At 61.3% G+C, this 115,343-nt stretch carries 98 protein-coding genes and 1 pseudogene (1 of these 99 cut by a window edge); 49 read left to right on the top strand and 50 right to left on the bottom strand.

Annotated elements, in window-relative coordinates; genetic code table 11:
• The first annotated feature begins 170 nt into the window (after positions 1–170).
• The 3 genes from ACI2KB_RS08265 to ACI2KB_RS08255 are packed head-to-tail and all read left to right on the top strand — an operon-like array spanning position 171 to position 2,796.
• Positions 171–1,157: an ABC transporter substrate-binding protein gene (locus tag ACI2KB_RS08265; protein ID WP_404633262.1), complete on the top strand. Its 987-nt coding sequence runs from the start codon at positions 171–173 to the stop codon at positions 1,155–1,157.
• Positions 1,158–1,171: 14 nt separating this feature from the next.
• On the top strand, positions 1,172–1,975 hold the full coding sequence (locus ACI2KB_RS08260; protein ID WP_404633260.1) for an ABC transporter permease: 804 nt from the start codon (positions 1,172–1,174) through the stop codon (positions 1,973–1,975).
• The gene (locus ACI2KB_RS08255; RefSeq protein WP_404633258.1) at positions 1,963–2,796 is read left to right on the top strand and encodes an ABC transporter ATP-binding protein; all 834 of its coding nucleotides are present in this window, start codon (positions 1,963–1,965) and stop codon (positions 2,794–2,796) included. The genes ACI2KB_RS08260 and ACI2KB_RS08255 overlap by 13 nt, the downstream gene beginning before the upstream one ends.
• Before the next feature lie 39 nt (positions 2,797–2,835).
• Here ACI2KB_RS08255 and ACI2KB_RS08250 read toward each other — a convergent pair whose 3' ends face one another.
• Entirely contained in the window at positions 2,836–3,780 is a 945-nt protein-coding gene (locus tag ACI2KB_RS08250; RefSeq protein WP_404633256.1) for a LysR family transcriptional regulator, read from the bottom strand.
• Between the two features lie 156 nt (positions 3,781–3,936).
• On the opposite strand from ACI2KB_RS08250, the gene ACI2KB_RS08245 reads away from it, so the two are divergent.
• Positions 3,937–5,064 (top strand): alkene reductase, encoded by a 1,128-nt coding sequence (locus tag ACI2KB_RS08245; protein WP_404633254.1) that lies wholly within the window; start codon positions 3,937–3,939, stop codon positions 5,062–5,064.
• 17 nt (positions 5,065–5,081) lie between these two features.
• On the opposite strand, the gene ACI2KB_RS08240 is transcribed toward ACI2KB_RS08245, so the two are convergent.
• The 4 genes from ACI2KB_RS08240 to ACI2KB_RS08225 form a co-directional block, all read right to left on the bottom strand.
• Positions 5,082–5,657, bottom strand: coding sequence for a PIN domain-containing protein (locus ACI2KB_RS08240; RefSeq protein ID WP_404633252.1), 576 nt, complete (start codon positions 5,655–5,657; stop codon positions 5,082–5,084).
• Entirely contained in the window at positions 5,654–6,121 is a 468-nt protein-coding gene (locus ACI2KB_RS08235) for a helix-turn-helix domain-containing protein (RefSeq protein WP_404633250.1), read from the bottom strand. Before ACI2KB_RS08235 ends, ACI2KB_RS08240 begins: the two co-directional genes overlap by 4 nt.
• Positions 6,122–6,288: 167 nt before the next feature.
• Complete coding sequence (locus ACI2KB_RS08230) at positions 6,289–6,828, bottom strand: cytochrome P460 family protein (protein ID WP_404633248.1); 540 nt, start codon at positions 6,826–6,828, stop codon at positions 6,289–6,291.
• 149 nt (positions 6,829–6,977) lie between these two features.
• Positions 6,978–7,226, bottom strand: a complete 249-nt coding sequence (locus tag ACI2KB_RS08225) for a helix-turn-helix domain-containing protein (RefSeq protein ID WP_404633246.1) — start codon at positions 7,224–7,226, stop codon at positions 6,978–6,980.
• Here ACI2KB_RS08225 and ACI2KB_RS08220 point away from each other — a divergent pair.
• Entirely contained in the window at positions 7,216–7,773 is a 558-nt protein-coding gene (locus ACI2KB_RS08220; protein ID WP_404633244.1) for a hypothetical protein, read from the top strand. The two genes, ACI2KB_RS08225 and ACI2KB_RS08220, sit on opposite strands and share 11 nt — an antisense overlap.
• A gap of 9 nt (positions 7,774–7,782) precedes the next feature.
• On the opposite strand, the gene ACI2KB_RS08215 is transcribed toward ACI2KB_RS08220, so the two are convergent.
• On the bottom strand, positions 7,783–9,018 hold the full coding sequence (locus ACI2KB_RS08215) for an NADH:flavin oxidoreductase/NADH oxidase family protein (RefSeq protein ID WP_404633242.1): 1,236 nt from the start codon (positions 9,016–9,018) through the stop codon (positions 7,783–7,785).
• Between the two features lie 93 nt (positions 9,019–9,111).
• Between ACI2KB_RS08215 and ACI2KB_RS08210 the strand changes: the two genes are divergently transcribed.
• A complete protein-coding gene (locus ACI2KB_RS08210; RefSeq protein ID WP_404633240.1) occupies positions 9,112–9,516 on the top strand; it encodes a MerR family transcriptional regulator in 405 nt (134 codons plus the stop codon).
• Positions 9,517–9,534: 18 nt separating this feature from the next.
• Here the strand turns inward: ACI2KB_RS08210 and ACI2KB_RS08205 are convergent, their stop codons facing one another.
• The 8 genes from ACI2KB_RS08205 to yghX all read right to left on the bottom strand — a co-directional run bounded on the left by ACI2KB_RS08205 (position 9,535) and on the right by yghX (position 22,625).
• A complete protein-coding gene (locus tag ACI2KB_RS08205; protein WP_404633238.1) occupies positions 9,535–10,242 on the bottom strand; it encodes a GntR family transcriptional regulator in 708 nt (235 codons plus the stop codon).
• Between the two features lie 295 nt (positions 10,243–10,537).
• Positions 10,538–12,355: an allophanate hydrolase gene (gene atzF / locus ACI2KB_RS08200; RefSeq protein ID WP_404633236.1), complete on the bottom strand. Its 1,818-nt coding sequence runs from the start codon at positions 12,353–12,355 to the stop codon at positions 10,538–10,540.
• A 217-nt stretch (positions 12,356–12,572) separates the two neighbouring features.
• Complete coding sequence (locus ACI2KB_RS08195; protein ID WP_404633234.1) at positions 12,573–13,418, bottom strand: hypothetical protein; 846 nt, start codon at positions 13,416–13,418, stop codon at positions 12,573–12,575.
• A 10-nt stretch (positions 13,419–13,428) separates the two neighbouring features.
• Positions 13,429–15,396, bottom strand: coding sequence for a tetratricopeptide repeat protein (locus ACI2KB_RS08190; protein WP_404633232.1), 1,968 nt, complete (start codon positions 15,394–15,396; stop codon positions 13,429–13,431).
• On the bottom strand, positions 15,393–17,522 hold the full coding sequence (locus ACI2KB_RS08185) for a glycosyl transferase family protein (RefSeq protein WP_404633230.1): 2,130 nt from the start codon (positions 17,520–17,522) through the stop codon (positions 15,393–15,395). The genes ACI2KB_RS08190 and ACI2KB_RS08185 overlap by 4 nt, the downstream gene beginning before the upstream one ends.
• An 11-nt stretch (positions 17,523–17,533) precedes the next feature.
• Positions 17,534–19,771 carry a cellulose biosynthesis cyclic di-GMP-binding regulatory protein BcsB gene (locus ACI2KB_RS08180; protein WP_404633228.1) on the bottom strand — a complete coding sequence of 746 codons (2,238 nt, stop codon included), beginning with the start codon at positions 19,769–19,771 and terminating at the stop codon, positions 17,534–17,536.
• Between the two features lie 159 nt (positions 19,772–19,930).
• A complete protein-coding gene (wecB, locus tag ACI2KB_RS08175; RefSeq protein ID WP_404633226.1) occupies positions 19,931–21,163 on the bottom strand; it encodes a non-hydrolyzing UDP-N-acetylglucosamine 2-epimerase in 1,233 nt (410 codons plus the stop codon).
• A 574-nt stretch (positions 21,164–21,737) separates the two neighbouring features.
• Positions 21,738–22,625 carry a YghX family hydrolase gene (gene yghX, locus ACI2KB_RS08170; protein WP_404633224.1) on the bottom strand — a complete coding sequence of 296 codons (888 nt, stop codon included), beginning with the start codon at positions 22,623–22,625 and terminating at the stop codon, positions 21,738–21,740.
• Positions 22,626–23,406: 781 nt separating this feature from the next.
• Here yghX and ACI2KB_RS08165 point away from each other — a divergent pair.
• Positions 23,407–25,470 carry a cytochrome-c peroxidase gene (locus ACI2KB_RS08165; protein WP_404633574.1) on the top strand — a complete coding sequence of 688 codons (2,064 nt, stop codon included), beginning with the start codon at positions 23,407–23,409 and terminating at the stop codon, positions 25,468–25,470.
• A 194-nt stretch (positions 25,471–25,664) separates the two neighbouring features.
• On the opposite strand, the gene ACI2KB_RS08160 is transcribed toward ACI2KB_RS08165, so the two are convergent.
• Positions 25,665–26,429, bottom strand: a complete 765-nt coding sequence (locus ACI2KB_RS08160; RefSeq protein WP_404633222.1) for an SDR family NAD(P)-dependent oxidoreductase — start codon at positions 26,427–26,429, stop codon at positions 25,665–25,667.
• 241 nt (positions 26,430–26,670) lie between these two features.
• Here ACI2KB_RS08160 and ACI2KB_RS08155 point away from each other — a divergent pair, with 241 nt between their 5' ends.
• Positions 26,671–27,531 (top strand): CAP domain-containing protein, encoded by an 861-nt coding sequence (locus ACI2KB_RS08155; protein ID WP_404633220.1) that lies wholly within the window; start codon positions 26,671–26,673, stop codon positions 27,529–27,531.
• Between the two features lie 272 nt (positions 27,532–27,803).
• Entirely contained in the window at positions 27,804–28,115 is a 312-nt protein-coding gene (locus ACI2KB_RS08150) for a hypothetical protein (protein ID WP_404633218.1), read from the top strand.
• 64 nt (positions 28,116–28,179) lie between these two features.
• Here the strand turns inward: ACI2KB_RS08150 and ACI2KB_RS08145 are convergent, their stop codons facing one another.
• Complete coding sequence (locus ACI2KB_RS08145; RefSeq protein ID WP_404633216.1) at positions 28,180–29,064, bottom strand: LysR family transcriptional regulator; 885 nt, start codon at positions 29,062–29,064, stop codon at positions 28,180–28,182.
• A 124-nt stretch (positions 29,065–29,188) separates the two neighbouring features.
• On the opposite strand from ACI2KB_RS08145, the gene argC reads away from it, so the two are divergent.
• Entirely contained in the window at positions 29,189–30,109 is a 921-nt protein-coding gene (gene argC / locus ACI2KB_RS08140) for an N-acetyl-gamma-glutamyl-phosphate reductase (protein ID WP_404633214.1), read from the top strand.
• An 8-nt stretch (positions 30,110–30,117) separates the two neighbouring features.
• Here argC and ACI2KB_RS08135 read toward each other — a convergent pair whose 3' ends face one another.
• Positions 30,118–31,020, bottom strand: coding sequence for a LysR substrate-binding domain-containing protein (locus ACI2KB_RS08135; protein ID WP_404633212.1), 903 nt, complete (start codon positions 31,018–31,020; stop codon positions 30,118–30,120).
• A gap of 240 nt (positions 31,021–31,260) precedes the next feature.
• On the opposite strand from ACI2KB_RS08135, the gene ACI2KB_RS08130 reads away from it, so the two are divergent.
• Complete coding sequence (locus ACI2KB_RS08130) at positions 31,261–32,247, top strand: DMT family transporter (protein WP_404633210.1); 987 nt, start codon at positions 31,261–31,263, stop codon at positions 32,245–32,247.
• Positions 32,248–32,285: 38 nt separating this feature from the next.
• Here the strand turns inward: ACI2KB_RS08130 and eutC are convergent, their stop codons facing one another.
• The 3 genes from eutC to eat are packed head-to-tail and all read right to left on the bottom strand — an operon-like array spanning position 32,286 to position 35,904.
• On the bottom strand, positions 32,286–33,107 hold the full coding sequence (gene eutC / locus ACI2KB_RS08125) for an ethanolamine ammonia-lyase subunit EutC (protein WP_404633208.1): 822 nt from the start codon (positions 33,105–33,107) through the stop codon (positions 32,286–32,288).
• A gap of 23 nt (positions 33,108–33,130) precedes the next feature.
• A complete protein-coding gene (locus ACI2KB_RS08120) occupies positions 33,131–34,522 on the bottom strand; it encodes an ethanolamine ammonia-lyase subunit EutB (protein ID WP_404633206.1) in 1,392 nt (463 codons plus the stop codon).
• Positions 34,523–34,551: 29 nt separating this feature from the next.
• Positions 34,552–35,904: an ethanolamine permease gene (gene eat / locus ACI2KB_RS08115; protein ID WP_404633204.1), complete on the bottom strand. Its 1,353-nt coding sequence runs from the start codon at positions 35,902–35,904 to the stop codon at positions 34,552–34,554.
• A 469-nt stretch (positions 35,905–36,373) separates the two neighbouring features.
• Here eat and ACI2KB_RS08110 point away from each other — a divergent pair, with 469 nt between their 5' ends.
• Complete coding sequence (locus ACI2KB_RS08110; protein WP_404633202.1) at positions 36,374–37,435, top strand: AraC family transcriptional regulator; 1,062 nt, start codon at positions 36,374–36,376, stop codon at positions 37,433–37,435.
• 75 nt (positions 37,436–37,510) lie between these two features.
• Here the strand turns inward: ACI2KB_RS08110 and ACI2KB_RS08105 are convergent, their stop codons facing one another.
• From ACI2KB_RS08105 to ACI2KB_RS08080, 6 genes are all read right to left on the bottom strand, one after another.
• Positions 37,511–38,782 (bottom strand): MFS transporter, encoded by a 1,272-nt coding sequence (locus ACI2KB_RS08105; RefSeq protein ID WP_404633572.1) that lies wholly within the window; start codon positions 38,780–38,782, stop codon positions 37,511–37,513.
• Positions 38,783–38,966: 184 nt separating this feature from the next.
• The gene (locus ACI2KB_RS08100; protein ID WP_404633200.1) at positions 38,967–40,124 is read right to left on the bottom strand and encodes a mandelate racemase/muconate lactonizing enzyme family protein; all 1,158 of its coding nucleotides are present in this window, start codon (positions 40,122–40,124) and stop codon (positions 38,967–38,969) included.
• Between the two features lie 53 nt (positions 40,125–40,177).
• On the bottom strand, positions 40,178–41,494 hold the full coding sequence (locus ACI2KB_RS08095; protein WP_404633570.1) for an MFS transporter: 1,317 nt from the start codon (positions 41,492–41,494) through the stop codon (positions 40,178–40,180).
• A 317-nt stretch (positions 41,495–41,811) separates the two neighbouring features.
• Positions 41,812–42,864 (bottom strand): LacI family DNA-binding transcriptional regulator, encoded by a 1,053-nt coding sequence (locus ACI2KB_RS08090; protein ID WP_404633198.1) that lies wholly within the window; start codon positions 42,862–42,864, stop codon positions 41,812–41,814.
• A gap of 229 nt (positions 42,865–43,093) precedes the next feature.
• The gene (locus ACI2KB_RS08085; protein ID WP_404633196.1) at positions 43,094–43,312 is read right to left on the bottom strand and encodes a hypothetical protein; all 219 of its coding nucleotides are present in this window, start codon (positions 43,310–43,312) and stop codon (positions 43,094–43,096) included.
• 58 nt (positions 43,313–43,370) lie between these two features.
• Positions 43,371–44,273, bottom strand: coding sequence for a LysR family transcriptional regulator (locus tag ACI2KB_RS08080; RefSeq protein ID WP_404633194.1), 903 nt, complete (start codon positions 44,271–44,273; stop codon positions 43,371–43,373).
• Between the two features lie 104 nt (positions 44,274–44,377).
• Here ACI2KB_RS08080 and ACI2KB_RS08075 point away from each other — a divergent pair, with 104 nt between their 5' ends.
• Entirely contained in the window at positions 44,378–45,490 is a 1,113-nt protein-coding gene (locus ACI2KB_RS08075) for an AbrB family transcriptional regulator (RefSeq protein WP_404633192.1), read from the top strand.
• A gap of 232 nt (positions 45,491–45,722) precedes the next feature.
• Here the strand turns inward: ACI2KB_RS08075 and ACI2KB_RS08070 are convergent, their stop codons facing one another.
• The 3 genes and pseudogenes from ACI2KB_RS08070 to ACI2KB_RS08060 form a co-directional block, all read right to left on the bottom strand.
• Complete coding sequence (locus tag ACI2KB_RS08070) at positions 45,723–46,964, bottom strand: AGE family epimerase/isomerase (RefSeq protein WP_404633190.1); 1,242 nt, start codon at positions 46,962–46,964, stop codon at positions 45,723–45,725.
• Positions 46,965–47,126: 162 nt separating this feature from the next.
• Positions 47,127–47,990 (bottom strand): methyl-accepting chemotaxis protein, encoded by an 864-nt coding sequence (locus ACI2KB_RS08065; protein WP_404633568.1) that lies wholly within the window; start codon positions 47,988–47,990, stop codon positions 47,127–47,129.
• Positions 47,985–48,752: pseudogene (locus ACI2KB_RS08060) on the bottom strand (MCP four helix bundle domain-containing protein); the annotation flags it as partial. The pseudogene ACI2KB_RS08060 and the gene ACI2KB_RS08065, both read right to left, overlap by 6 nt.
• Before the next feature lie 205 nt (positions 48,753–48,957).
• Between ACI2KB_RS08060 and ACI2KB_RS08055 the strand changes: the two are divergent.
• Positions 48,958–49,446 (top strand): GFA family protein, encoded by a 489-nt coding sequence (locus ACI2KB_RS08055; RefSeq protein ID WP_404633566.1) that lies wholly within the window; start codon positions 48,958–48,960, stop codon positions 49,444–49,446.
• Between the two features lie 94 nt (positions 49,447–49,540).
• The gene (locus ACI2KB_RS08050; protein WP_404633188.1) at positions 49,541–51,079 is read left to right on the top strand and encodes an FAD-dependent oxidoreductase; all 1,539 of its coding nucleotides are present in this window, start codon (positions 49,541–49,543) and stop codon (positions 51,077–51,079) included.
• Positions 51,080–51,280: 201 nt separating this feature from the next.
• On the opposite strand, the gene ACI2KB_RS08045 is transcribed toward ACI2KB_RS08050, so the two are convergent.
• Complete coding sequence (locus tag ACI2KB_RS08045; RefSeq protein ID WP_404633186.1) at positions 51,281–52,375, bottom strand: MBL fold metallo-hydrolase; 1,095 nt, start codon at positions 52,373–52,375, stop codon at positions 51,281–51,283.
• Between the two features lie 220 nt (positions 52,376–52,595).
• Here ACI2KB_RS08045 and ACI2KB_RS08040 point away from each other — a divergent pair, with 220 nt between their 5' ends.
• On the top strand, positions 52,596–53,216 hold the full coding sequence (locus tag ACI2KB_RS08040; RefSeq protein WP_404633184.1) for a TetR/AcrR family transcriptional regulator: 621 nt from the start codon (positions 52,596–52,598) through the stop codon (positions 53,214–53,216).
• On the opposite strand, the gene ACI2KB_RS08035 is transcribed toward ACI2KB_RS08040, so the two are convergent.
• Positions 53,213–53,893, bottom strand: a complete 681-nt coding sequence (locus ACI2KB_RS08035) for a DJ-1/PfpI family protein (RefSeq protein ID WP_404633182.1) — start codon at positions 53,891–53,893, stop codon at positions 53,213–53,215. The genes ACI2KB_RS08040 and ACI2KB_RS08035 overlap by 4 nt on opposite strands.
• A gap of 121 nt (positions 53,894–54,014) precedes the next feature.
• Here ACI2KB_RS08035 and ACI2KB_RS08030 point away from each other — a divergent pair, with 121 nt between their 5' ends.
• The 4 genes from ACI2KB_RS08030 (at position 54,015) to ACI2KB_RS08015 (ending at position 58,940) form a co-directional block, all read left to right on the top strand.
• Positions 54,015–54,995 (top strand): GlxA family transcriptional regulator, encoded by a 981-nt coding sequence (locus tag ACI2KB_RS08030; RefSeq protein WP_404633180.1) that lies wholly within the window; start codon positions 54,015–54,017, stop codon positions 54,993–54,995.
• Between the two features lie 273 nt (positions 54,996–55,268).
• Positions 55,269–56,618 carry a gluconate:H+ symporter gene (locus ACI2KB_RS08025; protein WP_404633178.1) on the top strand — a complete coding sequence of 450 codons (1,350 nt, stop codon included), beginning with the start codon at positions 55,269–55,271 and terminating at the stop codon, positions 56,616–56,618.
• On the top strand, positions 56,619–57,479 hold the full coding sequence (locus tag ACI2KB_RS08020; RefSeq protein ID WP_404633176.1) for a MurR/RpiR family transcriptional regulator: 861 nt from the start codon (positions 56,619–56,621) through the stop codon (positions 57,477–57,479).
• Between the two features lie 3 nt (positions 57,480–57,482).
• Entirely contained in the window at positions 57,483–58,940 is a 1,458-nt protein-coding gene (locus ACI2KB_RS08015; RefSeq protein WP_404633174.1) for an amidohydrolase family protein, read from the top strand.
• Positions 58,941–59,165: 225 nt separating this feature from the next.
• On the opposite strand, the gene fahA is transcribed toward ACI2KB_RS08015, so the two are convergent.
• On the bottom strand, positions 59,166–60,464 hold the full coding sequence (gene fahA, locus ACI2KB_RS08010; RefSeq protein WP_404633172.1) for a fumarylacetoacetase: 1,299 nt from the start codon (positions 60,462–60,464) through the stop codon (positions 59,166–59,168).
• Positions 60,461–61,777, bottom strand: a complete 1,317-nt coding sequence (gene hmgA / locus ACI2KB_RS08005) for a homogentisate 1,2-dioxygenase (protein ID WP_404633170.1) — start codon at positions 61,775–61,777, stop codon at positions 60,461–60,463. The genes fahA and hmgA overlap by 4 nt, the downstream gene beginning before the upstream one ends.
• A 206-nt stretch (positions 61,778–61,983) precedes the next feature.
• Between hmgA and ACI2KB_RS08000 the strand changes: the two genes are divergently transcribed.
• Entirely contained in the window at positions 61,984–62,778 is a 795-nt protein-coding gene (locus ACI2KB_RS08000; protein ID WP_404633168.1) for an IclR family transcriptional regulator, read from the top strand.
• Positions 62,779–62,927: 149 nt separating this feature from the next.
• Here ACI2KB_RS08000 and hppD read toward each other — a convergent pair whose 3' ends face one another.
• The 3 genes from hppD to glcC form a co-directional block, all read right to left on the bottom strand.
• On the bottom strand, positions 62,928–64,004 hold the full coding sequence (hppD, locus tag ACI2KB_RS07995; protein WP_404633166.1) for a 4-hydroxyphenylpyruvate dioxygenase: 1,077 nt from the start codon (positions 64,002–64,004) through the stop codon (positions 62,928–62,930).
• 143 nt (positions 64,005–64,147) lie between these two features.
• Positions 64,148–64,780 (bottom strand): maleylacetoacetate isomerase, encoded by a 633-nt coding sequence (gene maiA / locus ACI2KB_RS07990; protein ID WP_404633164.1) that lies wholly within the window; start codon positions 64,778–64,780, stop codon positions 64,148–64,150.
• Between the two features lie 146 nt (positions 64,781–64,926).
• Complete coding sequence (gene glcC, locus ACI2KB_RS07985) at positions 64,927–65,700, bottom strand: transcriptional regulator GlcC (protein ID WP_404633162.1); 774 nt, start codon at positions 65,698–65,700, stop codon at positions 64,927–64,929.
• A gap of 386 nt (positions 65,701–66,086) precedes the next feature.
• On the opposite strand from glcC, the gene glcD reads away from it, so the two are divergent.
• The 5 genes from glcD to ACI2KB_RS07960 all read left to right on the top strand — a co-directional run bounded on the left by glcD (position 66,087) and on the right by ACI2KB_RS07960 (position 72,709).
• Positions 66,087–67,586, top strand: a complete 1,500-nt coding sequence (glcD, locus tag ACI2KB_RS07980) for a glycolate oxidase subunit GlcD (RefSeq protein ID WP_404633160.1) — start codon at positions 66,087–66,089, stop codon at positions 67,584–67,586.
• Positions 67,587–67,609: 23 nt separating this feature from the next.
• Positions 67,610–68,683, top strand: coding sequence for a glycolate oxidase subunit GlcE (gene glcE / locus ACI2KB_RS07975; protein WP_404633564.1), 1,074 nt, complete (start codon positions 67,610–67,612; stop codon positions 68,681–68,683).
• 3 nt (positions 68,684–68,686) lie between these two features.
• A complete protein-coding gene (gene glcF / locus ACI2KB_RS07970; RefSeq protein WP_404633158.1) occupies positions 68,687–69,910 on the top strand; it encodes a glycolate oxidase subunit GlcF in 1,224 nt (407 codons plus the stop codon).
• A 44-nt stretch (positions 69,911–69,954) separates the two neighbouring features.
• Positions 69,955–70,362 carry a heme-binding protein gene (locus tag ACI2KB_RS07965; protein WP_404633156.1) on the top strand — a complete coding sequence of 136 codons (408 nt, stop codon included), beginning with the start codon at positions 69,955–69,957 and terminating at the stop codon, positions 70,360–70,362.
• Between the two features lie 169 nt (positions 70,363–70,531).
• Positions 70,532–72,709, top strand: coding sequence for a malate synthase G (locus ACI2KB_RS07960; RefSeq protein ID WP_404633154.1), 2,178 nt, complete (start codon positions 70,532–70,534; stop codon positions 72,707–72,709).
• Positions 72,710–72,873: 164 nt separating this feature from the next.
• Here the strand turns inward: ACI2KB_RS07960 and ACI2KB_RS07955 are convergent, their stop codons facing one another.
• Positions 72,874–75,063, bottom strand: a complete 2,190-nt coding sequence (locus tag ACI2KB_RS07955) for a TonB-dependent siderophore receptor (protein WP_404633152.1) — start codon at positions 75,061–75,063, stop codon at positions 72,874–72,876.
• 349 nt (positions 75,064–75,412) lie between these two features.
• Between ACI2KB_RS07955 and ACI2KB_RS07950 the strand changes: the two genes are divergently transcribed.
• Positions 75,413–77,578 (top strand): outer membrane assembly lipoprotein YfiO, encoded by a 2,166-nt coding sequence (locus tag ACI2KB_RS07950; protein ID WP_404633150.1) that lies wholly within the window; start codon positions 75,413–75,415, stop codon positions 77,576–77,578.
• A complete protein-coding gene (locus ACI2KB_RS07945; protein ID WP_404633562.1) occupies positions 77,578–78,288 on the top strand; it encodes a DUF3142 domain-containing protein in 711 nt (236 codons plus the stop codon). Before ACI2KB_RS07950 ends, ACI2KB_RS07945 begins: the two co-directional genes overlap by 1 nt.
• Positions 78,289–78,442: 154 nt before the next feature.
• On the opposite strand, the gene ACI2KB_RS07940 is transcribed toward ACI2KB_RS07945, so the two are convergent.
• From ACI2KB_RS07940 to ACI2KB_RS07930, 3 genes are read right to left on the bottom strand one after another with little or no spacing between them, the layout of a single operon-like run.
• A complete protein-coding gene (locus ACI2KB_RS07940) occupies positions 78,443–78,766 on the bottom strand; it encodes a hypothetical protein (RefSeq protein WP_404633148.1) in 324 nt (107 codons plus the stop codon).
• Complete coding sequence (locus tag ACI2KB_RS07935; protein ID WP_404633146.1) at positions 78,763–80,121, bottom strand: acyclic terpene utilization AtuA family protein; 1,359 nt, start codon at positions 80,119–80,121, stop codon at positions 78,763–78,765. Before ACI2KB_RS07935 ends, ACI2KB_RS07940 begins: the two co-directional genes overlap by 4 nt.
• Entirely contained in the window at positions 80,122–81,414 is a 1,293-nt protein-coding gene (locus ACI2KB_RS07930; RefSeq protein WP_404633144.1) for a CitMHS family transporter, read from the bottom strand.
• A gap of 129 nt (positions 81,415–81,543) precedes the next feature.
• On the opposite strand from ACI2KB_RS07930, the gene ACI2KB_RS07925 reads away from it, so the two are divergent.
• The 5 genes from ACI2KB_RS07925 to efeO (ACI2KB_RS07905) all read left to right on the top strand — a co-directional run bounded on the left by ACI2KB_RS07925 (position 81,544) and on the right by efeO (ACI2KB_RS07905) (position 87,279).
• Entirely contained in the window at positions 81,544–82,434 is an 891-nt protein-coding gene (locus ACI2KB_RS07925; protein ID WP_404633142.1) for a LysR family transcriptional regulator, read from the top strand.
• Between the two features lie 379 nt (positions 82,435–82,813).
• Positions 82,814–83,683: an iron uptake transporter permease EfeU gene (gene efeU, locus ACI2KB_RS07920; RefSeq protein ID WP_404633140.1), complete on the top strand. Its 870-nt coding sequence runs from the start codon at positions 82,814–82,816 to the stop codon at positions 83,681–83,683.
• 8 nt (positions 83,684–83,691) lie between these two features.
• Complete coding sequence (gene efeO / locus ACI2KB_RS07915) at positions 83,692–84,903, top strand: iron uptake system protein EfeO (RefSeq protein WP_404633138.1); 1,212 nt, start codon at positions 83,692–83,694, stop codon at positions 84,901–84,903.
• A gap of 207 nt (positions 84,904–85,110) precedes the next feature.
• A complete protein-coding gene (gene efeB / locus ACI2KB_RS07910; protein ID WP_404633136.1) occupies positions 85,111–86,430 on the top strand; it encodes an iron uptake transporter deferrochelatase/peroxidase subunit in 1,320 nt (439 codons plus the stop codon).
• Between the two features lie 27 nt (positions 86,431–86,457).
• The gene (gene efeO / locus ACI2KB_RS07905; protein ID WP_404633134.1) at positions 86,458–87,279 is read left to right on the top strand and encodes an iron uptake system protein EfeO; all 822 of its coding nucleotides are present in this window, start codon (positions 86,458–86,460) and stop codon (positions 87,277–87,279) included.
• Positions 87,280–87,417: 138 nt separating this feature from the next.
• On the opposite strand, the gene ACI2KB_RS07900 is transcribed toward efeO (ACI2KB_RS07905), so the two are convergent.
• From ACI2KB_RS07900 to ACI2KB_RS07890, 3 genes are all read right to left on the bottom strand, one after another.
• A complete protein-coding gene (locus ACI2KB_RS07900; RefSeq protein WP_404633132.1) occupies positions 87,418–88,188 on the bottom strand; it encodes a molybdopterin-dependent oxidoreductase in 771 nt (256 codons plus the stop codon).
• On the bottom strand, positions 88,181–88,804 hold the full coding sequence (locus tag ACI2KB_RS07895) for a cytochrome b/b6 domain-containing protein (protein WP_404633130.1): 624 nt from the start codon (positions 88,802–88,804) through the stop codon (positions 88,181–88,183). Before ACI2KB_RS07895 ends, ACI2KB_RS07900 begins: the two co-directional genes overlap by 8 nt.
• A 155-nt stretch (positions 88,805–88,959) precedes the next feature.
• The gene (locus ACI2KB_RS07890) at positions 88,960–89,565 is read right to left on the bottom strand and encodes a hypothetical protein (RefSeq protein ID WP_404633560.1); all 606 of its coding nucleotides are present in this window, start codon (positions 89,563–89,565) and stop codon (positions 88,960–88,962) included.
• Between the two features lie 218 nt (positions 89,566–89,783).
• On the opposite strand from ACI2KB_RS07890, the gene ACI2KB_RS07885 reads away from it, so the two are divergent.
• Both ACI2KB_RS07885 and ACI2KB_RS07880 read left to right on the top strand, forming a co-directional pair.
• On the top strand, positions 89,784–90,479 hold the full coding sequence (locus ACI2KB_RS07885) for a heavy metal response regulator transcription factor (RefSeq protein WP_404633128.1): 696 nt from the start codon (positions 89,784–89,786) through the stop codon (positions 90,477–90,479).
• Positions 90,452–91,846 carry a heavy metal sensor histidine kinase gene (locus ACI2KB_RS07880; RefSeq protein WP_404633126.1) on the top strand — a complete coding sequence of 465 codons (1,395 nt, stop codon included), beginning with the start codon at positions 90,452–90,454 and terminating at the stop codon, positions 91,844–91,846. Before ACI2KB_RS07885 ends, ACI2KB_RS07880 begins: the two co-directional genes overlap by 28 nt.
• Before the next feature lie 130 nt (positions 91,847–91,976).
• On the opposite strand, the gene ACI2KB_RS07875 is transcribed toward ACI2KB_RS07880, so the two are convergent.
• A complete protein-coding gene (locus ACI2KB_RS07875; RefSeq protein WP_404633124.1) occupies positions 91,977–92,645 on the bottom strand; it encodes a polysaccharide lyase family 7 protein in 669 nt (222 codons plus the stop codon).
• A gap of 490 nt (positions 92,646–93,135) precedes the next feature.
• Between ACI2KB_RS07875 and ACI2KB_RS07870 the strand changes: the two genes are divergently transcribed.
• The 10 genes from ACI2KB_RS07870 (at position 93,136) to leuD (ending at position 104,651) form a co-directional block, all read left to right on the top strand.
• On the top strand, positions 93,136–93,588 hold the full coding sequence (locus ACI2KB_RS07870; protein ID WP_404633122.1) for a MarR family winged helix-turn-helix transcriptional regulator: 453 nt from the start codon (positions 93,136–93,138) through the stop codon (positions 93,586–93,588).
• A gap of 5 nt (positions 93,589–93,593) precedes the next feature.
• Complete coding sequence (locus tag ACI2KB_RS07865; RefSeq protein ID WP_404633558.1) at positions 93,594–95,684, top strand: FUSC family protein; 2,091 nt, start codon at positions 93,594–93,596, stop codon at positions 95,682–95,684.
• A 14-nt stretch (positions 95,685–95,698) separates the two neighbouring features.
• Complete coding sequence (locus tag ACI2KB_RS07860) at positions 95,699–95,908, top strand: DUF1656 domain-containing protein (protein ID WP_404633556.1); 210 nt, start codon at positions 95,699–95,701, stop codon at positions 95,906–95,908.
• 1 nt (position 95,909) lies between these two features.
• On the top strand, positions 95,910–96,827 hold the full coding sequence (locus ACI2KB_RS07855; RefSeq protein ID WP_404633120.1) for an efflux RND transporter periplasmic adaptor subunit: 918 nt from the start codon (positions 95,910–95,912) through the stop codon (positions 96,825–96,827).
• Positions 96,824–98,266, top strand: a complete 1,443-nt coding sequence (locus ACI2KB_RS07850; RefSeq protein ID WP_404633118.1) for an efflux transporter outer membrane subunit — start codon at positions 96,824–96,826, stop codon at positions 98,264–98,266. The genes ACI2KB_RS07855 and ACI2KB_RS07850 overlap by 4 nt, the downstream gene beginning before the upstream one ends.
• A gap of 215 nt (positions 98,267–98,481) precedes the next feature.
• Entirely contained in the window at positions 98,482–99,315 is an 834-nt protein-coding gene (locus ACI2KB_RS07845) for an aldo/keto reductase (protein ID WP_404633116.1), read from the top strand.
• Between the two features lie 129 nt (positions 99,316–99,444).
• Complete coding sequence (locus tag ACI2KB_RS07840) at positions 99,445–100,461, top strand: transporter (protein WP_404633114.1); 1,017 nt, start codon at positions 99,445–99,447, stop codon at positions 100,459–100,461.
• Positions 100,462–100,810: 349 nt separating this feature from the next.
• Entirely contained in the window at positions 100,811–102,415 is a 1,605-nt protein-coding gene (locus tag ACI2KB_RS07835) for an inorganic phosphate transporter (RefSeq protein WP_404633112.1), read from the top strand.
• 204 nt (positions 102,416–102,619) lie between these two features.
• Positions 102,620–104,041 (top strand): 3-isopropylmalate dehydratase large subunit, encoded by a 1,422-nt coding sequence (leuC, locus tag ACI2KB_RS07830; protein WP_404633110.1) that lies wholly within the window; start codon positions 102,620–102,622, stop codon positions 104,039–104,041.
• Between the two features lies 1 nt (position 104,042).
• Positions 104,043–104,651 carry a 3-isopropylmalate dehydratase small subunit gene (gene leuD, locus ACI2KB_RS07825; RefSeq protein ID WP_404633108.1) on the top strand — a complete coding sequence of 203 codons (609 nt, stop codon included), beginning with the start codon at positions 104,043–104,045 and terminating at the stop codon, positions 104,649–104,651.
• A 163-nt stretch (positions 104,652–104,814) separates the two neighbouring features.
• Here leuD and ACI2KB_RS07820 read toward each other — a convergent pair whose 3' ends face one another.
• Positions 104,815–105,729 (bottom strand): LysR substrate-binding domain-containing protein, encoded by a 915-nt coding sequence (locus ACI2KB_RS07820; RefSeq protein ID WP_404633106.1) that lies wholly within the window; start codon positions 105,727–105,729, stop codon positions 104,815–104,817.
• A gap of 301 nt (positions 105,730–106,030) precedes the next feature.
• Between ACI2KB_RS07820 and ssuD the strand changes: the two genes are divergently transcribed.
• Together ssuD and ACI2KB_RS07810 are read left to right on the top strand one after the other, a co-directional pair.
• A complete protein-coding gene (ssuD, locus tag ACI2KB_RS07815; RefSeq protein ID WP_404633104.1) occupies positions 106,031–107,167 on the top strand; it encodes an FMNH2-dependent alkanesulfonate monooxygenase in 1,137 nt (378 codons plus the stop codon).
• 130 nt (positions 107,168–107,297) lie between these two features.
• On the top strand, positions 107,298–108,401 hold the full coding sequence (locus ACI2KB_RS07810; protein ID WP_404633554.1) for a sigma-54 interaction domain-containing protein: 1,104 nt from the start codon (positions 107,298–107,300) through the stop codon (positions 108,399–108,401).
• Positions 108,402–108,414: 13 nt separating this feature from the next.
• Here the strand turns inward: ACI2KB_RS07810 and ACI2KB_RS07805 are convergent, their stop codons facing one another.
• The gene (locus tag ACI2KB_RS07805; protein WP_404633102.1) at positions 108,415–108,750 is read right to left on the bottom strand and encodes an antibiotic biosynthesis monooxygenase; all 336 of its coding nucleotides are present in this window, start codon (positions 108,748–108,750) and stop codon (positions 108,415–108,417) included.
• Positions 108,751–108,938: 188 nt separating this feature from the next.
• Between ACI2KB_RS07805 and soxR the strand changes: the two genes are divergently transcribed.
• On the top strand, positions 108,939–109,400 hold the full coding sequence (gene soxR, locus ACI2KB_RS07800) for a redox-sensitive transcriptional activator SoxR (RefSeq protein WP_404633101.1): 462 nt from the start codon (positions 108,939–108,941) through the stop codon (positions 109,398–109,400).
• Here the strand turns inward: soxR and ACI2KB_RS07795 are convergent.
• The 4 genes from ACI2KB_RS07795 to rlmM form a co-directional block, all read right to left on the bottom strand.
• A complete protein-coding gene (locus ACI2KB_RS07795) occupies positions 109,391–109,879 on the bottom strand; it encodes a hypothetical protein (RefSeq protein ID WP_404633099.1) in 489 nt (162 codons plus the stop codon). The two genes, soxR and ACI2KB_RS07795, sit on opposite strands and share 10 nt — an antisense overlap.
• Before the next feature lie 204 nt (positions 109,880–110,083).
• Positions 110,084–111,496, bottom strand: coding sequence for an FAD/NAD(P)-binding protein (locus ACI2KB_RS07790; RefSeq protein WP_404633097.1), 1,413 nt, complete (start codon positions 111,494–111,496; stop codon positions 110,084–110,086).
• Between the two features lie 354 nt (positions 111,497–111,850).
• Positions 111,851–112,414: a helix-turn-helix domain-containing protein gene (locus ACI2KB_RS07785; RefSeq protein WP_404633095.1), complete on the bottom strand. Its 564-nt coding sequence runs from the start codon at positions 112,412–112,414 to the stop codon at positions 111,851–111,853.
• 222 nt (positions 112,415–112,636) lie between these two features.
• Positions 112,637–113,704: a 23S rRNA (cytidine(2498)-2'-O)-methyltransferase RlmM gene (gene rlmM / locus ACI2KB_RS07780; protein ID WP_404633093.1), complete on the bottom strand. Its 1,068-nt coding sequence runs from the start codon at positions 113,702–113,704 to the stop codon at positions 112,637–112,639.
• 239 nt (positions 113,705–113,943) lie between these two features.
• On the opposite strand from rlmM, the gene acnA reads away from it, so the two are divergent.
• Positions 113,944–115,343, top strand: partial view of an aconitate hydratase AcnA gene (gene acnA, locus ACI2KB_RS07775; protein WP_404633091.1) — the 5' portion only. The gene runs 1,342 nt beyond the window's last position; 1,400 of the gene's 2,742 nt are visible here — the first part of the coding sequence; it begins with the start codon at positions 113,944–113,946; its stop codon lies beyond the right edge, outside the window.

Here is a 115,343-nt window from a genome sequence, read left to right as displayed (position 1 = left end):
CAGGGACCACATATTTACTAATTTTCGTCGCCCCCGACATCGGCCAACATCGACCTCGCCCCACAGAGGCAAAAGGTCCGTCAGAGGCCATGAGCGTTGTCTGTTTTTGGCGTCTTGCCCCACTGCCCCGTGAAATAACGAACTCAAAACCACCATTGCGGGAGTGCTCCATGTTTAAGTCTTTCGTATCGCGCTGCGTGCGTCCGCTGACCCTGACTGCCGTCGCCGCCTGCATGGCCAGCGGCGCACAGGCCGGCACGCTGTCCATCGGACATACCACCTGGGTCGGCTACGGCACCCTGTATCTGGCCAAGGATCTGGGCTACTTCAAGGAGCAGGGCCTGACCGTCGAATTGCCGACCATCGAAGAAGCCTCGATGTACATGGCCGCACAAGCGTCGGGCAAGCTGTCCGGTTCGGCCTCGACCCTGGATGAAATCCTCAAGTACCGCCCACAGTTCTGCTTCAAGGCCGTGGCCGCGCTGGACGACAGCCATGGTGGCGACGGCGTGCTGGTGGGCAAGGACGTCAACAGCCTACAAGACCTCAAGGGCAAGGCCGTGGCCGTCAACGAAGGCTCGGTGTCGCAGTTCTGGCTCAACTACCTGCTGAAAAACGCCGGTATGAAAATGAGCGACCTGACCATCCAGAACATGACCGCAGACGACGCCGCCACCGCGTTCATCGCCGGTCGTGTGCCCGCCGCCGTGACGTGGGAGCCGCACCTGACCACCGTGCGCAACAAGCAGCAAGGCAAAGTGCTGGTGGACAGCAGCACCACGCCGGGCGTGATCGTCGACGTCGTGGCCCTGAGTTGCGACGTGATCGACAAGCAGGAGGCCGACGTCAAGGCGCTGGTCTCGGGGCTCTACAAAGCCGTGCAGTACACCAAGGACCACCCTAAAGAAGCCTACGCGATCATGGCCAAGGGCGTTGGCGGCTACCTCGCCGACCCGGCTGAACTGGAAGCGGCCGCCAAGGGCGTGCGTTTCTACGATCAGGCCATGAGCGAAAAACTGCTGGGCAGCAACGGCTCCACGGGTGACGCCGCCGCTGTGATCAAACTGGCCAACGAGACCGCCACCGAGCTGCAAGGCAAGCCGTACAACGTCACCTACAGCGACCTGGTCGACAACCGTTTCATCAGCCCGAAATAAGGCAGGAGCACGTCATGTCCAAGCGTAATTCGTGGCTCAACCGCTGCCTGACACCCAAGACCAGCCTGCCGGTGCAGGTGATCTGGAGCGCCAGCGGCCTGGCCTGGGCCTTGTTGATCGGCCTGTGGGCTTTCCTCTCCTACGGCGGCGTGGTGCCCGCGATGTTTCTGCCGACACCGGGCGCGGTGTTCGACGCCGCGATGCGCCTGGCCCATGACGGCACCCTTGGCCCGCATGTGTGGGCCAGTGTGGAAGTGGTGATGGTCGGCTTCATCGTCTCGTCGGTGGTCGCGGTGCCCATCGGCCTGATGATGGGCAGCTTCCGGCTGGTGCAGGCGTTCCTTGAACCGCTGGTGAATTTCATCCGCTACCTGCCCGTCACCTCGTTCGTGCCGCTGTTCATCCTGTGGATCGGCATCGGCCTGGAACAACGGGTTTCGATCATCATTTTTGGTGTGTTTTTCCAGCAACTGGTGATGATCGCTGACGTGTCCAAAGGCATCTCCAAAGACCTGATCAACGCCTCCTACACCCTGGGCTCCAGCCGCACCGACGCGGTGTTGCACGTCATCGCACCGGCTTCGCTGCCCGGCGTGCTCGACACTTTGCGCGTGACCATGGGCTGGGCCTGGACCTATCTGGTGGTGGCCGAACTGGTCGCTGCGTCCAGTGGACTGGGCTACCTGAGCCTCAAGGCCATGCGTGGTTTTCAGGTGGATGTGATTTTCCTGGCGATCGCGGTCATCGGCCTGTTGGGCCTGATCACCGATCAACTTTTCCGACTGCTTCGCTTGAAGGTGGCCGCATGGGCTCAGTAACTGCAACTTCCCCGATCCCGCTGCGCCCCACGGCCGTGACCGCTGCCGCCGAGCCGCGTCTGCGAGTCGATAACGTCACCTTGCAATACAAGACGCCGTCGGGCGGTACGTTCACAGCGCTGGACAAAGTGTCGTTCGACGTACCCGATCAGCAGTTCGCAGTGCTGGTCGGTCCGTCCGGCTGTGGCAAATCGAGTTTGCTGTACCTCACCGCAGGTCTGGCCGAACCCACCTCGGGCGACATCTACGTCGGGGGACAACAAGTGGATGGCCCCGGCGCCGACCGTGGCATGGTGTTTCAGGGCTACACCCTGTTCCCGTGGCTGACCGTGCGCAAGAACATCGAATTCGGCCTCAAGCGCCGTGGCATGCCAGCGGCTGAACGCAAGGAGATCGTCGATTTCTACCTGAACGAAGTCGGCCTGCTGCGCTTCGCGGACAACTACGCCAAGCAGCTCTCGGGCGGCATGATGCAACGGGTGGCGATTGCCCGGGCATTGGCGAACGATCCGCAGATCCTGCTGATGGACGAACCCTTCGGCGCGCTGGACAGCCAGACCCGTTTGCAGATGCAGCAACTGCTGCTCAAGGTCTGGGAACACAGCAAAAAGACCGTGTTGTTCGTGACCCACGACATCGACGAAGCGATCCTGCTGGGCGATCGCATCTTCGTCATGGGCGCCCGCCCCGGGCGGATCAAGGAAGTGCTCGACGTGCCCATCGGCCGCCCGCGCAATCTGGACATGGTCATGGACCCGGAATTCATTCGCATGAAGCGCAATATCTTCCATCAACTGCATGATGGGCCGCAGGAGCATTGATCTCGCGAGCGTACCCCCTGTAGCAGCCCGGCGGGGATGCTACAGAGGAGATGCCTGGCCTTCCAAATCGTCCCAATACGGCGGCGAGCCGATCGCCTCAATGAAGTAATTCCACACCGCGCGGGTCTTGTGTGAGCGCAGGCGATTCTCTGGCGAGAGCAGGTAAATCTGGCTCTGCACCTCTTCCACCGAACCACCCCATTCAGGCATCAGCCGCACCAGCTTGCCGTTGGCAAAGTGGCTCTTGCTGAACAGCCAGGACGGGAAAAACACGATCCCTCTGCCCGCCAACGCTGCCTCCACCAACACCTGCGCGTTGTTGCTGCGCAGCGGGCCGGTGACGTCAATGACCTCCTGAGCACCGGTTTCCGGGTGCCGAAAATGCCAGCGCTGCAGACCGCCCGAGCCTTTGTAGTTCAGGCAGCAATGCTGGCGCAGGTCTTCGGGTGTCTTCGGAATGCCGTACTTCTCCAGATAAGCAGGACTGGCGCAGAGCACATGGTGCTGATCACAAATCTTGCGCCCGATCAGACCTGAGTCTTCCATGTGGCCGACCCGAAAGGTGATGTCGGCCCCCTCCTGCACCGGGTCGATGAACGCATCGGTGACGGTCAGCTCAACCGTCAACTCCGGGTAACGCTCATACAGCCCGTCGAGCAACTGGACGATGTGCAGATGGCCCAGCGCAACCGGCGCGTTGATCCGTACCTGACCACGAATTTCCGCGCCTTTGCCCGTGACCTCTTCATCCGCCGCGTCCAGCAGTTCCAGCACCTCACGGATCTGTACGTAGTAACGCTCCCCTGCCTCCGTCAGTTTGACGGCGCGCGTGTTGCGAAACAGCAATTGCTGGCCGACCTCCCGCTCAAGCGCCGCGATGAAGCGCGATACCGACGACGCAGGCACCTGAAAATGCCGGGCCGTCGCGGAGAAACTGCCGGTCACCGCGACCATGGCGAAGAACCGATGGGCCTTGAGATGCATGAATAACGCTCCATTCGTATTGCGATAATCGCAATAGTCTTTTGCCAATGCGTTGCATTGTGGCTGTTTGGGCAAGCTTCTACCATCGATTCATCCTTTCACGCAGGCCGGGCTGATCGCAGCCACCAGTGCCTCCCGTTTTCGAGACTGCATTCGATGATCAACCTGTTTGAACCCTACGACCTGAACGGCCTGACCCTGAACAACCGTTTCGTCATGGCACCAATGACCCGCTCCCGCGCGCCGGTCGACGTCGCCACCGAGCAGATCGCCCTGCATTACACCCAGCGCGGCACCGCCGGGTTGATTGTGTCCGAAGGCACACCCATTTCCCGCGAAGGTCAGGGTTACCTGTTTAACCCCGGCATTTTCACGCCCGAGCAAATCAAGGGCTGGAAGTTGGTGACCGACTCGGTGCACAGCGTCGGTGGCAAGATGTTCGCTCAGTTATGGCATGTGGGCCGCGTGTCTCATACCTCGATCCAGATTGACGGTCAGGCGCCTGTCAGCTCCACCGGTAAAGCCGCCCAGGGCGCCATCGCGTTCGGTTACGACGACAACGGCGAGCCAGGTTTCGTGCCGACCTCCACCCCACGTCCGCTGACCACGGAGGAAGTGGGGCGCGTCGTTCAGGATTTCGCTCAAGCGGCTGCAAACGCAGTTGAAGCGGGCTTCGATGGCGTGGAAATCCACGGCGCCAACGGTTACCTGATCGAGCAATTCCTCAATCCGCTGGTCAACGACCGCACTGACCGCTACTCGGCCCAGACGCTGGAAGGTCGCCTGCGCTTCGTCTTCGAAGTGGTCGACGCCGTGGTCGCGCGCATCGGCGCTGACAAAGTGGGCATCCGTATTTCCCCTTACGGCCAATTGTTCGACATGCCGATTTATCCAGAAATCGACGAAACCTATTCGGCGCTCTGCGCAGGCATGAACCAGCGCGGCATCGCCTACGTTCACGTCATGGATCAGACGCATTTCTTCCTCGCTGCCGAAGGCTCGGATGCGCAAGAGGCCGCCCTGCGCTCACTGCTTGAGCATTGCAAAACAGAACTGTCCGACACCACGCTGATTCTCGCAGGCGACATGACCCTGGAACGGGCGCAGGATTTGGTGGATGCAGGTCTGATCGACCTCGCCGGTTTCGGCCAGCCCTTCATCGCCAACCCCGACCTGGTCGCCCGCCTGAAAAACGGCTGGCCATTGACCACACCGGACCGCGACACCTACTACGGTGGCGATGGCAAAGGGTATGTGGATTACGCGCCGTATGAACCGGCTTGAGAGGTCAGGTTTTTGCGTTAAAGGACGTGCTTGCAGCGTGAGAGCAGTTTGACAGTCTGCGCCAGCCCCTGGCGCCTCACCATGTCGAGGTAGGCATTTACGCACAGCGGCGGCTTTTTCAGGGAGCGCCGCTGCTCAGCGGCCGCTTTGAGCAACGCTGCCTGATCCAGGTCCCACAGATCGACCAGAAACTCGTCCGGGTGAATGGCTTCAACTGCGTAAGGTTCGAGAATTGAGTCGGGGAAATCTTTGCCGTTAGCGGTGACTATCACCGCTGCACCGCCTTTTATCGCAGCTGCCAATACATGGCGGTCATCGTTATCCGGCAAATCCAGCCCTGCGATCAGCGAGTGATAATCGGTGATCAGTGCGTCGGGGATGGCCTGGTCCATTAGCGTCGAAGTGCGATCCAGATGTTGCGGGGACAGGTCCGGTCTGTTCTTCAACAGATTCCGTTTCCATTCGTCATGGATGTCGATCGTCCAGCGAGCCCGGTAGATGCCGGTCAACGCCACCCGCAACAACAGATCCCGGAGTGGTGCTGGATACAGCACGTTGGCGTCCAGCAAAGCGGTGAACGACGTATTCCTCATTCATACCCCATGTCCACGTCCTGAGACAGCTCGGAAAGTTCATCCAGGGCTTTGCGGCCGTTGGCATCCTGGCGCTTCTTGTAAGCCATCAGGTCCGCGAACTTCACCCGGCGATGTCGGTTGAGTTTGGTGTGAGCGATCCGCCCTTCGTCCAGCAACTTCACCAGATAAGGCCGCGATACGTTCAACAGGTCGGCGGCTTCTTGCGTGGTGAGTTCTGCATGAATAGGCACGATTTTCACCGCATTGCCCAAGGCCAGTTCACTGAGCACCTCGTCGAGCAGTTGCAGCGCCATCGCGGGCAATTGAACCGTATGCACCTGGTCCTGAACATCGACGATGTCAACCCTTTGCGTTTCGAGTTTTGTCGACAGAAAGGCCGCCAGTTGGCGACGCGTCTCAGCAGCGGCCTCGATGACCGCCTGGTCCGGGAGTGTGGCGTCTTCACGCGCTAGCAGCGTCATGGGATCTCCAAATCGTCAGCGTTTATGTCTGCGCCCTTCAATCTCCGCAAAACGGGCAAGGTCGCCTGAATGCCGCCGACGATATTCGAAACAAACGAAACAAACAACCGAAGAAACGAAATAATCGAAACAAGCGACTATTTCCTGATGTGTCACAGACGCAACGATCACGGCGCCCAACGAGTGAACACCAGGTCATGGTCCTTGACCCGTGACTGGTGGCAAGCCAGGCAGGTTTCGTGTTGTTTGACGTCCACCGGTTGACCGTTGACGAAGCGCCCGAAGCCCCAGCCACCGGAATCCTTGTACTTCACCGAATCCTTGACCATGACCTGCACCGTGGTGGCGGCGCCCGGCACTGCGGCGGATCCCAGTTCCGTGGACTGCACGTGTTTCCACGCCAGTTTGGTCAGCACAGTGCCATCGGGAAAGGGCAGCGTGCCTTCCTTGTAGGCCTTGATGGCAATGTCGTTGCCCACGACGGCGCGGATTTCGTTGAGCGGTGCGCCTTCCGTCGCAGGGGCGACCAGTTGCCACTGGCGATACCCTTCGGGCAGCGTCACGCCGTAGATGGGCGAGGCCTTGCTTGAGCTGTCCGCTGCGGCCGCGCTGCTGTCTGGGGTCTTGGTGGCCTCGGCAAACACCAGCGGTGCAGCAATGGCCGAGGCGATGACCGCCGCGAAAAGTCCGATACGTGCGCGCTTCATGGCGGCCTCCTTTCTCAGGTCCAGTGACGGGAGACGCCACCGTACCGGCCCGGTGTATCGCAAATGTATCGACGCCGCGCCCATTTGCATGGCCATGTATGCGATCAGGGTGCAGATACGTTGCGATACAAAAACGCGGGCAAAAGTCGTTATTCCCGGCTTAGAAACGCCCGGGGCGACTCCCCCATCACCCGCCGGAACATCGCGCTGAACGCGCTCGGGCTGGCGTAACCCAGTTCGCGGGCAACAGCACCCAACGCTTGCCCCTGCTCCAGCCGGTCCAGCGCGGTCGCCAGACGCTTCGCCAGCTCCGCCCCCGCCTCGGCGATCAGGCCCGGTAACGCGCAGACCGTGCGCCTGCCATGGGCCAACCCGCAGGCCTGGCTGGTGGCAATCAATTTCGGCGCCAGTCAGTTCGTGGTGTATGGGCTGTTCGCCTGGCTCGCGCCTTCGGCGGCCGAAACAGGGGTTACGACCTTGGCACCCGGCATCGTGCTCGGCCTGTTCACGGCGGTGTTTGCCATCGCCAGCGTCGGTGCGGGAATGCTCCCCGGCAAAGCCCACGACCGGCGGGTGATGATCGGTGCGTCCACAGCCTTGGCAACACTGGGCATCGCCGGGATCGCGTTCGCACCGAACTGGGCGCCAGTGCTGTACGTGGTCCTCGCTGCCGTCGGTTTGGGCATGGGATTCACCGTCGGCATGACCCTGCCACTGGACAACGCCACCACCCCTGCACAGGCTGGGGCCTGGACTGTGTTCATGCTGTTCATCGGCTACCTGATCGCGGCGGCAGGCCCGTTGTGCTTCGGTGCTTTGCGTGACGTCACCGGCAGTTACGCCGCAGCCTACGACATGCTCTTTGCGGTGTTGCTGTTCATGCTGTGCGTGACCCCGCTGCTCAAACCTGCGCGCGAGGATCTTCCGCAAGGCGCCATCGCCTGACCAGTTAACTCAGACCTGCTGACGCGCCTGAACCCATCGGCGGTACTGCCTGGCGCGCAGTACCGTCGACATCTGTTGCGCGATCAACGCCCTGATCGGTGAAACAGCAGGCTTGGGCGTTTGTCCCTTGCTCAGCCTGCGCAATTGAAACTTGACCACCGCCATATTGGCCACCGAGGCCAGCGCCTTGTTTTTCCAGGTGATGGGCGGCAATTCGGGGATGACGTTTCGCGCCTGCTGCCATTGCCGAGGCAGGTCCGGTTCGATGGCCAATGCCGTGCCGATACCCACCATGTCCACGCCATGGGCGACGACCGTTTCGGCGACTTCAAGACGCCGGATGCCCCCGGTGACCATCACCGGCATCCTCGCCACAGCGCGAATGTCGCGGGCGAATTCGAGGAAGTACGCTTCCCGCGCCAGCGTCCGCCCATCCCGCGCCACACCCTGCATGGCCGGAGCTTCATAGCTGCCGCCAGACATTTCCACCAGATCCACCGGCAATGCATTGAGCATTTCGACCACCTGTCGGGCATCGTCGGCCGAGAACCCGCCGCGCTGAAAATCCGCCGAATTGAGCTTGACTGCCACCACGAACCGGGGCGAGACCTCCGCTCGCACAGCCTTGATCACTTCCAGCAGAAGACGGGCGCGATTCTCCAGCGAACCACCCCATTGATCGTCACGCTGGTTGGTCAGCGGCGAGAGAAACTGACTGATGAGGTAGCCATGGGCCGCGTGAATCTGCACACCGGTAAACCCCGCTTGCTCGGCCAGTTGCGCGGCGCGGGCAAAACGCTGGATCACCTCTTCAATACGCGACTCGGTCATTGCCAGCGGCGGATTGAAGTGCCGAGACATCTTGCCCAGATCCATCGCCACCGCCGAGGGCGCCCAGGTCGATTGCCCGAGACTGGCGGGCATCTGGCGACCGGGATGATTGAGTTGCAGCCAGAATTGCGCGTGCTTCGCGCGCCCCACCTGTGCCCAGCGTTTGAAGCGGTCCAGATGCCGGTCGTCTTCCAGCACGACGCCCCCCGGCCCCGTCATGGCGCGGCCGTCGATCATCACGTTGCCGGAAATCAGCAACCCCGCCTCGCCCTCGGCCCACGCCTGATACAGACGAATCAGCGCCTCGGACGGCGCCTGATCAGCGTCCGCCATGTTCTCTTCCATCGCCGCCTTGGCGATGCGGTTCTTGATCACCGAACCGCCCGGAAGCTGCAACCTGTCGAAAATTCCCATCTCGTCACCTCGATTGACCGAGGCTCAACCCTAAGATTAAAGTCAGCTTTAAGGTCAACCCCCTCCCTCCGAAATAATCGATCAGGTGCTGCGATGAGAATTGGTGAACTGGCCAAACGTACGGGCCTTGCGGCCTCGCGTATTCGCTTTTACGAATCTGCCGGGCTGATCAACGCCGTCAAACGCACGGCCAATGGTTATCGCGAGTACGCGCCGGACGCCGAGTTATTGCTGACGATCATTGTCCGCGCGCAGAAGGCCGGTTTCTCGCTGGAAGAAATTCAACACCTGCTGCCTGCCAATCTGGACGACTGGGCGTACGATCATTTGCTCGACGCGCTCAAGCGCAAGGTCAGTGAGATCGAAGCCCTGCAACAGCGTCTGGAGCAGAACAAGGTGCAACTGCTGGCGACCATCGCCGGGATCGAGGGCAAACCGGAAGGCGTGGGGTGTGCGGACAACGCGCGGCGGATGCTCAATGGCATGACAGTTTCGTAGGAACAGATTCTCCGGCGCCTACAGGACCGCGTTCTGCCTGGCCATGTGCAGCCGGTGCAAAGTGATTTTGCGCACTTCGTTTTTACTGATTTCGATGTGGTTTTTCAGCAAGTGCTGCGCGTGTTCGGTACGACGCTGGAGAATGGCGTCGAGGATCTGGCCGTGCTCGGCGTAGGTGGCCTCGATGCGCGGCGCCTGGGTGAAGTCCAGGCGCCGGATGATGCGGATTTTTTCGGTGATCTCGTAATGCATGCGCGCCATTTCGGCATTGCCTGCTGCCTCCAACAACGCGCAATGAAAACGCTCATCCAGCGCCGAGACCCTCGCCGCATCCTGCTCACGCGCGACCTCAGGCACCTGCCAGGTGTTTCGCAGCTCGACGATGGCCGGGTTGGCGGTCAGATCCAGTGATGCCAGCCGTGCCACCGCAGCGTTTTCCAGCACGATGCGCACATCGTAGAGTTCTTCGAAGTAATTGAAATCAAAAGCCCTCACCTGCCAGCCGCTGCGAAAATACACTTCCAGATACCCTTCCCGCTCCAGGCGGTAAAGGGCCTGACGTACCGGGGTGCGACTGGCCTCGACACGCTCGGCCACTTCGTTCTCGCTGAAGCGGTCACCCGGCAGCAAGCGGAATTCGAAGATATCGCCCTTGAGCTGCTGATAGATGCGCTCGACCATGTTGTCCGGGCGATCCTTAGTCTTTTTCGGCTGAGCGATTTGCATGATTGATCTCACGTGTTGGATTCGGTGGCGCCTGTTCAAACGCCACCGCCGGCAAGCCGTGCTGCTACAGAATCGGCGCGTATCGAACGCCTCCAGATAAACGCAATTCTTGTGGGAGATTTTATGTTGTCTGCCGACCTCATTCGCCACCAAGGCGGCTTCTACAAAATCACGTCGCGCGGTTGACACTGAACCTGTGGGAGCCGGCTTGCTGGCGAAAGCGATGGCGCCGTTAAAGAGGCATTGGCCGACAAGCCGCATTCGCCAGCAAGCCCGCTTCCACAGAAAAGCCCCATCAGCCCTTTTTCAGGCTGGCGATGTAGGCGCGCCAACCACCGAAGGCCGTGATGTCCAGCGCACCGGCCAGCGCCCACGGTTCGCAGATGAAACCTTTGACGCTGCGTCCGTCGATCAGTTTGAGGTTGCCGATGCCCAGCGGCGCCGGGATCTCGGCAACGAACTCACCGAAGCGCGCCACGGGAATGTCCCACAACTCGACGATGATCGACTGGCCACCTTCGGCCTTGGCCAGACCCGGTTTGGGCGGCACTGTACCGGGTAGTGCGTAGAGGCGGTAGCCGCCTTCGGTCAGGGTCTGCTCGACGAACACTGCATCGCGGGTGGTCAGTTGGAAATTCAGCGGCATGCCGGTCAGGTGCGCGCCCACCACGGCCACTCGCACACAGCCCTTGGCAGGTGTCGCCACCGGCTTGGCCTCTGGCAACGGGCGCCCGGTGGCACCCAACGTCAGGCCCAGATGCGCCTGCCACTGTTTGCCGAAACGCGCCAGCGCCGTGTCATGCCAGGCCGGAGCGATCAGGGTGATGCCCGCAGGCAGGCCATCGGCGCGCCAGCCGGCGGGCAATGCCAACGCCGACAGGTCAGCAAGGTTGGTGAAGTTGGTGTAGTAACCGAACTGCGAGTTATAGAGCACTGGCTCTTCCGCCATCTCGGCAAGGGAGCGAATCGTTGCGGAGGTCGGCACCACCAACGCATCGAATCCGACCAACGCGTCGTTGATCTTGCGGCTCAGCGTTGCGCGCAAATACTCGGCCTTGTAGGCATCGCAGGCGCTGTAGCCCAAGCCGTTTTCGACGATGCCGCGCACCACCGGATTGATTGCGTCCGGGTTCAACTCGAACATCGATTCCATCGCCACCGTGCGTTCGGCGACCCACGAGCCGTAATACAGCTGATCCGCTAGCGCCTTGAACGGGGAAAAGTCGATGCGCGTGATCTCGGCGCCCAACTTGCTCAGGGTCAACAGCGCCTGTTCGTAGACCGCCTGACTCTGCGCATCACCGAAGAACTCCAGTGTGTCGGGCACCGCGAGTTTGACTGCCTGAGCGAAACCGACCGGTGCGGTCTGCGGGTTGGCACGTGAGTAAGCATCGCTGGCATCAAAGCCTTCAGCGATACCGGCCACCTGTTCAGCGTCTTCAACGGTCAGGGCGAAAATCGAGATGCAATCCACCGTGCGACAGGCTGGAACCAGCCCGGTGTTCGACAGACGGCCCTTGGTCGGTTTCAGCCCGACGATGTTGTTGAAACCCGCAGGCACACGACCAGATCCTGCCGTGTCGGTGCCCAGCGAGAACGCCACCAGCCCACGGGCGACCACCGAAGCGGAACCGGAACTCGATCCGCCACTAACGTAATCAGGATTGATGCTGTTCGGCACCGCGCCGTAAGGCGAGCGTGTACCGACCAGACCGGTGGCGAACTGATCGAGGTTGGTCTTGCCCATCAGGATCGCCCCAGCGGCGCGCAATCGGGCCAGTACCGACGCATCGGCGCTGGCGGTGTAGCCGAACTCTGGACAGGCGGCCGTGGTCTGCCAGCCCGCTGCGTCAATGTTGTCCTTGATCGCGAATGGCACGCCGTACAGCGGCAACTGGCTGATGTCCCCTTTCACTGCGTCGAGGCGCTGGCTCAGGTCGGCCAATTGGGTATCGAGCTGGCTGTGGCTGACAAGTGTGATCCAGGCCGTGTCCTGCTCAGGGTAGGCGTCGCGCAATTGCAGCAGTGCGGCCGGGGTCAGTTCACCGGTTTGATAGGCGGCGATCCATTGATTGACGGTCCAGCCGAACAGCGGGTTTGGGAGGCTTTGCATGGTAGGTATTCCATCTTGTATCCAAGTTTGAATACTGGGAAAGCAAAAGCTGGGCCATGGGATCAGAAGGCCTGTTTTCGGGGCTCTGTGCAGCGACTCAAGTCTTTGCAGCCCTGAAAAATGCGCACTATTGAGGCAGCGTTGAGTGATTTTGGTGCCAGGGAGCGCGACTGCCTCTGCCGAAGGCGTCGGAGCGTGGCTTGCCCAGAATCAAAAACTACTTCAAGAGTCCCTCCACCACCTCCGGCGTCACATAATGCGGCCCATCGAACAGGTACAGCGAATACCCCCGATACGCCGCCAGTTGCGGCCTCAACTCATCGACGGTGGCTGGACGAAACCCGCCGCCCACCTGTGGCCGAAACGCCTCGACGATGATCTTCACCCGCTGCGCACCGAGCCTTTCGCGCAAGGCATCGGCATAGGTGCGGGCCACAGGCGCAGTGCGGGCATAAACACCCACGCCATCCTGAAAAAACACGCCGATGTCGTCCGGCAGCCAGCTTTTCAGCCAGTCTGCCGTGGCCTCGGGGCCGATGTTGGCGCCGTCGTAGACGCTGATCCACAACGGCCTGGGCAAGCGCGCCAACAATGCGGGCAGTTCTTTGGCGCGGGTCCAACCGGGATCGACTTCCGCCGGAAAATACCAGCCGGTCACATTCAACGGCGTCTTCACCTGTGCCATTCGCTCGGACAGCGTGGCCAGTTCTTCGATGTTGTCCCGCGAGCGATTTTCACTGAAGAAACCCGCCAGCCCGACGATCGTATCCTGCGCCCACGGCTCCTTGGCGATGCGCGCCCAATCCGGTAGCACCGGCACTTCCGGCAGCCCGGATCCGGCGACGAACGACTGCCCGTCCACCGCCGTCCATTGCACTAACAGCTCCCGAACACCAAGCTTCTGCCACTCGCCCTGAATACCCACCGTGGCATTGTCCGGCTGCCAGACCACGCCGACGATGTCCGGACGCAGCCCCTGCCCCAGTTCGTACAGCGCATCGACCGCCACCCCCACCGCGCCGATCAACAGCGCCGCCAGCGACATTCTCAGCAGTCGTGACATCTCACTCGCCTCACCAGGAATACGTCATGCGCGCGAACACGCCCTGCGCGCTGTCATCACCAAAAATCTTCTCGCGGTATTGCACCGAGAAGTCGATGTATGACTGTGGCGCCTTGTGCTTCGTTTCACGAAACCAGTAACGCACGCCAATCCCCACACCCGCCCCGCCCGCGTTATCGGATGAGGTGCGCGTGCGACCGTTGGTATCGACTTCACTGTGCATCTTCGAGTCGTAATCCGCCGCCAGCACGGCGTGCGGGAAGATGACCAGACGCGGGCTGATGCGGTCCAGACGGATGCTGCGGCCCAGTTGCCATTCGCTGTTGAAGTAGTTGCGCTTGTCGCGCAGGTAGCGCCCGCCTTCGGCGTAGAACTGTGACGTCCACCAGCTCGGCACGTCGACACGCAGGTCGGTGCCAACGCTCGATCCATAGCCCAGACGCACCAGCCAGTCGCCGCTGACATTGCTGCCTGCCAGCGGGAACGTGCGCTCGAACGCGGCCATCACGTTGTACTCAGTGAACGGCTTGACGCGAATACCCACCGCTCCTTGCAAGGCATCCAGCCCTTTGTCGTTGCCGCTTTCCTTGTTCCACAGCGTGTCGGTGACGCGCCCGTAGAGTTCGACGAATCGGGCATCGCGATAGCCTTCAGGGCGCCAGAAGATTTCCGTGCTGTTTTGCAGGCTGTCGTTGCTGCTGCTCGGCGCACCACTCAAACCGTTATTGGTGCTCGCGCCGCGATACGTCGTGGTGTTGGTCACACCCCAGACCCGTGACAGGTCGGATACCGCACGTCGGGTGTCGAACACCTGTTGATCGGGCATCTGCAAATCGCCGGTTTTTTGGTAGTCCAGCACACGCTTGAAATAAGCAATGGCCTGCCCGTCGTTCGGAGCACGCATGGCCGTGTAGGCCGCATCTTGAGTCTCTTTGGGGGTCAACCCCTTGGAACGATCGACGCGCTGGAATTCGTCCAGCGCGCCCCGATCATCCCCTGCCTGCATCAAAAAGTAGGCGATCTGCACTTCATCACCGGGCTTCAACTGGCCCTTGGCGCGAGCCTGCTGCATGCACGCCAGCGCCTCTTTGGGTTGCCCCAACGCAGCGTAAAGCGAAGCCTGATCACGCAGCGGCAAGGTGCCAACCGCCAATGCCTGGCTGAAATCCTGTTGCGCGCCGTTCTTGTCGCCCAGGCGCATGCGCATCTGCCCACGTTGGGCCAACAGCGGCGCATCGTTGCCGTTCAAGGCCAGCGCTTCGGTGGCCGCCGACCGGGCCGCGGCGTATTGCTCTTGAGCGATCAACGCGCTGACCAACAAACGGCGATAAGCGATCTGATTCGGAAAGCGACGCACCACATCACGGGCATAACTGACCGCCGCGTCGTTGTCGCCACGGGCAAGCGACGCATAGCCTGCTGCGGCGATGTTGACCGCTCGTTGTTCGTTGATCGCCTCGCGGCGTCGCGTCAGTTGCGGCGACTCACCGAGCACCGCCACCGCTTCGTTGATTGCTGCCTCGGCCTCATCCAGACGCTGCTGACGTTGCAGCGCCTCGATCAGCATCATCCGGTAATCAGGATTCTTTGGAGACTCGACGATGGCGCGACGGGCATAGTCGACGGCGTGGTCGTAATCGCCATTGGCGTAGGCACGCAGCGAACGGTCACCGTTCTGAAAGCCCTTCCTGTTGCCAGGATAGCGCTCGGGATGATCGCGGCGGTCCTTGTCGCGCTCGGCCAACTGGATCAACTTGCGCAGGCGATCGACGTCACTGCGTTGGCGCAAGGCTTCCTGAGCCTTGGCAATCGCCAGGTCGTAGTTCTTGTCGTTGTAGGCGGCGTACGCCTCGTTGGCGATTTCGAACGCCGGGCCGGTCAGTGCCAGCGGCAGGATTTGCGGCGCTGCGGTCGAGGTGGTACCGGCGTAACACAGCGCAGGCAGGACGCTCAGGCCCAGAAAAATCGGAAGTCTCATGAGGGCTGCTCCGAGGATGCGTCCGGTGAGGAATGGCGGTAATCACGATGCTGACGAGCCACGGCCTGCTCGATGGCCTCGCGTGACAGCACGCCAAGGTCCACCAGGTAGTCGCCGATACGGCCGTGCATGTGCGGGCGATAGCCAAGCATCGCCTTTTCGAAAGTGACGCGGTCGAGCAAGCCCTGATCGATCAGCAACTCGCCCAGCAGCGGCGTAGCGGCTGGCAGGGGCTGACCGGCGACGACATCCAGACGCCGCAGTTGCTCGATGATCTCGCTCTCTCGGGCGATCAACTGCACAGGTTCCACGCCCATCTGCTCGGTGAGTTGCTGCAAACCCTCTTCGGACAGCGGGCTGGCCACAGCAATTTCCGGGCGCCCTTGGATGTCCAGCGCCAGCGGCACCACACGCCAGCGCAGGCAGAATTCATCGGCCAACGAGGATTGCGGCTGCACTTTGGCGGCGACGTCGAAGACCCGCGGCAGGTCATTCTGAAACGCGATGGCTTCGGCCAGGGTCTCGTCATCGAGCCAGCCGCGGCTGAGCAAAATGCGCCCCAACGGCATCTGCCGGGTCTGCTGTTCATCCAGCGCGCTTTGCAGTTTTTCGTCGTTGATCGCCTGCCACGACAGCAGCACGCCGCCCAGTTTGCGCGGCGCCCGGGCGACCAGATCGGTGGACGGGAAGTCGTGCATGGTCTTGTCCCAGACCAGCTTGCGGTTGAGCAGCTTGCCCACCAGAAACAGGCGCCAGGCCCGGGCGGCGGCCATGAAGTTGACGAAGTTGCCCACCACCATGCGCGGCATCGACAACAGGCCGTGCTGCCAGCCGTAAATGATCGTGGTGAAGTAACAACGATGAGCCATGCGCCACAGCAGCGCGACGCCGTTGGCCGCCAGCAGAAAACCCACCCAGCCGTTGGTGTCGAATGGGGTCGGGAAACTGGTGTTCCACAGGCCGCTGGCCCGCAGCACGATCAGCGCCAGCAACTGGGCGAGGATCACGTAGGCGATGATGCTGACGAACGAGGTGACCACGCCCTTGCGGTCGCGAAACAGCAAGTAACGGTTGGCGAGCGACCCACTCCAGCCCATCTGCTCCCAGCCTTGCAGGCCGATGCCGAGGGTCCAGCGCGCCTTTTGCCGAAACGCCGTACGGAAGGTGTCGGGAAAGAACTCACGCACGCACAACGGCATTTCCAGCGTCGACTCGTACGGCTCGCGGAACCACGACTTGCGCAGCACACGGTACTGCACAGGGAAGCGCACAAAGATCGCACTCATGCCATAACGGGCCAGGCGTGCGCCGACATCGTAGTCTTCGGTCAGGCTGTCGGTGTTGAATGGCTGGTTGTGGGTTTCGTCGGCCAGCACCTGCAACGCGCGGCGCGAGAAGCAGGTGCCGACACCCGCCGACGGCACGCTGTCGCTCAGGCTCTCGCGTACCACCAGGTCCTTGCCGTGCCATTCGGCGAACTCGTCCATGTAAGTCCCGGCAACCCACTCGTACCAGTTGCGCTCCAGCGACACTACCGGCAACTGGATCATGTCCTTGCGCGGCAGCAGGTAGTTGAACAAGCGCATTTCCAGCGGGTGGAGCACGTCTTCACTGTCGTGCAGCACCACCCCGGCGAAGGTCACGCCGTGGGTTTTCTCGTAGAGAAAAATCGCCTGAATCACCCAGTTCAGGCAGTCGGCCTTGCAGGTCGGCCCGGCGTGGGGCACTTCGACGCGATGCAACTGTTTGTAACGCCGACGCATGCGCTCGACTTCATCAATGGTGCGCTGATCGTTGACGTAAGTGCCGACGAACACCACGTAGTTCTGGTAGTCCAGCGTCGACACCATGTTCTCGATCATCGGCGCGATGACGTCGTACTCCAACCACGCCGGCACCATGATCGCCAGCGGCTGTTCGTCGCGGGCCATCAACTGCTCGGTGGTCAGCGGCCGATAACGCCGCTCGGCAGTGAACTTGCGATAAATGCGCCGCGCCCAGTACCACAGGTCGATGAACAGATCGTCCAGGCTGGAGACCAGGATGATGGTCGCGACCACAATGGTCGCGACCTCCAGCGCGCTGTAGTAATGGGCCAGCCAGTACGGCCAATAAAGCGAGGTCATCGCGGCTCCCGTTACTGGCGCTTGCGACGGGCACGACGGCCAGCCAGCAGCAGGACGATGAAACCGATCACGGCGGCCGGGATCAGCCACAGCGCCGACGGTTTGCGCCACGCGTCGAAGCCTTTCGGTTCGTCATCGTCGATCATCTGGCTGCCGGTCGGGTCCTTGGCATCGAAGGTAGTCAGCGGGCCGTTGTCGCCCAGCACCGTGACATTGCCACGTTCCAGCAACACCGGCCGCTCGAAGTTAGGCCCCTGCCCGCCCAAGGTGCGATAGACCATGCCGTGCTGGCTGCCAGACTCGACCACTTGCAGCGCCGCAAGATGATTCAGCGATTTCAAGTCCAGCAGGGTTTGCTCTTTGTGGTGAATCAGCAGATGGCCTTGGGCGTCCACTTGCAGGGATTCGTCGCTGCCCTTGACTGGCACTTCAAACGCGAGGAATGCCTTGTCTGGCGAAATGGCGGACTGCGCGTCAGTGGTTACGTTGAGGTCAGCACGCAACGGCGACACACCGCTGGCGCTGGCGATGCGGATGACGTGCGGCAGGCTGCTCGCCGGACGATCAAGATAGCCCTGCGGCACCACCACTTGCGTGCCCGCTGCATAACGCGCGGCCATGCCGGAGAAGTCGCCGTCCAGACCGATCTTGTCCAGCGTCACGTGGCTGCTGGGCAGAATCGAGACCGGGAACGCTTGCGGGGTTTCACGGCACAGATCGCTCACCGGCTGACGCTGGAACGACACGCGCACAGTGTTCTGCGCCGCCAGCGCATAGCGGGGAATACGCGCTTCGATGCGCTGTTTCTGACCGTCGGCGGTCAGTTGCGCAGCGCCGATCAGGTAGTCGTTGAGGAATAGGCTGGCCACCGGCGGCGTACCCGATGCGCCCGGCGCTGCCGCGACATCGATAGCTGCACTGACTGGCACGCGCCCGTCATAGGCCACGGTGCCCAGCGGAAAGCTTGCGCTCCAGTCGGCTTTGGCCAGTACATCGACACTGCCCGGTTTGCCGCCCAAGCGCGTCAACGCCACGCGGCCATCGTCGCTCAACGGCATGTTGGCTTCTTCACCGACGGTCAACTGGCGGGTGCGGGCCAGCTTGTTCCAGGCTGTGCTGAATAGGCCAATCGCCTGGGTGGCGGCGTCCTGATTGATCATCAGCAGCGGGTGCGCACCCAGCATCGCCAAGCGTACGTTGTCGCTGCCCGAAGCGTTCAGCGCGCCATTGACATGACGCTCGCGCCATTGATTGAACGCGCCGTTTGCGCCCGCATCCAAGCTTTGAATCTGTCGTTGCAGTGCGTCCAGTGACTCGTTGACCGCCTTGAGCAGCGCCGGATCACTGACCGCCAGATCGGCGTTGAACGCCGGGGTCTGCCCCAGCATTAGCAGCGCACCGATCTGCGCCGGATCATCCAGGGTGTGCAGGCCCTTGCCATCGAGGGCAGCGAAGGCCGGAATCTGTTTCAGCTCGGCGGGGATGCTCACACCGCTCAGGTCAATGCTGTCCTTGACCGACGGAAACGGCACGATACGCGCCTGTTTGCCGATGCGTTCAAGGGCCACGCCCAGACGCCACGCGGCGTCATAGCTGGCGCTGGACAGTGAACCGGGTGCCACCAGAATCCCCGGTTTGCCCGGCAGCGCATTCCATGCTGCGCCGAGGTCATGCAACTGACTGGCGTCGAAGCTGTAACTCAGCCGGGTGTCCGGTGCGATACGCAGGACGTTGCCGATGGCGCGTTCGTCTTCGCACTGAATCCGCGAAATGATCGACGACCAGGCAATGCCCAGTCGTACCGAACCGGTTTCACGGGCCGACTTGTCGACTCCCAACGTCACACTGGCATCGCCCTCCCCTGCATTCAGACCCATCGCCCGCACCGGGTAACCGTCCAGCGACAGCAGCAGCGTATTGCGACCCTCTTCGCCGTTGAGGTAGCTCGCGTCGAACTGCAGCGTGGCGTCAGTCAGCGGCACGTCGGCGGGCACCGGCAGGTACAACTCGCGGCGGGCATCGGAGGCATTGAGGATGATCGGGCGGTCAATACCCAAATCCTTCAGCTCGACGACCCGTTGTTGCCGGGTGTCCGCGCTGAGGCGGCTGATGGCCTGACTCAGTGGACTCAGCCCGGTCGGCACCGCCGCTGTCGAGGTGGCAGCGAACGCAGGTGCAGCAGCCAACAGGCTCATGCCGCAAACGAGGGCGAACAGCGCCCCCGTGTGAACGGTTACGGAAGACTTCATTCAGGCAGATCTCGGTCAAGGCAAACAAGGCGTGGGAGACCGGCGAACGGAAGCTTCGGCTGGCAGGGCCAACGCGGCTTGTTCGCGGCTCAGTCCGCTCCCACAGGAATTTCAGCAGGCGCTGCCGTCACCACGGCAGGCCAGAGTCAGGTGCCGTCGCTAATGCAGACTGGACACCGAACGCAGTGACTTGGCCGGGCGTTGCGCCTCGGTCGGTTCCGGTCGCGGCACGGGCGTTTCCACCACGAACTCGTCCACAGGCCGCCCCATCAGGGCGTCGACAATGCGCGCGCACGCCTTGCCATCGCCATAGGGGTTGGCCGAGCGCGAGGCCATGCGCCACAACTGTTCGTCGTCGAACAGCGCGCAGACGCCGCGCACGATGGTGTCAGGATCGGTGCCCACCAGACGAACCGTCCCCGCCGCCACGGCTTCGGGACGCTCGGTGACGTCGCGCATGACCAGCACCGGCTTGCCCAGGGACGGCGCTTCTTCCTGCACGCCGCCGGAGTCGGTCAGCACCACGTGGGCCAACTGCATCAGACGCACGAACGACAGGTAGTCCAGCGGCTTGATCAGGTGGACGTTGGGCAGCCCGCCCAAACGCTCGGTCACCGGCCCCAATACGTTGGGGTTCAGGTGCACCGGGTAGACGATCTGAATGTCATCGCGGCTGGACAGCGTGCGCAGCGCCTGGCAGATGTCCAGAAAACCCTCGCCGAAGTTTTCCCGACGATGGCCGGTGACCAGTAACAGCTTGCGTTGCGGGTCAAGAAAGCTGAACTGACGGTCCAGCGCCACGCGCAACTGACGATTCTTGTCGATGCGCTCGGCGGTCATTTTCAACGCATCGATCACCGTGTTGCCGGTCACGAACGAAGTGCCTTGCAGGCGTTCGCCCAGCACATTTCGACGGGACTCGGCGGTCGGCGTGAACAGGTGATCGGCGATCAGATCAATGCTGCGGCGGTTCATCTCTTCCGGCCACGGCTGGTGAATGTCTCCGGTGCGCAGACCCGCTTCAACGTGCGCCACCGGAATGCGCCGATGAAACGCTGACATGGCCGCGACCATCGCCGAGGTGGTGTCGCCGTGTACCAGCACTTTGTCGGGTTGCACCTCGTCGAGCACCGGATCGATCGCGGCGTAGAGGGCCGCCGTCAGGGTGTTCAGCGTTTGGCCGGGGGTCATCACGTCGAGTGTGTAATCGGCTTTGAGCTCGAACATGTCCAGCACCTGCTGCAGCATGCTTTGGTGCTGACCGGTAATGCAGATCTTTGAATCGATGCCCTGTTCGGCTTCCAGCGCCTTGACCAGGGGGGCCATCTTGATGGCTTCAGGGCGTGTGCCGAAGATCGACAGTACCTTGAGTTGGGGATGAGCTCGAGCCATTCATATTCCTCCCGCGCATCTGCATGCGCCGCACGGCAGCGTACTTCGACCGCAGGGGCGGAAGTCGCTCGAAAGTTGTAGTAATGAACGGACGGAGACGATCGGAGAAACGATTCGATGTTCACTTCACTGTGAAAACGCAGCAATCCTTAGTGCCCGAAACAGGGAAGATTATTAGCAGATAAAAAACGCTTTGCAAAAGATTTTATAACGATTTTAACAACTTGAAATTTTCCTAAACTTTCACAAAGCTGGCGAGTCAATGAAGGGTTTCACCTTGACACAACGGCCCTGCGCCGGTGCTTTCAGGAACACTCAAAGTGTGCGTTCGCCCGCACCCTCATGTAAAACATTGAACTTTCCAGCCGCTTTTACTGTCAGGCCACGCGTCACGCAATGGACATGTCGGTTAAACATAACAGTAGCAGCCTTTAGGACAAGACGGATCCAAAGTTGGATGACCGGCGGAAATACTTCACTTTTCTGGCGTCACTTTTGTGACCCTCTTATTGTATACATGCCAGACGAATGTACGGTGCCAAACGCACTGGCATGTCGATAACACACCGCATAATCAAACGAGGTATTTATTGAACCAGGCGATCGTGCGGTCCCACGCCAGCTTCGCCGCGGCTTCGTCATAGCGCGGCGTCGAGTCATTATGAAACCCGTGGTTGGCCCCCTTGTAGATGTGCGCTTCGTAGGTTTTGCCTGCCGCTTTCAGCGCAGCCTCGTAGGCGGGCCAACCGTCAGTGATGGGTTTGTCGAGTTCGGCGTAATGCAACAGCAACGGTGCCTTGATGCGTGCTACGTCCTCGGCTTTTGGCTGCCTGCCGTAGAAAGGAACGGCAGCCGCCAGTTCCGGATAGGCGACTGCGGCAGCGTTGGCCACGCCCCCGCCATAGCAGAACCCGGTGATGCCGACCTTGCCCGTCGATGCGTGATGCGCCATCAACCATTCGATTGCGGCGAAGAAATCGTTCATCAGCTTCTCCGGATCGACCTTCTGCTGTAATTCACGCCCCTTGTCGTCATTGCCCGGATAACCGCCCAACGAAGAGAGGCCATCCGGCGCCAGCGCGACGAACCCGGCTTTGGCCACGCGCCGCGCCACGTCTTCGATGTAGGGGTTCAAACCACGGTTCTCGTGCACCACCAATACCGCGGGCACCTTGGCCGAGGCTTTGGCGGGACGCACCAGATACCCCCGAACCTGACCGTTGCCTTTGGGCGAGGGGTAGGTGATGTATTCGGCGACGATATCGGGGTCGGTGAACTCGACCTGCTCGGCCAGCGCGTAATTGGGGCTCAGGGACGCCAGGATCGCGGTGGCGGTCAACCCGCCCAGGGCGAACACGGCAGCACGGTCGAGGAATTCCCGTCGGTTGATTTTGCCGTGCACGTAGAAGTCGTACAGTTCGAGCAGTTCCGGGGCGAAATCCTTCGCGGTGAGACGGGTCATCAGGGCACTTCCTCATTGATTGTCGGCTGGCCACCGGCCGCACGGGACGGCGATGAACAATCATTAAAGCAGTGTTTTGTGTCTCTGGCTGCGTTGGACAATCAATGACAAGACCACTCGGTCATAATTCTGCCGGTATTTTTCTCAACTAACGCAAGGTGCTGACAATAGCTCGCTCCGTGTGCCTGCACACAACCGCTACATCGTTACTTCAGCGCCGCCTCAATAAAACCGCTTAAACAAATGCACTGTTTTCTTCACACTCCGTGACGGGCGACGAATGCTCAGCCTTCTATCTACATTCCATAGATTTCGTATCAGCAATTAATCTGCCAAACTCAAACACCATGAACTCACGACAAAAAACACTCTTTTAAAAACAGCTGGTTAAGGCTTAACCGCGGCCATTTCATACTGCAACGCGTCCCCCAAATGCGGGGAAAATCTCACCCAATACATCGTGCCTCGCGCACACTTTCCCCACTTTCAGACCGTTAATCACCTGACGAAAAATAATTCAAAATGTATCTTCCATTTTTTAATGACCGCGCTACATTCACCCTCAGTGGCACTTCGTCCGTTAAGACAACGGTGCACGACTGACATATTTATCTCTGCTCCGTCTGCGTTTAATTCTCGCAGAACGCTGTTCTTTTGCGCCTGAGTTTTACCCATAACAACAACCGCTCATTGATAGAGTGTCGATATCATGAATGACCTGATCAGCTTTCGGTCCCTGCGTCTGACAACGGCCCTGACGGGCAGTCTGATCGGCGCACTCATGAGCCTCGCCCACGCCGCCACCCCTGTGGAAGTGGTCGATCCCGCACCGGATATCCCAACCCTGCAATCCATGCGCGGACTGACTCCACCCGATCCGTCCGGCACCGAAGGCGGGCGCAAGGTGGACCTGATGGGCGACTTCGTCCTCAATCGCGACGCCGCCATTCGCCTCGGCAAAGCGATGTTCTGGGATCAGGACTTCGGCAGCGACGGCTTCACCGCCTGCGCGTCGTGCCACTATCACGCGGGGGTCGATCACCGCAGCGTCAACCAGCTCAATCCGGGCCAGGCGCACATCAACCTCAACGTGGCATCGCTGTTCAACAAGCCGTTCATTGCGCCGAACATTCCAGGCGACGTGCCCTCCTACGGCACCCTGTCCGGCGGCAAGGGCGGCCCCAACTACGCGCTGAAAAAAACCGACTTCCCCACCCACGTTTTGGCCGATCCGCTGGACCGCAACTCGGCGATCCTCTATTCGACCGACGATGTGGTGGGTTCTCAGGGCGTGTTCGAAGCCAACTACGTACGCCCGCGTCAGCCCCGGTTCGACCGCTGCACCCAGCAGACTGACGCGCTGTTCGCGGTCAATAAAGTCAGCGTCCGACGCAGCACCGGGCGCAACGCACCGACGGTGATCAACGCGGCGTTCAACGTGCGCAATTTCTGGGATGGCCGGGCCAATAACGTGTTCAACGGCTTCTCGCCCTTTGGCAACCGCGATCCGGACGCGGCGATTTTCGTCACCACCGAGCGCAGCGCCGGTGTGGCGAGCAAGGTTCGCCTGGCGCTCAATGACGCCTCCGCTGCGTCGCAGGCCGTCGGCCCTCCTGGCAGCCCGGTGGAAATGTCGTGCGGCGGACGTACTTTCGCCGACATCGGTCGTCGCATGCTGGACTCGCTGGTCCTCAGTCATCAGCGCATCGCGACCAACGATTCGGTGCTGTCGTCGATTGCCGTGCGGCGTCCGTCCTATCGCGACATGATCAAGGCTGCATTCCATCCCCGGCTGTGGAACGCCACACAGCCGGTGTCACTGGGCGGGGTGGACTACGCCCAGATCGAGGCCAACTTTCCGCTGTTCTTCGGCCTGGCGATTCAGCTCTACGAATCGACGCTGGTGTCCGATCAGACGCCGCTGGACGCCTACCTGCAAGGCAACACCCAGGCGATGGACGCTCAGGCCGTGGAAGGCATGAACCTGTTCACCGGCAAAGGCAAATGCGTGGCCTGCCATGCCGGGCCTGAAATGACCAATGCGGCGACACGCCTGCGTCTGGAGCCTCGGGAACGTATCGAACGCATGGTCATGGCGGACGGCCTGATCACCCTGTACGACAACGGTTTCTACAACACGGGCGTGCGCCCCACCGAAGAAGACCTGGCGTTGGGTGGCAGCGACGCCTGGGGCAATCCGCTGTCTTTCACCCGTCAGTACAACACGCTGTTGCAGGGCTTGAGCGTGCCCGATCCGTTCGAGGTCGATGTGTGTAAATTCGAGGCGCCGTTGAGTCCTGCCGTGCCATGCGATGCCACGCTCAAACCCAACGTCGGGTTTCGCGACTCGGTGGACGGCGCCTTCAAGACACCGACGCTGCGCAACATTGCGCTCACCGGCCCGTATTTCCACAACGGCAGTCGCTCGACGCTCAAACAGGTGGTGGAATTCTACAATCGTGGGGGTGATCGTCGGGGTCAGGACGCCAGCAACACCAGCGGCTTCGATCATCCGAGTGTCAATCAGCACAACGCGTCGAATCTGGACCCGGACATGACGGCGCTGAACCTCACGCCGGGTGAAATCGATGCGTTGGTGCGTTTCATGGAAGTGGGCCTGACCGACCCTCGCGTGGCGTGGGAACAGGCACCGTTCGATCATCCGTCGTTGACCATTGCTCAAGGCGAGGTGGGTGACGGCAATTCGGTGGTGGTGCGGCCGGTCGATGCCAACTCCAGCACGCCACGGGCCAAGGATCAGGAGGTGATGCTCAACGCTGTCGGCGCCACTGGCCGCCGCCCCAGCGACGGGCCGTTGATGCCGTTTGTGAATGACTTGCAGTGACCGGCAGAGCGGTGCCGTTGATCTTTTTACGCCACAGCCCAGACACCGCGTTTGAAGATCAAGATCAACGGCAACGGCCTGGCGGCGCAGATGAGGGTGGCCCCGGCTTCGTGAATGCATTCGCGTCCATTCGATGCAAAAAGGGCCAGGATTTCTCCTGGCCCTTTTAGTCAGTCACAGCGCTGCTCTGACGATCAGATCTGAGCCTGACCACCGTCGACGAACAATTCGATGCCGTTGACGAAACTGGCATCTTCAGAGGCCAGGAACACTGCCGCATTGGCGATTTCCACCGGCTCACCGACACGACCCATCGGGATTTGCGAGGCCAGGTAATCGAGCAGACCTTGTTGCTGAGCCGCATCAGGGCCGGCCAGGTCCACCAGGCCCGGGGTTTTGGTCGCGCCAGGGCTGAGGGTGTTGATGCGCACGTTGCGGTCTTTCAGGTCCAGAATCCAGCTGCGAGCGAAGGCCCGGACGGCGGCCTTCGAGGCCGAGTACACGCTGAACGCCGGGGTGCCGGAGCTGGCGGCAGTAGAACCGGTCAGGATCACCGAAGCATTCCTGGCCAGCAGTGGCAGCGCCTTTTGAACGGTGAACAGCACGCCTTTCACATTGCGATCGAAAGTGTCGTCGTAGTGGGATTCGGTGATGTCGCCCAGCGGCAGCATCGAACCGCCCCCGGCGTTGGCGAAGAGCACGTCAAGACGGCCTTTTTCGCTGCCGATTTTCTCGTACAGCGCATCCAGTTGTTCCAGTTGGGTCGAGTCGACCTGAACACCCGTGGCGTTGCCGACGGCGGCGACGGCGGCGTCGAGTTCTGCCTGACGGCGGCCGGTGATGTAAACGTGAGCGCCTTCTTCAGCGAAACGTTTGGCGGTGGCCAGGCCGATGCCAGTGGTGCCGCCAGTGACCAGTGCGATTTTGCCTGCCAGTTTGCCTTCGTTTGTGCGAGTCATGATGTATCTCCTGAACCTTGATTGGGTAAGTTGTTGCGGTGTGGGAGAACTGTATCGAGGACTCGAAAATTTCAAAATAGAATCATCAGAAAGCTATCGTTTCAAAATTGAAATGAAGCGAGTCGCGATCAGCGCGACAGGATTTTTTTCTCACGTTGCAACTTGCCCCCAAAACCACAGTCCTATCCGCGCCCTGAATCGGGCGCTTTCATTTCGTTCGTCCTGTCGAGCTGTTCGTCCCATGCGTCCATTCGTTCGCCCGTCCCGCGTTGCCCTGCTCTGCCTCGCTTCTTCCCTGTACGCCCTCACCCCGACCGCCCATGCCGATGGCGAACGCCAGTTGGTCCAGGCGATCAACAGCTACCGCGCACATCCCCAGCGGTGTGACGGGCGTGTTTCTCCTGCCATGGCCCCCTTGTCGATGAAAGCGACGGTGGCGCTGCCGGTCGGTTATTCAGGCAGCCTGCGTGAGGGGCTGAAGGAATCCGGTTATCAAGCGGCCAGCGTGCAGAGTGTTCAACTGGTCGGCGCCAGAGATGCCAACGCTGCGTTCGTCATGCTGCAACGGGAATATTGCGACACGCTGCTCGACGACCAGGCCGCCGACATCGGCGTCAGCCGTTACGGCGGGCAATGGCAAGTGGTACTCGCCAAACCGCTGCTCGACTCACATTTGGCCGATGTCCGCTCCGCCGATAAAAGCCTGCTGGCTCAAGTCAACGCCGCGCGCGCCAAGCCCCGTATGTGCGGATATCGGCGTTTTGCTGCCGCTCGCCCGCTGAGCTGGAGCAACGCTCTGGGCTCTGCCGCGCAAGGCCATAGCCGGGCGATGGCCAACGAAAATTACTTCGCTCATCAGGACCCGGACGGCGATACCCCTTACGACCGCGCCCGCGTGGCGGGTTATCGAGGTCGTCAGGTCGGCGAAAATATTGCTGCTGGCCAAGGCTCACCGAGCCAGGCCATGCAAAGCTGGCTGGCCAGCCCTGGCCATTGCGCCAACCTGATGAACCCGATGTTTACCCAGGTGGGCGCTGCGTACGCCACCAACACCCGCAGCGATCTGGGCATTTACTGGACGATGGTGTTTGGGGCGCCTTGAACGTTGTTGAACAGAGCTGAACACAGTTGAACGTGCTTTTCTGTGCAATCATATTTAATAGCAACGTGCCACTAACCGTTTCAAAATTGAGAACAGCGTCACAACTATTGGATCCATTCGTTATTGCGATGCCCGTCCAATCGCCCTATCGTCTCTGCCTCGACGCCTGCCGGAACATCAGATCCTGTCGATGCCGACTCAAAAATTTATAACGAGACGTTGATATTTCCCGTGCGCCCGCGCGGGAACTTACTTTGGGATGGAGATGGAAAATGACTACATGGAAATTGCGCGCCCTGGCCATTGCAGGGGTGAGCGTGTTGCTGTCCGCGTGTGGCTCGGCGCAGGTCAACATGACCGAAATGCAGACCACCACCGCCAAGACGCTGGGCCTGGCATCCTCTGACGAAATCACCGTCACCAACGTGCAATACGCGCAACAGAACGCGCTGGGTGGTCAGAAGCTGAGCTACGACGCCACCACCGCCCGTGGTCGCAAGTTCGCCTGCACCGCCTTCGTGATCCCGGGCCTGACCCCTCTGGACAAGGCGACCTGGAGCGACGGCGAGTGCCATCCGAAATAAGTAGCCCCCGCTGAACCGTGGCGGGAGCCAGTCCTTGGCTCCCGCCGTTACTTGATTCCCGCCGTTACAACGCCTCAAGCCCCCACAAAATATCCAGCACATGCCCGGTCGAACGCTCGACCTCCCCGGCGCGGTGTGCAATCCCCAACTCGCGCCACAGCGAAGGCTGCACCGGACGCATCACAATCCGGCTTTCCGGTAACGGCGTGGACGCTTCGTGGGGCAACAGCGTCGCCCCGTATCCGGCCGCCACCAGACTCTTGATCGCATCGTTGTAATTGAGCTGAATGCGTGGCGTCGGCTGCGGCCCCTCGCTGGCGAACCATTCTGCGACCTGACGCGAAAGACGGGTCGTGGCGTCATTCAGAATCAGCGGCTGCCCCGCCAGCCAGGCAGGGGTGATCACGTCAGGGCTGCTCCAGCGCGCCGGGAGAAACGCCATGACCGGATCCCTTCGCCACGGCTTGATCTGCAACCCCTTGACCGGCGCTTGCGGCAGGGCAATCACGCCAATGTCCAGGCTGCCGTCGGCCAGTTTCTGCAACGTCTGTTGCGAGGTCAGCACCGCCACTTGAACGTCGATGCCGCCATGCGCCTGACTCAAGGTCTCCAGCGCCTGAGGGATCAATTGCGCGATGACGCCCGTGGATGCGCCGAGCCGCACTCGCCCCTCCAGCCCCTGCACCTGGCGTTCGATGTCTTCCAGCGCCTGTTCGGCATCGGCCAGTAACCGCCGCGCTCGTTCGACGAGGGTTTCGCCAATGGCCGTCGGTTGCACGCTGCCTCGGGTGCGCGACAACAACATGCCACCGACTCGCGCTTCCAGATCGGCAATGTGCAGGCTCACCGTGGGCGGCGCCAGATTCAACACCCTCGCGGCCTCGGCAAACGACCCTTGATCAGCGATCGCCACCAGCGTGCGAAGGCGGTCCAGACTGATTTCACGCATGGCTCATTCTCATTCAGAAAACCTGATCCTGATCGTTATTAAATTCAACTTTTACTATCTTACCCATCGTTCGATGATGGTCGCCATCGAACCTTTCAACCCGACTTTAAAAAGAGCAACGACCATGACCCTTCCAGTGGTTTTCATCGACGGCGACCAAGGCACCACCGGCCTGCAAATCCACCAACGGCTGCAAGGCCGGACCGACATGACACTGGTGACACTGCCTGCCGAGCAACGCAAGAACGCCAAGAGCCGCGCGGCGGCGATCAACGCCTGCGATATCGCCATTCTCTGCCTGCCCGACGACGCTGCCCGCGAAGCTGCCGCCAGTATCGAAAACCCTGCGGTACGGGTGATCGACGCCAGCTCGGCCCACCGCACCGATCCAGAATGGGTATATGGCTTCGCACAGATCAGCGCGCAACAGAAACACGCCATCGCCACCGCCAAGCGGGTGACCAACCCTGGCTGCTACCCAACGGGTGCCATTGGTCTGTTGCGGCCGTTGCTGGATGCGGGTCTGGTGCCTCGGGATTATCCGATCAGCATCAACGCGATCTCGGGTTACTCAGGCAAAGGCCGTGCAGGCGTCGATGAATTCGAAGGACCGGATGCTGCGCAGGCGACGCCGTTCCAGATCTACGGTCTGGGCCTGGCGCATAAGCATGTGCCGGAAATTCAGCAATACAGCGGCCTGTCGGAGCGGCCTGTGTTCATTCCCGCCTACGGCTCGTTCCGTCAGGGCATCGTGTTGACCACCGCGTTGCAGCAGCGGCTGTTGCCTGCCGGGGTCACGGGCGCTTCGTTGCACGCCTGTCTGGAGCAGCATTACGCGGACAGCGGGTTCGTCGAAGTCCTGTCCATGGACGCCGCCAAAGCGCTGAGCGGCCTGGACCCACGGGTGATGAACGACACTGACACGCTGCGCCTGATGGTCTTCGAAAACGCCGGACACGTGATGCTGGCGGCGGTCTTCGACAACCTGGGCAAAGGCGCAGCCGGTGCGGCGGTGCAGAACCTGGATCTGATGATCGGCGCCTGATTCGCCGGTTACAGTAACTCGGCCTTCAACCACTCGACCAACAGGCGCGCCTCTTCCCGGCGCGCCTGGCCATGGCGGCGATAGACCGACAAGGCTTCTGCCAGATGCACGCTCTGGCTGAACGGCGCAACCAACGCGCCGCTGTCGAGCATGCGTTGTGAGGTGCGTCGCCAGCCCATCGCCAGGCCATGCCCTTCGACCGCCGCATGCAGCATCACGGAATAGCTGTCGAAGGCCAGCCTGCGGCGCTGCGGCGGCATCTCATGGCCAAAGGTCGCGAGCCAGGTGTCCCATTCCAGTTGGTAAACCGGCTGTGCGTCATGGTGCAACAGGGTATGACGGTGCAGGTCGCGCAGTGAAATGGGCGTTGGCTGCCCTTTCAAATAAGCCGGGCTGCACACCGGGAACACCTCATCAGCCGCAGAGAACAACAGCGGGTGCAGGCCGTGATCGCGGTTGCTGCTTTGCATCGCCACGTCGAAATACCCCTGATAGTCGGTTAACGGGTGGGCCCAAGTGACCATCTTCAGTTCGATTTCCGGGTACTGCTGATGAAAGTTCGACAGCCGGGGCATCAGCCAGTGAAACGCCTCGCAGGGCTGACACAGCAACACCACCTCATTCTTGCCCGCCACGCCGCGCAGGCGATCCGCCGTTCCGGCCACGTCTCGCAATGCATTACCCAGCGTAACGTTTAGCTCCCGTCCGGCGTCGGTCAGAAACACCGCGCGATTACGGCGTTGAAACAGCGCGATGCCCAAATCCTCTTCCAGCGCGCGAATCTGCCGACTGACGGCGGCCTGAGTGAGGTTAAGCTCCTCGGCTGCCCGGGAAAAACTCAGCAGCCGAGCCGCCGCTTCGAACGGCAGCAGACTGGCCAGTGGCGGGAGGGATTTGCCGAGCTTATTCATAATCTTCAGTAATGCATCGTGACGAAGAGATCATTTGTAGCACAGGTGGGAGGATCGGCAAGATGACGCTGTACGGGGGCTAGCCACATACCCCCTGCGGGAGCGAATTCATTCCGGGCGGCATCACGACGATAGGCCGGGACATTCGACGCCGGTGTGTGAGGTTCACCACCGCATCGCGAATGAATTAGCTCCCACAGGTAATCCGCCAACCGCCAGATCACTGCAACAGGACACCCCATGAACTCACCCCGTTCAACCCTCCTGCAAGGCGTGGGATTCGCAACGCTGGCGACCTTGAGCTGGGCCTGCAATTTCATCTCGCCCTACGTGCTCGGGGAGTACAGCATTCAGGATTTCATGCTGGTGCGTTTCATGATGGCCGGGCTGATGGGGCTTTTGCTGCTGCCGTTGTATCGCGCCCAACTGCGCGGCCTGCGCCCCCGACAATGGCTGACCGGCATGGGCCTCGGCGTGTTGGGGTATCTGGCCTACAGCGCTTGCATTGCCGGAGGCGTGATCTTCGGCGGGCCGTTGCTGATTGCTGCCTTCATCGGCGCCGTGCCAGTGTTGCAGGCCTTGTTGGGCAACGCTCAACACCGCTCGCTGCGCTGGGGGCAACTGGCCCTGCCCATCGGCGCACTGTGCCTGGGGCTGGTGATGATCAACCTTCACGTGCTGCGCGCCCCCTCCGGTGCAACGTCCCTTGGCATCGGCCTGGCCTTTTCCTTCGGCGCGGTGGTGTTGTGGCTGTCCTTCAGCGTGATCAACCAGGCCGCCATGGAACACCTGCACACCGGAGCGACCAGTGCCTGGACCTGCCTGATGATGATCGGCGCCGGACTGTGCGCCCTGCTGCTCGCCCCGCTGGCGTGGGCGGCTGACTGGCTGCGGCTGCCGACGCTGGGCATCGCCAATCCCGGCGCGCTGCGTCTTTATGGCTGGGCGTTGCTGATCGCGCTGATGTCGTCCGTGATCGGCGCCTGGGCCTGGAACCTCGCCTCGCGCCGTCTACCCATGGTCCTCTCCGGACAGTTGATCGCGCTGGAAGCCTTCTTCGCCACGGTCCTGGGCCTGGCCTTTCATGGTCGCTTGCCGAGCCTGGCTGAAGCCCTCGGTTTAACCCTGATTCTGTTCGGCACCGCCTGCGCCGTAAGGGTCATTCTGGCGCCGCGTCGCTCCTGTGCCGAAACCTGTCCCGTTACGTCACAGAAGCATTGCCGCTGAACGCCAGATCCGGTCGGACGCGAAACCTGCGTCGTGATTTAACTGCCAATCAGGAAATTCCCTGGCCGGGCTTCTTCCCCCGCCTCCAGCACCGGAACGTGGGCCTCATCCTTCAGGTTCACCCCGGACAACTGCCGACGACACGCCTCGCGCATGAGATACAGCAACTTGTGCGAAGCCATGGCATAACTCATGCCTTCAAGGCGCACGTTGGAAATGCAGTTGCGCGCCGCATCGTTCAACCCCACGCGCGGCGCGTAGGTGAAGTACAGCCCCAGGCTGTCAGGCGAGCTGAGGCCGGGTCGCTCGCCAATGAGGATCACCACCATCCGCGCCTTGAGCAGTTCAGCCACTTCATCGGCCACCGCCACGCGGCCCTGCTGCACCAGCACCACGGGCGACACACCCCATCCCTCAGCGGCAGCCAATTGGTCAATCCGTTCCAGCATCGCCGGGCTGTGGCGCGTCACGGCCAACGACGACAAGCCGTCCGCGACCACCACGGCCAGGTCGAAACCCTCGGAATGGGTCGCAGAATAGTCGCGCAGTTGCTCGACGGATTCCGCCGACAACCGCCGCCCCAGATCAGGCCGTTGCAGGTAGATGTTGCGATCCGGCGCCGAGCTGTGAACGGTCAGGCTTTCCCGCTGGCGCGCCTGCAATTGCTCACTCAACGCAGCGTGATCGAACGGCAAATGCACGGCATCACGGGCCTGAGCGTGGGCGAACTGGAAGTCCAGTTGCGCGGCGGTCGGCAGGCTGGTGCCCGCATGACCCAGCGCAATCCGCGCCGAGGTCAGCGAGCGCAGTTGACGCCAGGCATCAGCCTGGGCCGGTGAGTTGTTGTGGTCATCACTCATGGCCAGTCTCTTCTTCTCTACAGCTAGTTCAATTGCGCCAAGGCTTTGCGGAACAGCGGGGGCACGCCCTGCCCCAGCCGCACGCCGCCGTCGTCCTGACGCAGGATGTCCATGCGCGTCAGCCACGCCTCGAACTCCGGCGCAGGGCGCAAACCGATGGTTTTGCGCGCATACAAGGCATCGTGGAACGAGGTGGTCTGGTAGTTGAGCATCACGTCGTCGGAGCCGGGAATGCCCATGATGAAATTGATGCCCGCGACCCCGAGCAGGGTCAGCAGCATGTCCATGTCGTCCTGATCGGCTTCGGCGTGGTTGGTGTAGCAGATATCGCAGCCCATGGGCACGCCCAGCAGCTTGCCGCAGAAGTGATCTTCCAACCCGGCGCGGATGATCTGCTTGCCGTTGTACAGGTATTCCGGGCCGATGAAACCGACCACGGTGTTGACCAGAAACGGATTGAAATGCCGCGCCACGGCGTAGGCGCGGGCTTCGCAGGTTTGCTGGTCGACGCCATGGTTGGCGTTGGCCGACAGCGCACTGCCTTGCCCGGTCTCGAAGTACATCAGGTTATTGCCGAGGGTCCCGCGCTTGAGGCTCAAGCCCGCTTCGTAACCCTCGCGCAGAATCTCCAGGCTGATGCCGAAGCTGCTGTTGGCCGCTTCAGTGCCTGCAATGGATTGAAACACCAGGTCCAGCGGTACGCCCTTCTCGATGGCCGCCACCGACGAAGTGACGTGGGTCAGCACGCAGGACTGGGTGGGAATCTCGTAGTGACGGATCACGCCGTCGAGCATTTTCAGCAGTTCGCTGATGGCGCTGATGCTGTCGGTGGCCGGGTTGATGCCGATCATGGCATCGCCGTTGCCGTACAGCAGGCCATCGAGGACGCTGGCGGCAATGCCCGCCGGATCGTCGGTCGGATGGTTGGGCTGCAAGCGGGTCGACATCCGCCCGCGCAGGCCCACGGTATTGCGAAAGCGCGTGACCACGCGAATCTTCTGCGACACCAGCACCAGATCCTGCACGCGCATGATCTTCGACACCGCTGCCGCCATTTCCGGGGTCAGCCCCGGCGCCAGCGCCTTGAGGCTGGCCTCGGTGGCGTCGTCGCCCAACAGCCAGTCGCGAAACCCGCCGACGGTCAGGTGACTGACCGGGGCAAAGGCCGCCTGGTCGTGGCTGTCCACGATCAAGCGGGTGACTTCGTCCTGCTCGTAAGGAATCAGCGCTTCATTGAGAAAACGCTTGAGCGGCACCTCGGCCAAGGCCATCTGCGCTGCCGCACGTTCGGCGTCGCTGGTGGCTGCGACTTCGGCGAGGAAGTCGCCGGAGCGCGCAGGACTGGCCTTGGCCATGAGTTCCCGCAGGCTGTCGAAGCGCCAGACCATGCCACCGATGCTGTGGGAAAAACTCATCGCCCTCTCCTCTCTCTGAATCCAGATACTTAACCTGCGACTGCAACAACCGGACCGCGACTGCGAACCACTTTACAGAACAGCGCACCCAGCGCCATCAGGCAAATGAAGATGCCGCAGATGACCAGGTTGAACCAGACCATCGCCACCAGACAGACCACCGCCAGCACCAGCGCGATGCCCGGCACGATCGGGTAACCCGGTGCACGAAAGCTGCGGTCCAGGTTCGGCTCGCTGCGACGCAGTTTGAACAGGCTCAGCATGCTGATGATGTACATGACGATAGCGCCAAACACCGACATGGTGATCATCGCGGCGGTCAGGGTCATGCCTTGCAGGTTGACTACGCCGTCGCTGAGGATCGCGATGATGCCGATCACGCCACCGGCAATGATCGCGCGGTGCGGGGTCTGGAAGCGCGACAGTTTGGCCAGGCTTGGCGGCAGGAAGCCGGCGCGGGCCAGCGCGAAGAACTGACGGGAGTAGCCCAGGATGATGCCGTGGAAACTGGCCACCAGACCGAACAGGCCGATCCACACCAGCATGTGCATCCAGTTGGAATTGTTGCCGACCACCGCTTTCATCGCCTGTGGCAGCGGGTCGTTGATGTTCGACAGCGCGCGCCAGTCGCCCACACCACCGGCAAAGATCATCACGCCAATGGCCAGCGCAACGAGGGTCAGAATGCCTGCCACGTAAGCACGCGGGATGGTGCGTTTTGGGTCTTTGGCCTCTTCTGCCGCCATGGCGGCGCCTTCGATGGCGAGGAAGAACCAGATGGCAAACGGAATCGCCGCGAAGATGCCGCTGATCGCAGGCAGGCTGAAGGTGTCGGAACCGGCCCAGCCGCCCAGCACGAAATTGCTGAAGCTGAAGCCTGGCGCCACGACGCCCATGAACACCAGCAGTTCAGCCACGGCCAGTACGGTCACGACCAGTTCGAAGGTGGCGGCGATGCTGACCCCCAGAATGTTCAGGGTCATGAACACGAAGTAGGCACCGATGGCCGCGACTTTCGGGTCCAGCGACGGGTATTGCACGTTCAGGTACGCGCCGATGGCCATGGCGATGGCCGGTGGCGCGAAGACGAATTCGATCAGCGTGGCCAGGCCCGCGATCATCCCGCCAGCAGGGCCGAAGGCACGCAGGCTGTAAGCGAACGGGCCACCCGCGTTAGGGATGGCAGTGGTCAGCTCGGTGAAGCTGAAAATGAAGCAGGTGTACATCACAGCGACCATCAGCGTGGTCACCAGAAAGCCCAAAGTCCCTGCGGTGCCCCAGCCGTAACTCCAGCCGAAGTATTCGCCGGAGATCACCAGCCCCACGGCCAGCCCCCACAAATGCAGGGTTCCCAATGTTGGTTTCAGTGTTGAAGCAGTCATGAGTGTGCACCCCGGTAGCCAAGCGACGGTATTTGCCTGACAGCGAGAATAGCCACAGCGTTGCGGCCAAGGCTTGACCGTAAAAAGCGCGGGTTGTCGTGTGCGGTCAAGTTTTCCGGGTATTTTTCCGGGGTGCGCCATGGCGGCGCATGACAAGGGTGCGGTGCTTTATTGCGGGTCATATTTGACACCTGACTACACAGCGAGGTGAGTTGACGGGTAGCAATTCAAGGCGCCGCACAAAACCTGTAGGAGCGTGGCTTGCCCGCGATCGGCTGCGAAGCAGTCGTAAACTTGGTACATGCGTTCCTTCAGACCCACCGCGCCAGTCGGGTTTACGACGACTGCGTCGCCGATCGCGGGACAAGCCACGCTCCTACAATGAACCCCGTTCGGCCTGTAAATCCGTAACAAGGTATGACATTTGCTTGAAAAAAATTCATACGCACGCTGAAGACCGTTCAATCCGATGTTCCAGACCCTCATCCCCACCGCCGCGCCCAACACCCCCGCCGCCAGCAATCGCGGCGTGTTGTCGGCTGCTGCCAACGGTCTGGACGGGTTCATCGTGCAACACGGTGGCGACCTGGATCGGGTCTTCGGCCGTTCGGGCATCGATCCTGAACAACTGCTCCACCCCACCCTCAGCCTGCCGCTGACCAACTACTGCAAGGTATTGGAAGAAGCCGCGCGGCAAACCGGCTGCGACAATTTCGGCCTGCGCTATGGCCAGCAATTCCAGCCCAAAGCGTTGGGCCTGTTGGGCTACATCGGCCTGTGTTCGCCTACGCTGGAAGACGCGCTGATCAACTTTTCCGAAGCCTTTCCCTTCCACCAGCACAGCACGCTGATCGAGCTGGTGGATCAAGGTGAGTGTTACCGCTTCGATTATCAGGTGCGTCATGGCGCGATCAACGAACGTCGACAGGACGCCGAACTGACCATGGGCATGGCGATGAACCTGGTGCGTCACGTGCTGGGGGCAGACTGGGCGCCTCGGCAAGTCGCGTTCGAACACGCCAGACCGCTGGACTGGCACGAACACCGCGATGCGTTTCAGGCCGACGTGCAATTCGCTCAAGGCTGCAATTCGCTGTTGATCCCCAAGCGCGAGGTGGTCGGCAAGGTCATGCCCGGCAGCGACCCGATTCTGCTGATGCTGATCAAGGACGCCATTCGCCAGCTCGGCGACAACAGCGGCCTTGAAACCAGCCTGCTGGAGCGCGCCCGCCAGACCATCCTTGCGACCTTGCACTTGGGCGAACCTGCCCTCGACGAGATTGCCCACAACCTGGGCCTTTCCGAATGGGCGTTGCAACGCAAACTGCGTGATCAGGGCCTGAGCTTTACGCAGTTGGTGGATCAGATCCGCCAGGAAACCGCCCTCGCTCATCTCAAGCAACAGAACCTCAGTGTTACCCAGCTCGCCTCCATGCTCGGGTATTCCGAAACCAGCGCCTTCTCCCGTGCGTTCAAGCGCTGGTTTGGTATCAGCCCGAAGCAGTGGCGCAGCGCGGCGATCACGTCGTAGCGAATACATTTGTCTCGACGCCTTACTGTGTGGGAGCCGCCCGCAGCAAGCCGGCCCCCACAGAAAATGCGCTCGTCAGGCGACCTTACGCTGCAACTCCAAACGTTTGAGGCTGCCCATGCTCAAAAACGCCAACGCCCCCACTAACGCATGCGCTGCCACCACATACATCGCCCCGGAGAACGAGCCGGTGGACTGCACGATGTAGCCGATCACGATCGGGGTGAAGATGCCCGACAGGTTGCCGAACATGTTGAACAGCCCGCCCGCCATGCCGGTGATTTCCTTGGGCGAGGTGTCCGACACCAGTGTCCAGTCCACCGCCACCACACCTTTGCCGAAGATCGCCAGCGACATCAGAATCGTCACGATCCACATCGACTCGGTGAAGTTGCAGAACACCAGTGTGGCGCCCATGGTCATGCCGCACACCAGCGGAATCTTGCGCGCCACCGACAGCGAGAAGCCCTTGCGAATCAGGTAATCGCACACCGCGCCGCCACACAGCGCGCCGAGCAAGCCGCAGATACCGGGAATCGCAGCGATGGCCCCCGCTTCCATGATGTTCAAACCACGGCCTTTGACCAGGTACACCGGAAACCACGTCAGGAAGAAATACTGCAATGAGGTGTCGCAGTATTTGCCCAGATAAATCGACCACATCATCGGGCTTTTCAGCAGCACCTTCAGGTCCGAGAAACGTGGCACGAATCCGCCCTTTTCCTTGGGCTTGTCCATGTCCACCTGAGCGCCGCCTTCACGCAGATGCTCAAGCTCGGCACGGTTGACCAGCGGGTGTTCAGTCGGCGTTTTCACGTACTTGAACCAGACCAGACTGACCACAATCCCCAGCCCACCCATGAACCAGTACACGTGTTCCCAGCCGTAGCGATGGGCGATGAAGCCCATGGCAGGCGCCAACAGCACCACCGACATGTACATCGACGAGTTGAAAATGACCGTCGCCAGCCCCCGCTCCTGCAACGGAAACCATGCGGCGACGATGCGGCTGTTGGCCGGGTACACCGGCGCCTCGATCAGCCCCAACAAAAAGCGCAGCACGAACAAGGTGCCAATGGCCACCGGCACCGAGAAGAAACCGATCATGCCCTGCGCCACGGTGATCGTGGACCAGAGAAACAGCGACAGGCCATAAACGCGCACAGAGCCGAACTTGTCCAGCAGCCAGCCACCGGGCAACTGACCCAGCACGTACGCCCAGGCGAACGCGGAAAACATATAGCCCAGCGTGACGGAGTTGATGCCCAGCACTTCGGTCAGTGCAGAGCCTGTGATGGACAACGTGGCACGGTCGCCGACGTTGATCGCGGTGACGATGAACAGCATCGCCAGAATGCCGTAACGCACTTTGCTGCGCACGGCGGTTGCAGCAGCGGCAGCCGGATCGGCGGCACTGGCGGTGTTGGAATGTTCCACATGAAAGCCCTCATTTTGTTTTTATAGATCGGCCAGCAAGAGCGCTTCACACGAAGCGCTCCCGGTCATGTACAGACGCTGTTTGACGGGTAAATCAGGGGCGTGAACCGACCTCGACGATCTGCGCGGTCCAGGCGCGGGTCTGCTCACTCAGGGACAAACCGAGGCCCGGACGGGTCGGCACCAGCATGCGGCCGTCGCGGGTTTCCAGACGCTCGTTGAACAGCGGCTCCATCCACTCGAAATGCTCGACCCATGGCTCGGTCGGATAAGCCGCCGCCAAGTGAACGTGCAGCTCCATGGCGAAGTGCGGTGCGAGCATCAAACCAGCCTGCTCGGCCATGCCCGCCACTTTCAGGTACGGGGTAATGCCGCCCACGCGAGGGGCGTCCGGCATCAGGAAATCCGCACCACGCAGTTTGATGAACTCGGCGTGCTCGGCCACGCTGGTGAGCATTTCCCCGGTGGCAATGGGCGTGTCGAATTGCTGCGTCAGTGCCGCATGGCCTTCAGCGTCGTAGCAGTCCAGCGGCTCTTCGATCCAGATCAGGTTGAACTCCTCGAAGCGGCGGCACATGCGCTGGGCGGTCGAGCGGTCCCATTGCTGGTTGGCGTCGACCATCAGCGGGAAGTCGTCGCCCAAGTGCTTGCGCACCGTGGCCACGCGGTGCAGGTCGATGGCGCAGTCCGGCTGGCCGACCTTGAGTTTGATCCCGCCAATGCCCTTTTCCCGCGACATGTCAGTGTTGTGCAGCAGTTGCTCCAGCGGCGTGTGCAGGAAGCCACCCGAGGTGTTGTAGCAACGCACCGAATCACGATGCGCGCCCAACAGGCGAGCCAGTGACAGGTTGGCGCGCTTGGCTTTGAGGTCCCACAGCGCGACGTCGAAGGCGCCGATGGCCTGGGTCGACAAACCGCTGCGTCCCACAGACGCCCCGGCCCAGCAAAGCTTGGTCCACAGCTTGGCGATGTCGCTGGGGTTCTCACCGATCAGCGCCGGGGCGATTTCCTTGGCGTGGGCGAACTGACCGGGGCCACCGGCGCGTTTCGAGTAGCTGAAACCGAGGCCACGATGGCCCTCGGTGGTTTCGATTTCGGCCACCAAAATGGCGATTTCGGTCATGGGTTTCTGGCGACCGGTCAGCACCTTGGCGTCGCTGATCGGGTTGGCCAGCGGCAGAAACACCGAGGACACCTTGACCCAGGCAATACGGTCATCGTCGGCGGATTTAACGTGGGCTTGAACAGACATGGGACTCTCCTTTCGAATTTTTGTAGGGCGAATGCTTATAGGGGGTTGAACAATCAGGCGCGTTGCCCGGACAGATCGCTATTGGCCTTGCTGGATGCCGTATCGGGCGCAGGGCTGTCTTCCAGGTCATCGATTTCAAGGCGGTTCAGGGGACCGACGATCACCAGATAGGCGAAGGCGCCGAGCAGGCCCATGGCGGCCACGTACATCAGTGCGGAGTCGAACGATCCGAGTTGATTGACCAGTACACCGATGGCAATCGGCGTCACGATGCTGGCGATGTTGCCGCAGAAGTTGAACATCGCCCCGCTGATGCCCATCGCGCGTTTGGGCGACACATCACCGACGATGCACCAACCCAGGTTGCCGATGCCTTTGGCGAAGAACGCCAGGGACATCACGCCGATCACCACGAGGATCGACTGGGTGTAGTTGGCGATGACGATGGTGCTGGAGAGCAGCAGGCCGCAGATGATCGGGGTCTTGCGCGACGCGGTGAGGCTGTAGCCTTTCTTCAGCATCCAGTCGGACCACACACCACCGATCATCCCGCCCAGGCAGCCGGCAATCGGTGGAATGGCCGCCACCAGGCCGACCTTGAGCATGGTCATGCCCTTGGCTTCGATCAGGTAGGTCGGGAACCAGGTCAGGAAAAACCAGGTGATGGAGGTCAGGCAGAACTGGCCCAGATAGACGCCCAGCATCATGCGATTGCCGCCAATGGCTTTGACGCGCGTCCAACTGAACGGGGTCTTCACATCCCCCATGTTCGGCAGACCGCCGCCCGCTTCGATGTAGTCGATTTCGGCCTGATTGGCGCGTTTGTCTTTGCGCGGTTCATGAACCAGCTTGAACCACAGCAGGCCGATCAGAATGCCTGCCCCGCCGGTCCAGAAGAACACGTGTTGCCAGCCAAAGCTGTTGAGCAACAGCACCATCAACGGGGTGAAGGCGGCCAACGCGAAGTACTGCGCCGACTGGAAAATCGCCGTGGCCAACCCGCGTTCATGACGGGGAAACCACATCACGGTCAGGCGGTTGTTGGCCGGAAAGGCTGGTGATTCGGCTACGCCCATCAGGAAGCGCAATACGAACAGCACGACGAACGCCGAGCTGAACAGGTCGACGTAGCCCTGCAGGTAGGTCAATGCCGACCAGATGATCAGGCTCATGCCCAGCACCAGCCGCGAACCGAAGCGGTCGAGCACGATGCCACCCGGAATCTGCATGCTGGTGTAGGCCCAGCCAAAGGCAGAAAAGGCGATGCCCATGGTGATCGCATCGAAGCCCAGGTCATGACGCATCGCCGGTGCGGCAATCGACAGCGTGGCGCGGTCGACGTAGTTGAACACGGTCACGATGAAGATCATCGCGAGGATGAGATAGCGAACGTGGGTCTTCGCCGGGACCTGTGGTGTGGGGATCACTGTTATTTTCCTTGTTGTGATGTAGCACGGGTGCTGTGTTGGCCTGGCCCTGATTTACGCACTGAAATCGTTATGATTGCGCAATCATTGAAACTCAATAAAAAAGGCACTGCGCTGGTTGAACGTCTGCCTTTGGCGAAAATACTACACTGATTGCGCAATCATTCAATACCGCGTTTGTCGGTTCGTGCGGCAAACACCTCTCCCCTGTGGGAGCGGCGCCAGGTTGGAAGGGGGTCACATAGAACGGACGCAGAGGGTCAGGTACTGGCGCGGTCGATCAGGGTGAAGCCGGTGTCGAGGCGTACGGGTTGGGCGCTGGAGCTGTGTTCCTGAAAGCGATCCAGCAAGGCCTGAGCGACCTGCAAACCAATGCGATTACCGTCCACGCGCACCGTGGACAGCGCCGGATGCACCTGCGCGGCACTGCTCAGATCACCAAAGCCCATGACCGCCAGATCTTCCGGCACCCGCAGGCCACGACTCGCCGCTTCGGCCAGCACGCCTTGGGCCACGGTGTCCGAACTGCAGACCACCACATCGGTGGCAACACCGCGGTCCAGCAAACCCGCCAGCCCTTCCCGCCCGACCTGCAGGGTGGCGGGCGGCGCGAGGACTTCCATCGGCACGTCGTCGATGCCGTGCCGCTTCAATTCAGCGATCAGGCTGTGGCAACGACGCAAGCCCCGAGGGTCGCTGATGGTCACTACGGAAAAACGCTTATAGCCTTTGTTCAACAGATGCCGCGCGGTTTCTTCTCCGACCTTTTCGTGGGAGAACCCCACCAGCATGTCGATGGGGTCTTCACTCAAGTCCCACGCTTCGACCACTGGAATCCCGGCCTGAGCCAGACGTGTGCGGCTGGATTCAGTGTGCAACGTACCGGTCAAGACGATGCCGTCAGGACGACGCCCCAGCACGGCCTCCAGCAGCTTTTCTTCCTGCTCGGCGTCGTAACCGGTCAAGCCCAGCAACGTCTGATAACCCGCCTGGGTCAGGCGGTCCATCAGCGCCTGCACCGTGTCGGCGAAGATCGAGTTGGCGATCGTTGGCAGAAAGATCGCCACCAATCGGCTCTTGTTGCTCGCCAGACTGCCCGCCAGCATGTTCGGCACATAGCCGGTCTTGCGCACCGCTTCACGGACTTTTTCGCGGGTGTTCTCGCTCACCAAATCCGGGCGACTCAAGGCCCGCGACACCGTCATCGGCGACACACCGGCGACTTTGGCGACATCGATCAGGGTCAGACTGGCAGCTTTTTTCGGCTCGGACGACGACACAGGGTCAGCCGACCGGCCCGGTTTTTTGGGCATGGAGAGTTCCGAGGTCAACGCAGGGGGTCGGGCACGTCCCAAGAGCAGGATGGGCCGGGAGGGAATTTAACAAAGCTGGGGCGTGGGCGCACGGGGTTGGGACGTTCAGGGCTTGCGAGAGGCCCCATGGTGGCTGGCTCCCACGGTGATTGCGCCGAATCCAGATTTTTCGTTCCACGCCGAATCTGTGGGAGCCGCCTTGGTGGCGAAAAAGACTGTTCAACCACCACTATCCCAACGTCGCCGAGCCAATATCCAGCTTGTCCGCATCGGCAAATTCATCCAGCCCCAGATCCGCCAGGTCCAGCTCTCCCGGATCGGTCTCTTCGTCAGCGTCGGAGTCATTGAGCGGCGACTGATCACCGCCGAAATGCCGGTCTTGCTCATCTTCAATCAAAAACAGCGGTGCAAAAAAATGTTGAGTCACTGCGTGTGGCACTACCTGCATGGCTTCAATCTCCCAACGATTCAATTCCACTTCAAGGCTACTCCAGAATCCGTGGCTGTCACACCCAACTGAAAAACGCGCCGCCATTGTCGCGCAGCATTTGCGCCATGGCGTGGGCGGCGGGTGAGAGGTATCCCTCGCGTCGGAGGATGACGCAAAGGGTTCGCGTCATGGTGGTATTGTCCAGCGGCACTTCCCGCAGATATTGCATGTTCTTGCCATATTCCAGCGTTTCCCGGGCGATGAAGCTGAGCAGGCTGGTCTGGGCGATCAATCTAGGCAGCAGGGAAATGGAGTTGGCCTCGATCTGCACCACCGGCAGCGGCAAATTGTGGCGGGCGAAGGCTTCGTCGACCCAGATGCGCGACGACACCCCTGGCGGCGGCAACACCCAGCGATAGTTGCACAGGTCGCTCATCTGAAATGGCGCGTTGAAAATCGGGTGATTGCGGCTGGCGATCACCACCGCTTCGTCGGTGAGGATCGGGTGCGCGTTGAATTCGTCTTCAACGCCCCGCTGCGCACAGATGATCATGTCCAAGTGCCCGGAACGCAGTTGTTCACGAAGCATGTCGTCCTGGCCAATCACCAGTTTCAAGGTGATGTCGGGCGCCCGTTTGAGCAGCGCATTGGTCAGTTCCGGCAGCAGGTACTCGGCCATGGTCGAAGCGCATCCCAGACGAATTTCCCCCACTGCACCGCTGGCAAAATCCCTGACCTCACGCTGAGTCTGGGCGATGCTCTGCTGCAGCATCCTGCCCCGCGCCTGCAACAACTCTCCCACCGGGGTGAGCTTGATCCGGCGCCCGTCGCGCTGAAACAGTTTGGTGCCGAACGACTCTTCCAGGCGCTGAATGCTCTTGGTCAGCGCAGGCTGGCTGCGATTGAGCTTTTCAGCGGCACGGCCCAGATGACCCAGTTCGGCGATGGTGTCGAAATAGGTCAGGTCACGCAGGTCCATATATCAACCAAAGTTATCAATTCATGATTATTAGAAAATAGACTTGATCGATTCAGCTGTCGATAATTTCCGCCATTGGACCGCACTCCATCAGGAAACCGCCCATGCTCTGGAGATCCTCCTTGTCTCGCAACACCTCGGCACACCCCGCTTCGTTTTCCCTCGACAGCCTTCACCCGCTGCTGCAATGGTGTCTGTTAATCCTGCTGGCCGGTAGCGCCGGTCAGCTGTTCAAATTCTTTCACGTCCCCGCTGCGCTGTTTCTCGGGCCGATGCTGGTGGCGATCGCCTTTGGCGTGTCCGGTGCCTCGATCCGTCTCAACAAGCATGTGTTTCGCCTGGGTCAAGGCGCGGTTGGTGTGCTGGTGGCCCACTCGATGACGATGGGTGTGCTGCTCACGGCGATGCAGTCCTGGCATGTGATGGTGTTCGCGACCTTACTGACCGTCGTGCTGAGTGCGGTGGTCGGGATCGGCCTGGCGCGCTGGGGCGGGATTCAAAGCAGCACGGCTGCCTGGGGCACCTCACCCGGCGCAGCATCGGCGATGGTGGCCATGTCCGAGGATTACGGTGCGGATTCCCGCGTGGTGGCGACCATGCAGTACGTGCGCGTGGTGTGCGTGGTGATGGTCGGAGCACTGGTCAGCCGCCTGATCGGCGCTGACGCCGGAGGCACCGACGCTCACAGCACCGATGCGCTGCTGCAAGGCGTGAACCTGCTGCATCTGGGGCTGAGCCTGCTGGTGATCGTGGTCGGTGTGACCCTTGGTAATAAAGTGCCTGCGGGTGCATTGCTGGTACCACTGATTCTGGGCGGCGCATTGCAGCTCAGTGGCGTGTTGCAGATCGTCATGCCGACCTGGTTGCTGGCGATTGCCTATGGCGCCATCGGCAGCTACATCGGCCTGCGCTTCGACCGGGCAACGATCAACTACGTGTGGCGGCGCCTGCCCGCGATGATTTGCAGCGCGCTGATCCTGATCGTGCTCTGCGCCCTCTCTGCCTGGGTCATCGCCGAAATGATGGGCAAGGATTTCCTCTCGGTGTACCTGGCCACCAGCCCCGGTGGTCTGGACGCCATGGCGATCATCGCCATCGACACCCACTCCGATGTCGGCTTCGTCCTGGCCATGCAGACCCTGCGTCTGTTCGGCGTGATCGTGACCGGCGCGTACATTGCGCGGCAGGTGATTCGGGTGACGCAGCGGTTGGCGTGATGCTTCAGATGCGGTGATACGCATCCCCTGCGAGAGATTCTGGTTGACTGGTCAACTGCATTCGCCACCCAGGCGGCTCCCACAGAAATAGGGCCGGATCCGGATCTTGTGTTCGACGCTGAACCCTGTGGGAGCCGGCTCGCTGGCGAAGGCGGTGGATCAGTCAATCTTGGTGTGTCTGACACGACGCATTCGCCACCCAGGCGGCTCCCACAATGGGATCAGCGCACGATTACAACCGCGCCAACGCCGTCGCCAGGCTCTGCGCCAGCGGCAGCACCGGCAACAACGTCGCCTGATAGGCGTGATACAGATCCGCCTTGCCCGCCCAGATATCGGCACTCGGTTGATTCTGCGGGTTCAGCTCATGGCGCCAACTGCCGTGCTCTCGGTCGATGAACAAGGTCTCGTTGAATTCCCAGAACGTGCGATACCAGGTTTCGTACGACTGCTCCCCGGTCCGTTGCAACAAGGCCGCTGCCGCTGCCGCCGCTTCCGCGTGGGTCCAGTGCAGGCGATGGCGCACCACCGGGCGGTTTTCCCAGTCGAGGGTGTAGACGATACCCGGCAGGCCATCGACGTTCCAGCCGTAACGACAGGCGTTTTCGAACAGCCCCCGCGCGTCCTCCAGCAACCACGCAGGCGTCGGTAATCCGGCTTTCTGCCGGGCCGCTTCCAGATGCAACACCAGGCGTGCCCATTCGAAAGCGTGACCGGGCGTGGTGCCATACGGGCGGAAACCGTCGTCCGGCTTGTCATCGTTGTATTCCAGGACCGGCTGCCATTGCAGGGTGAAGTGCTCGATCACCTGATGATCGTTAGCCGCCGCATGTTGATGAATCACCCGCTCGACGATGCGCAACGCGCGATCCAGCCAGCGTGCATCACCGGTGACATCGGCCAGTGCGAGAAAGGCCTCGGTGCTGTGCATGTTGCTGTTGGCGCCGCGGTAGGCTTCTTCATCACTCCAGTCGCGAGCGAAGGACTCGCGCATGGCACCTTCTTCTTCGCTCCAGAAATGTTGGGTGATGACATGGATCGCCTGCTCCAGCAGTTCCTTGGCACCTGGTCGTTGGGCGACGACGGCAGAAGATGCCGCGAGGGCGACGAAGGCGTGAAGGTAAGCCGCTTTGCCGGTATCGCCACCCTTGTCTGCCGGTTTGGCAAACCAGCCGCCATGCTCGGCATCACGCAAGGGGCCCGCCAACGCGGCAACGCCATGATCCACCAGCTCGGCGCAACCGGGAATGCCGTTGATATGGGCCATGGCGAAACTGTGGGTCATGCGTGCGGTGTTCATGGTTTCAGCGACTGCGTCGGCAGGCAGCCGACCCACGTCATCCAGATTGCCGAAGCCTTGGTGCATCTTCGCTGCCTTGGCGAAGCCCAACAGCCGGTTACCCTCCTGCGCCAGCCAGGCCTTGTGCCCTGGGGAGCGCAACCAACTGCTGAAACCGCGATTCACATCGTCCATTGCTTGTCACCTTTTCTGCTCGGCAGGTTCGGCCCGCCAGGAATTATTAGACGGGTCGAATCATGCAAGCCACAGACGGGTGCAGGCAAGTGAATGAGGTGAATCCTTTAAGCTAAAGATTCTGTAGGCGTGAGCTTGCTCGCGCCTACAACGAGGCGAACGCTACACCCGGAAACGCGCAACCACCTGATTCAACTCCCCGGCCAGTCGCGACAGTTCGTTGCTCGACGCGCTGATCTGGTTGGCGCCGGACGACGATTGCAGCGACAGGTCACGAATGTTGACGATGTTGCGGTCCACTTCCCGCGCCACCTGCGCCTGCTCTTCAGCGGCACTGGCGATGACCAGGTTGCGCTCGGAAATCTGGTTGATCGACGAAGTGATGCGGTTCAACGATTCACCCGCCCCTTGCGCCAGCTCCAGGGTTTCAGTGGCTCGGGAACGGCTGACCAGCATCGATTCCAGCGCTTCACTGGAACCGCTGCGCATGGTGGAGACCATCTTGTCGATTTCCAGCGTCGATTGCTGGGTGCGGTGGGCCAATGCGCGAACCTCGTCGGCGACCACGGCAAAACCGCGCCCCGACTCGCCAGCGCGAGCCGCCTCGATGGCAGCGTTCAGCGCGAGCAGATTGGTTTGTTCGGCAATCGAGCGAATCACGTCCAGCACTTTGCCGATGTCTTGCGATTGGTCGGCCAAGGTCTGCACCAGCACCGAGGTGTGCTGCACGTTATTGGAGAGGTTCTGGATCGAGCTGACGGTCTCGATCACCCGAGCCTGACCGTCCTGAGCCGCTTCGTTGGACTCGCTCGACGCCTGGGACGTGGACACCGCGTTACGCGCCACTTCTTCCACCGCCGAGGTCATTTCATTGACGGCCGTGGCGGCCTGTTCGATCTCGGCGTTCTGCTGATGCAGGCCGCGATGGCTGTCTTCGGTGACCGAATTCAGTTCGGTGGCCGCCGACGCCAACTGGCTCGCTGAACTGCCGATCAGGCTCAAGGTACTGCGTAAGTTGTTCTGCATTTGTTGCAGCGCACTGAGCAAGCGCGTCACTTCGTCCTTGCCTTCGACGCGGATGTCGTGGGTCAGGTCGCCCTTGGCCACGAACTCGGCGGCGCTGACGGCGTCCTCCAGCGGCAGGATGATGCTGCGAGTCAGCCACAGGGCGAGGATCACTGTGGCCAGCGCCGCGATCAACACGAAGACCAGCACGATGGTGCGTGAATGGCCGTATTGCGACTCGGCCGCCGTGCCTTCCAGCTCGACCTGATGAGAGTAGAAATCCGCCAGATCCCCCAACTGCGCACCGGAGTTGTCGACGGTGGTTTTCATGTCCACCAGCAACAAGGCGTTCAAGCCTTTGAGGTCACCGCTGTCAGCGAGCACGAAGGATTGCGCCAGCCCACGCTGATAGTCGGCCAGGGTGGTGCGGAATTTGTCGTAGAGGACCTTTTCCTCGGGGGTGTCGATGAATTTATCGAGGCTGGTGAGCTTGTCAGCCAAGACCTTGGCGCGGGCGTCCATCTGCCCTTTGTAGACGCTGACATTCTTCGGATCCGGGTCCAGTGCCATGCGCAGGGAAATCGTACGAATGCGCAGCATGGCCTCGCGGATGTCATTGACCAGACGCATGCTTGGCATCCAGTTGCTTTCGACCGCCACCTCACTTTGGCGAATGGTGGACATCTGGCTGAGGGCAAACCAGCCCAATAGCGCAACAAGCAGGGAAATCAGGGTAAATCCAAGGCCCGCGCGGCGGGCGATGGTCAGGTTGCGTAGATTCATGACCGTAGGCTCGTTATTTTGGGGGCGTGTAGGTGTGACGGCGTCGCAAAGTCATCGTATGACTACCGCTTATCGACGCCGCGAGGCGCTTCTTGAGTCGCCGTCAGATGAAGAATCCGAACGCCTGTTCGACGAAACATCGAACCCCTCGTCCTTGAGCGGTCTAGACCTGAAAGACAGCGATCAACAGCACGGGAGACGAATCATGCATCTGGAAGGTTCCTGTCATTGTGGGGCGGTGGAGTTCAGCCTGACCTGCGCCCACCCCTACCCTTATCAGCGTTGCTATTGCTCGATTTGCCGCAAGACTCAGGGCGGTGGCGGTTACGCGATCAACCTGGGTGGCGAGGCGAAAAGCCTGAAGGTCAAAGGCCAAAACAGCATCGCGATCTACCACGCGAAAATGCGTGACGACGAACACAAGCACGTCCACACCAGCAGCGCCGAACGGCATTTCTGCAAACACTGCGGCAGCGGTCTGTGGCTGTTCAGCCCCGAGTGGCCGGAACTGATTCACCCTTTCGCTTCGGCCATCGACACCCCTCTGCCTACGCCGCCGGAACATACGCACCTGTTGCTGGACTCCAAAGCGTCCTGGGTGGAAGTGGAAGCAGGGCCGAACGACCTGCAATTCGAACGATACCCTGAGGAGTCGATTGCCCAATGGCATGAGCGGTTGGGGCTGGAGCGTTGACCCCCTTCTCTGTAGGAGTGAGCTTGCTCGGCAAATTCTCTGAACCTCTCCACGACCCGCCGACTCCCAACAGAAAGCCTGGGAGGATAAGCACATGCCAATGCATCGAGTCGCCAGCCTGGCCGATCTTCGTCGGGATCGCGGCATTCAGGTTGAAGTGGGGAAGAAAAAGCTCGTACTGGTCTGGCATGGTGAAGAAGTTCGGGCCTATCAGGCCGAGTGCCCCCATGCTGGCGCGCCACTGGCAGAGGGCGCGGTGTGCAACGGCCATCTGATCTGCCCGTGGCACAAGGCCGAGTTCGCGGTCTCCGATGGCCATTTGTGCGAGCCGCCTGCGCTGGATGCCCTGACGCGCTATCCGACGCAAGTCATCGAAGATCAGGTACACGTCGACGACCAGCCCGTGGAACCGAGACCAGAAGCCCTCGCCGACGACGATCGTTGCTTCATCATCATCGGCGCGGGTGCCGCCGGGACCGCCGGGGCATGCGCACTGCGAGAACAGGGATTCAACGGTCGAGTATTGCTGATCGATCGCGAACACTCACCGGGTTACGACCGCACTGCGTTGAGCAAATTCGTGCTGGCCGCCGACATGCCCCCAGATGAAACGCCTGCCTTACGGGAAGATGCGTTCTACGTTGATCAACGCATCGAGCGCATTCAGGGTGAGGTGATGAAGCTCGATGCCCTCAACAAACGGGTGACCCTCTCGGACGGTCGCCGCCTCGATTACGACTCGGCACTGATCACCACGGGCGGCGATCCGCGTACCCTGCCGCTGATTGGCGCAGACCTTGCGCACGTGTTGACCCTGCGCTGCCGCGACGATGCAGAAAAAATTCTGCACGCGGCGCAGCCCGGCCGTCACGCGCTGGTTGTGGGCGACAGTTTCATCGGACTAGAGACGGCTTCTGCGCTACGCAAACACGGCGTCAACGTCACCGTGCTGGCCCGTCATGAAATTCCGTTTGCCGGGCAATTGGGTGAGCGCATCGGCAAAGCCCTTCGGTCGTTGCACGAGCAGAACGGCGTGTTATTTCGCACCCATGTCGATGTTAGCCGCTTCGAAAGCGATGATCATGGACAGCTGACCACTGCGGTGCTTAGCAACGGCGAACGCTTGCCAGTCGACCTGGCCCTGATCGGCATCGGTGTCACCCCTGCCACTCAATTCGTCGATGGTATCCAACGAGAGCAAGACGGCTCGCTGAGTGTGGACTCAGGCATGCGCGCAGGTAAGGATTTGTGGGCCGCAGGCGACATCGTGACCTTCCCGCTCGCGGGCCAGTCCAAACGCATCGAGCACTGGCGGCTGGCGCAGCAGCAGGCGCGCATAGCGGCCAGAAATATGCTGGGTGGGCAAGACAACTACAGCGATGTCCCCTACTTCTGGACCCAGCAGGTGGAAAAACGTCTGGATTACCTCGGCCACGCCGATGCATGGGATGACATCGTTTACCTGGGAGATCCCGAAGCGTTCGACTTCCTCGCGCTGATTTGCAATCAAGGTGCGGTAAAGGCAGTGGTCGGCTGCGAACGAGAGCGGGAGGTGGCCATGTTGGCGGAACGAATGAAACAGCCATTGTTCAAGGATGAAGCCGTCATGTTGATCCGACAGATCAGTGCCTGAACACAAAACGGAGAAGCGAAGATGTCACATGAATCGAACCGTGAAGACCTCGAACACACACCCCAAAATGCCGGGAAAATCGATGAACGGCACAAGCAGGCTAATCAACAAGGGGAACAGCCTCGCCATCCTGGACACGAGAAAAACGAGCCTGTCAGCGGGGATCAGAATCGGGACAAACCCTGACCCCGCTTTTGATGTTCATCGACTGGTCGCTGGCTGACGATTACACCGACGCTTGTGCTGACACGGCGCCTGAACCTCGACCGCTTTCTCGACTTTCATCCACCACGCCTCGCCCCGACTGGGGTATTGCAGATAGAACGGCTGGCCCATCTCCGGCGTGGTGATGGAAATGCTGCGATCCCACGCCAGCGCCAGAATACGGTCGAACGGTTCATGCCAGGCGTGCATCGCCAGATCGAAGGTGCCGTTATGGATGGGCAACAACCACTTGCCGCGCACGTCAATGTGCGCTTGCAGGGTTTCTTCCGGTTGCATGTGCACGTCCGGCCACTCGACGTTGTAGGCGCCGGTCTCCATGAGGGTCAGGTCGAACGGCCCGTACTGCTCGCCGATCAATTTGAAACCCGGGTGATAGCCGGTGTCACCGCTGAAAAAGATCCGTTGCTCGCCATCGATCATCACCCACGAGCACCACAACGTCTGATTGCCGTCGCGCAGGCTGCGGCCGGAAAAATGCTGAGCCGGTGTAGCGACGAAACGGATGCCGTGAATGTCGGTGGACTGCCACCAGTTCAACTGTTGGACTTTCTCGGCGGGCACGCCCCATTCAATCAGCGTATCGCCCACACCCAGTGGCGCGATGAAATGTTCGGCCTTGTCCTTGAGCACCTGAATGGTCATGTGATCAAGGTGGTCGTAATGGTTGTGGGACAGGATCACCGCCTTCAGCGGCGGCAGGTCCTCCAGGCTGATCGGAGGCTGGTGGAAGCGCTGTGGCCCGGCCCATTGCACGGGCGAGGCGCGCTCGGCGAACACCGGGTCGGTAATGAAATACTGGTCACGCAGTTTCAGCAGCACGGTCGAATGCCCCAGGCGATACACCGTGTTGTTCGGCGCGGCCAGCAGTTGCTGACGGGACAGCGGCTGAACCGGAATCTCACCCACGGGGCGCGTGTGGCGAGGCTTGTTGACCATGGCATTCCAGAAGATGCGCAGCGTCTTGACGAAGCCCGAGCGCTGCATGGGCTTGTGATTGCGGTAGCGACCCTCTTCGCGGGCAAGGACCGGCAACGAAGGAGCGTTATCGAGGTTTTTTTCGATCGAGGCCATGAGGTGCTGACTCCATGAAACGGGTGGAGGTTTCTGCAGTGGCGGACGCATTGCAGAATGTTGCATACGACAGAAAGAAGTAAGCGGGAAGTTGTAACAGGCTTTTACACTACACAGTGTAGTTTCTAGCTTGCACGAATCCCAAAGAGAAGTAAACTGCTCGGTGTAATTTTCCTGCTGGCGGCCCACAAGGTCAGCATCACCTCTCAGAAGAGACGACATGACAGCCCCGACGCGCCTGACCGACCGAAAACGTGAATCCATCGTGCAGGCGGCCATTGCCGAATTCCGCGATAACGGTTTTGAGGTCACCAGCATGGACCGCATCGCTGCCCGGGCTGAAGTCTCCAAGCGCACGGTGTACAACCATTTCCCGAGCAAGGAAGAGCTGTTCTCGGAAATGTTGCAGCGCCTGTGGGCCAGCGCCGCCGCGCAGCCGGACGCCGCTTACCGGCCCGGCGTACCGCTGCGCGACCAGTTGCGCGAACTGCTCAATGCCAAGATGAGCACCTTGGGCGACAGCAATTTCATCGACCTGGCGCGGGTGGCCATCGGCGCGACGATTCACTCCCCTGAGCGGGCGCAAGTCTGGGTCAACCGCCTCAATCAGCGGGAAGAAACCTTCACCGTCTGGGTACGCGGCGCACAACAGGACGGCCGCCTCAAAGCCGTCGAGCCGGGTTTTGCCGCCTCGCAAATCCATGCCTTGCTCAAAGCGTTCGCCTTCTGGCCGCAAGTCACCCTCAACGAGCCGCTGCTCACCCTCGAAAAACAGGTCACCGTGGTGGAATCCGCACTGGACCTGTTTCTCTGCTGGTATGAAATCCGCCCAGCGGTTTAACGCTTGGCGGCGACCACCCGCCCGACGATTTCCCGGCGCACCTGCAAGCCAGGTTCGGCACGCTCTCTGGCAATCGCCAACACCTGTTCCGGTGCGGTGTCCGGACGGCCTGCATTAAACGGTGGCGCAGGGGCGTATTCGATTTGCAACTGGATGGCCTGGGCTGTGTCGGCGTCGAAAATCTCGGCAATCAACGTCAGAGCGAAGTCGATGCCTGCCGTCACGCCACCCCCGGTCATCAGGTTGCCGTCCCGTACCACGCGGTCCTTGACAGGAATCGCCCCGAATTGTTCCAGCAGGCTGTGGGACGCCCAGTGGGTCGTCGCGCGCTTGCCATTCAGCAACCCCGCAGCGCCGAGCACCAACGCGCCCGTGCACACTGACGTGACGTATTGCGCGTTCTTCGCCTGCTGCTGGATGAACGCCAGCGTCTGCGCGTCCTCCAGCAAGGCATCGATCCCCACGCCCCCCGGCACGCAGATCACGTCCAGATCAGGACAGTCAGCAAACGTCACGGTCGGTTGCAGCCCAAGCCCGGTGCTGGATTGCAGCGGGTCGAGGTTCTTCCAGACCAGGTGCACGGTCACGCCGGGCGTGCTGGCGAAAACGTCGTAAGGACCGGTCAGGTCCAGTTGTTGAACCTTGGGAAATACCAACAGGCCGATGTGCAGCGTCATGGGGGTCGCTCCTTGGTGGATGTGAGGGAGTCATTGGACGGATTCACTGTAGCCAGATACGCTTTGGCAGATACGCCATTAACCCCACAGATTACGCCAACCCTTTTGATCGAGAACGGCCATGGCTCACAGCCCCAAACCCATTCACATTCTGGCGTTCCCCAATGTGCAGTTGCTGGATGTCACCGGGCCGCTGCAAGTGTTCGCGTCGGCCAACGTGCATGCGGCGGAGCACGGGTTGCCTGCCCCCTACTCGCCCATGGTCATCGCCCGCGAGCACGGCCACATCGTGTCATCCGCAGGTCTTGGGCTGCTGACGTATCCACTGCCGACAACCGCATCCGACACGCTAATCATCGCCGGTGGCCGAGGTGTCCATACGGCGTTGCAGGATAAGGATTTACTCATGTGGGTTCGGGCTCAGGCAGCACGCGCGCGTCGGGTGGCCTCCGTCTGCACGGGCGCCTTCCTGCTGGCTGAAACCGGCGTGCTGGACGGCCATCGCGTGGTGACCCATTGGGACAGTTGCGCGGAGCTGGCCCGACGCTACCCCGCGTTGCAGGTCGATCCCGAACCGATTTTCATCAACGAAGACGTGCTGTGGACGTCCGCCGGCGTAACGGCAGGCATCGATCTGGCGCTCGCGATGGTCGAGGCCGATCTGGGGCGGACCGTGGCGCTGGCGGTGGCGCGGGATCTGGTGGTGTTTCTCAAACGGCCGGGCGGCCAATCGCAATTCAGCACTGCATTGTCGCTGCAACACACCACCCGCAGCCAGGACAGTCGCTTTGGCGATCTGCATGCCTGGATGCTGGACAACCTGGCCAGCGACCTGTCCGTCGCCACGCTGGCGGCGCAAGTGGGCATGAGCGAACGCAGCTTCGTGCGCCACTACCGCGCCCAAACCGGCAACACCCCGGCCCGGGCCATCGAGCAATTGCGCGTTGAAGCTGCACGCCGGTTGTTGGGGGACAGCGCGCTGCCGATCAAGCGGATTGCCGATCGCTGCGGGTTTGGCACTGAAGAGACCTTACGTCGGAGTTTCCTGCGCACCGTGGCCGTCACGCCGCAAGCGTATCGGGAGCGGTTCAGTGCGGGGTGATCTGCGTTGCCCGTGGTCAGTCGCCGCATGGCCAATAAGAAATTAATTTTCATAAATTGATATTTTTATCGATTTTCGTGTAATTTAATTTTCATCACGAAATCAGAGATAAAAATAATGCCTGCCTGTGATCGTCGCCTTTCGACCCTTGCTTCATGCCCTGAACCTTTCGCAACGCCCACTGCCGAGACCGTTTTCATCGCAGGTCTACGCCCGGACTGAACGCCGTCGCCGCCCTGCCTGACCTCCACTTTCTCTGCAAGGAACCGTTGCATGCCCCCTTCTACCGGCCTGTCCCTGTTGGTCTATGCCGCCATCGCGATCATTGCCCTGATCGTGCTGATCGCCCGTTTTCGCCTCAACCCATTTGTCGTCATCACCTTGGTGTCCGTTGGCCTGGCGCTGGTTGCCGGGATGCCTGCCGCCTCCGTGGTGACCTCTTATGAAGGAGGTGTCGGCAAGACCCTCGGCCACATCGCGCTGGTGGTGGCACTGGGCACGATGCTCGGCAAAATGATGGCCGAATCCGGAGGTGCCGAGCAGGTGGCGCGCACGCTGATCGACCGCTTCGGTGAGCGCAACGCGCATTGGGCAATGGTCTGCATCGCCTTTCTGGTGGGCCTGCCGCTGTTCTTCGAAGTCGGCTTCGTGCTCCTGGTGCCGATCGCCTTTACCGTCGCGCGTCGAGTTGGGGTATCGATCCTGATGGTTGGCCTGCCGATGGTGGCCGGTCTGTCAGTGGTGCACGCGCTGGTGCCGCCACACCCGGCCGCGATGCTGGCAGTGCAGGCGTATCAGGCATCCGTCGGCCAGACACTGTTTTATGCCATCCTGATCGGCATCCCGACCGCGATCATCGCGGGCCCGGTCTACGCAAAGCTCATCGTCCCGCACATTCATCTGCCCGATGAAAACCCGCTGGCCAGGCAGTTTCTCGACCGTGAACCACGCAAACAACTGCCCGGTTTCGCGACCACCATGGCGACCATTCTGCTGCCGGTTTTCCTGATGCTGCTGGGCGGCTGGGCCAACCTGATTTCGACGCCGGGCAGCGCGCTCAACAGCTTTCTGCTGTTTGTCGGCAACTCGGTGATCGCCCTGCTGCTGGCGACCTTGCTAAGCTTCTGGACCCTGGGTATCGCCCAAGGCTTCAATCGCGATGCCATCCTCAAGTTCACCCAGGAGTGCCTGGCTCCGACCGCGAGCATTACCTTGCTGGTGGGTGCCGGTGGCGGTTTGAATCGAATTCTGGTGGACAGCGGCGTGACCAACGAAATCGTCGGTCTGGCCCAGGATTTCCATCTGTCGCCACTGCTGATGGGCTGGCTGTTCGCGGCCCTGATGCGCGTTGCTACCGGTTCCGCCACGGTGGCGATGACCACCGCTTCCGGCATCGTCGCGCCGGTTGCCATGGGCTTGGGCTATCCGCATCCCGAATTGCTGGTGTTGGCGACCGGCGCAGGCTCGGTGATCTTTTCCCACGTCAACGACGGCGGGTTCTGGCTTATCAAGGAGTACTTCAACATGACCGTGGCACAGACCTTCAAGACCTGGACGGTGCTGGAAACGCTGATTTCGGTCATCGCGTTCGTCCTCACCCTCGGTCTGGCGCAGGTGATCTGAGTGGACATCCTGTATCAGATCCGCGCCCGTCAGGATTCCTTCAGCGCTGGAGAGGGCCGCATCGCCAAACTGATTCTCAGCGACGTCGCATTCTCGGCCAGCGCCAGCCTCGACGAGCTGGCGGCCCGCGCCGAAGTCAGCAGCGCGACCCTGTCCCGCTTCGCCCGCACCGTGGGCTGCAAGGACCTGCGCGACCTGCGCCTGCAACTGGCGCAGGCCAGTGGCGTGGGCAGCCGTTTTCTCAAACCGGAACAGGCGCCGGAACAGTCGGCGTTTTTCAGCCAGATCGTCGGCGACATCGAATCCACTCTGCGCCAGCATCTGGCGGGCTTCGACGACGCCCGTTTCAAGGCTGCCGTCGCCCTGCTCGCCCCGGCGCGGATGATCCACAGTTTCGGCATGGGCGGCTGCTCCAGCTTGTGCAGCGACGAATTGCAAACCCGCCTCGTGCGCCTGGGCTACCCGATCGCCGCCTGCCGCGACCCGGTGATGATGCGCTTGATCGCCGCCACCCTCGGTCCTGATCACAGTCTGGTCGTCTGCTCGCTGAGCGGGCTGACCCCGGAACTGCTGGATGCCGTGACACTGGCACGCAGTTACGGCGCGAAAGTCGTGGCGATCACCCTTCCCCAGTCGCCTCTCGCGACATTGGCCGACGTACTGCTGCCGTTGCAGATCGCTGAAACCAACTTCATCTACAAACCCACGGCGGCGCGCTACGGCATGCTGCTGACCCTCGACGTGCTGGCCACCGAACTGGCGTTGATCGCTCCGGATGACAATCAGGAACGCCTGCGCCGCATCAAGCTGGCCCTCGACGATTACCGCGGCGGCGACGACGGCCTGCCGCTTGGAGACTGACCCATGCTTTATGACCTGATCATTCGCGACGCGCTAGTGATCGATGGCAGCGACACGCCCGGCTTTCGCGCCGACGTGGCGATTCGTGACGGGCGCATCCAGCGCATCGGCGATCTGAAAGGCGTTTCGGCGAACGAAGACATCAACGCCGCAGGCCGCGTGCTGGCACCAGGCTTTATCGACGTGCACACCCACGACGACACTGTGGTCATTCGCCAGCCTGACATGCTGCCAAAGGTCACCCAAGGCGTGACCACAGTCATCGTCGGCAACTGCGGCATCAGCGCGTCTCCGGTGACGCTCGCGGGTGATCCACCGGACCCGATGAACCTGCTCGGCCCCGCCAAAGCATTCGTGTACCCGCGCTTTCGCGACTACCGCAACGCCGTGGACAAGGCGCGTCCGGCGGTCAACGTTGCGGCACTGGTCGGCCACACTGCCCTGCGCAGCAACCATCTGGACGACCTGTTTCGCACCGCTCACCCTGCCGAAATCAGCGCCATGCGCGAACAACTGCGCCAAAGCCTGGAAGACGGCGCACTGGGGCTGTCCACCGGGCTGGCGTATGCCACGGCCTACGCGGCAGAGACTGACGAGGTCAAACAACTGGCCGAGGAGTTGACGGCCTTCGGCGCGGTGTACACCACTCATCTGCGCAGCGAGTTCGAGCCGGTGCTGGACGCCATGGACGAAGCCTTCGACATTGGCCGTCATGCGCGATCGCCCGTGGTGATTTCTCACTTGAAATGCGCAGGCGCAGGCAACTGGGGGCGCAGCCCGCAACTCCTGGCCTCGCTGGAAAAAGCTGCATCGAGCCACCCAGTCGGTTGCGATTGCTACCCGTATGCGGCCAGTTCGTCGACGCTGGATTTGAAGCAGGTGACGGACGCCTTCCGCATCACCATTACCTGGTCCACGCCGCACCCTGATCAAAGCGGACGTGACCTCAAAGAGATTGCCGCCAACTGGGGCGTGTCACTGCTGGACGCCGCGCGCCAACTGCAACCGGCAGGCGCGGTGTATTACGGCATGGACGAGAACGATGTGCAGAACATCATGAAACATCCGCTGTCGATGATCGGCTCGGACGGGCTACCCGAAGACCCCTTCCCTCACCCGCGTCTGTGGGGCGCATTCCCACGTGTGCTAGGGCATTTCAGTCGCGACCTGGGATTGTTTCCGTTGCACCGGGCCATTCACAAGATGACCGGACTGACTGCGACACGCTTTGGTCTGCATGAGCGCGGCTTCGTGCGCGAAGGGTATTGGGCGGATCTGGTGTTGTTCAACCCGGACACCGTGCGGGACGTAGCCGATTTCAAGGAACCGAAACGCGCTGCCGAAGGCATCGACGGCGTGTGGGTGAACGGGCAGTTGAGTTATGCCCTAGGCAAACCACAGGGAGAGCGGCAGGGGCGATTTTTGCCACGCAGCGGGTCGTTGGTCGCAGGGTTCAACTGACAAAACGCGATCCTGCGGGAGATGCCATGTTGGCTGTCCAACTGCATTCGCCACCAGAGGCGGCTCCCACAATGGTCGCGCCGGATCCAAGCCCCTTGTGCGACGCCGAACCTGTGGGAGCCGGCTTGCTGGCGAAAGCGGTGAATCAGCAACACATGAATTGCCTGATACAACGCATTCGCGACCCAGTTGGCTCCCACATGAAGGATGCCGGAGCTGAGGAACTCAGCCGACAATCACCCCACGACACTCCCCAAACCCGATACTCACCTCCCCGTCCTTGCGGCAGCGCGCCTTGAGGATCACTTCATCTCCGGATTGCAGGAAGGTGCGTGTCTCGCCGCCTGGCAGTTCGACCGGGTGTTTGCCGCCCTCGGTCATCTCCAGCAAACTGCCGAACTGCCCCGTCTGCGGCCCGGACAAGGTGCCGGTGCCGAACAGGTCCCCCGCCTGCAACTGGCAACCATTGACGCTGTGATGGGTGACCATTTGCGCCACCGTCCAGTACATGTTCAACGTGTTGCTCAACGCCAGGCGATAAGGCGCGATACCCCGCGCTTTCATCTGGGCCGTCAGCAGCAACACTTCCAGCTCGATGTTCAGCGCCCCTTCGACCTGATCCTGTTCATCGAACAGGTACTCCAGCGGCTGAGGGTCACCTTCCGGGCGCTGGGGTTGCGCGCAACGGAACGGCGCCAGCGCTTCGGCGGTGACCACCCACGGCGACAGGCTGGTGGCGAAGCTCTTGGACAGGAACGGCCCCAACGGCTGGTACTCCCACGCCTGAAGATCCCGCGCCGACCAATCGTTCAGCAGACAGAACCCGGCAATGCGCTGACCGGCTTCGCGGATATTGATCGGCTCGCCCACATCATTGCCAGGCCCCATCCACACACCCAATTCCAGTTCGTAATCCAGACGCTTGCTCGGACCGAACGACGGCACTTCAGCTCCCGGTGCCAGGGTCTGGCCATTCGGGCGTTTGACCGGTGTACCTGAGACCCGCAGCGTCGAAGCGCGCCCATGGTAGGCGATGGGCACGTACTTGTAGTTCGGCAGCAACGGGCTGTCCGGGCGAAACAGTTTGCCGACGTTGGTCGCGTGATGTATGCCCACGTAGAAGTCGGTGTAGTCGCCCACTTGCGCGGGCAAGTGCATCCGGCATTCGCTCATCGGCACCAGCAAGGCATCGCCCAATATCTCCAATTCTTTACGCTGCGCGCTGCCTTCACTCAGCAGATCCAGCAACGCATGGCGCAGCGCCTGCCGAGACACCGCACCCAAGGCGAAAAACGCGTTGAGCTGCCCATGTCGCGCCGCTTCGGCGGCTATCCGTGCCTCTCCCTTGAACTGCCCGGTTTCGTAGGCCACCTGCAAATCGAAAACGAAATCACCAATGGCCACGCCCCCTCTTGCACTGCCGCCTTCGCGGCTGAACACGCCAAATGGCAGGTTCTGCAACGGGAAATCCGGGTGGTCGTTGGCGCAGGTCACCCAACTGCGCAGGTGTCTGGAAGTGCTCATCGTTGGCTGTCCGTCTCGAAAGGTTTGAAGGTGTTGGCGATGCCGTCCCAACAGGCATCGTAGTCGCTTTGCAGTTGCGGGCATTCCAGCGCGTGGCGGCTGGGGCGCAGGACCTTGCCGGTCTCGAACATGAAGGCCATGGTCTGTTCGATCTTGTGCGGCTTGAGGTCGGCGGCCATGGCCTTTTCCGCCGTGGCGTTGTCCGGGCCGTGAGCACTCATGCAGTTGTGCAGCGAGGCGCCGCCGGGCATGAAGCCCTCGGCCTTGGCGTCGTAGGCGCCGTCGATCAGCCCCATGAACTCGTTCATCAGGTTGCGATGAAACCACGGCGGACGGAAGGTGTTTTCAGCCACCATCCAGCGCGGCGGGAAGATCACGAAATCGACGTTGGCCTGGCCGTGGATGGCGCTCGGAGATGTCAGCACGGTGAAAATCGACGGGTCCGGGTGGTCGTAACTCACGGTGCCGAGGGTGTTGAACACGCGCAGGTCGTACTTATACGGCACGTTGTTGCCATGCCAGGCGACGACGTCGAATGGCGTGTGCGCCAGTTGCGTTGCCCAGAGTTCGCCGAGGAATTTCTGCATCAGTACCGTGGGCGTTGGGTCGTTCTCGAAGTGCGCCACCGGCACCTGAAAATCACGCGGATTGGCCAGACCGTTGCTGCCAATGGGGCCCAGATCTGGCAGTCGCAGCGCGCAGCCGTGGTTTTCGCAAATGTAGCCCCGCGCCTGTCCGTCGAGCAGGTCCACGCGGAATTTCAGGCCACGGGGGATCACTGCAATTTCCTGAGGCTCGATGTCCAGTCGACCCAACTCAGTGATCAGCCGCAGGCGGCCTTGCTGGGGAACGATCAACCATTCGCCGTCGGCATTGAAAAACGCCCGCTGCATGGACTGATTCGCGGTGTAGACATACACGCTGACGCCCTCGGCCTGATCGGCTGCGGAGGTACTGGCCAAGGCGATCAGGCCGTCGATGAAGTCAGTGGGTTCGACGGGAACATCGAAGGCGTTCCAGCGCAGGCGATTCGGGGTAACGGGACCTTGTTGCTGGCCGCTGATCTGCCGCTCAAGACGCTGAAACGCCGGATGCGCGGCTGAGGGGTGGATACGGTAGAGCCAGGCCCGCCGCGCCTCGGCACGAGGAACGGTGAACGCCGTGCCGGAGAACTGTTCGGTATACAGACCCAGGGGGTGACGTTGTGGCGAGTTCTGTCCCACGGGCAACCCCCCGGGCACCGCCTCGCTGGAGAAGTGATTGCCAAAGCCGGATTGATACCGAAGGGCTTCGGGTGCGGATGTGTTGAGCATCTCGACCTCTTGTTTTTATTGAGGGCTTGCATGCCTCCGTAGCATTCCGACTCACCGACGGTTGCGCCTGAACTGTCGCTACCGCCGGCAAGCCGTGCTGCTACAAAGGAAAACATGTTATTCGTAAATGGATTACGAATAACGTAATTTGAGTTCCCGCGACGGTCAAGCTATAAAGCAGCATTTTCAGACCGACGCCTTGGCCCATGACAGACGATTCCTCAACCCCAGTAGTCCCACGCCAACAAAAGGTGCAATCCGCCGAGGTCGGCGTCGGCATTCTCAAAGCACTCGCTGAACTGGCCCCTGCCACCTCGCTGTCGAAGCTGGCCGAATACGTCGATATGCCCGCCAGCAAGGTGCACCGCTACCTTCAGGCGTTGGTGGACAGCGGCTTTGCCGAGCAGGACCCCATGACCAGCCATTACCGGCTGGGTCGTTCAGCGTTACAGGTGGGCTTGGCGGCATTGAGCCAGTTGGACGTACTGAAAGTCAGCGCACCGGAACTGATCGCCCTGCGCGACGACATCAACGAAACCTGCTTTCTCGCGGTGTGGGGCAACAAGGGTCCGACAGTGGTGTACCTCGAACAGTCGCTGGGCGCGGTGACGCTGGTCACGCAGATCGGCTCGGTATTGCCGCTGCTCGGGTCATCGACCGGACGAGTGTTCGACGCGTTCCTCTCTCCCGCAGAAACCGCCCTGCTGCGCGAGGCGGAATCAGCGCACCTGAACGCAAAGCAACTAAAAGAGACAGACCGCCACATCAAGGAAATCCGCAGCACGGGTGTGCATCAAATTCACGGCTTGCTGATGGCAGGTGTCAACGCGGTGTCTTCCCCGGTGTTCGCCATGGGCCACAAACTGGTGGGGGTGGTGACGATTGTAGGTTCGGCGTCGGCATTGACCGATGAACGCCAGAAGGCGGTGGCGCAGAAGCTGCTGCAAACCGCACAGACCATCAGTGCGCGGATGGGTGGGGAAATGCCGAAAGCGTATTGAGGTGCAGCGCCAAATATCGCACTTTCGACGCTGAACTGCGGGGGCCGGCTCGCTGGCGAATACATCGGGCCAGTCACCTTCTTCGGTACAGAAATACCGCTTTCGCGAGAAAGCCGGCTCCCACAGAGATCAGCGCAGACTGTCAGACCTCAATCCGCCGTCAACACCCCACGGCGCAACTGGTCACGCTCGATGGATTCGAACAGTGCCTTGAAATTGCCCTCGCCAAAGCCGTCATCGCCCTTGCGCTGGATGAACTCGAAGAACACCGGTCCCATCAGGGTTTCCGAGAAAATCTGCAACAACAACCGCTTGTTACCACCTTCTGACGTGCCATCCAGCAAAATGCCGCGGGCCTTCAATGCCTCTTCAGGCTCGCCGTGGTTTGGCAGACGGCCTTCAAGCATTTCGTAGTAGGTGTCCGGCGGCGCGGTCATGAAGCGCATACCGAGGGCCTTCAGACGGTCCCAGGTCTTGACCAGATCCTCTGTGAAAAATGCCACGTGCTGGATGCCTTCCCCGTTGAACTGCATCAGGAACTCTTCAATCTGCCCCGCACCCTTCGAGGACTCCTCGTTGAGTGGAATGCGGATCATGCCGTCCGGCGCGGTCATGGCTTTCGACGTCAGACCGGTGTACTCACCCTTGATATCGAAGTAGCGAATTTCACGGAAGTTGAACAGCTTTTCATAGAAGTTCGCCCAATACGCCATACGCCCGCGGTACACGTTATGGGTCAGGTGATCGATGAACTGCAGGCCCGCGCCCTCCGGATGGCGGTCAACCCCCTCGATGAATACGAAGTCGATGTCATAGATCGAGGTGCCCTCACCAAAACGGTCGATCAGGTACAACGGCGCGCCGCCAATGCCCTTGATCGCAGGCAGGCGCAGCTCCATCGGCCCGGTCGCGATTTCAATCGGTTGCGCCCCCAGCTCAAGCGCACGCTTGTAGGCCTGATGCGAGTCCTTGACCCGGAACGCCATGCCGCACACAGACGGGCCGTGTTCGGCAGCAAAGTATGAGGCTTCACTGCGCGGCTCGTTGTTGAGGATGATGTTGATCGCGCCCTGGCGGTACAACGCCACGTTTTTGGAACGGTGGTGGGCGACTTTGGTGAAACCCATCATCTGGAACACCGGCTCCAGCGTGTTGGGGGTTGGCGAGGCGAATTCGATGAACTCGAAGCCCATCAGGCCCATGGGGTTGTCGTAGAGATCGGTCACGGTCTTGCTCCTGCTAAAAAGTGAAAGGCACGGCGGCGAAAGTCACTGTTCAGCGGGGAGGCGCGCAGGGAATCCCCCGCACACTACGGGCGAGAAAGTCGCCAAAGATCAGTTGCAGACCGAAGATTTTCATGTAGGAAAGATTACTCCGGCTTATCAGCTTGCGCATCTGGATGCGCTGCCTTGAAGGCCGGGTGTTGCAGGGCCAACGCTTCGACCCGACAGATGCGTGGGAAAGCACTCAGGATCACGTTGAAACGACGGGCTGCGTAGACTTGCGGCAACAGGTAAATATCCGCAAGGCCAACGGCACCAAAACAGAAGCCATCATCGCCGATCAGTGCTTCAACAGCGGCCAAACCTTCGCTGACCCAATGGCCGATCCAGGCCGTCACATCACCCTCGTCATGACCCAGCCCACGCAATCGGTTGAGCACGGCCACGTTGTGCAGCGGGTGGATGTCACAGCCGATGAGCGCGGCGATTTCACGATGCTTCGCGCGTTCGATCAGGTCGGTGGGAAGCAAGGGCGATTCGGGGTAGCGCTCTTCCAGATATTCGATGATCGCCAGGGACTGGATGATCACCTCAGACGTGTCCACCCGCAGCGCCGGAACGCGCCCTTGCGGGTTGATGGCCCGATAATCCGGTTTGCGGTGTTCGCCACCGTCGCGGATCAGGTTGACGGGAATCGCGTTGACCTCCAGCCCTTTCAGCGCCAGTGCGATGCGCACGCGATAGCTGGAGGTTGATCGGTAGTAGGTATAGAGATCCACGGGCAGGCCCTGCTTTTTGTTATTATCGTAAATTGTTTACGCAATGCGTAACAAACTGAATGATCTATCACCCAGAGTCAAGCGTAAACACGATACCTGCGGGGGAATGCATTCGCGATAAGGCCCGACAGCCCAACGCTGCCTGATCAGATCCATCCCTCCAGACGCAACGTCGCGCGCACCAGCCGTTGCTCCTCGTTTTCAATCTCCCGCAGGCTGTCGCAAATACTCTGAATATGCGCCACAGCGGCCTTGCGCGCCTGCTCCGGTAGCCTGCCAGTCACCGCGTTATAGAGCCGCGCATGGTGCCGGTCGATCTGGCGCTTCTCGGCTTCACGGTGATAGAGGTTGTTGACCGACGCAAATACGGTGTTGAGCAGCAAATCGGTCAATGAACGCAGGGTCTGCACCAGCACCGGGTTGTGGGATGCCTCGCAGATCGTCAGGTGAAAGGCATGATCGAGTCGCGCATGTTCGGAAGCGGGCAATTCGTGATCATGGGCCGCGACCAGGGCATCGTAGGCACGGGTGATCAGCACGAAATCGGCGTCGGTGCCACGTAATGCGGCCAGCCGTGCGGACTCGCCTTCCAGCAGGCTGCGTACTTCGAACAGGTCGTACAGCGTGCGCGGCTGGGAGGCGAACAGGTGCATCAGCGGCGAGGCAGCGGTGATGCCCAGCCCGCCCATCTGTGCGACGAACGAGCCCTGACCGTGGCGGGTTTCGATGATGCCTCGGGCGCGCAGCAGTTTGAGCCCTTCGCGCAACGCGGTGCGGGACACGCCAAGTTTCTCGGTGAGGCGCCGTTCGGAGGGCAGCGATTGCCCGACCTTGAGCACGCCGTCGACGATCAGGCGCTCGATGCGTTCGCTGACGACGTCAGCGACTTGTTGTGGGCGTTCAGTGTTGAAGGTGTCCATGGCAGATCACTCATTGTGGGAGCCGGCCGGGCGGCGCTCCGCTTGCTGGCGAAAGCGGTGTGACAGTCAACTCATCTTTATCCGATGTATCGCATTCGCCTCCAAGCGGAGCGCCGCCCGGCCGTCTCCCACAAGGTACCCCGAGCCGACAACTGGTATGACCAGATCCAGCAACAACAACAAAACGTCCCATCACATCTCATAACTATTTGATTCAAATTGATTTTATAGAAATACATTGTGCAAACGCCAAAAAAAACTGGTTCGACCAGTGCGTTTTGCCATGGACAGTAAATCCCTTCCGGCCAATGATGCAAGTCAGCCGCAGAACGTTCCGGTCAGGAACGGGCCATCAATAAAAACAATGACAGGGTGACGAACCCACCATGAATATCCTGTACGACGAAAGCGTCGATGGCGCGTTGCCTGCCATCGACAAGGCCCAGTTGCTGCAAGCCTTGCAGTCGCGATTGCCTGATCTGGACATCCTCCACCGCGAGGAAGAACTGCGCCCCTATGAATGCGACGGCCTTTCGGCCTACCGCACCACGCCGATGCTGGTGGTGCTGCCCGAACGAGTCGAGCAGGTGCAGGCGCTGCTCAAGGTCTGTCATGAACGCGGCGTGCCAGTGGTGGCCCGCGGCGCAGGCACCGGGTTATCCGGCGGCGCTCTGCCTTTGGAGAAAGGCGTGCTACTGGTGATGGCGCGCTTCAACAAGATCCTGCACATCGACCCCGCCGGGCGCTTTGCCCGCGTACAACCCGGTGTGCGCAATCTGGCGATTTCCCAGGCCGCGGCGCCCTTCGATCTGTATTACGCCCCCGATCCGTCGTCGCAGATCGCCTGTTCCATCGGCGGCAACGTCGCGGAAAACGCAGGTGGCGTGCATTGCCTCAAGTACGGCTTGACCGTGCACAACCTGCTCAAGGTCGACATCCTTACCGTTGAAGGCGAGCGCATGGTGCTCGGTTCCGACGCGCTGGACTCCCCCGGCTTCGACCTGCTGGCGCTGTTCACCGGCTCCGAAGGCATGCTCGGGATCATCACCGAAGTCACCGTGAAACTGCTGCCCAAACCCCAGGTGGCGCGGGTGCTGCTGGCCGCATTCGACTCGGTGGAAAAAGCCGGTCGCGCCGTGGGCGACATCATTGCCGAGGGCATCATTCCCGGCGGGCTGGAGATGATGGACAACCTGGCCATTCGCGCCGCTGAAGACTTCATCCATGCCGGTTATCCGGTGGACGCCGAGGCCATTCTGCTGTGCGAACTGGATGGCGTTGAGGCGGACGTTCACGACGACTGCGACCGCGTGCGCGCGGTGCTGGAAAAAGCCGGGGCCACCGAAGTGCGTCAGGCCAAAGACGAAGCCGAGCGCGTGCGTTTCTGGGCCGGTCGCAAGAACGCCTTCCCGGCGGTCGGTCGGCTGTCACCGGATTACTACTGCATGGACGGCACCATTCCGCGCCGGGAACTGCCGGGTGTGCTGAAGGGTATTTCGGCGCTGTCCGAAGAATACGGCCTGCGCGTGGCCAACGTGTTTCACGCCGGTGACGGCAACATGCACCCGCTGATCCTGTTCGATGCCAACCGGCCGGGCGAGCTGGACCGCGCCGAAGCTTTGGGCGGCAAGATTCTCGAACTGTGCGTGAAAGTCGGCGGCAGCATCACCGGCGAACACGGCGTGGGCCGCGAGAAGATCAATCAGATGTGCGCCCAGTTCAACAGCGACGAGTTGACCCTGTTCCACGCGGTGAAAGCAGCGTTCGACCCAAGCGGCATGCTCAACCCCGGCAAGAACATTCCGACCCTGCACCGCTGTGCCGAATTCGGCGCGATGCATGTGCACATGGGCAAGTTGCCCTTCCCTGAACTGGAGCGTTTCTGATGGGTGCCGAACGTCAAATCAACCTGAGCGCGCAGGACCGCGACGCCAGTGATGAACTGTTGGCGCAAGTCAACGAGGCCATCCAATCCGGTTTGCCGCTGCGCATTCAAGGCGCCAACAGCAAGGCGTTTCTCGGTCGCGAGGTAGCTGGCGAGGTGCTCGACACCCGCACCCATCGCGGCATCATCACCTATGACCCCACCGAACTGGTGATCACCGCCCGCGCCGGGACGCCACTGAGCGAGCTGAATGCCGCGTTGGACGCTGCCGGACAGATGCTGCCGTGCGAGCCACCCACTTACAGCGACGGTGGTGTGGGCGATGCCACGGTGGGCGGCATGATTGCTGCCGGACTGTCCGGGCCGCGTCGCCCGTGGGCAGGTTCGGTGCGCGATTACGTGCTCGGCACCCGCATCATCACAGGGCTTGGCAAGCACCTGAAATTCGGCGGCGAAGTCATGAAGAACGTCGCAGGCTACGACCTGTCGCGGCTGATGGCGGGTAGCTTCGGCTGTTTGGGGTTGATCACCGAAGTTTCGTTGAAAGTGCTGCCCAAGCCGCGACTGTGCACCAGCATCGCTCTGGAAATGGACACGCCGCACGCACTCGCCCGTCTGGCTGAATGGGGCCAGCAACCGCTGCCGATCAGCGCGGCCAGTCAGGACGGGCGGGTATTGCGTCTGCGCCTGGAGGGCGGTGAAGGCTCTGTGGCCGCAGCCCATGATCGCCTCGGTGGCGAGTCTATCGATCCGGCGTATTGGCAGGCGTTGAACGAACATCGACTGGATTTCTTCACCGACGGTCGCCCGCTGTGGCGCCTGTCGCTGCCGACCCCTACCGGCGTGCTGGACCTGCCGGGTGATCAGTTGATCGACTGGGGCGGTGCGCAACGCTGGCTGAAGTCCGACGCCACGGGCGAAGAGATTCGCGCCATCGTCAACGCCGTCGGCGGTCACGCCACCTGTTACAGCCACGGCCTTGAAGACAGCCCGTTCCAGCCACTGGCCGCGCCGGTCTTGCGCTATCACCACCAGCTCAAGGCGCAACTCGATCCGCACGGGATTTTCAATCCGGGCCGAATGTACGCAGAGATTTGAACCATGCAGACCACCCTGAGCGAACAGGCGAAAAGCCTGCCCCGTGGCGACGAAGCCGAAAGCATCCTGCGCAGTTGCGTGCATTGCGGTTTCTGCAACGCCACCTGCCCCACCTATCAACTGCTGGGCGACGAACTGGACGGCCCCCGCGGCCGAATCTACCTGATCAAGCAAGTGCTGGAAGGCAAGGAAGTCACCGAAAAGACCCAGTTGCATCTGGACCGCTGCCTGTCCTGCCGGAACTGCGAAACCACCTGCCCGTCCGGGGTCAATTACCACAACCTGCTGGACATCGGTCGGGCCGTGGTCGACGCCGCCGTACCGCGCCCCATGAGCCAGCGCGTACTGCGTGAAAGCCTGCGTGCGGTGGTGCCAAATGCTGGGCTATTCAAATCTCTGACCCAAGTGGGCAACGCGTTTCGCCCGCTGCTGCCCACAACGCTGAAAAGCAAACTGCCTGGCCAGATTCGCCCGGCCAAGGAACGCCCGACCCGGCAACACGCACGGCAGATGTTGATCCTCGAAGGTTGCGTGCAACCGGGCCTGTCGCCCAACACCAACGCGGCGACGGCACGGGTATTGGATCGTCTGGAAATCAGCGTCACATCCATCGCTCAAGCCGGTTGCTGCGGCGCCGTGGATTATCACTTGAACGCTCAGGAGCAAGGCTTGGAACGCGCCCGTCGCAACATCGATGCCTGGTGGCCGAGCGTACAGGCCGGGGCCGAAGCCATCGTGCAGACCGCCAGCGGTTGCGGCGCGTTCGTCAAGGATTACGGGCACATGCTGCGCGACGATCCGGCCTACGCTGAAAAAGCCGCGAAGATCAGCGCCCTGACCAAAGACCTCGTAGAAGTGCTGCGCGCCGAGCCGCTGGAAAAGCTCGGAAGCTGCACCAGCACGAAACTGGCGTTCCATTGCCCCTGCACGCTGCAACATGCGCAGAAACTCGGCGGCGCGGTGGAGTCGGTGTTGACCCGTCTGGGCTTCAACCTGACCGCAGTGCCCGACAGTCACCTATGCTGTGGCTCGGCTGGCACGTACTCGATCACTCAACCCGAGCTGTCGAAGCAGTTGCGCGACAACAAGATGAACGCGCTGGAAAGTGGCCATCCGGAGGTTATCGCCACCGCCAACATCGGTTGCCAGACCCACTTGGCCAGCGCCGGTCGCACGCCAGTGAAGCACTGGATCGAACTTATCGAGGACGCCCTGCATCCGATGTGATCGCAGGCCGTCTCGCCCCTTACAACAATCATCAGGAGAAGCCCATGAAAACCAAATCTGTACTGACCCAGACCGAAGTCACTCAGATCCTCGGCGCCGCCCGCGCCGAAGCGCTCAACAATGGCTGGGCGGTGTCCATCGCCGTGACTGACGATGGCGGCCACCTGCTGGGCTTCGAGCGTCTGGACGGCTGCGCGCCGATCGGCGCCTACATTGCCATCGAAAAAGCCCGCACGTCGGCGCTGGGTCGTCGCGAGTCGAAGGGGTATGAAGAGATGGTCAATGGCGGGCGCACGGCGTTTGTGACTGCGCCGCTGCTGACGTCGCTGGAAGGTGGCGTGCCGGTGATCGTCAACGGCGAAACCATTGGTGCAGTGGGTGTGTCGGGCGTGAAGGCCGATCAGGATGCGCAAGTGGCCAAGGCGGGTGTGGCCGCTGTAAACGCCGGTTAAGCTCGATAGCCACTCATCTTGTGGGAGCCGGCTTGCTGGCGAAGGCGGTGGGTCAGTCAACCTATTTGGCACAGGCAAAACGCATTCGCCAGCAAGCCGGCTCCCACGCCCTTCGGGCAGAAGCGATACCGCGTAGATTCAATCAGACATTTTTAACGGAGAGCCCGAGATGACCGAATTCGTCAACTGCCACAACCTCAAGGTGGCGGCCAATCTGAAGCGCTTTGTCGACGAGGACGTGCTTCCCGGAACGGGGCTGAACCCTGACGTCTTCTGGGCCGACTTCGATTCGCTGGTCCACGACCTGGCGCCGATCAACCGCGAGTTGCTGGCCGAGCGCGACCGCCTGCAGACCCAGCTCGACAAGTGGCACAAATCCAACCCGGGGCCAGTCACCGACATGCCCGCCTACATCGCCTTTCTCGATTCCATCGGTTACCTGCAACCGGTGCCGGACAGCGTTCAGGCGACCACCCGCAACGTCGACAGTGAAATCAGCGAACAAGCCGGTCCGCAGTTGGTGGTCCCGGCGGCCAACGCCCGCTATGCGCTGAACGCCGCCAACGCCCGTTGGGGCTCGCTGTACGACGCGCTGTATGGCACCGACGCCATCGACAGCAGTCACGGCGCCGAGATCAAAGCCGGTTACAACCCGCTGCGCGGCGCCAAGGTCATTGCCTTCGCCCGCAACCTGCTGGACGAAGCCGCGCCACTGGCGTCCGGTTCCCACGTCGACGCCAAGGCCTACGCCATCGATAGCGGCGCGCTGCTCGTCACCCTCGCCGACGGCAGCCAGTCGCCGCTGGCGCAACCCGAGAAGTACGTCGGCTATCAAGGCGATGTCGCGCAACCGAGCGCCATCCTGCTGAGGAACAACGGCCTGCACATCGAACTCCAGATCGACCCCACCAGCCCGATTGGCAGCAGCGACCCGGCAGGCATCAAAGACCTGCTGCTGGAAGCGGCGCTGTCGACCATCATCGACTGCGAAGACTCGGTAGCCGCCGTCGACGCCGATGACAAGCTGGTGATCTACCGCAACTGGCTGGGCCTGATGAAAGGCGACCTGACCGAAGAGTTGGTCAAGGGCGGCAAGACCATCACCCGCCGCCTCAACGCTGACCGCGATTACACCGCTGCCGACGGCAGTTCGCTGACCCTGCATGGCCGCTCGCTGCTGTTCATCCGCAACGTCGGCCACCTGATGACCAACCCGGCGATCACCTACGACGGCAACAAGGAAATCCCCGAGGGCATTCTCGATGGCGTGATCACCAGCCTGATCGCCCTGCACGACCTGCACAACCGCACCAACTCGCGGGCGGGCAGCGTGTACATCGTCAAACCGAAAATGCACGGCCCGGCGGAAGTGGCGTTCGCCGACCAGTTGTTCGGGCGCATCGAAGATGCCCTGAAGCTGCCGCGCAACACCCTGAAAATGGGGATCATGGACGAAGAGCGGCGCACCAGTGTCAACCTCAAGGCCTGCATCAATGCGGCCTCGGCGCGGGTGGCGTTCATCAATACCGGTTTCCTGGACCGCACGGGTGACGAGATGCACACCTCGATGCAAGCAGGTCCGATGCTGCGCAAAGGCGACATGAAAGCCACGCCGTGGATCAAGGCCTACGAGCGTAACAACGTGCTGGTCGGGTTGGCGTGCGGCCTGCGTGGCAAAGCGCAGATCGGCAAAGGTATGTGGGCGATGCCCGACCTGATGGCCGACATGCTGGAACAAAAAATCGGTCATCCGAAAGCCGGTGCGACCACCGCCTGGGTGCCCTCGCCGACCGCCGCGACTCTGCATGCGTTGCACTATCACAAGGTGGATGTGAAGGCGGTGCAGCAGGAACTGGAGAAGGTGGATCTGGAGGGCGAAAGCCAGCAGATCCAGCTCGATCTGCTGACCATTCCAGTGGCCGCCGAAGCGAAGTGGACCGACGAGCAGATTCGCGAGGAAGTCGAGAACAACGCGCAAGGCCTGCTGGGTTATGTCGTACGTTGGGTCGAACAGGGTGTGGGGTGTTCGAAGGTGCCGGACATTCACAACGTTGGCCTGATGGAAGACCGCGCGACGCTGCGTATTTCCAGCCAGCACATTGCCAATTGGCTGCTTCATGGGGTGATTCATGAGCACGAAGCGCTGGACACACTCAAGCGCATGGCCAAGGTGGTGGACAAGCAGAACGCGGGGGATGCGGGTTACAAGCCGATGAGCGAGAACTTCGACAAGTCAGTGGCTTTCCAGGCCGCGTGCGCGCTGGTGTTCAAAGGGTGTGAACAGCCGAGCGGGTACACCGAGCCGCTGTTGCACCAGTTCCGATTGGCGTACAAGAAGGAGGGGTGATTCTCGCTGTAGCAACGCAGACTGCCAGGTGGATGCGTTGGTGAGATTGCCACCTTCCCTGTAGCAGTCCGGCTTGCCGGCGGTGGCGTTTGTGAAATCGCTACCACCGGCAAGCCGTGTTGCTACAGGCGGCGTTGCTGAAATCGTTTCCGCCAGCAGCGGATTTAAAACTCCAGCTTCGCCCGCGCCACCAACTGACGCGGTTCGCCAATGGCAATCGCCGGTGAACCCAAACCGCTGGACGAGGTGTAGTACTTCTCGTCGAACATGTTTTTCAGGTTCAACTGCAGGGTCAGGTCGCGCTCGTCAAGTTTCATTTTGTAAGAGACGAAGGCGTCGGCCACCTTGGAGGACGGCAGGTAATACTCTTTGCCCGAGCCGTCGTTCACACCCCAGCGGCTGGCAAAACGCGCACCGGCACCGGCACGCAGATCACCCACGCCGACATGGCCGAAGTCGCGGGTCAGGTACACGGCACCCGTATGTTTCGACACACCGTCCAGCGGCTCGCCCTTGAGCACCGGGTCTTCCAGCACCTTGGTGTCGGTGTAGGCGTAGCTGCCGGTCACGCTCCAGAATTCGTTGAGTTGCCCGGTGATGTCTGCTTCCAGGCCGCGGGAACGCACTTCACCCGAAACGCGGGTGCAGGTTTCGCTGCCGTTCACGCCGCAGGGCTCGCTGGTCTGCACGTTCTTTTTGTCGATGTTGAACAGCGCCACGGTGGCGGTCATCGCATCGTTCTGGAACTTGGTGCCGATCTCGTAGGACTTGCCCTCCTCCGGCGGCAGGTCGCCGATGGGCGAGGCAATCGAGGTGTTCGGGCGGAACGATTCGGTGTAGCTGCCGTACACCGACCAGTCCGGCTGGATCAGGTACACCAGGCCCACACGCGGTACGACTTTGCTGTCTTTGACGTCGGCACCGACCACGAACGGACGGCCCTTGCCGGTCAGTTCGTCGAAAGCGTCGTAGCGCAGACCGCCCTGAAGGATCCACTGGTCATTGAGGTGAATCGCGTCTTGCACGAAGAAGGCATGGGTGCGCAGGTGGTCGGTCTGATCGCTGTTCGCCGCACTGACCGTGCTCGGTTGCGCGGTGGCGCCGTACACCGGGTTGTTGTAGTTGAAGTCAACCTTGTTGGCGCTGCGGTACAGGTCGCCCAAATCGCGGTAGTTCTTCATGTAATCGGCGCCGAACATCACTTCATGGCGAATGTCGCCCCAGTACAGGTTGCCGAGCATGTTGACGGTGGCGGTGTGGGCGTACTGCACGGCATCGCGGGTGGCGTCGCCACGACGGGTCACGGCGCCGGTGGTGTAGTTGGCCGAGATGAAGCGCGACTGGTAATCGTTGTAGTAGTTGCGGCTGTAGGCGTAACCGGTGCGCAGGGTCCAGGTGTCGTTGAGGCGATGGTCCATGCGCAAGTCGAGGGAATCGGAACGCCCGGTGGTGACGTTGAACGGCTCGTCCAGACGACGGGTGCCCGGGATGTCCAGCACCTTGCCGGTTTGGGTGTTGATCTGCGTGCCCCGGTCGAACGGCACCGAATATTCCATGTGCTCGTACGCCACCGACACCGTGGTGTCGTCGCCGTACCAGGCCAGGGACGGCGCGACGACCGATTGGTCGATGCTGCCGAAATTGCGCCAGTAATCGTAGTTCTGCTTGTCAGCGATAAAGCGGTAGGCCAAGCCGTTGGTGCCAATCGGGCCGGTCACGTCGATCTGCTCGCCGCCGCCACCGAAGCTGGTGCCGAACACAGAAATGGAACGGGCATCCACCAATTGCGGCTTCTTGGTGACCACGTTGATCACCCCGCCCGGGTCCTGAACCCCATAGAGCATCGACGCGGGGCCTTTGAGCACTTCGATGCGCTCGGTGGTGGGCGTGAAGTTACGCGCCTGCACCGATTGCATGCCGTCGCGCATGATCGAGTTGTCGCGGTTGGTACCAAAACCACGCTTCTGAATCGCGTCCTGGGTGCCGCCGAGGGTGTTGCCCTGCTTGACCCCGCTGACCGCGTTGATGGCTTCGTCGAGGCTGTTGGGCTGACGGTCTTCAATCACCCGATTGGTCACCACGTTCACGGTCTGCGGCACTTCCACCAGCGATGCTTCGGTGCGGGTGCCAACGGAGGCCTTACGCGCCTGATAGCTGGTACGGCTGTGCTCGGTTTCGCTGATTTCGGTTTGCGAAGTGGCGTCGATGTTGGTCGCTTCCAGTTGCATTTCTTCGGCGCTGGCCAGTGAACTCATGCCCAGAGAGCACAACATCGCCGTGACCGAGCAGAGCCCCCGCGCGACGGGACGAAGAATGGGCGAAGGGAACACACGCGAACCGGATTGAGCTGTCATGAACGGATAAACCTGAGCTGTCGAGGAGTGGTGGCGTTCGTTAGAAACGAATCTGATTCTCACTACACGGCTGCCAGCGGGGTTTACCTCACCCGTTTTTTGAAAATAATTTTGATCTTTATCCGGAGCACAGACTGTGGGAGCCGGCTTGCTGGCGAAAGCGTCAGGTCAGACACAGTGGTCTTGATTGAGACACCCCTTTCGCCAGCAAGCCGGCTCCCACAGGCTTGCGCGGTGTTGCGCGATAAGGAGGAATCATCAAAACGCCAGCAATCCGCATTTTGGAAACACCCTGTATCATTCGCCCGCCTCACCCTCTCCTTCTACGTAGCGAAATCAAGGATTGTTCATGCGTATCCGCTCTCTGACGCCTCTTGCATTGATCATCGGCGCGACCCTCTGCGGTGGAGCCCAGGCCAGCAGTGACGATTCCTGCTACCCCACCTGGTCGCTGCTGCGCGACTCACTGGACGTCTGCAACAACCTGCCCTTCCTCAGCCCTGGCAATGACAGCCGGGTGAACCTGCGTCTGCTGTTGGCGGACCGTCAGGCGCTGGCGCTCAAGCCCAACGCGCTGAGCGAAGACGAACGGTCCGAAGGCTACGGCCCGGTGCCGTTCGCCGTTACGCGTCTGGAAGAAGGGGAAATCGAGGGCGACGAGAGTGAAGAATCAGGGGCCGCAGCGCTGAGTGATGCACTGGAACGACTGGGCGTCAAACGCGACAGCACCGACAGCGCAGGGCAAGCGTTCTTACAGGGCGAAGGCAGCCGCTGCCGCAGCAACCGGGACGACAGCGCCGCAAGTTTTATCGGAGAGTTGCTCAGCACGCCCTCGCTGTCCGATGCCGAGCGGCAGTCGCTGGCACGCAGCCGCGTGCAATTGCTCGACAGTTGCACCTGGGAAGGCGAGAAACAGGCGGCCTTGCTGCCTGCCGATGTTCAGTCTGAGCAAGGCAAGGCGTTCGTCACCTACCTGCAAGCCGCCTCGGATTTCTACAGTGGCCGTTTTGCCCAGGCCGAAACCGGTTTCGCCAGCCTGAGTGACAATCCACAACCGTGGCTCAAGGAAACGGCGCGTTACATGGTCGCCCGCACCCGGCTCAACGATGCGCAGAAAGACGCCTTCGATGAATACGGCACCCTCAAGGACAACCTCGACCCGGCGCCATTGGCCAAGGTCGCCGAGGCGTTCGAGCAGTATCTGGCCGCCTACCCGAAAGGTCTGTACACCCGTTCGGCCAAGGGGCTGATGCGCCGTGTGCATTGGTTGACGAACGATTTCGACACGCTGGCCGCCGACTACGATGAGCTGCTCACTCAACGTGACGACGAACAACGCAACCTGCCGCTGGAGGCGTTGATTCAGGAGGCGGACAACAAGCTGTTGATGACCGTGGTCGAGGCCACGCCGGCGCCGCTCATGACCGCCACGCGTGACCTGATGCTGATGCGCCCGGACAGCCCGGCGAAAATGACTCGGGAAACACTCCTGGCCCAGAAAGCGGTGTTTGCCGGGCAACCGGCGATGTTCGACTACTTGCAGGCGGTGTTCGCGTTCTACATCGACAAACAGCCTGACGAGGCGCTGAAACACCTGCCCGACGCGCTGCCCGCTCAGCTCGACTACCTCGCCTTCAGCCAGCAGACCCTGCGGGGTCTGGCGCTGGAAGCCAGCGGCGACCTGCCCGGCGCGCAGAAACTGTGGCTGAGTCTGCTGCCATTGGCCAACGAACCGCTGCAACGGGAGCAACTGGAACTGGCATTGGCCTGGAACTACGAACACGGCGGTCAATTGGCCAAGGTGTTTGCCAGTGATTCGCCGATCCAGTCCGCTCAGGTGCGACTGATCCTGCTGGGCAAAGTCGCCGACACGCCCCTGTTGCGTCAGCAAATCAGCCGGGGCATCAGCGACAACGAGAAAGCCACTGCGCAATTCGTGCTGCTCTACAAGGACCTCTTGCACAGCCAATACGCCGCGTTCGCCGAGGACCTCAAATCACTGCCGGAAAAGCCCGCTGACACCAAGTTGGGCACCAGCCTGGGTTACGTCTACGGCACTGGCCAGACTCTGCAACTGTTCCGCTGGAGGGGCGATAAAGCCGAGTCCGGATACACCTGCCCGAGCATTGGCGAGATCGCTGCCGTTCTGCAAGCCGACGGCAAAGACGCCAAAGGCCTGAACTGCCTGGGCGAGTTCATACTGCGCAATGGTCTGGACAGCATGCCGCTGGATCAACGCCCGGCTGCGCCGCAACTGGGCAGCAGCGAACCGGCGTTCAAAGGCGAGGTGTTCTCCCGTCTCGACGGCTATCAAACGGTTATCGCCGACGCCAAAGCCACAAAAGAAGACAAGGCCTACGCACTGTTCCGTGCGATCAACTGCTATGCACCGTCGGGCTACAACAGTTGCGGCGGCAAAGAGGTCGAACCGTCGGTGCGCAAGGGTTGGTTTCGTCAGTTGAAGAGCACGTACAGCGGCACGACCTGGGGAAAATCCTTGCAGTATTACTGGTGATGAGATGGCTGGGCTGTGCGCTGATCGGGCTGTTGTGCAGTGGCTTAGCGTTGGCCGACGTGGATGCCCGGGACCACGATGCATTCTGGCTGTGGAGCGGCGTCGCTTCGCAGCCCGTCCTGGATCAGGCGAAAACGCTGTACGTGTTGCAGGGCCAGGTATTTGCGCCACGTCGTAACCGACAACGGGTCGATTTCATCGCCCAAGGGATAAGTATTACGCGCTTGCCGCAACAGGCGGTGTGGATCGTTTATCGTGCCCATACCTTGCGCTGGCCGGAGCCGGTCTACCGCCAGTTACTGGGTCAGGTGCAACGCTGGCAACAGGCGGGCAATGCGGTCGTCGGCATTCAGATCGATTTCGATGCCCGCACCCGGTATTTGCAGGATTACGTGGCGTTTCTCAAGGACCTGCGCCAGCGCCTGCCCTCGCGTTACCAATTGAGCATCACCGGGCTGATGGACTGGAGCAGCAACGCCGATCCACAGGCCATCGTGCAGTTGAAAGGCGTGGTGGACGAAGTTGTGGTGCAGACCTATCAGGGGCGACAGAGCATTCCCGATTACGCCGCGTACTTGCCTCGGGTGAGCCGTTTGGAGCTGCCGTTCAAGATCGGGTTGATTCAGGGCGGGGAATGGGCCGAGCCGGATTTTCTGCGCGAGAATCCGTGGTTTCGCGGGTATGTGGTGTTTTTGCAGAATGGCCCCTGACTCCGTCGCGATCCCCCCCCTCACGTCCGACAAACGCAGCACCTGTGGGAGCCGGCTTGCTGGCGAAGGCGGTGTGTCATGCACCACCTCTGCAACTGATCAACCGCTTTCGCCACCAAGGCGGCTCCCACAACGGGTATGCACGATCGGCAAATCATCGCTCGATTTCGATATCCAACAACGCCGCGCCCAGCGCCTTGCCATGGGCATCCAGCGCCAGCGACCGGGTCACGCCGCCTTTCAGAATCCCCGGCAATACGAAATTCAGCGCCTGCACGTTCGGCAATTCATAGCGCCGTACCGCTCCCGCCTTGGGGTCCAGCAACTCGGCAAAATGCGCCGTTACCCGCTCGACCGTCAGTTGCTCCAGCAACCGTGGATAGTCCTCAGCCTTGAACGCAACCACCGAGATGTTCGACGTGTCGCCCTTGTCTCCAGTCCGAGAATGGGCCAGGTCCCGCAATTTGACTGCGCTCACGACGCTTCCTCCACATGAACCTCAGGTTTGACCGAATCTCGCGGCAACAACAGCGACGCCACCGCCACCACCTGACGTACCGATTTGCTCGCGCCCCCGCCGCCATACGGGCCGTTGGTGTACAGCGTTTCCACTTCGTTGCCGATGCGTACGGCGTCGGCTCTGTCTGCGCAACGCGCGGCCACCCGCAGGCGTACCTCCCACGGATCACTGTCCGTGCGAGAACCCAGTTCAGTGCCGTGCAGCGAATCGACACCAATCAGCTCGGCACGCACGTCATCGCACACCACACCGATGATGTTCAGACGCTCCAGCACGATCTCCCGCGCCAGTCGCGCACGGGCCAGAGCGCCCGGTCCGCCATAGGACATCTGCCCTTCGCCGATCCAGCCGTCGAGATAGCCGACCGACACCTTCAGCGTTTCAGGTCGGGCATGGCCATTTGCGCCCTCGGCCTGCACCTCATCCGGCGCCAAGACGCTGAATGACACACCGGAAAAATCCGCAGTCACGTCCGGCGTGAGGTACGCCTCGGGATCATGAACTTCGTAAATCATCTGCTCAGTGCACGTGGCCGTGTCGATTCGCCCGCCGGACCCTGCCACCTTGCTGATCACCGCCCTGCCCTCGGCATCGATCTGCGCAAGGGGAAAGCCCAGACGCGCCAGGTTAGGCACTTCCTTCACGCCCGGGTCGGCGAAATAGCCCCCGGTGATCTGCCCCGCGCATTCCAGCAAATGGCCCGTCAAGGTGCCGCGCCCCAGCTTCGTCCAGTCATCCTGCGCCCAGCCGAACTCGAACATCTGCGGCGCGAGGAACAGTGAGGGGTCGGCGACGCGACCGGTGATCACCACATCGGCGTCAGCCTTGAGCGCTTCGACAATACCCTCGGCGCCCAGATAGGCGTTGGCCGACACCAGCCGGTCACCCAAGCCGCCGAGGGTCGAGCCGTTGTCGAGCAACTGTTCGGGACTCAACTGCGCGAGCACGTCATCCCCCGTCACGGCGGCCACTTTAAGGCCATGCAGACCCAGTTCCGCTGCGACACGACGCACAGCTTTCGCCGCCGACAGCGGGTTGGCCGCGCCCATGTTGCTGATCACCCGCAAACGCTTCTGCCCCGCCTCACGACCACGCGCCACGAACGGCAGCACACGGCGCATGCGCTCGCCCAGCAACGGGTCGAAACCGGCATCGGGATCGCTCAGACGCGCCTGTTGCGCCAACGCGATGGTGCGCTCGGCAAGACATTCGAACACCAGATAATCCAGCGCGCCCTTGTCGGCCAGTTCCACGGCAGGCTCGATGCGGTCGCCGGAATACCCGGCGCCGGAGCCGATACGTAAAGTCTTCATTCAAAACACTCCCAGCAGCAGTGCGGTGAGGGTCATCAGCACCGATGCGGCAAACAGAAACGGGATGGTGAAACGCTGGTGGTCGGCCAGCTCAATCTTGCACAGCCCCACCAGCAGAAAGGTCGCAGGGGTCAACGGGCTGACCGGGAAGCCCGTGGTGTGCACACCCAACAACGAGGCTTGCGCCACTTGCAGCGGGTCGACACCCAATGCGCGGCCCACTTCGGCGATCACCGGCATCACGCCGAAATAGAAAGAATCAGGGTCGAACAGCAGGCTTAGCGGCATGGACAGGAAACCCACCACCATCGGAATCAGCTTGCCGTGGCCAGCCGGAATCTGCGCCACTGCCACTTCGGCCATGGCCTTGAGCATGCCGGTGCCTTGCATGATCCCGGTGAACACCCCGGCGGCAAGCAGGATGCTGGCCATGGTCAGCGCAGTTTTGGCGTGGGCGTCGATACGGGCGCGCTGGGCATCGACGTTCGGGTAGTTGATGCACAGCGCCAGCACCGTGCCGACCATGAACATCACCACCGGATCGACCCACCCGGCGATCATCACCGCCATGACCACGATAGTCAGCAGCAGGTTGAGCCAGAACAGCCGTGGGCGCCGCAGCACTTCTTCCTGCTCGGTGAGTACACGCTCGGGCACCACATCCACTTGGACTCCGGCCCCCAGACCCAGACGTTTTTCTTCACGACGGCCCAGCAGCCAGGCGCTGATAAAGACGAAGGCCAGACCCACGATCTGCACCGGAATCAGCGGTTGAAAAAGCTCGGCCACCGGTACATGCAGGGCTGCCGACGAGCGCAGCACCGGGCCGGTCCACGGCAGGAAATTCACCCCCGCCGCCATCGCCGCTACGCAGGCCAGGATCCGTCGATCGATGCCCAAGCGCGTGTACAACGGCAGCATCGCCGGGATCGTCACCAGAAAGGTCACCGCCCCCGAGCCGTCCAGGTGCACCAGCAGTGCCAACAACGCCGTGCCGACCACGATGCGTGTAGGCCGCGTGCCCACGGTACGCAGAATGCGATCGATGATCGGGTCGAGCATCCCGGCGTCGGTCATCACCCCGAAAAACAGAATGGCGAACACGAACATGCCGACCACAGGGGCGACGTTCTTGATACCGGTGATGATGAACCCGCTGGTTTGCAGACCGAAACCGCCGATGAGCGCGGCGATGATCGGCAAGGCGATCAGGGCAACCAGAGGCGAGAGGCGTTTGCTCATGACGGTGGCGAGCAAGCAGAGAATGGTGATGACACCGAGGGTGGCGAGCATGGGCTGATCCTTGTCATTCCTGACCGGCGGGCGGCGGAACGAGCTGTTGTTGTTTTCAGCGAGTATTGAAACGGGGGTAAGATTTGTAAATTGAAATGTTTGATGGGTCATGTTCGGAAAATCAGAACGATGAAAAACTCGATTCAACACATCCGCGCCTTTCTGGCCGTGGCCAACAGCGGCAGCTTCGCCAAGGCCGCTGTCGAACTGAATCTCTCGCCCTCGGCCCTGACCGTACAAATCCAGCAACTGGAAGAATGGCTCGGCGTCACGCTGCTGGAACGCAGCCCGCGTCAGGTCAGCCTGACCGCCGCGGGGCAGAACAATCGCGGGCCGATGGAAAAGCTGTTGCTGGATCTGGACAACATCGTCAGTGGCTCCCGCGACTTGGCGGCCCTGCGCCGAGGGGTGGTGACCATTGCCGCCCTGCCCTCGCTGTGTTCCGGGACGCTGCCGCCGATCCTGAAAACCTTCCGCGACCAGTTTCCCGGCGTCGAAGTGCGCCTGCGCGATGTCGTGGCGCAACGCATCGACGCCCTGGTGCGCGAGGGCGAGGTGGATTTCGGACTGGGGGTGCGGGCGCGGATGGGCCACGGGCTGGATTTTGAAGTGGTGATGGTCGACCGCCTGAGCCTGTTCGTACCGCTCGATCATCTGTTGGCGAAACGCCGCTCAGTGACACTGGCCGACATCGCCGCCGAACCGATCATCCTCACGGGGCGCGACAGCAGCGTGCGTGAGCGGGTCGAGCAGTTATTTGCCGACGCCGGTTTGAGCCTGGTGCCAGGACTGGAGGCGAACTACATGTCCACGGTCATGGCGCTGGTGCGGCAAGGTTTGGGAATGACGCTGTTGCCAGAATCGGCTGACGAAGGCCGGGGGGATCTGGCGCAAGTGCAGGTCGAGCACGCGGGGGTGAATCGGGAGATTGGATTGATTACCCGAGCGGGGTTTGGCCTGAGCCCGGCAGCGGAAAAGTTCGTGGAGATGATGAAGACGTCACTCACGCCACAAATCTAGATCCGTGGGAGATTCTATGGTGTCTGATCAATTGCTTTCGCCACCAAGGCGGCTCCCACAGTGATCGCGTCGAATCCAGATTTTTCGTTCGGCGCTGAACCTGTGGGAGCCGGCTTGCTGGCGAATGCGGAGGGTCAGCCACGAATGATCTCACTGGACCACCGCTTTCGCCAGCAACCCTCTTGCAGCTTGTAGCTGAAAGCTTGCCGCTGCCCTTATGGCTGAACGCCACCTGAACACCTGCACAAATCCGGGATTTTGCAAAAAAACAAGTATGCTCATTCAATAATGAGTATCATTATGTTACACATTGGCAGAACGCGAATGGCTAGCGACTGCGTTCACGCCGCACACCTTATCAGATTTACTTCGGTGATAAATGCTCGTTCCTTTTTTGATCATGTTGCGCGAAGGGATTGAAGCCGCGCTTATCGTAGGCATCATTGCCAGTTACCTGAAACAGACCGGCCGCGGCGAGTGGATGCCCGCTGTCTGGATCGGGGTCTTCCTCGCAGCGGCTCTGGCGCTGTTCGTCGGTGGCGGCCTGGAAATGGTCAGCGCCGAATTCCCTCAGAAACAACAGGAACTGTTCGAAGGCGTAGTGGGCCTGGTAGCCGTGGTCATTCTCAGTTCCATGGTGGTCTGGATGCGCAAGGTGGCGCGTTCGGTCAAACACGATCTGCATCAATCGCTGGACGCCGCCCTCGCCGGTTCGAAAAACCAGACCTATGCCCTGATTGCCATGGTGTTCTTCGCCGTGGCCCGCGAAAGCCTTGAAACCGTGTTCTTCCTGTTGGCGGTGTTCCAGCAGAGCGAAGGCGCGTCTGGCCCGCTGGGTGCGCTGTTCGGTCTGATCATTGCCGTGGCGATTGGCGTGGCCATCTACAAAGGCAGCCTGCGCCTGAACCTGAGCCGCTTCTTCCGCTATACCGGCCTGTTCATCCTCGTCGTCGCGGCGGGCATTCTGGCCAACTCGGTGCGTTCGCTGCACGAAGCCGGGGTCTGGAACTACTTCCAGGACGTGGTCTTCGACATCAGCGCCATCCTGCCGATGGACGGCCCGGCCGGCTCGGTGCTGGCCGGCATGTTCGGCTACCAGGACGCGCCAAGCGTCAGCGTGCTGGTGGCGTACCTGGCCTATCTGGTTTTTGCACTGTTCCTGTTCTTCAGGCCGCAGGCGAAGGTGGTGAGTCTGCCCACCCGCCCGGTCCATGAACACGGCCATTCTTCCTCCGTTTCGAACAAGTAAGGGCAACCATGACCACCACTCCATCCGGCCTTCCGCCACAGAAAGCCAAGCCGCCTCGCGCCCTGCAATTCGCCGTCGCAGGCTCGGTCCTTCTGATGATCGCCGCTGGCGCGATGTTCTATTTCGCCTCACAGGCTGCGCAGAAAAAACGCGTGGCCAACACCGGCAATGAAACCGTGGTGACCATCCACGCCAAGAACTGCGAGCCGAACGAGATCACCGTTCCGGCGGGCAAAAACGCGTTCCGCATCGTCAACGCTTCCGAGCGTGCCGTGGAGTGGGAAATTCTTGATGGCGTGCTGGTGGTCGAGGAGCGTGAAAACATCGTTCCGGGCCTGAGCCAGATCATCAACGCCAACCTGCAACCGGGCGACTACGCCATCACCTGCGGCCTGCTGAGCAACCCGCGCGGCGTGCTGCACGTGACCCCGACTGCGGAGTCCGAAGCCGCTGCCAAGGCCCGTCCGTCGATGGTCGCGTTCATCGGCCCGCTGTCTGAATACCGCGTCTACCTGAGCACGCAGAGCAGCGCGCTGATCCGCGCCGTGACCGATCTGCAAACCGCCATCGAAGGCGGCGATCTGGCAGCCGCTCAGCAAGCCTACGCCCCGGCCCGCGCCGCGTACCAACGCATCGCTCCGGCCGCCCAGCGTCTGGCCGAGCTGGACAACGCCGTCAACGCCCGCGCCGACTACTTCGAAAAACGCGAGCAGGACCCAGGCTTCAGCGGCTTCCACCGCATCGAGTTCGGCCTGTTCCAGCAAAAGTCGCTGGACGGCCTGACCCCGGTCGTTCAGAAGCTGCAAACCGACCTCACCACCCTGAAAACCCAGCTGCTGGCGCAAAGCATCGCCCCTGAGCAACTGGCCAGCATGGTGGTGCGCAACATGCGCAGTCTGGCTGACATCCGCAGCAATGGCGAGGAAGAGCGTTACAGCCACCTCGACGCCGCCGGTTTCGCTGCCAACCTGGAAGGTACGCGCAAGGTCGTCGACCTGCTGCGTCCGCTGTTGGCCAAGAACTGGAACGATGTGCTGAAGAAGATCGACGACGCGGCCACCGCGCTGGACGATCAACTGCTGATGCTCAAGACCGACAACGGCTACACGCCGTACGACCAGGTCAGCACCGAACAACGAAAACAAATTGCGGACAAGGCCAAGGCTCTGGCCGATGCACTCGATGGAATCGACCCGGCCCTGGGCCTCACCGGCCTGTAAGCGTGCCCTGGCGGGTGCCCTAGGCTTTGTACGAAATGTTTTGAGACGAAGGTAAGGCAAGGCGAAAACAGCCGAGGAAGCGGAGTTTACGGGTTGTAAATGAGCATTCCGAGGCTGTTTTCAACGCAGTATGACCGAGTATCAAGACTTTTCGTGCACAGCCTAGCGCCCGCCCGGCCCTGAAACCCGAGCTAAGAAAGCATTCACATGAAAGACTCTGATTCATCCAACGCCCCGATTTCCGCTGAGCGCCGCCGTGTCCTGATGGGCCTGGGTGCCGCCGGTGCCGCCATTGCCGGTGCCAGCCTGGCGGGCAATGCCATGGCCGCCACTGCGCCTGCGCAAGTCACCGAAGCCCCGAAAAGCGAAAAAACCCAGGACCACAACGAGTTCCACGGCACGCACCAGAGCGGCATCGTCACCCCGCGTCCGGCTGCGGGCATGATGGTGTCCTTCGACGTGCTGGCGCAGGATCGCGACGATCTGGAGCGCCTGTTCCGCACCCTCAACGAGCGCATCGCGTTCCTGATGACCGGCGGTGAAGTGCCCCAGGTCGACCCGAAACTGCCGCCGCTGGATTCCGGCATCCTCGGCCCGGTGGTCACCCCGGACAACCTGACCATCACCGTTTCGGTGGGCGATTCGCTGTTCGACGAGCGCTTCGGCCTGGAGCACGTGAAACCCAAACGTCTGCAACGCATGGTCGGTTTCCCCAACGACGCACTGGAAGCGGCCTGCTGCCACGGCGACCTGAGCATCCAGTTCTGCTCCAACGCCCCGGACAGCAACATTCACGCCCTGCGTGACATCGTGAAGAACCTGCCGGACCTGCTAATGGTGCGCTGGAAACAGGAAGGCACCGTACCGGCTCAAGCGCCGTTGAAGCCTGGCCAACAGCCTGAGAGCGCGCGCAACTTCCTCGGCTTTCGTGATGGCTCGGCCAACCCGGATTCCAACAGCCAGAAAACCATGAACGACGTGGTCTGGGTGCAAGCGGACAGCGACGAACCGGCCTGGGCCGCCAACGGCAGCTACCAGGCGGTGCGCATCATCCGCAACCTGGTCGAGCGCTGGGACCGTACCCCACTGCAAGAACAGGAATCGATTTTCGGCCGCAAGAAAACCACCGGTGCGCCGATGGACGGCAAGACCGAAACCGACGTTCCGGATTACACCAAAGACCCGGAAGGCAAGGTTACCAAGCTCGATTCGCACATCCGCCTGGCCAACCCACGTACCCACGATTCGCAGAAAAACCTGATCCTGCGGCGCCCGTTCAACTACTCCAACGGCGTGATGAAAAACGGCCAGCTGGACATGGGCCTGCTGTTCATCTGCTACCAGCAGGACCTGGAAAAAGGCTTCATCACCGTGCAGACCCGCCTCAACGGCGAGCCGCTGGAGGAATACCTCAAGCCTGTCGGTGGCGGGTATTTCTTCACCCTGCCGGGCGTGAAAGACAACAACGATTTCATCGGCCGTTCGCTGTTGGCCGCGGCTACAGCTGTAAAAACAAAAACTGCCTGACAACCCTTACCTCACAGGAAGAGCTCCATGAAAAAGTCGCCTCTCGCGCTGTTGGTTACCCTTGGCTTGTTGCAGACCCCGTCCGTATTCGCGGCCACGGCACCGCTGGATCTGGTAACCCCGGTTTCCGACTACAAGATCTACGTCACTGAAAACGTCGACAAGTTGGCCGCCGACACTCAGAAATTCACCGACGCGATCAAGAAAGGTGACCTGGCCACCGCCAAGAAACTGTACCCGACCACTCGCGTCGCCTACGAATCCATCGAGCCGATCGCCGAGCTGTTCGATGACCTGGACAAGTCGATCGACTCCCGCGAAGACGACCACGAGAAAGGCGTTGAAGCCGAAGATTTCACCGGCTTCCACCGTCTGGAGCACGCGCTGTTCGCCAAGAACACCACCAAAGGTCAGGAAGCACTGGCCGACAAGCTGATGACTGACGTCAAAGACCTGCAATCGCGTATTGCCGACCTGACCTTCCCGCCAGAGAAAGTGGTCGGCGGCGCCGCGGCCCTGCTGGAAGAAGTGGCAGCTACCAAGATCTCCGGTGAAGAAGATCGTTACAGCCACACCGACCTGTACGACTTCCAGGGCAACGTGGACGGCGCGAAGAAAATCGTCGACCTGTTCAAGCCACAACTGCAGAAATCCGACGCTGCGTTCGTGGCTAAAGTGGACAAGAACTTCGCCACCGTGGACAAGATCCTGGCCAAGTACAAAACCAAGGATGGCGGTTTCGAAACTTACGACAAGGTCAAGGAAAACGACCGCAAAGCCCTGACTGGCCCGGTCAACACCCTGGCTGAAGACCTGTCGCAAATGCGTGGCAAACTCGGTCTGAACTGAGTTTGAAAACGCGTTGAAAAAACCGCCTGCCGATCGCTCGGCAGGCGGTTTTTATTGGCGGATGAAGATGAATTGATCGTGCCCACGCGGAGCGTGGGAACGATCAGGCGAATCAAAAACAGAGCTGAGCCAACAGGATCAAATCCCGCTAAACCAGTTGTACCCCTGATCCTCCCAATACCCGCCCGGATAATCGTTGGTCACGAAGATCTCGACGATGTGCTTGGGGTTCTTGAAGCCCAGTTTGGTCGGCACGCGAATGCGCAGCGGGTAGCCATAGCTCGGTGGTAACGCCACCTCGCCGAAGTCCAGCGCCAGCAGGGTTTGCGGGTGCAACGCGGTGGGCATGTCCAGGCTTGAGTAGTAGCGATCCGCGCATTTGAAGCCAACGAACTTCGCGGTCGTATCAGCGCCCACATATTCGAGAAAGGTCTTCAACGGCACCCCGCCCCACTGCCCGATGGCGCTCCAGCCTTCGACGCAAATCAGCCGCGTGATGTCGGTGCGTTGCGGCAGTTTGCGTAAACCCTCAAGGGTCCAAGATGCCTTGTCCCGCACCAGGCCCGAGACGCCCAGTTTCCAGTCCGCCACGTCCAAGTCGGGAATGTCATCCTCGCTGTAGAACGCATTGAACGGAAACGGGTTACGGATCTTGTCCTTGCTGAACGTCGGCGCCAGTTTCTGCCCGCTGAATAGCCACGCCTGGACCCGGTCATTCCAACGCGACATGGCCCACAGCACTTTGTCCACCTGATCGCCATCTTGCAGGTTGCAGCCGCTGAGCATGGCCATGGCGCCCACGGTCAGGCCCCCTTTGAGAAAGTGGCGGCGTTGCAGGTTTTCCAGCTGCGTCTGCTGCGCCGGTTCCAGCTTGATGCGCTGGACCGCGCGTTTCTTCGGTTCAATCATGTTCGACCTTTCCGTTATCCATCACCCGCGTACCGCCAGTGATCATCGGCAACAGGGTTTTCGGCACCAGTAATACCAGCGCCAGATGAACCACCACGAACGCGCCAATCGCCGCCATCGCCGCAAAGTGCACGTAGCGGGCGAAGTCGTACCCACCGAACAGTGCGGTGAGTTCCTGGAGTTGAATGGGCTTCCAGATCGCCAAACCCGAGACGACGATCAACACGCCTGCTGCCAACACCAGCCAGTACATCAAACGCTGGACGGCGTTGTAGACGCCCTTTTCGTGCTTGAGGCGAAAGCGCAGCGCGTCGAGTAGATCGCGCTTCACTGCCTTGGGGGTGACCGGCAGGAAATCACGTTGGAAGTGCCGACTGAACAGGCCATACAGCACGTAGATCAGGCCGTTGATCACCAATAGCCACATCACCGCAAAGTGCCAGGCCAGCGCACCGCCGAGCCAGCCGCCGAGGGTAAAATCCCGGGGAAAGGCGAAGTGGAACAAGGGCGATGCGTTGTAAATCCCCCACCCGCTCATGAACATGCAGACCATGCCAAAGGCGTTGATCCAGTGCGTGAGGCGGATGGGCCAAGGGTGAATGCTGGTTTTTTTCATGGATTGAGGCTCCTCCTGAACGCCAACTGCGCCTGTACGTCCGTATTCGCCAGCAAGCCGGCTCCCACAAATGTAGATGACAACATCAGACAGTGTGAGGGCCGGCTTGCTGGCGAAAGGGACGACACGGTGCAACAGATGCACCGCGGCCGTCCTTACATCGGCGGCTGGAAGCCATCCTTGCCGACGGCCACACCGCGCGCAGTCTTGCCGTCTTCTGCCGGGAATACCACCACTTTGGCGCCCTTGACCAACTCACTCACCTTGCCCGCCTCCACATAAGCAATCGGCACGTCTTCCGGCACCACCAACTGTTTCTCGCCACCCTTGTAGCTCACGCTCAAGGTGCGGCCATTGGCGTTGGTCAGTTTGCCCACGGTGCCATTGGTCATGGTGCCGGTACTGCCGTCAGCGTTCTGCCAGCCGTAGTGCCCTTCGCCACTGCCCTTGAGGCTGGCTTCGAACACCGTCACTTCCAGCGCTTTCAAGGTGCCGTCAGCCTGCGGGGTGGCCGCCGAACCGATGAAACTGTCGGACTTGATAGACGCGATATCAGCCTTCGACACCAGACGCACGCCGGTCTTGTCAGTCAGGCCAATGCTCTGGTGAGCCCCCGTGCGGGTGGTGAAGTTCAGGGTGTTGTTGTCGACGCTGTCGACGGTTCCGCGCAGGGGTTTGACCACCGGCATGTCGGCGGCGCAGGCCATGACAGCAGCGCTGAGCATCAGCAGGCCAAAGGTAGAGGACAAAGCGGTCTTCATGTTCATGACGAGTTCCTTCCAGGCAGGTTCATAACGTAGGCATTGCGGGTTGAATGAGGTTCATCCTGTCCAACCAACCGGTACCGCACCATGACCGCCGGATGACATTTTTGTCATTCGCATGCTCAGCGCCGCTGGGTCCTTCAATGACAAAAATGTAACCGCCCGCGCCGGACAGGTTGGTTAAACTGCCCACACGATGCAATGCGAGCCCTACGATGCACATCCTGCTGATCGAAGACGACACCAAGACCGGCGAATACCTGAAGAAAGGCCTCAGCGAATCCGGCTACAAGGTCGACTGGGCGCAGCACGGCGCCGACGGCCTGCACATGGCGCTGGAGCAACGTTATGACCTGCTGGTGCTGGACGTCATGCTGCCGGGCATCGACGGCTATCAGATCATCGAAATCCTGCGCGCCAAACAGGACGTGCCGGTGCTGTTCCTCACCGCCCGCGACCAGTTGCAAGACCGTATTCGCGGGCTGGAGCTGGGCGCCGATGATTACTTGGTCAAGCCGTTTTCGTTCACCGAACTGCTGCTGCGCATCCGCACGATTCTGCGCCGTGGCGTGGTGCGCGAGGCCGATCACTTTCATTTGGCCGATCTGGAGCTGGACCTGCTGCGCCGCCGCGTGACCCGCCAGCACCAGATCATCACCCTGACCAACAAGGAATTCGCCCTGCTGCACCTGTTGCTACGTCGCGAAGGTGACGTGCTGTCACGCGCGCAGATCGCTTCGGAAGTCTGGGACATGAACTTCGACAGCGACACCAATGTGGTGGACGTGGCGATCAAACGCCTGCGCAGCAAGGTCGACCTGCCCTACCCGGTCAAGCTGATTCACACCGTGCGCGGTATCGGCTATGTCTGCGAGGTACGGCCATGCGAGCCCGACGCCCACCCTCTCTGACCCTGCGTTCGACCCTGGCCTTTGCGGTGGTGGCGATGCTGGCCGTGGCCAGCGCCGGGATGTACCTCTACGAAACCATGAAAGCCTCGGTGATGACCCGCAGCGACCACGCGGTGCTGGCCCGGCTCGATCACTTTCGCAAACTGCTGCAATACGACCTGACCCTCGACACCCTGCGCGGCAGCCCGCAGCTGTTCGAGAACATGCTCGACAGCGAGGACGACATCTTCATCATCGGCGAGCCGGGCAAGACGCCCGTGATCCTGGTCAATCCACTGCATGCTCCCTTGCCCGAGACGCCAGTGGTGGCGCCGGATCAGGCATTGAACGTGAGTGATCTGCGCAGCGGCACGGCCAACCCGGATGCGCCCATGCGCGCGGCCACGGTGGCGGCGATGTCCGGCGGCAAGACCGTGCATTTGACCGCTGCGCACCTGGCGGTCAAGGAAATGGCCACCCTGGCCAACTTCCGCAACCGGATCCTGGTGGCGGTGGCACTGGCCTTTCTGGTCACCGCACTGCTGGGCTACGTGTTGTTGCGTCGCGGCCTTCGCCCATTGCGCAAGATGGCCGAACACGCCACAGCCATCACCCCGGCACGCCTCGACAGCCGCATGGACAGCGGCGATACGCCGGTGGAGCTGCAACAACTGAGTGACGCCTACAACGCCATGCTCGACCGCCTGGCCGACGGCTACGAGCGACTGAATCAGTTCTCCGCCGACCTTGCCCATGAAATCCGCACCCCGGTGGGATCGTTGATGGGGCATTGTCAGGTTGCGTTGCGCCAACCCCGTTCGGTAGATGAATACCAGACGTTATTGGCGTCGAATCTGGAAGAGCTGGAACGCATCTCGCGCATGGTCGAAAGCATCCTGTTCCTCGCCCGCGCCGATGACGCCCAAGCGGCGTTGAATCGTCAGCCGCTGCAGCTGGCGGATGAGCTGCAACGGGTGACCGGCTACTTCGAAGGCCTGGCCGAAGAACGAAAAATGACCCTACGCACTACAGGCGACGGCGTGTTGAATGCCGACCCATTGCTGCTGCGCCGGGCCTTGAGCAATCTGGTGGCTAACGCGATTCGTTATGCCGACGAACACAGCGAGATCAACATTCGCGTGGTTCGAAGCACTGAACACTGTCGCATCGAAGTGGAGAATCAGGGGCCGAACCTCAGCGAAGTGGCCCTGAGCAAGCTGTTCGACCGTTTCTACCGCGTCGACGCCTCTCGCCATCAGAGCTCGGATTCCAACGGGCTGGGGTTGGCAATTGTGGCGGCGATCATGCAGTTGCATGGGGGTGAGGTGACAGTCGACCAGCCCTCAGAAAGACAAATCCGATTCGCTTTGATGTTTCAACCTGATTGATGCAATTGCGTTGCGTCTGGCCCGGATTGTGGGAGCCGGCTTGCTGGCGAAAGCGGTGGTTCATCCACTGTTGTGCTGCCTGATACGACGCCTTCGCCAGCAAGCCGGTTCCCACAACGATCGCATCCGATCAAGCCTTTTTGTCGTGGGTCACCTGCAACTTGTAAAACGTCGCCGCCCCGCCCTCGGTCGCGTACCCGGTGTTGTCCTGGGTGTACACCCCCGCCTTGAAATACAGCTGCTTGCCGTTCCAGGTCGCATCGAGCTTGCTGTCCCACTGCATCTCGTGGGCATTGACCGTAAGGTTGCCCGCCGGGGTCAGGTGGATGGTGTAGGTGAAACGCTCCTTGAGCAGCACACCGGTTGCCAGTTGAATCACTTCAGGCTCTGAGGTTGGCGTGACGCGGTACTTGATGACCAGATTGCCGGTCTGGGTTTTCTCCTTGTATTGATACTCCAGCTTGATCAACGGCTCGGTGCTGCCATAGCAGTGGATCTGACCAATGACGATCTTGCCGGACGATGGCACCTGATCCACGGTCAACGCCGCACGCAGGAAATTGTCCGCCTGGTTGTAGGTCCAGTTGTGCACCGCGCCGTTGGCGTAGGTCTCTCGCAGCTCAGTGCGCGGGTAGACCGCGTTGTCTGTCCGCGAGCCGGTCACCGGCGCCCAGAAGAACAGCGTGTCGCCGGAGCGGAAATAACCATCCTGATAGCCCGCCACCAACTTGGGCGTGTCGATGGTCGCGGCAGGAATACCGACGGGGACGGAGAGGTTCCAGGTAGCAAGGTCGATCATGTTGCACTCGTGGGTGCGCATTGCGCACCAGCAAAGGGAGGTCTCTGGAACGGGGGTTCTGGCCCCGTTGTCTGTCGCCTTTGCTATCGGCTGAATCGGTTGTTCTTTAGCCGCCCTACCCCGTCAAGAAATCGCCAAAGACCACCCGCAAACACCGATGGCTATTATTTTGAGATCAAACAATTCAAACACGCGATTGCGCATTTTTTGATCAAATTGGCGGATTCCGGGCACATCGGTTCCGCCATTTTTTTGGAGCCCACTTCGACCTGCCGGTGAAAAAACAACCAGAAACCACCGAAATGCCCGACAGACGGTCATAAATTTCTTCTCGCCCCTACAGCTACGCTGCCGTTCATCCAGTTTTCATTTGACGAAACAACTTTGTTACCGGATATTAATAGTTAGCAACCTAATAATACGGCGTCTAATCATTCACTGCCTAACCAAATCCCGTTCGATCTACGACTCTCCACACAGCGGCACTCACATGAACCTAGACTCACTGCAAATGCACATCACCGGCGGCGTCGTCGCAGCGTCCCGCCAATGGCGCCGCGTGTGTCAGACCACCCTGGTGAACTACGGCGTGTCGGAGGCATGTGCAGGCCCTCTGCTGATGATCGCGCGCCTGGGTGAAGGCGTGCGCCAGGTCACGGTCGCCCAGGCCTGTGGCCTGGAAAGTCCTTCGCTGGTGCGCCTGCTCGACCAGTTGGGCAAAGCCAATCTGGTGCAGCGCACCGAAGACCCGACGGATCGCCGCGCCAAGGCCCTGAGCCTGACCGAAGAAGGCCGCACGCTGGCCAATTCCATCGAAGACGAATTGATTCGCCTGCGCCGCGACGTGTTCGGCGACATCGACCCGGCAGACCTGGAAGCCACTCTTCGCGTCTTCAAGGCCTTCGCCAAAGCCAGCCCCGTAGGGCCGGAGCTGTCATCTTGAAAGACATGTTCAAAGGCTTCTTTCAGGGCGTGCCCCCCTCTCGCGACTGGTTTTACGGTGTCCGCACGTTCGCCGCGTCTATGCTTGCTCTTTACCTGGCGTTGATTTTTGAATTGCCGCGCCCTTACTGGGCGATGGCCACGGTGTACATCGTGTCCAGCCCGTTCCTGGCGCCGACCAGTTCCAAAGCCCTGTACCGCGCCGCCGGTACGTTTCTCGGCGCAGCGGCTTCGGTGCTGGTGGTGCCGATCTTCGTGCAAACGCCGTTTCTGCTCGCGGTGGTCATCGCTTTGTGGACCGGCACCCTGCTCTTTCTGTCTCTGCACCTGCGCACCGCCAACAGCTACGCGCTGATGCTGGCGGGCTACACCATGCCGCTGATCTCTTTCCCGGTGGTCGACAATCCGCAAGCGGTGTTCGACATCGCTGTATCGCGGACCGAAGAAATCCTGCTGGGCATCGTCTGCGCGGCAGTGATCGGCGCCATGTTCTGGCCACGGCGTTTGGCCCCGGTGCTGGTCGACTCCATGGGCAAATGGTTCAAGGACGCCTCGACCTACAGCGACCTGTTCCTGGCCCGCAACGCCACACCGGAAGCGGTAGGCGCCTTGCGCACGGCCATGGTCGGCACCTTCAACACCCTGGAGCTGATGATTGGCCAGTTGCCCCACGAAGGCGCGCATCGCCAGACGGTGCGCAACGCCAAAGAACTGCGCGGGCGGATGATTCATCTGCTGCCCACTATCGACGCTCTCGACGATGCGTTGTGGGCACTGGAGCGCCGCACGCCCGAACTGGTGGCTGACCTGGCGCCGCTGATCATCGAGTGCCGGGACTGGGTAGAGAAGACCGCCGAAAGTGCACCCGTCCAATACTGGCAAGCGCTTCACGACGAACTCGACCGCCTGCAACCGACGCCTGCGCAACTGGACGATCGCCGCCAACTGCTGCTCTCCACCACGTTGTACCGCCTGCGCGAGTGGATCGACCTCTGGCAAGACTGCCGCAGCCTGCAACACGCCATTGAGACCGACGACCATCGCCCGTGGCGCGCGGTGTATCGCCACTGGCGTCTGGGTCGCCTGTCGCCGTACCTCGATAAAGGCATGATGCTGTACTCGGTGGCCACCTCGGTCAGCGCGATCATCGTCGCCTCGGTGCTGTGGATTCTGCTCGGTTGGCAAGACGGTGCCAGTGCCGTGGCGCTGGCTGCAGTGTCGTGCAGCTTCTTCGCCGCGATGGACGACCCGGCGCCGCAGATTTACCGGTTCTTCTACTGGACGTTCTTGTCGGTGATCTTCGCCAGCCTCTACCTGTTCGTGGTGCTGCCGAACCTGCACGACTTTCCGATGCTGGTGCTGGCCTTCGCCGTGCCGTTCATCGTGGTCGGCACTCTGACCGTGCAGCCGAAGTTCTACCTGGGCACGCTGCTGACCATCGTCAACACCTCGTCGTTCATCAGCATCCAGAGCGCCTACGACGCCGACTTCCTGAACTTCCTCAACTCCAACCTCGCCGGTCCCGCAGGCTTGGCGTTCGCCTTCGTCTGGACGCTGATCGTGCGGCCATTCGGCACCGAAGTCGCCGCCAAGCGCCTGACCCGGTCGAGCTGGCGCGACGTGGTGTCGCTGTGTGAACAAGCGACCTTGGCCGAGCACCGGCAAATGGGCGTGCGCATGCTCGACCGTCTGATGCAGCACCTGCCGCGCCTGGCGATCACCGCGCAGGACACCAACATTGCCCTGCGCGAAGTGCGCGTGGCGCTGAACATGCTCGACTTGCTGGCCTACCTGCCACGGGTGCACGCGGTGCCGCATCAATTGCTGCGGCAGGTGATCGATGAAGTGGGGGCGTATTTCGAGCACTGCCTCAAGGCCCGCGAGCGTCTGCCTGCGCCCAAGGGCCTGTTGATGACCATGGACCGCGCACGCCGCTCGCTGACCTTCGCCTGGATGGGCGATGACGAATCCCGCCTGCACCTGTTGCACGCCTTGAGCGGCTTGCGTCTGGCGCTGTTGCCGGGTGTGGAGATTGTCGACGCGCTGGCCGAGCAAGAAGAACAACCGCCGTATGGCATCGATGGAGCGCCGCTGTGATCGGTATGACTGGAATGATCGGTGATCTGGATATCAGCGGGATTTTCCTGCCCACGTTTCTGGTGCTGATGGGCATCGCTTACGTGATTTTTCTGGTGCTGCACGCCGTGCTGTCCCGTGTGCACTTCTACCGCCTGGTCTGGCACCGGGCTTTGTTCAACGTCGGTCTGTACGCCCTGCTGCTCGGCGTGGTTGATACCCTCAGTCGCTATCTGATGAGCTGAAATGAAAAAACCTCTCCTGACTTTGGGCCGTGTGGTCCTGACACTGCTGGTTGTCATCCTCGCCGCGATCGTCGTCTGGCGCATGGTGATGTATTACATGTACGCCCCCTGGACCCGCGACGGCCACATCCGCGCCGACGTGATCCAGATCGCCCCGGACGTGTCCGGTCTGATCGAGAAAGTTTCGGTCGTCGACAACCAGGCGATCACCAAGGGCCAGGTGCTGTTCACCATCGACCAGGACCGCTTCCGTCTGGCGCTGCGTCAGGCTCAGGCGACCGTGGCCGAGCGCAAGGAAACCTGGGAACAGGCCCAGCGCGAGAACAAGCGCAACAAGGGGCTGGGTAATCTGGTGGCCCGCGAGCAACTGGAAGAAAGCCAGTCCAAGGAAGCCCGTGCCCTGTCGGCGCTGAACGAAGCGCAGGTGGCGGTGGACGCCGCACAACTGAACCTCGACCGCTCGGTGATCCGCAGCCCGGTGGACGGCTACCTCAACGACCGAGCACCCCGTGACCGCGAATTCGTCAGTGCCGGACGCCCGGTGCTGTCGGTGGTGGACAGCGCCTCGTACCACATCGATGGCTATTTCGAAGAAACCAAACTGGACGGCATTCACATCGGCTCGGCCGTGGACATCCGCGTGATCGGCGACAACGCCCGCCTGCGCGGCCACGTGGTCAGCATCGTGGCCGGTATCGAAGACCGCGACCGCACCAGCGGTAACAACCTGCTGCCCAACGTCAACCCGGCGTTCAGTTGGGTGCGTCTGGCCCAGCGCATTCCGGTGCGCATCGCCTTCGACGAAGTGCCTGCGGACTTCCGCATGATCGCCGGACGGACTGCCACGGTGTCGATCATCGACGACGGAGCCGTTAACAAAAGCCCTGACAAAACCACTGACAAAGGAGCCGCTCAATGAAACCCGGTGCGCGCCTGTTGACCGTGGGCCTGGGCATGTTGCTCTCGGCCTGCACGGTGGTGGGTCCCGATTACCACCTGCCCAAGGACGCGGCGGTCAATCGTCCCGATTTGCAGGGTGAGATCGCTGGCACCTCGTCGAACGTGGTGTCGGCGCCAGTCCCCGCCGATTGGTGGCGCCTGTACAACGACCCGAAACTCGATGAACTGGTGCGTCAGGCACTGGCTTCCAGCACCGACCTGCGCGTTGCAGCGGCCAACCTGCAACGGGCGCGCTACCAGACCGATGAAGCGGACGCTGCCGGGGGCTTCACCAACACCGCCAAAGCCGGGGCGCAGCGCTTGCAGGAGGCCGGTCAGGCGTTTCTGATCGAGGACAAAGTGCCGGTGGCCAACGTTGGCGATGTCGGCCTGACCACGTCGTATCAGTTCGACCTGTTCGGTGTGTTGCAGCGCGGCATCGAGGCGGCCGAAGCCAACACCGATGCGGCGCAGGCCGCCGTGGACACCGCGCGGATCACCCTGGTGGCTGACGTCGTGCGTTCCTACACGCAGATTTGCGCGGCCAACGAAGAGCGCAACATCGCCCTGCATTCGCTGGACCTGCAACAGCAGAGCCTGACCCTGACCCAACGCCTGCGCGACGCCGGGCGTGGCGACGAAACCCAGGTCACGCGCTCCCAGACCCAGTACAAATCCCTGCGCGCCGACCTGCCGCGTTATGAGGCCGCGCAAAAGGCCGGGATGTATCGCCTGTCGATGCTGCTGGCCAAACCGCTGGATCAGCTGCCCAAAGGCGTGGCCGAGTGCGCCGAGCTGCCGCACATCGCTCAGGTGATGCCGGTGGGCGATGGCGCAGCCCTGCTCAAACGGCGTCCGGATGTGCGTCAGGCGGAGCGTCGTCTGGCCGTCTCCAGCGCCGCAATTGGTGTGGCCACGGGTGAGTTGTACCCGGACATCAGCATCGGTGCGACGGTTGCCACGGTCGGTATCCTCAAAGACCTTGGCGAACCCTCCACCAACCGCTGGGGCTTCGGCGGGTTGATCAACTGGACCATTCCGTCCAACGGCGCCCGCGCGCGGATTCACATGGCTGAAGCGTCGAACCAGGCCGCCCTCGCCCACTTCGACGGCGTGGTGCTGAACGCCATCCGCGAAGCTCAGACCAGCCTCTCTCAATACACCGCCCTGCTGGAGCGCCGCGATGCACTGGCCGACACCGAAGAATCCGCCAAACAAGCCGCCGATCAGACCCACCGGTTCTACATGGCCGGTCGAGAATCCTTCCTCGCCGACCTGCAAGCCACCCGCACCTACACCGACGTGACCGCGCAACTGGCAGCGGCCAATACGCAAGTGGCCATGGGACAGATTGATTTGTTCCTGGCGCTGGGTGGGGGTTGGGAGAATAAGGAGGCGACTGCGCAGGCCCAAAAATAACGGCCAACACAGATCCAACCTGTGGGAGCGAATTCATTCGCGATGGGGCCGACACAGACGCTGCATTTCCATCGTCTGGAACACCGTCATCGCGAATGAATTCGCTCCCACAGCGGTTCTGCACCCGCCGCCACACTTGCCACGGCTGCTTGAATTGAACCCTTCCCCGCCTAAACTGCCTGATCTCTTTATACCTATCCGGCAGGAGGCACCCCATGCGTACGTTGCAACTGGCTGACAAAACCGTTCCCGTCATCGGTCAGGGCACCTGGCGCATGGGCGAAGACCGTCATCAACGCAAGGACGAAGTCGCCGCCCTGCAACACGGCATCGATCTTGGCCTGACCCTGATCGACACCGCCGAAATGTACGGCGAAGGCGGCGCCGAGGAAGTGGTGGGCGAAGCCATCGTCGGTAAGCGCGATCATGTCACGCTGGTGAGCAAGGTCTACCCCCACAACGCCAGCCGCAAAGGCGTCATCGCCGCCTGTGAACGCAGCCTGCAACGCCTGAAAACCGAGCACATCGACCTCTATTTGCTGCACTGGCCCGGTTCCTACCCACTGGACGAAACCGTCGAAGCTTTCGAAGGGCTTCGGGTCGCGGGCAAGATCGGGCGCTGGGGCGTTTCCAACTTCGACGTGTCCGATCTGCTGGAACTCGACACTGTCACGTCCAGCACCAACTGCGCCACCAATCAGGTGCTCTATAACCCTGCCGAGCGCGGCATCGAATACGACCTCATTCCCTGGATGCAAAACGCCCTGATGCCGCTCATGGCGTACTGCCCCATCGGCCAGGCGGGTGACCTGCTGATGAACCCCGCCATCCTGCAAATCGCCGAACAGCATGGCGTGACGCCCGCGCAAATCAGCCTGGCCTGGGTGTTGAGGCAAGAAGGCGTGATTGCGATCCCCAAGGCAGTCGATCCTCACCACCTGCGCCTGAACGCCGAGGCGGTGAACATCGAATTGAGTCTTGAGGATGAATTGTTAATTGATACGTCATGGCCCGCGCCGATTCGCAAGTGGCCGTTGGGGATGGTTTGAGGCACAGCGCGCGCCTACCCGTAAAATCGCAATGCGCAGACATAAAACGTCACAAAACTGTCAAAAAGCCTTGCGATGATGCCGCTTTCGATCCTGTGTCCCCAGGGCACATTTCGCCTGCGAGCCTTCATGAACCAAAGCATTGCCCGTTCTCAGGACTCTGACATTTTCGGTCTGTTGTATGGCTTTCGTTTCCGCTCCGGAGAGGCTGCCCAACAGATCGATTCACCTACAGCGCTGGAGGCGCTGCGCCAACCGGCAAACCCGGATGAGTTCATCTGGCTGCACCTGAACCTCGCTCACGCCAGTTGCGAGCGTTGGTTGAAAACCAACCTCGACTTGCCCGACGAGTTTCTCGAAGCCCTGCATGAAGGCTCGCGCTCGACCCGCATCGAACACGTTGACTCTGCCCTGTTGGCAGTGGTGAACGATGTGGTCTTCGACTTCAACCGCGTTTCCAACGACATTGCTACGCTCTGGGTCTGTGTGCGCAGCAACCTGATGATTTCGGCACGGCACAAACCGCTGCGTTCGGTAGACAGGCTGCGGTCGTCGGTCAAACAGGGGGAAACCTTCCGCTCCCCGCTGGAACTGCTGGCACACCTGCTACGAGATCAAAGCGACGTGCTGGCGCAATTCATGCGCAAAACCAGCCTCAGCGTTGATCGCATCGAAGACCAACTGCTGGCAGAACGCCTGAGCAACAATCGCACCGAACTGGGCGCGATGCGTCGGGTGCTGGTGCGCCTGCAACGCCTGCTGGCATTGGAGCCGGGCTCGCTGATGCGCCTGCTGCACCGCCCGCCGCAGTGGTTGCAGGAAGAGGATTTGCAGGAGCTGCGTCAATCCACGGAAGAGTCGGCGCTGGTCATCAGCGACCTCACGGCCCTGGGCGAGCGCATCAAACTGCTGCAAGAAGAAATCGCCGCCAACCTCAACGAACAGAGCAGCCGCACACTGTTCACCCTGACCGTCGTGACCGTCCTGGCCCTGCCGATCAACATCGTGGCGGGGTTCTTCGGGATGAACGTCGGGGGAATTCCGCTGGCCAGCGATCCGCACGGGTTCTGGATTCTGGTGGTGCTGGTGGCGACCTTTACCTTCGTGGCAGGGCGGTGGGCGTTTCACAAGAGTCGGGATTATTGAAGCTGCGCTAATCCGCTTCTGGCCGTAGGCCGTAGGAGATTCTATGTTGTCTGGTCCACCGCATTCGCCACCAAGGCGGCTCCCACAGAGATAAATCTCTGGCCTGACACACATTACTGTGGGAGCCGGCTTGCTGGCGAATGCAGAATGTCAGACACCCCTGTGGTCAATGACCCACCGTTTTCGCCAGTAAAGCGGCTCCCACACAGAATGCGAAGCTGCAGTCGATTTCTTGAACACCACCCATCCTTTAGCGCGACAAATCCACCCGAACCCTGACCTGCGTCGTATCGTTGTCACATTTTGTAATGATCATTGTTCACATCCCATCTCAACAGGATTGTGAATCATGGCGACCCCCTCACTGGCTCAAGGCTCTGCCGGGCTGAGTTCTCAATTCGGGCGCAAGCCTGGCGTGCTGACGATGGTGATTTTCTTCGCCATCCTCGCGCTCGGCCTGCTGTACACGGCCTATAGCCTGAAATCGGACATGGATGATCTGGGCACGGTCGTGACCACGTGGGTGCCGTTCCTCCTGCTCGGCGTGGCGTTGCTGATCGCCTTGGGCTTCGAATTCGTCAACGGCTTCCACGACACCGCCAACGCCGTCGCGACGGTGATTTATACCCATTCGCTGCCGCCGAATTTCGCGGTGGTCTGGTCGGGCGCGTTCAACTTTCTGGGCGTGCTGTTCTCCAGCGGCGCGGTGGCGTTTGGCATCATCGCGCTGCTGCCGGTGGAACTGATTCTGCAAGTCGGCTCGTCCGCCGGTTACGCGATGATCTTCGCGCTGCTGATCGCGGCGATCCTGTGGAACCTCGGCACATGGTGGCTGGGCCTGCCTGCGTCGTCGTCGCACACGCTGATCGGCTCGATCATCGGCGTCGGCGTGGCCAACGCGTTGATGCACGGGCGCGACGGCACCAGCGGCGTGGACTGGTCGCAAGCCACCAAAATCGGCTATTCGCTGCTGCTCTCGCCGCTGGTCGGCTTCACCTGTGCGGCGCTGTTGCTGTTGGCCCTGCGCGCGTTCGTCAAGAATCGCGCGCTGTACAAGGCGCCTGAAGGCAATACCCCGCCGCCACTGTGGATTCGCGGCCTGTTGATCCTGACCTGCACCGGCGTGTCCTTCGCCCACGGCTCCAACGACGGCCAGAAAGGCATGGGGTTGATCATGCTGATTCTGGTCGGCACCCTGCCCATGGCCTATGCGCTGAACCGCACCATGCCCGCCGATCAATCGGTGCAATTCGCGGCAGTGGCAGAAGTCACGCAACAGGCGCTGAGCAAAGCTGTGCCGTCCCCTGCACCTGCTGACCCGCGTAAAACGCTGTCCGAGTACATCCGCGACAAACAGCCGACGCCTGATCTGGTGCCTGCGCTGGCGGTGATGGCGGGCAAGATCGGCATTCAGGTCGCCAGCTACGGCTCGCTGGCCAAGGTGCCTGCCGAAGCCACGGCGAACGTGCGTAACGACATGTACCTGACCTCCGAAGCCATTCGCCTGATGGATAAGAACAAGGTCGGCAATTTCGACGCTGACACCCAAGGCAAAGTCTCGAAGTTCAAGCAGCAGATCGACGATGCCACGCGCTTCATTCCGCTGTGGGTGAAGATCTCCGTGGCCATCGCACTGGGGCTGGGCACCATGGTCGGGTGGAAGCGCATTGTGGTGACCGTCGGCGAAAAGATCGGCAAGACCCACATGACCTACGCCCAAGGCGCCTCGGCCGAAGTGGTCGCCATGCTGACCATCGGCGCGGCGGACATGTACGGCCTGCCGGTGTCGACCACCCACGTGCTGTCCTCCGGCGTGGCAGGCAGCATGACCGCCAACGGCTCGGGCCTGCAAATGCGTACCCTGCGCAACCTGGCCATGGCCTGGGTCTTGACCTTGCCTGCGGCGATTCTGCTGTCGGGCGGGTTGTACTGGCTGTTCACCCAGATTTTCTGATTTACAGGGCTTCACGTGCTCTCCTTCACAGGCGCTCAAGCGCCTGTTTTTCAACCGCACGCCGAGACTCCTGTGGGAGCCGATATCGCGTGGACCGCTCGATCAAACACGATCCATGTCCCAAGCCCTCACCGTTCGAGCATTGATGCCCCTCCCTGCCTGCCTAAGATGGGCGCTACACCCCGCCTGAACCGTGAACCGGCCATGACCACAAAAAGAACGCTGTACGACAAACACATCGATTCGCACACCGTGTGCACCCTTGATGACCAGGGCCATGTCCTGCTGTACATCGACCGCCAGGTCATCAACGAATACACCAGCCCTCAGGCGTTCAGTGGCTTGCGCGAAGCCGGGCGTGAGGTCTGGCGGCCGGAAACCGCGTTGGCGGTGGTCGATCACGTCAACCCGACCGCGCCGAAACGTGTGGCAGCGATGGCCGATCCGGGGGGCGCGCTGCAAGTGTCCTACCTGGCCGACAACTGCGAAAAATTCGGCATCGAGTTGTTCGACGTGCTCGACCAGCGCCAGGGTATCGAGCACGTCATCGCACCCGAGCAGGGCTTCATCCTGCCCGGCATGGTGATTGCCGCAGGTGACAGCCACACCACCACCTACGGCGCGCTGGGTGCGTTCGGTTTCGGCATAGGCACCTCGGAAATCGAGCACCTGCTGGCCACCCAGACCCTGATCTACAAACGCCTGAAAACCATGCGCGTCACCGTCGACGGCGGTCTGTCCAGCGGGCTGACCTCCAAAGACGTGATCATGGCGCTGATCGGGCGCATCGGTGCATCCGGCGCCACCGGATACGCCATCGAGTTCACCGGCTCGACTATCGCAGCGCTGAGCGTCGAAGCGCGCATGACCATCTGCAACATGGCGGTCGAGGCCGGTGCACGGGGTGCATTCATGGCACCGGACGACAAAGTGTTCGCCTACCTAAAGGACAAACCCCGCGCCCCGAAAGGCGAGCTGTGGGACCAGGCCCTCGCCCGCTGGAAAACCCTGCGCAGCGATGACGACGCGGTGTTCGATCAGGAAATCCACCTCGACGCCCGCGACTTGCAGCCCATGGTGACTTGGGGCACCAGCCCGGATCAGGCGGCAGCGATCAACGGCAGCGTGCCTGATCCTGAAACCATCGCTGACCCGATCCTGCGCCAGGACATGCGCCGCGCCCTGACCTACATGGGCCTGGAGGCGGGCATGCCATTGAGTGACATCGTCATCAGCCACGCCTTCATCGGCTCGTGCACCAACGCACGCATCGAAGACCTGCGCGACGCGGCCAGTGTCGTGCGCGGCAAGCACGTCGCCGAACACGTGCGGGCGATGATCGTCCCCGGCTCTACCGCGGTGCGGGATCAGGCCGAAGCGGAGGGGTTGGCGACGATCTTTCGTGACGCCGGATTCGAATGGCGCCAGTCGGGCTGCTCGATGTGCCTGGCGATGAACGACGACGTGCTCGCCCCCGGCGACCGTTGCGCCTCCAGCACCAACCGCAATTTCGAAGGCCGACAGGGCGCGGGCGCACGCACTCACTTGATGAGCCCTGCCATGGTCGCCGCCGCTGCGATCACCGGCCACCTGACCGACGTTCGCAGCCTGCAAGGGAGCCTCTGAGATGCAGCCATTCACCCACGTTCGCGGCAAGGCCGCGCCGATGCTCGCGGCCAACATCGACACCGATGTGATCATGCCTAAACAATTTCTCAAGGGCATCGACCGGGCCGGGCTGGATCGGGGCCTGTTCTTCGACCTGCGCTTTCTGCCTTCAGGCGAGCCAAACCCGGATTTCATCCTCAACCAACCGGGATGGCAGGGGGCGAAGTTCCTCGTCACCGGCCCCAATTTCGGTTGCGGGTCGAGCCGTGAGCACGCCGTCTGGGGCCTCAAGCAGATGGGCATACAGGCGCTGATCGGCAGCAGCTTCGCCGGGATTTTCTACGACAACTGCCAGCGAAACGGTGTGCTGACCATCGTGCTGGACGAGGCGCAGGTTCAGGCACTGGGGCGCCTCATCAGCCAGGCAGACACTGCCGACATCGAAGTGGACCTTCCGGCGCAGGAGATCCGTTTGCAAGATGGACGGAGGATGCCGTTCCAGATCGATGAACTGAGAAAAGACGCGCTGTTACTGGGGCTGGATGCGATTGGCAGTACGTTGCAGAAACGCGAGCAGATTCTGGCGTTTCAGCAGCGGCATCTGGCGGAGAATCCATGGCTGGTCTGAGAACCTGCTGACGAAATGTGACTTCTGTGGGAGCCGGCTTGCTGGCGAATGCGCTGTGTCAGCAACATCAATGTTCAATGACACACTGCATTCGCCACCAAGGCGGCTCCCACAGGGGGCAAATGCGGCGTGTCAGATCTGGCGGGGCAGCTCTGCAAGTGATTTACAACGACAACCCCTGAAAATGCGCCTGCAAAAACTCCACGCACACTCGCAATTTCCCTGAGTTGGCCAGCCGCGTCGGGTACACCGCCCAGACGTTGGCGCTCTCGGTGTATTCAGGCAGCACTGGCACCAGCCGCCCCTGCTCAAGAAACGGTTTGACGTCCCACAACGAACGCTGCAACACCCCTCTGCCGTCCAGCGCCCATTGCAGAACGATCTCGCCACTGTTGGACGACAACGGCCCGCTGACCCTCACCGTTTCCGCCACACCGTCACGCTCCACGTGCCAGATACCAAAGGCGTTGTCGCGCTCCTTGATCACCAGGCAATCGTGCTGCTCCAGATCACTCAACTGCTGCGGCGTGCCACGCCGGGCCAGGTAATCCGGGGCGGCGCACAACACCCGGCGGTTGCTCACCAACTGGCGCCCGATGTGTTGTCCGGGGATGTCATCGCCCACACGAATCTCCAGATCGAAGCCTTCGCTGACGATGTCGACCACTCGGTCGAACAGGTCCAGACGCACCTCCAGATCCGGGTACGCCTCGGCCAGTTTCGAGATTGCCGGGGCCACATGATTGCGGCCAAAACCGAACGAGCTGCACAAGTGCAGCTTGCCCCGTGGCGCCGAATGGGCGTCGGACAGTTCGTCATGGAGCAACTGAAAGTCTTCGAGAATCCGCACCGCCCAGCGCTGCACCCGCTCACCGTCCTCGGTCAGCGCCACCTTGCGGCTGGTGCGGTGCAACAGCCGCGTGGCCAGGGTCGATTCAAGAATCTGGATGCGCTTGCTGACATACGCCGGGGACAGCCCGAGTTCGTCCGCTGCGGCGGCAAAACCGGCCTTGCGGATCACGGTGAGGAATACCCGCAGGTCTTCGGGCAGGGGTGCCACTTCTTTTTTTGAGGTCATGCGGGGTTCTTTTTATCAGGCTCGGTCAATGACCTGTGGGAGCCGCCTGGGTGGCGAAAGCGTTATGTCAGCCAACATTGACGTTTCCGGCATACCGCATTCGCCACCCAGGCGGCTCCCACAGTCCGAATCGCGGACAACAATAACATCCCGCCAACCCGGGCGTTTCAAAACGTAAACATCGATATATCTCCAAACGCTATAAAAATATGGAATTAGGTTCTTTTACGGAATAACTCACACCCTCTATAAATAGCCCCACTTATTCCAAAAGCCACTGCTTCAGCGCGAAGGATTTCTCATGGATGTTTTCTGGTTTCTCCCGACTCACGGCGACGGCCATTTTCTGGGCACCACCAAGGGCGCACGCCCGGTCACGCTCAACTACCTGAAGCAAGTGGCGCAGGCCGCCGATGATCTGGGTTACCACGGCGTGCTGATCCCTACCGGCCGTTCCTGCGAAGATTCCTGGGTCATCGCCTCGGCGCTGGTGCCATTGACCGAGCGCCTGCGTTATCTGGTGGCGATTCGTCCGGGCATCATCTCGCCCACCGTCTCGGCGCGTATGGCTGCGACGCTGGATCGCCTGTCCGGCGGGCGTCTGCTGATCAACGTCGTGACCGGCGGCGACCCTGACGAAAACCGGGGTGATGGCAGTTTCCTGGACCACAGTGAGCGCTATGAAGTCACCGACGAGTTCCTGAAAATCTGGCGCCGCGTGCTGCAAGGCGAAGCGGTGGATTTCGAAGGCAAACACTTGAAGGTGCAAAACGCCAAGGCCCTGTACCCACCGATCCAGAAGCCTTACCCGCCGCTGTATTTTGGTGGCTCTTCACAGGCCGCCCACGAACTCGCCGCCGAGCAGGTGGACGTGTACCTGACCTGGGGCGAGCCACCGGCCGCTGTCGCCGAAAAGCTCGCTGACATCCGCGAACGCGCTGCCCGCAATGGCCGCACCGTGAAGTTCGGTATTCGCCTGCACGTCATCGTGCGCGAGACCAGCGAAGAGGCGTGGAAAGCGGCGGACACCCTGATCGAGCACATCAGCGACGAAACCATCGCAGCGGCACAGAAATCCTTCGCCCGCTTCGACTCTGAAGGCCAGCGCCGCATGGCTGCGCTGCATGACGGTCGTCGCGACAACCTGGAAATCGCCCCGAACCTGTGGGCCGGTGTCGGCCTGGTCCGTGGCGGCGCGGGCACGGCACTGGTGGGTAATCCGCAAGAAGTCGCTGCGCGGATCAAGGAATACGCCGACCTGGGCATCGAGAGTTTCATTTTCTCCGGCTACCCGCATCTGGAAGAGGCCTATCGCTTCGCCGAACTGGTGTTCCCGCTGCTGCCGGAGCCGTATCGCAGCCTGGCCGGTCGCGGCATCACCAATTTGACCGGGCCGTTCGGCGAGATGATTGCCAACGATTTGCCGCCGCAGAAATAGAAGCCGTCACAGCCGTGATCGTTCCCACGCTCTGCGTGGGAACGATCACCGTCGTTGCCCGTACGATCGCCGCGACAAGGAGTCCTCAAGCATGACCGCCAGCGTCCCGTTTCAACCACAAGTGATCCCCATGCAGCTACTGACCCTACCGCCCTCGCCCGCACTGGCCACTTCGATCCGCGCCACCGCGCAAGTGTTCGAGGACCCCAAATCCCAGGCCCTGCTGGCCCACGTGCAGCAGGTCGCACCCAGTGATGCCAGCGTGTTGATCATTGGCGAAACCGGCACCGGCAAAGAATTGGTCGCCCGCCACATCCATAACCTGAGCGCCCGTCGTCACCAGCCGTTCGTGGCGGTGAACTGCGGCGCGTTCTCTGAATCCCTGGTCGAGGCCGAACTGTTCGGCCATGAAAAAGGCGCCTTTACCGGCGCCCTGACGGCCAAGGCTGGCTGGTTCGAAGAAGCCAATGGCGGCACGCTGTTCCTCGACGAAATCGGCGACCTGCCGATGGCCATTCAGGTCAAACTGCTGCGCGTGTTGCAGGAGCGTGAAGTCGTGCGCCTGGGCTCGCGCAAAAGCACGCCGATCAACGTGCGCGTGCTGGCCGCGACCAACGTTCATCTGGAGCGCGCCATCAACGCCGGGCATTTCCGCGAGGATTTGTTCTATCGGCTGAACGTGGTGAACCTCGAACTCCACACCCTGCGCGAGCGTCCCGGCGATATCCTGCCGCTGACCCGGCATTTCATCGATGTCTACAGCCAGCGTCTGGGCTGCGGGCCAATCCAGATCAGCAGCGAGGCCGAGTACAAGCTTCGGTCCTACAGTTGGCCAGGCAACATTCGCGAGCTGGAAAACGTCATTCATCACACCCTGCTGATTTGCCGCAACGGGTTGATTCAAGCGAGCGACCTGCGCCTGTCGAACCTGCGTCTGGAGCGGCAGGAAGAATCTGCCTCTGTCGTCGATGACTCCACCGATGCGCTGCTGGCCCGTGCGTTCCAGAACCTGTTCGAAGAACAGGCCGGTGCGCTGCATGAAAAGGTCGAAGACGCGCTGTTGCGGGCGGCCTATCGTTTCAGTCATTACAACCAGGTGCACACGGCACAATTGCTGGGCCTGAGCCGCAACGTGATCCGCGCGCGCCTGATCAAGATCGGCGAACTGGCCGTGAACAAACGCCGCCCCGGTGAGCAGCTTCAAGGGGACCGGATGGTGCAGGTTTCGGTTTGAAAAAGGGCTGCGCTCACCGCGGCCCGACGATTTCACTCACCCACTCATACGCGTTAAAGGTCATCGCCTTGGTCTGATACGCGCGAATCAGTCCCCAGAAATCCCCCTCCCCCTGCTCGGCATTGGCCACCGCCGCTTCGCATTCGGCTTTCGACTGCCACAACACGTGGCTGAGGACACGCTGGCGGTCTTCGCTGACCTGCACGCTGGCGCGAATGAAACCGGGGTAGGTCCGGGTAAAGTTTTCGAAACGCTCGTTGAGGGCAGCCACCAGACCCGCCTGATGGCGCGGGTCAACCACGAACTCGACGAACTGGCTGAATGGAAGGGTTGAGTCTTGTGACGTCATGAACGCTCTCCACAGATGACGAAAGTCGCTGAACAGCATGCTGCATCCCTGATCGCCAGGAACTACGTTTCTTGCGCCGTATTGAAACAATCCGGGCCTGTTGCGGACCAAGGCTGCGAAGGGTAAAACCTCCACTTAACTAGAGGTCAAGCCTCATTTCTCTTTCGTTGCAGGATTCAGGGCTTTCCATGCGCACTACAGACGCCACGCACCTGGCTCGGGAACTGACCATCGGCCAACTGTCCGCCCGCAGCGGCGTGGCAATCACCGCGCTGCGTTTCTATGAATCCAAGGGACTGATCAGCAGCCAGCGCAACGCAGGCAACCAGCGCCGCTATCCTCGCGATGTGCTGCGCCGGGTCGCCCTGATCAAGACGGCGCAGCGTCTGGGCATCCCGCTCGCGACCATTCAAGACGCGCTGGACACCCTGCCACAAGACCGTGCCCCTACTCTGGACGACTGGAACCGACTGTCCGCACGCTGGAAAACCGACCTGGACGACCGCATCAACCGTCTCACCGCGCTACGTGATCAGCTCAACGGCTGCATCGGCTGTGGCTGCCTGTCCATGGAGGCCTGCCCGCTGCGCAACTGGGGCGACAGCCTGGGCGACGACGGCAGCGGGCCTCGTCTGCTGGATCAGGACTGAAGGTTCTGCGGACTGACCAGCGTCCCCGCCAACGCTCGATCCTCCAGTGATAGTTGCATCTGCTGCATGGCCTGATTCAACTGGTTGGTGGCCTGAATCAGCGCGTTGGTCATGGCTGAAATCTCCAACTGCAACTGACGCATCTTGTTTTCACGAACCCTGGGCGACAGCGAACGGTCGCTCATGAAGGCCTGCATGTCTTTCATACGCTTGGCGATGCGCTCCTGAATCGAGCGAATCATCTTCAATTGATCCTTGATTCGGTCTGGCAGGTCAGTCGCATCGATATCGGCGTCCTTCTTGCCGCTTTTCGCCGCTTTTTGCGCCTCCGGCGACAACAACACTTCGACGCTCTGGCGCAGCTGTTCGGCGGCCGTGGGCAGTGCGTTGCTGTCCTTTGTTGCCTGCGATGCCCTGGTGACACTCAATTGCAGCACGGGTGTGGTATCACCGGGATTGCTGAAGTTCAGGCTCAACATGAAAAAACGCCTCTGAAGTCCGTGAATGACCCGTGCGTCCATGGGGATTCAGGGGGTCGTCAAGGGGCTTTTCGGCGCTTTCGGACAGTCCTTTAGGGTGATGGCGTGAAATTGTGTCGTGATCGACACAATTCCGCAGCATGTCGATTTCCTTTGTAGGAGCGGGACTTGCCCCTACGCCCTTCGGGCAGAGGCTGTAGGCGTTCACCTCGCAGCCAATCGCGCCGCCAACGCCTTGGCCTGCAACGCCACATCAGTGACGGCCGTGCTTTCCCACCACATCCCGCGCAGCGGTGGCCCCATCGCGAACAGCCGCGACGACACCTGCCCTTGCGCATCCAGCACTGCGCCGCCCGCATCGGCCGCAATACCCAACGCCAGTGGCCCCGGCTGAATCAACCCACGCGCCAGCAACTGCTTGGGCAGCGCTTTGTCCACGCGTCGCCAGTCGTACTGAATACCGGTGGAGTTGATCAAGGCTGCGCCACTGACCTCAGTCGGCTGATCCTCGCCCCGGTAGCGAACGCTGATGCGCACCTGCCCTGCGGCTTTGTCGTACACGTTCTGCAACGACGCGGCATGAATCTTCAAACGCCCCTCTTCAACCAACCGCTCCAGCAGTTTCGCGCTTGGCGGTGGCGAGCGGTGGTGATGGCTTTCCCACCAAGGCCGCACGTGGCGTACGAACTGACGCCGTTGACGGTCCGTCGCCTGACTCCACAAACGCGGAATATGCACCCGAACCGTGTCCAGCGGCGCCTGCCAATCGATCCCCTGAGCGATGGCCTGCTCGCATTGTTCCCGAAGCGCGCGAACCAGTTGCCGAGTGCTGCGCACGCTATGATCAGCGCCGAGAAAATCCGGCCAGGCCGGTGGCTGGCGGCGTACATGAGGCAGCAGGCCATGGCGCGAGAATACGTCGATGGGACCACGATGCCCGGCCCGTTCCAGCGAGACTACGGCGTCAACCATCGTCAGCCCGGAACCGATGATCAGTACACGACCTTGCGGATCCAGCTGACGCATGGCGTCGACGTCCCACGGGTCTACCGCCGCGGCGTTGAGGGCGCTGGCGTCGCGTTGCGGGGTCCGTGCGGCGGCGAACATACCGGTCGCCAATACGCCGAAGTACCCACTCAGCCCCCGGCCGTCGGCCAACGTGATGCGCACACCTGTGTCATCGGCCTGCATATCCGTGGCCTCGCTACGCACGTGCTCAACCGTCGAACCGTATGTCTCCCCCAACGTCCGGGCCTGCGCCAGACGCTGTTGAACGTACAGCCCGAAAATGCCCCGCGGCGGAAACAGTTCGGCAACCGGCACATGCTGCTCATCGGACTCTGGCCAGCCCCCTGCCCTGATGAATTCGCCCAGCCAGCGGGTCAGGTCTTCGGGATCATCCGGCTCGACGCCCATGCGCGCGGCGTTGCCATTGAGGGTGTGCCCCAGTTCGGTGGCGCTGTAGGCCTCGCCACGTCCGAGTTCAGGTCTCGGCTCGACGATCACGATTCGCCGCTGCCCCGGCAGGCGCAGCAACTGCACCGCCAGCAGCGTGCCGCTGAGGCCGCCGCCGACAATCAGGATGTCGGCGTCCGGTCGATTGTTCTCTGAGGTCATTGTTCTTCGCCTTCTCTTCGCCACAGTGGCGCGCACGTCTGATTATGGAGAGCGTGCGGGTGGATTCAAACAGGACGTTGGTCGCCCCGTCTCGGTACGAAGGATGCAGGGCACGGGACATGCCGCATTCAGGCCGGGATTACTGGGTGCAAAGCGGGCAAAGTGTTGATGGGGTGTCGCTGGCGCAACATTTGGAACACCGCATCTACCTGTGGGAGCCGGCTTGCTGGCGAATGCGATCTGCCAGTCAACTCCCCTTGAATTGACCCACCGCTTTCGCCAGCAAGCCGGCTCCCACAAAAATGCGTTCGACCGCCGGTAATAGGGTAGGCCATGGTGTTACAGGATTGCCCTTCAGGACACCACATTCCTGACAAACCGCAACGCCACCTCGCCGTCATTGCGATAGGCATGAGGCTGGTCGCCCGCGAACATGAAAAACTCCCCCGCCACGACACGCCGGGTCTCATCGGGCAAGGCAACACTTAGACAGCCCTCGATCACGTAGACCTGCTCGCTCCAGCCCTCGGGATCCGCTTCCGAGGTGTAGGTTTCTCCGGGTGCCAGGCTGAACTCCCAGAGTTCAACCCCGTGACGAGCCGTGGCCTTGGCCAGCAAGACCGCCTTGCTCCCCGGCTGCGTGCCCGCCCAGGCCACCTCATTGATGCGGCTGGGATCACGATCGTCTGGCGCCTGAATCAGATCGCTGAACACGACGTCCAGTGCCTCAGCCACGCGATCCAGGGTCGCGAGGCTGACGTTCCGCTCCCCGGCTTCGATGGCCACCAGCATGCGCCGACTGACCCCCGATTTCTCGGCGAGCGCCGTCTGGCTCAGGTCCGCTGCATGGCGCAGACGCCGAACATTGAGGCTGACGTGTTGCAGCACCGATGCGCGGGTAGACGGATCCTTGTGCATGGGTTCGCTCCTGAAAGGGGGGTGAATGATTTTGCTGGTGCTATGGCCAGACGCGACGCTCATCAAACACAACGTGAATCAATGATTTACAGGTCACCGCAAAATCCTGTGGGAGCCGCCTTGGTGGCGAAAAGCGTCGATTCAGTGATATCGATGTTGGTGTGCGCACCGCTTCGCCACCAAGGCGGCTCCCACAACGATTGCTCTCGAACATCAGTTCTCTCAACCCTTGTGTTTCAAATCCAGCCGCCGCAGGTGGCACGTCACTTCTTCGCGGTCGTGGTACAGCTGCTTGCAGCCAATCGACACTTTCACGCCCCGCGCCTTGAACCCTTCTTCAATACGGCCCAGCAAGCGCCGCACTTCGGCGTAACGCTGTTTCATCGGCAGCTTGAGGTTGACCACCGCTTCGCGGCACAGTCCCTCGCCCAGCCAGGTTTCCAGCAACGCGGCGCTACGCGCAGGCTTTTCAACGATGTCGCACACCATCCAGTCCACGGTCTGGCGCGGCTTGTAGGTAAAACCATCGGCCATCAAATGCTGAACCAGGCCGGTGTCCATCAGGCTTTCGGCCATGGGCCCGTTGTCGATGGCGGTCACCAGCATGCCGCGCTTGACCAGTTGATACGTCCAGCCGCCCGGCGCTGCGCCCAGGTCGACGCCGGTCATGTCATCCGACAGTCGCTCTGCCCACTGGTCCCGAGGGATGAAGTGATGCCAGGCCTCCTCCAGTTTCAATGTCGAACGGCTCGGCGCCTCCCGTGGGAATTTCAGACGCGGAATGCCCATCGGCCACATCGCCGAATTGTCCGCATCGGCCAGGCCCAGAAACACCTCACGGCCGCTTCGGAAGGTCAGTAGCAAACGCGGCAGGCTCGGGTTGTCCACCAACTTGCCGGCCTTTTCCAGCGCCTTGCGCAACGGGCCTTCGAACTTGCGGCAGAACGTCGACAGCTCTTTGCCGTCGTTGGTGTCGACCACTTCCAGCCACAGGCTGCCGCAGGTGGCAAAACCGGCCATGTGGTCGAGAATCACGCTGATGCGGTCAGTTTCCGGCAGCGCGACGAACACACCCCGCGCCCACTGCCGAGGGAAAATCAAATCAGTAAAGCGCACGCCATTCATCAGGCGCTCAGCGCCGTCCGGCTCGGTGCAGACAAACTCCGCGCAGGCCGTGTCCGGCTTGGCACGGGCATAGCCGGACACGCCAAGGATCGCGGCGTGCTCGCTGATTTCCGAGCAGACTTCGCCTTCAAAACCGGGGCGGCAATGCATGAAAAGGGTGTTCACGGGGGTGGTCTCCATGGCGTACCAGGCATTTTGCCGACGCGACCTATACTTGAGGATAAATCTCAACGACACGAAAGCCGCGCATGATAGCGGAATCAGGAACCACTGGCGCAGGCCACAGGTCCAGTACTATTCAATGACCGTTTAAAAGCCGCCATTCAGAGGGCTTAAACCGACCGTCTTACCGTTTTGTATGATACGTCCGTCCCTACCGTGCGGACTCGTCAAGGAGTTAGTTCATGCCCTCCCTCGATAGCCTGAAAAGCCTCAAAACACTCGACGTCAGCCACAAGACCTACCATTACTTCAGCCTGCCCGAAGCGGCCAAGACACTGGGCGATCTGGACAAGCTGCCCATGTCCCTGAAAGTGCTGCTGGAAAACCTGCTGCGCTGGGAAGACAACCAGACTGTCACCGCTGAAGACTTTCACTCCCTGGCCGCCTGGCTCAGCGAACGCAAATCCGACCGCGAAATTCAATACCGCCCTGCCCGGGTGCTGATGCAGGACTTCACTGGCGTGCCTGCGGTGGTCGACCTCGCCGCCATGCGCGCTGCCGTGGCCAAGGCCGGTGGCGATCCACAGCGCATCAATCCGCTGTCTCCCGTGGATTTGGTGATCGACCACTCGGTGATGGTGGACAAATTCGGCGATCAGCAGGCCTTCAGCGAAAACGTCGACATCGAAATGGAACGCAACGGCGAGCGCTACGCCTTCCTGCGCTGGGGCCAGAGTGCGTTCGACAATTTCAGCGTGGTGCCGCCGGGCACCGGCATCTGTCACCAGGTCAACCTCGAATACCTGGGCCGCACGGTGTGGACCAAAGAAGAAGACGGCCGTACCTACGCCTTCCCGGACACGCTGGTCGGCACCGACTCCCACACCACCATGATCAATGGTCTTGGTGTATTGGGCTGGGGCGTTGGCGGGATCGAGGCCGAAGCGGCGATGCTCGGCCAGCCCGTGTCGATGCTGATTCCCGAGGTGATCGGCTTCAAGCTCACCGGCAAACTGAAAGAAGGCATCACCGCCACCGACCTGGTGCTGACGGTCACGCAAATGCTGCGCAAGAAAGGCGTGGTGGGTAAATTCGTCGAGTTCTATGGCGATGGCCTGGCCGACCTGCCACTGGCCGACCGCGCCACCATCGCCAACATGGCTCCGGAATACGGCGCGACCTGCGGCTTCTTCCCCGTGGATGATGTGACCCTCGACTACCTGCGCCTGTCGGGGCGCCCGGATGACACCGTGAAACTGGTCGAGGCCTATTCCAAGGCGCAAGGGCTGTGGCGTCTGCCCGGTCAGGAGCCGGTATTCACCGACGCACTGGAGCTGGACATGGGTTCGGTGGTCGCCAGCCTTGCCGGTCCCAAACGCCCACAGGACCGCGTGGCGCTGCCGGACGTATCGCAAGCATTCAGCGACTTTCTCGGCCTGGCGCTCAAACCGAGCAAGCATGAAGAGGGCCGTCTGGAAAGCGAAGGCGGCGGTGGCGTCGCCGTGGGCAACGCCGAGCAGGTCGGCGAGGCCGAGTATGAATACGAAGGCAATCGCTATCGCCTGAAAAATGGCGCGGTGGTGATCGCAGCAATCACCTCATGCACCAACACCTCCAACCCTAGCGTGATGATGGCAGCAGG

Source organism: Pseudomonas sp. NPDC088444 (assembly GCF_044900175.1).
Taxonomy (GTDB): domain Bacteria; phylum Pseudomonadota; class Gammaproteobacteria; order Pseudomonadales; family Pseudomonadaceae; genus Aquipseudomonas.
Note: the sequence above shows the minus strand (reverse complement) of the source record. Positions and strands in the feature narration are given on the sequence as shown.

Excerpts from the sequence above, each read along its gene's own strand:
- ACI2KB_RS08265 (WP_404633262.1), top strand. The coding sequence starts at position 171 with ATGTTTAAGTCTTTCGTATCGCGCTGCGTGCGTCCGCTGACCCTGACT.
- ACI2KB_RS08260 (WP_404633260.1), top strand. The coding sequence starts at position 1,172 with ATGTCCAAGCGTAATTCGTGGCTCAACCGCTGCCTGACACCCAAGACC.
- ACI2KB_RS08255 (WP_404633258.1), top strand. The coding sequence starts at position 1,963 with ATGGGCTCAGTAACTGCAACTTCCCCGATCCCGCTGCGCCCCACGGCC.
- ACI2KB_RS08250 (WP_404633256.1), bottom strand. The coding sequence starts at position 3,780 with ATGCATCTCAAGGCCCATCGGTTCTTCGCCATGGTCGCGGTGACCGGC.
- ACI2KB_RS08245 (WP_404633254.1), top strand. The coding sequence starts at position 3,937 with ATGATCAACCTGTTTGAACCCTACGACCTGAACGGCCTGACCCTGAAC.
- ACI2KB_RS08240 (WP_404633252.1), bottom strand. The coding sequence starts at position 5,657 with ATGAGGAATACGTCGTTCACCGCTTTGCTGGACGCCAACGTGCTGTAT.
- ACI2KB_RS08235 (WP_404633250.1), bottom strand. The coding sequence starts at position 6,121 with ATGACGCTGCTAGCGCGTGAAGACGCCACACTCCCGGACCAGGCGGTC.
- ACI2KB_RS08230 (WP_404633248.1), bottom strand. The coding sequence starts at position 6,828 with ATGAAGCGCGCACGTATCGGACTTTTCGCGGCGGTCATCGCCTCGGCC.
- ACI2KB_RS08215 (WP_404633242.1), bottom strand. The coding sequence starts at position 9,018 with ATGGGAATTTTCGACAGGTTGCAGCTTCCGGGCGGTTCGGTGATCAAG.
- ACI2KB_RS08210 (WP_404633240.1), top strand. The coding sequence starts at position 9,112 with ATGAGAATTGGTGAACTGGCCAAACGTACGGGCCTTGCGGCCTCGCGT.
- ACI2KB_RS08205 (WP_404633238.1), bottom strand. The coding sequence starts at position 10,242 with ATGCAAATCGCTCAGCCGAAAAAGACTAAGGATCGCCCGGACAACATG.
- atzF (WP_404633236.1), bottom strand. The coding sequence starts at position 12,355 with ATGCAAAGCCTCCCAAACCCGCTGTTCGGCTGGACCGTCAATCAATGG.
- ACI2KB_RS08195 (WP_404633234.1), bottom strand. The coding sequence starts at position 13,418 with ATGTCACGACTGCTGAGAATGTCGCTGGCGGCGCTGTTGATCGGCGCG.
- ACI2KB_RS08190 (WP_404633232.1), bottom strand. The coding sequence starts at position 15,396 with ATGAGACTTCCGATTTTTCTGGGCCTGAGCGTCCTGCCTGCGCTGTGT.
- ACI2KB_RS08185 (WP_404633230.1), bottom strand. The coding sequence starts at position 17,522 with ATGACCTCGCTTTATTGGCCGTACTGGCTGGCCCATTACTACAGCGCG.
- ACI2KB_RS08180 (WP_404633228.1), bottom strand. The coding sequence starts at position 19,771 with ATGAAGTCTTCCGTAACCGTTCACACGGGGGCGCTGTTCGCCCTCGTT.
- wecB (WP_404633226.1), bottom strand. The coding sequence starts at position 21,163 with ATGGCTCGAGCTCATCCCCAACTCAAGGTACTGTCGATCTTCGGCACA.
- yghX (WP_404633224.1), bottom strand. The coding sequence starts at position 22,625 with ATGACCCGTCTCACCGCGAAGGATTTCGCCCCGGAACTGCTCGAACTG.
- ACI2KB_RS08165 (WP_404633574.1), top strand. The coding sequence starts at position 23,407 with ATGAGCCTCGCCCACGCCGCCACCCCTGTGGAAGTGGTCGATCCCGCA.
- ACI2KB_RS08160 (WP_404633222.1), bottom strand. The coding sequence starts at position 26,429 with ATGACTCGCACAAACGAAGGCAAACTGGCAGGCAAAATCGCACTGGTC.
- ACI2KB_RS08155 (WP_404633220.1), top strand. The coding sequence starts at position 26,671 with ATGCGTCCATTCGTTCGCCCGTCCCGCGTTGCCCTGCTCTGCCTCGCT.
- ACI2KB_RS08150 (WP_404633218.1), top strand. The coding sequence starts at position 27,804 with ATGACTACATGGAAATTGCGCGCCCTGGCCATTGCAGGGGTGAGCGTG.
- ACI2KB_RS08145 (WP_404633216.1), bottom strand. The coding sequence starts at position 29,064 with ATGCGTGAAATCAGTCTGGACCGCCTTCGCACGCTGGTGGCGATCGCT.
- argC (WP_404633214.1), top strand. The coding sequence starts at position 29,189 with ATGACCCTTCCAGTGGTTTTCATCGACGGCGACCAAGGCACCACCGGC.
- ACI2KB_RS08135 (WP_404633212.1), bottom strand. The coding sequence starts at position 31,020 with ATGAATAAGCTCGGCAAATCCCTCCCGCCACTGGCCAGTCTGCTGCCG.
- ACI2KB_RS08130 (WP_404633210.1), top strand. The coding sequence starts at position 31,261 with ATGAACTCACCCCGTTCAACCCTCCTGCAAGGCGTGGGATTCGCAACG.
- eutC (WP_404633208.1), bottom strand. The coding sequence starts at position 33,107 with ATGAGTGATGACCACAACAACTCACCGGCCCAGGCTGATGCCTGGCGT.
- ACI2KB_RS08120 (WP_404633206.1), bottom strand. The coding sequence starts at position 34,522 with ATGAGTTTTTCCCACAGCATCGGTGGCATGGTCTGGCGCTTCGACAGC.
- eat (WP_404633204.1), bottom strand. The coding sequence starts at position 35,904 with ATGACTGCTTCAACACTGAAACCAACATTGGGAACCCTGCATTTGTGG.
- ACI2KB_RS08110 (WP_404633202.1), top strand. The coding sequence starts at position 36,374 with ATGTTCCAGACCCTCATCCCCACCGCCGCGCCCAACACCCCCGCCGCC.
- ACI2KB_RS08105 (WP_404633572.1), bottom strand. The coding sequence starts at position 38,782 with ATGCTGTTCATCGTCACCGCGATCAACGTCGGCGACCGTGCCACGTTG.
- ACI2KB_RS08100 (WP_404633200.1), bottom strand. The coding sequence starts at position 40,124 with ATGTCTGTTCAAGCCCACGTTAAATCCGCCGACGATGACCGTATTGCC.
- ACI2KB_RS08095 (WP_404633570.1), bottom strand. The coding sequence starts at position 41,494 with ATGATCTTCATCGTGACCGTGTTCAACTACGTCGACCGCGCCACGCTG.
- ACI2KB_RS08090 (WP_404633198.1), bottom strand. The coding sequence starts at position 42,864 with ATGCCCAAAAAACCGGGCCGGTCGGCTGACCCTGTGTCGTCGTCCGAG.
- ACI2KB_RS08085 (WP_404633196.1), bottom strand. The coding sequence starts at position 43,312 with ATGCAGGTAGTGCCACACGCAGTGACTCAACATTTTTTTGCACCGCTG.
- ACI2KB_RS08080 (WP_404633194.1), bottom strand. The coding sequence starts at position 44,273 with ATGGACCTGCGTGACCTGACCTATTTCGACACCATCGCCGAACTGGGT.
- ACI2KB_RS08075 (WP_404633192.1), top strand. The coding sequence starts at position 44,378 with ATGCTCTGGAGATCCTCCTTGTCTCGCAACACCTCGGCACACCCCGCT.
- ACI2KB_RS08070 (WP_404633190.1), bottom strand. The coding sequence starts at position 46,964 with ATGGACGATGTGAATCGCGGTTTCAGCAGTTGGTTGCGCTCCCCAGGG.
- ACI2KB_RS08065 (WP_404633568.1), bottom strand. The coding sequence starts at position 47,990 with ATGCAGAACAACTTACGCAGTACCTTGAGCCTGATCGGCAGTTCAGCG.
- ACI2KB_RS08055 (WP_404633566.1), top strand. The coding sequence starts at position 48,958 with ATGCATCTGGAAGGTTCCTGTCATTGTGGGGCGGTGGAGTTCAGCCTG.
- ACI2KB_RS08050 (WP_404633188.1), top strand. The coding sequence starts at position 49,541 with ATGCCAATGCATCGAGTCGCCAGCCTGGCCGATCTTCGTCGGGATCGC.
- ACI2KB_RS08045 (WP_404633186.1), bottom strand. The coding sequence starts at position 52,375 with ATGGCCTCGATCGAAAAAAACCTCGATAACGCTCCTTCGTTGCCGGTC.
- ACI2KB_RS08040 (WP_404633184.1), top strand. The coding sequence starts at position 52,596 with ATGACAGCCCCGACGCGCCTGACCGACCGAAAACGTGAATCCATCGTG.
- ACI2KB_RS08035 (WP_404633182.1), bottom strand. The coding sequence starts at position 53,893 with ATGACGCTGCACATCGGCCTGTTGGTATTTCCCAAGGTTCAACAACTG.
- ACI2KB_RS08030 (WP_404633180.1), top strand. The coding sequence starts at position 54,015 with ATGGCTCACAGCCCCAAACCCATTCACATTCTGGCGTTCCCCAATGTG.
- ACI2KB_RS08025 (WP_404633178.1), top strand. The coding sequence starts at position 55,269 with ATGCCCCCTTCTACCGGCCTGTCCCTGTTGGTCTATGCCGCCATCGCG.
- ACI2KB_RS08015 (WP_404633174.1), top strand. The coding sequence starts at position 57,483 with ATGCTTTATGACCTGATCATTCGCGACGCGCTAGTGATCGATGGCAGC.
- fahA (WP_404633172.1), bottom strand. The coding sequence starts at position 60,464 with ATGAGCACTTCCAGACACCTGCGCAGTTGGGTGACCTGCGCCAACGAC.
- hmgA (WP_404633170.1), bottom strand. The coding sequence starts at position 61,777 with ATGCTCAACACATCCGCACCCGAAGCCCTTCGGTATCAATCCGGCTTT.
- ACI2KB_RS08000 (WP_404633168.1), top strand. The coding sequence starts at position 61,984 with ATGACAGACGATTCCTCAACCCCAGTAGTCCCACGCCAACAAAAGGTG.
- glcC (WP_404633162.1), bottom strand. The coding sequence starts at position 65,700 with ATGGACACCTTCAACACTGAACGCCCACAACAAGTCGCTGACGTCGTC.
- glcD (WP_404633160.1), top strand. The coding sequence starts at position 66,087 with ATGAATATCCTGTACGACGAAAGCGTCGATGGCGCGTTGCCTGCCATC.
- glcF (WP_404633158.1), top strand. The coding sequence starts at position 68,687 with ATGCAGACCACCCTGAGCGAACAGGCGAAAAGCCTGCCCCGTGGCGAC.
- ACI2KB_RS07965 (WP_404633156.1), top strand. The coding sequence starts at position 69,955 with ATGAAAACCAAATCTGTACTGACCCAGACCGAAGTCACTCAGATCCTC.
- ACI2KB_RS07960 (WP_404633154.1), top strand. The coding sequence starts at position 70,532 with ATGACCGAATTCGTCAACTGCCACAACCTCAAGGTGGCGGCCAATCTG.
- ACI2KB_RS07955 (WP_404633152.1), bottom strand. The coding sequence starts at position 75,063 with ATGACAGCTCAATCCGGTTCGCGTGTGTTCCCTTCGCCCATTCTTCGT.
- ACI2KB_RS07950 (WP_404633150.1), top strand. The coding sequence starts at position 75,413 with ATGCGTATCCGCTCTCTGACGCCTCTTGCATTGATCATCGGCGCGACC.
- ACI2KB_RS07945 (WP_404633562.1), top strand. The coding sequence starts at position 77,578 with ATGAGATGGCTGGGCTGTGCGCTGATCGGGCTGTTGTGCAGTGGCTTA.
- ACI2KB_RS07935 (WP_404633146.1), bottom strand. The coding sequence starts at position 80,121 with ATGAAGACTTTACGTATCGGCTCCGGCGCCGGGTATTCCGGCGACCGC.
- ACI2KB_RS07930 (WP_404633144.1), bottom strand. The coding sequence starts at position 81,414 with ATGCTCGCCACCCTCGGTGTCATCACCATTCTCTGCTTGCTCGCCACC.
- ACI2KB_RS07925 (WP_404633142.1), top strand. The coding sequence starts at position 81,544 with ATGAAAAACTCGATTCAACACATCCGCGCCTTTCTGGCCGTGGCCAAC.
- efeU (WP_404633140.1), top strand. The coding sequence starts at position 82,814 with ATGCTCGTTCCTTTTTTGATCATGTTGCGCGAAGGGATTGAAGCCGCG.
- efeO (WP_404633138.1), top strand. The coding sequence starts at position 83,692 with ATGACCACCACTCCATCCGGCCTTCCGCCACAGAAAGCCAAGCCGCCT.
- efeB (WP_404633136.1), top strand. The coding sequence starts at position 85,111 with ATGAAAGACTCTGATTCATCCAACGCCCCGATTTCCGCTGAGCGCCGC.
- efeO (WP_404633134.1), top strand. The coding sequence starts at position 86,458 with ATGAAAAAGTCGCCTCTCGCGCTGTTGGTTACCCTTGGCTTGTTGCAG.
- ACI2KB_RS07900 (WP_404633132.1), bottom strand. The coding sequence starts at position 88,188 with ATGATTGAACCGAAGAAACGCGCGGTCCAGCGCATCAAGCTGGAACCG.
- ACI2KB_RS07895 (WP_404633130.1), bottom strand. The coding sequence starts at position 88,804 with ATGAAAAAAACCAGCATTCACCCTTGGCCCATCCGCCTCACGCACTGG.
- ACI2KB_RS07890 (WP_404633560.1), bottom strand. The coding sequence starts at position 89,565 with ATGAAGACCGCTTTGTCCTCTACCTTTGGCCTGCTGATGCTCAGCGCT.
- ACI2KB_RS07885 (WP_404633128.1), top strand. The coding sequence starts at position 89,784 with ATGCACATCCTGCTGATCGAAGACGACACCAAGACCGGCGAATACCTG.
- ACI2KB_RS07880 (WP_404633126.1), top strand. The coding sequence starts at position 90,452 with ATGCGAGCCCGACGCCCACCCTCTCTGACCCTGCGTTCGACCCTGGCC.
- ACI2KB_RS07875 (WP_404633124.1), bottom strand. The coding sequence starts at position 92,645 with ATGATCGACCTTGCTACCTGGAACCTCTCCGTCCCCGTCGGTATTCCT.
- ACI2KB_RS07870 (WP_404633122.1), top strand. The coding sequence starts at position 93,136 with ATGAACCTAGACTCACTGCAAATGCACATCACCGGCGGCGTCGTCGCA.
- ACI2KB_RS07865 (WP_404633558.1), top strand. The coding sequence starts at position 93,594 with ATGTTCAAAGGCTTCTTTCAGGGCGTGCCCCCCTCTCGCGACTGGTTT.
- ACI2KB_RS07860 (WP_404633556.1), top strand. The coding sequence starts at position 95,699 with ATGATCGGTGATCTGGATATCAGCGGGATTTTCCTGCCCACGTTTCTG.
- ACI2KB_RS07855 (WP_404633120.1), top strand. The coding sequence starts at position 95,910 with ATGAAAAAACCTCTCCTGACTTTGGGCCGTGTGGTCCTGACACTGCTG.
- ACI2KB_RS07850 (WP_404633118.1), top strand. The coding sequence starts at position 96,824 with ATGAAACCCGGTGCGCGCCTGTTGACCGTGGGCCTGGGCATGTTGCTC.
- ACI2KB_RS07845 (WP_404633116.1), top strand. The coding sequence starts at position 98,482 with ATGCGTACGTTGCAACTGGCTGACAAAACCGTTCCCGTCATCGGTCAG.
- ACI2KB_RS07840 (WP_404633114.1), top strand. The coding sequence starts at position 99,445 with ATGAACCAAAGCATTGCCCGTTCTCAGGACTCTGACATTTTCGGTCTG.
- ACI2KB_RS07835 (WP_404633112.1), top strand. The coding sequence starts at position 100,811 with ATGGCGACCCCCTCACTGGCTCAAGGCTCTGCCGGGCTGAGTTCTCAA.
- leuC (WP_404633110.1), top strand. The coding sequence starts at position 102,620 with ATGACCACAAAAAGAACGCTGTACGACAAACACATCGATTCGCACACC.
- leuD (WP_404633108.1), top strand. The coding sequence starts at position 104,043 with ATGCAGCCATTCACCCACGTTCGCGGCAAGGCCGCGCCGATGCTCGCG.
- ACI2KB_RS07820 (WP_404633106.1), bottom strand. The coding sequence starts at position 105,729 with ATGACCTCAAAAAAAGAAGTGGCACCCCTGCCCGAAGACCTGCGGGTA.
- ssuD (WP_404633104.1), top strand. The coding sequence starts at position 106,031 with ATGGATGTTTTCTGGTTTCTCCCGACTCACGGCGACGGCCATTTTCTG.
- ACI2KB_RS07810 (WP_404633554.1), top strand. The coding sequence starts at position 107,298 with ATGCAGCTACTGACCCTACCGCCCTCGCCCGCACTGGCCACTTCGATC.
- ACI2KB_RS07805 (WP_404633102.1), bottom strand. The coding sequence starts at position 108,750 with ATGACGTCACAAGACTCAACCCTTCCATTCAGCCAGTTCGTCGAGTTC.
- soxR (WP_404633101.1), top strand. The coding sequence starts at position 108,939 with ATGCGCACTACAGACGCCACGCACCTGGCTCGGGAACTGACCATCGGC.
- ACI2KB_RS07795 (WP_404633099.1), bottom strand. The coding sequence starts at position 109,879 with ATGTTGAGCCTGAACTTCAGCAATCCCGGTGATACCACACCCGTGCTG.
- ACI2KB_RS07790 (WP_404633097.1), bottom strand. The coding sequence starts at position 111,496 with ATGACCTCAGAGAACAATCGACCGGACGCCGACATCCTGATTGTCGGC.
- ACI2KB_RS07785 (WP_404633095.1), bottom strand. The coding sequence starts at position 112,414 with ATGCACAAGGATCCGTCTACCCGCGCATCGGTGCTGCAACACGTCAGC.